Below are 92,206 nucleotides of genomic sequence, written 5' to 3'. Positions count from 1 at the left end.
CTAGGGTGTGAACCGAACCAAGCTGTTGCCGGGTTTGCCAGTTTGTGATTCCAGGCGACTGTTTTGCAGCCTGGAGGTGGCGATGGCGGACCTGTTCTGGCTCTCCGATGAGCAGTGGGCGGTGATCGAGCCGTTCATGCCCAGAGACCAGCCCGGCCCCGAGCGCAAGGACGACCGGCAGATCATCTCCGGCATCCTGCACGTGCTCACATCGGGATGCCGCTGGCGTGATTGTCCGGCGGAGTATGGGCCGCGCACCACCGTCTACAACCGGTTCAACAGATGGTCGCGGCGCGGCTTCTGGAAGGCCATGTTGGCGGACCTGGCCAAGGCCGGGTGGGCGGGCGATGCGGCCGCCCTCGATAGCACCTATGTGCGGGCCCACCGCTCGGCCCACGGCGGCAAAGGGGGGCGCGGACACAGGCCATCGGCCCGTCGCGCGGCGGCCAGACGACCAAGATCCACGCGCTCACCGATGTCCTCGGCCGCCCCGGCGTCCTCTTGCTGACGCCCGGCAACGCCAGCGACGTGACGACCGCGCCTGCGGTGCTGGCCGAAGCGCCTGGCCGGATCCGGCGGCTGGCTGCCGACAAGGGCTACGATGCCGATTGGCTGCGCACCGATCTGCGGGCGCAGGGCATCACGCCGGTCATCCCGGGCAAGCGCAGTCGCAAACGACGCATCCGCCACGACAAGCGGCGCTATCGGGAGCGCTGGCGCATCGAGGCGACCTTCAACCGCCTCAAGGACTTCCGCCGCGTCGCGACCCGATATGACAAGCTCGCCCGCAACTATGCCTCAGCCGTCGCCCTCGCCGCCGTCATCGCTTTCTGGTGCTGATCGAGTCCAGACCCTAGCCACAGTCACTTGTAGAAGGCAGGGAAGTATGGGCCCAATCGCTATTTCAAGCCATTGAATTCAAACGATTTTTTCCTGGTGTGAATCCCAGTTTGGGCTCAATCCGAGGGGCAAGTTAGGGACCATAGGTGCTAAAATTTGGCCCTTGAAACGCAAAAGGCCCCGGTCAACCGGGGCCTCGGTGAAATATTTGAGTTATATTACCCTTGTATATTCAATCTCTTTTTAGTCTTTTCATGCAGAAAAATACCCTCAAGATCTGATTTTAAAATAAATGCCATTAAAGACTTACTTGATGGTATAGCGGGAGTAATGCCACGTCTGTATAAACTAAATCTCACCTTAAACCTCGTACGGCCAACATCGGGCATAAGATCTTTAAAAGCGACGTATTTATTTCTGAATTCTATTATAGAATTCTGATCTACGATATATTTTTCCCGTTTATAGTATATTCCCTGACAATCAACGGACTTTATGTATCCAAATTTGACAAGGCGCTGAACGACTTCAATCCGGAGCTCAAGTCTCGTGGCTGCTTCTCGTATGCTGATGCCTATTTTCGGGAATAGGATCGGCCGGATCTGATCAGGCCTGACACGGATCGAAAGGTATCCCGAGCCGTCCGAGCGCCGCCCGACCCAGGACAAGCGCTTTTCAAAGACGAGGCGAACGATTTCCATAGCACCGCATGGAACCCGCTTCGCCGCCTTCGGGATGGAGAGTGAGCCCTCCTTCTCTGCGTCCAAAAGCTCGGCTTGATCCGACAATGCCGACATGAACCCGTCGACATCAGACCGGGTAAAGGCAAGTATCCGCTTGCCCGTTTCATGGCGGGGGTAAATCGGCACCAAGAAGCCGGCATCGAGCAACAGCTTGGCTTGTACCCGAGGGGCGTTGATGTACGACGCAACCTTCGCCAGCGGCATCGCTGCGCTGAGCTTGGCCAAGAATTCGGCGCTCGTGTCAGCTGGAAAAGTCATCAAGTTGTCTGGGCGACCTGCTTGATCGGCACCGATGAAGCCTGCGTCTTCCAATGCCTTGCGCAGCCGCTTGGGATGCATCCCGGTTTCGAGCGCAGCGGTGCGGACTGAGTGTAGCCTCCGCGCTTCGATGATCTCTCCGAGACAAGCCTTATCGGGTCGCATGGGCATGCTTTCCGCAACGACTTCTCGCACGAGCTCGCGCAAACCGTCTTGATCGGCAGAGCGCCGGTTGTCGAACAGCCAATGATGCAACGTCCCTAGGGCCGCTGGCACTCCCCCGTTGGAGGCGCGCCCCACCGCGGCTGGATCCAGCAAGGCCGCGATAAAGGAGCGGACGGCGCTTTCACCGCCCATCGCAATGTTGAATCCCGCCTGTCCGGAAAGGCGAAGTTGCTCGTCGTCGAGCTTGCCTACGCGCCTCGCACGGCCGTGCAGTTGCACGCCCCCGAGGACTTCGCAGAAACGGGCTGCGGTGCCCAACCGGAGGTCGTCCAAAAAGGGCACGCCGCCGGCTTGGCCTGTCAGGCGCCGGATGACGTAACCTTCCAGCCCCGTCGCCTCCCTATTCTCGGTATTCGCGGCGAGCGCAGGTAGGCTCGCGGCGTGCTGCCTCAATGAAGCGGTGAAGTCATGAATGAGCAACCCCCGGCCCGTTCCGAACACGACCAAAGGTTGTCCATGGACGTGGCATGTCCGGACGAACGCGACCTGCCACCAAGCCCGACCGTACATAGCTGCGTCCCGCTTAAGCGACGAGGCCGCGGCATCCTCCAGCAGGCACGTCGGGCACGCCCGCAGGGCGCAACGCGACATAAAATTCTGCATGAGGCTTTCACCGCCCAGATGGAACGCCCCAGTTTCCATCTTGCGGAAGGTGCTGGCGAAGAGACGGTTCGGATCCACCCCCGCAATCTCGGCCAGGCTATGGATGGTCGCCAGTTCTCCGTCGGCCACGTTTTGCAGCTTTAACCTGTGGTCCTGGCAGAACTTCTCGGCCGTCGGAACGCCGTTGCGCGCGGCCAAGCGCGACACCAGGCTGGTCGCGGTCTCACCGGGCATATGGTCGACGATCATGCGGATCGAGCTCATTGCGGATAGCCCTCCTCGCCGCTGCCGGACTTCTTCGGGGAACCGGACTTCTTTTTGGACCCGGCTGCCGGCGGAGGGGTCTGGTGCTTGACCTGCAGCATCCGCCAGACATCGACCGCCCGGTAATCCGTCCTGGCGTACGGATTCCACTGGCGGGCGTTGCCAGTCCTTTGCGCGAACGCCTCCTCGAAATGCGAGAGTTCGAGCTTCTTCGTCTTGCCTTCCAGGGCGCATCGGACGGCGTCGTGCATCTCTTCCACGATGACGCCCATGCGATGGTCGCCGGCATGGACGAGCCGGGGAAGGATGCGTCGAACCTCGGCGCCGGCGATGGACATGCCCGCCAGCTCGGCGAAACCTTCCAGGGCCTTCGTCAGCATGGCCGTGTCGGCCGGAAGCTCAACGGACAGGAACTCGTACCACCTCGCACGGCGGGACAGCTGCCGGTCGGCACGTACGAAACCCGCGACCACCGGCAGCCCGGAGAGGACGACGGCAACGGGGTGCTCCGCGTCGACCATCAACGCCTTGAGGCTGTTGCGCAGCTTCTGCCGCTCGATCGCATCGCGGATCTGCGTGGCATGCTGGGCCTCGTCGATATGGAGGACGAGCACGCCGAGGGCCTGGAGACGGGCCCGGACGGTGGACCAGATCTCCGGGCCGGTCACTTGGGTTCGCAGGACCGCATAACCCGTCGCCAGGAGGATCGACCGACCGAGCTCCTTGACCCCGCACGGGCTCGGTGCCGTCATGGACAGCACGAGGTCGTCCGATCCGGTGCGGGCCTCCTGCAGGACCGGGTGCCGCTCGAACAGTCTCGCGAGGCTGCGGGTCTTCCCTGCGCCGCTGACGCCGAGGACCAGCAGCATGTTGGCCTCCCGATGCTCCTCCTCCCCGTCCGGGCCATCGGGGTCCGGCCGTTCGCACAGGTCCGTCAGCACCGCGTCGAACTTCGCCTTGAGGACGTCGTCGCGCCCGGTCAGAATGTAACGCCGGCGTACCCGTTCCATGACGGTGGGAGTGCCGTCACCCTGTCCCAGGGCGGCGCGGAGACGATTGCGCGGGGACCCGGGTCCGTTTCCTTGCGTGTTCGACATGTCTCAGTCCTCGAATTGGGTGTTGTCGGGGGGGATGGAGTCGTCCGCGTCGTCCGGAAGGTTTTCGGCAGGCCGGCGAGCCGGCGTCGTCGCGGCCTCCGGCAAGCCGTTGGAGGGGTGCGATGGACCGGTCACGGGAATGCCGCCCGCGAGCGGATCGGCGCCGTGGGCCACCTGCGCCTCGGCCACGGGATCGGGCACCCAGAAGCCGAGCAGGATGCCCCGTTCGAGGTGGTCGACCTGCTCGGCGGTCACCTCGGGGTTGGCGATGCCTTCCCGATCCTGCGCGGCCGTGCCGACTGCCTCGATGGCCTTGATGGCTTCCCGGACCACCGCCTCGTTCAGCGCGGCGCAGTCGGCCCTGACGCGCCGCATCTCGGATGCGGCCTCGGTCCAGGTCTCGACGTCGATGCCGGCGACATCGCCCCGCACGCATCGCGCGGCATGCCAGCTTGCGCCGATGCGCACAGAGATCTCGCCGAGGTCATCAGGGTCGAGCTTGATCTCAACGTCGCATTCGCCGTGATCGAGGAAGAGCTCGACGAGCTCGTCGCTCCAGTAGCGCAAGCCGAGGATGCGCAGCCCCTCGCTGGTGAGCGCGCGAACCAGGTGGATGCCGAAGATCGAACGCCGGACGTGCGGGTCGGGCGGCGGCGTCGTCCCGAACAGGTGGGTGGCCTCCAGCCACGCGTCCCTGGGCGTCGCGTTGCCGATGCCCGCGTGCGGGGTCGCGTGGTAGACGTCGACCACCCACCGCACGATGACCCAGGCGAGGTCCCGCGTATCGAGGTTGGCGAGCTTCTCGGCGGGGTAGTCCCCGAGGCGCAGGATGTCCTCGAAAGTCCGGCCGCGGAACCGCGCGATCAGGCGCATGTGCACGGTCCTGAAGAAGCGCTCGATGGTTCCGCGGAGGAACGGCAGGCCCGCCGGCGGGATGACGTGGTCGCATCCGAGGCTCGCGACCAGGAGGCCGAACACCTCGGACGTGAAGGCGCTGCCGCCATCCGTTGCGATCGTCTCCGGGGTCCCGCACATGTCCCACGGCAGGGCGGCCCCGACGGCGTCGGCGAACGGTCGCTTGTCGCTGACGATCATCCGCACGACGGCGACGGCGTCGGCCGTAGTCGCCGTCTCGGACAGGTGGAGCCCGAGAATGATCTTGGTCGCCACGTCGATGGCGACGCAGACCTGCATCCGCGCAACCTGCCTGCGCTTGGCGCGCGAGAGGCGGTCCCAAAGGCCGATGGCCACTAGGATGCTCTGGAGATGGACCTCCCAATGGTCCATCTCCACGCGTTGGAGGGGCCGGACGACACCGACACCCTGCGTGACGACGTTCTTCTTGCGCCGGGCCATGTCGAGCCCGTCGCGACCAGCGACGACGGCGACGTGCCTTAGGCTATCGAGGTAATCGTTGAGCTGCTTGCGCGAGGGGCACCAGATCTGCCTTTCCTTAGGCAGATCCCCGTTGAGTTCGGCGACCCGGTTCCGCATCCTCTCCAGCAGTAGCGCCTTCGAGGGCTTCTCGATGCTGCGATAGTCCTCACCCATCCGGTCGAGGATCGCCGTGGCCGTCTCGCAGATCGGAGCAGGCGCACCGCCGCAGTTGGCGTACTCGTCCCGAAGTCCCCAAGGTACCCGACCGGAAGAAATGTACTTCTTCCACCACTTCTTGAACGTCGAGATCGGCGGCATCTTCCGCAGGGAGATCTCACCCTTGCCCGAGGTCGGGATCCCTCGTCGGCGTCCGCCCTTTCGCGTGCCTGCCGGTGCCGTATCGGTCGTCTTCCCCTTTGCTGCCTTCCCGCTCGTGGGCTCGGATTGCACCTTGGCGCATTCCAGGCACGCGACCTCCGCCTTGATGATCGGGATCGCCGCGGCGTATCCCTTCAACGAGCGCGTGGCGCGCCCCTCGCGGCAAAGGCGGTCGAGGCGCTTGCAGAGTTCGTAGCGGAACAGCACCTCGGGCTGCTCGTTCTGGGCGACGTCGTCCATCGACCGCGCGCCCTTCGCGGCCCGGTGGCGGACGACCGCACTGTCATAGAACGCGCGCTCGTAGCGGTAGCCAGGCTGGCGCACGAGGGTGTCGATTCTCTCGTGCGAGAGTTCCTCCGAGAGTTCGGGAGCGTCGTCGCGGCTGAGAAGCCAGCCGGTCGGCGTCGGGCGTGGGCGGCAGTAGGGTCGGCCGGCCAGCGTCACGCGGTCATGGGGACCGAGACGCAACGGCACGACCGCCCGTCGCGCCGCCTGGATCGCGGGGACCGGCATCAGCGGCCTCCCTGCGAAGCGCGGACGACCCGAGTCGCGTACGTGATGCCCCTGGCACCCACGATGCTGAGCACACCGTTGCCGATCAGGCGCACGACGGCCCGGAAGCCTCGGCCATGGAGGCCGCTGGCTCGGACGAGCCCGCCGACCGTGACGATGCCGTTGAGCGTCGCCACGATGACTGAGACCGCCCTGTCGTCGTCCGGCCGATTGTCCCGTCGGACGGCTCGGAGGAGCTTGGCGTCCTCGACCAGTTCGCGCGGCAGATGCCGCTCGGACATATGGACGACACGGTCTGCGACCGTCGGATCCATCTGCGCGGCGATTTCCCGGAGAGTGCCGACGAGGTCATGCCGCAGCGCCCTCTCGTGCGGGCGGACGGCGACGGCGACCTTCTTGCCGGTGTCGAGCGTCGCCACGAAGTCGAAGAAGTGCAGGCGGTCCACACCCTCGGCGTCGACGTAGGAGACCGGTTCGGCCTGCTCGCGGAGGTCGACGACGTCGTGACGGGCGAGGAGGACGTGAGCCGCCTTGAGCTCGACGTTGCTCTCGACCATCACACGCCGGGGTGTGGGACCGTTCGTCACGGTCCGCCCGCGAAGCGCCCCCTTCGGCGACTTGATGCCGATCTTGCGATGGGCAATCGAGGGGCTCGGCTCCGTCCATGGGGGTGGCAGAGCGCGAGCGAGCTCATGCGCACCGGGAGCACCGGCACGGGAATTGGAATTTTGGGATGCCATTTCGGTCACCTGATCGGTGCCGTTGGCGCAGGACATCACCCCGGTGGCGCTTGCCATCGGCTGCAAAACATGCGGTGACTGTCGCCTGCGCTTACGGCGACGTACGTGCGGTCCGCCGCGAGGCGGAATTGATCGACGGCTGTTTGCTGCCAAGCCTGAGAGCCGTCGACGGTTTACGAGCGCTTTGAGCCTAGGCTTGAAGCGCTCGTTTCGTTTGGTGCCGCGGTTTCGTTAGCATCGGTCTTGCTCCGGGGATGGGGTCGGCTTTGCGGCATCGATTGCACCGCAGACGATGTCTTTGAAGCGCCTCCGTTTTGGCGGCCTGTCTTCGTCGACTGGTTGTAACTATTTGGCCCGAACTAGCAAATCTCAGAAACGAACAGCTGAGCTTGCTTAAAAGCCTAGCGATTCCAAATGGGGAATCGGCCAGGTGCCACCCACTTCGAGGTCGCGTTGCGGCACCTCTGCGACAACTTTTTTCGCCTCGGATGCATTTTTTTATCTGCATGGAGTGCCGCACGGCGTTGGGACAGCCGTTCCAGCCTGACGGTCCGCCGACATTTCGGTCGGATCGCCTCATGTCACCGATTCCCCCTGGATGGATCCCCGACGCCGCCGACGTGTGCGTCCCTGGCAGGCCCAGGAAAAGGAATGACGTTGGGCAGCGACCGGCTTTCAGCACTCCGACGCACTGACCTCGCGCGGTCTTCGGCCTTGCGCAGGGCGGCGGCCCCAATCGCGACCATCAGGTCGCCGGCGAGGAAGTCGAATTCTTCCTCGTCCAGGGTACTGCGCATCCTGAGGACGCGCTTGAAGATTTCGGCGGTGAGGTCGTCGAGATCGAGCTCACTCATCGTGGCCTCCCAGGGTGACGAGGACGTCGGTCGGCGACCCCGCGCGACCGATCACGCGGCGGACCTCGTCGCCGGGCATGATGCGGGCTTCCACGAGCCGCCGAGCCAGGGTCTCGATGGTGTCCCGCCGGGCCTCGACGAAGGAAACGGCGACCTGGAAAAGGCGGTTCAGGTCGTTCTCAACCCGCCGCCTCAGATCGAGGTCGTTCCGGAGGAAGTCCCGGGCCTCGTTTTCCGCCGCGAGATGGAGGAGCGTTCCGCCCAGGCCGAGGGAGCAGTGCATCGCGGCCAGCATGGTCGTGGCCATGCCGAGATCGCTGGCGTAGGCGCCGCCGCTGCCGGAATTGACCTCGCCGAAAACCTTGTCCCCGGCCCGGCCCGCAAGGATGGAGACGACGTAGTCTTCGACGAAGGCCTTCGTCATTGTGGTGCCTTGGTTGAGCTTGGTCCTGGTCAGCCCGCCCTGGCCGGACATGAGCATGTTCGACAGGGAGACGATTTCGCCAAGCCCGAGCCCCAGGACTGCAACCGCGTGCGATGCCTCGTGATACGAGGCGGCGAGGATCTCAGTGTCGGAACGCGGATCGGGCGGTGCGATCTGGCGGATCAGGTCGTCGAGCTTCATGGCTCGCCCCGCATCCCGTGCCCGTCGCTGGGCCCCCGCCACCCAGGCGGTGGCCTGCGCGCCTGTCGCACCGACGCCCAGGGTCGCCGGTACGGTCAGGTCGACACCGTCGAGGGCATCCGGCCCGAGATGCTGGCGGATGATGCCGGCCAGGCCGGCGGCATCGGGCGGTTCGACGGTGATGACCCGGCCGAGGCGACCCGGCCTCAGCAGCGCGGGATCGATCAGCTCCGGAAAATTGGTCGCGCCGATCAGGATGATATTTCCGCGAATTCCGGAAACGGCGGCCTCGAACGTCGTCAGGCAGTGATTGATCAGAGGCATCCAGTAGTCGCGGTTACGAGACCCTAGGCCCAGACGGGACGGGAGGGCATCGCACTCATCTACGAAGAGCACCACCGGGGAATTTTGGGACGCGGCCAGGAAAACGCGGTCGATTTCCTTGACGATCTCGTTGAGATAGCCGTTCGTCGACGCGAACCAGGCTGCGACCGACGTATTAATGAGGGGGATGTTCAGCGTCTTGGCAAGGCTTCTCACCAGCGTGGTCTTGCCCGTTCCTGGGTTTCCGGCCAGCAGACATGAGACCTCAAGCGACTTCCACTCGCGTCTACCTGCCTTCCACTCGAAAAAATCCTCGGCGAGCGTTCGGGCGTACTCGCCTGCACGTCCGTAGCCATGGATGTCCTTCAGGAGTGGGACGTCGGCGAGGGTGGGATCGATGGCGGCATTGGCCTTCGAGGCCGCGACGAGGCGGCGGACGCACGCCCCGGCGCCCGTTCCCTTCCTGAGGCATGCGGCGAGGACGTCGAAGGAGAGGCCCTGGGCGACGTTCCTGGGCATGCGGCCGACCTTGTTGCCGGTGATGCTCAGGATGGCCTTGCGAATGACAGCATTCGAGGGCGTGCCGATCTTGATCCTGACGTCGGCGGCCGAGACCAGGGCCGACGGAAGGTACAGGTCGGGCGACTGTGAGATGCCGAGGACGCGGCCGGAGGCCCCGAGGAAATCGGCCACCTCGGCATTTCCCTGGTCGGGCTTGTCGGAACTGCGGCTGCTTCCGGTTCGGAAGATGACGTGATTGAAGCGTGTCAGCTTCTCCGCCGCCATGCGCATCGCCGGCACCCAGTCGGCGCTCGGCACCTGGATCACGACCCCGGCCCCGCCGAAGCGCAGCATCCGCAGGCGGTCCTGGTTCGAGACGGCCTCGTTCAGCGAATGCAGGGCGAGGTAGAAGCGCGAAGACCGGATCTCATGCTCCATCTGGTCGATGGGAGCCCGGTTGTCCGGGAGGTCGTTCAGGAAATCTTCGAGGCTGTCGGCCGAGGGCTTGAGCATCCCTGGGGCGAGCCTCGCCTTCAGGTCCCGCTTCGCCTGCGGGGCGGGCTTGCCCTTGGCGGCGGTGGCCTTGGCGGCGGACTTGGTGGGGTGCTTTGGGAAGTTCGTCATGGCTGCCTCCATTGCGAGGCAGCCGGGCTCAATCGAGCGCGCCGGTCAGGCCTCGTGGGGGGTGTCGGGAAAGGGGTGCGCGGGATGGTTTTCGAGGTTTCATCGGAGTCTCCGATTCGATTTTCGCGATCGTCAGCGCGAACGCTCGTCTGGTGTGTTCAGGCGCCGATCCAGCACCGCGAGGATGGCCTCCAGGGTGCCGGCAAGGCCTCTCTCATTGCTAGATGCATCCACGAACAGCCGACGGATCACCCTGCCGAGCAGGGCGTCAGCGCAGGCCACGCGCGGGGGCGGGTCCTCGAACGAGGGGTAGAGACGAACGGGTGAGGTCGGGGTGTTGGACATGACGGTCGCCTCGGGACGGAGGCGGGCGGGCGCAATCGCGCCGGTCAGGCCTCGTCAACGGAGAGGGGAAGCGGGGGGCTGCCCATAGAGGGCATGCGCGTCATGGCTATGAGGCGACGGGTAGCGTGCATGAACTCGTCCTCCTCGGGTTGGCTCACAGGCTAGGCCGCAATGAGCTTCGGGCCACCCCCTTGCCGGGGTGAGAACAACATAGGAACGCGAAATTGTTCGGGCAAGCTTAAACTGATCTTCGAAAACCCTCATAACGCCATGCTGTGGATCCCGTGGACGCCGACCTACACGGGGCCGAATAAAGGGACGCTATGGTCCGAGGCTTGACTCGCATCGAACGGGCCGGTCTCGCCCCGTTCGGAGGGGGTTAGGAGACCCGGTCGAGGCGATTGGAATGCGGCTCGCAGGAACGCGAAAAGCGGGATGCGCCTCCCTGTGTGCGGCGTCGACGATGTAGGGGTTGTACCGTTCGAACGCACACTACTTCGCCGCCCGGCGCAGGAAGCCGTACATTCGGAGCATCCCCTCGCAGTCCAGGGGCGGGGGCCTGTCCGGCGAGGCCGACCGTGAGGGCGAAGGACAGTGCGAGCTTTCGCATGCTGTCAGGGCTCACCCCGCCCTGGCGGGCCATTGCCGATGCAGGTCGTCGATAACGAAGGCGTGTTCGTGCCGACCGTGGCCGAGTCCCTGGACGTGCGGGTGTGACGGATCGAGGTCCCCGTGGGCATGGGCAACGATGTCCGGATCGGAGGCGGGCCACAACAGGGCGGCCACGGCCACGCCCGCGACGGTTAGCGCGCCGAGGACCGCCAGGGTCGTCGGCATCCCGACCGTGGCGCCGAGCCAGCCGGCCAGCGGGTAGGTCACGAGCCACGAGGCGTGCGAGAGCGCGAACTGGGCGGCGAACACCGCCGCACGGTCCTCGGGGCTCGCCGAGCGACGGAGGAGGCGTCCGGTCGGCGTCTGGGCGGCGGAGTAGCCGATCCCGAGGGCGAGCCAGGTCCCGAGCAGCATCGGCCAGCCGATTGCCCCGCCCCAGGTCAGGGCCGCGACCCCGACGAGGACGACGCCGAGGAAGGCCGCCGACGGCAGCATGACGCCGCGGTCGGATAGGCGGTCGAGTACCCGCGGCAGGAGCAGGGCCGCGATCATCGAGCCGCCGCCGAAGCATCCGAGGGCGATGGCGACGTCGTTCTGTGGGCGTCCGAGCAGGGCCTGGACGATCACCACGGTGTTGACGATGACCATGGCCCCGGCGGCGGCGACCGCGAGGTTCATGGCGAGCAACCCGCGCAGTCGCGGGGTCGCGAGGTAGATCCGCAGGCCCCGCGTCGTGCGGTCGTAGATGCCGCCTTGCCGTTCGGACCGGGTTGCCGCCGGCAAGGTCACGGAGACCACCAGGGCCGCCGAGCACAGGAACCCCACGACGGTGCCGCCGAACAGCCAGTTGTAGCTGATGACCGTCAGCAGGAGGGCCGCCAGGGTCGGGCTGAGCAGGTTCTCCAGGTCGTAGGCGAGGCGCGAGAGGGAGAGGGCGCGGGTGTACTCGCGCTCGTCCGGCAGGATGTCGGGGATGGTGGCCTGGAAGGTCGGGGTAAACGCCGCCGAGGCCGACTGGAGGACGAAGATCAGGACGTAGACCTGCCAGACCTGGTCGACGAAGGGCAGCAGCAGGGCGATGGCGGCGCGGACGAGGTCGGTCGCCACCAGGAAGGCCCGGCGCGGCAACTGCCCGGTGAAGGCGCCGGCCACGGGCGCGACCACGACGTAGGCAACCATCTTGATGGCGAGTGCGGTGCCGAGGACGGCGCCGGCGCGATCACCCGCGATCCGGAATGCCAGGAGCCCGAGGGCGACCGTGAGCAGGCCCGTGCCGATGAGGGCGATGACCTGGGCCGCAAACAGGTGCCGGTACGTGCGGTTCGAGAGGACGGCGAGCATGGCGGCGGGTCCTAGAGGTACTTTGCCATCGCCTTGAACTCGGAGAGGGCGTCCTTGGCGGACTTGCCCCCATGCCCGACGCCGTCCGCGAGGCAATGCTCCATGTGATCCTCGATCAGGACGCGCTTCGCGTTCGTGATCGCGCTCTCGACCGCATGCAGCTGCTGGGCGAGATCCACGCAGGGGCGGCCCTCCTCAATCATGGCGATGACGCCGGCGAGGTGGCCGTGGGCGCGCTTCAGGCGCTTGACGATGTCGGGGTGCGACGCGTGCTGCATGTTGACATCCTATCCCCCCGGGTAGGATATGGGAAGACGGATTTGTGGTCCTGGGGCGGAGGCGTGGCGTCGGGGGTGGGTCGGATTATGCGGTTCCTATCGGTGCTCGTCGCACTCGTGCTGATCGCGACCTCGGTCATGCCGTTGGTCGCGGAAGCGCGCGGAGAAAGCTCGGCTGCTCATGCCCACGCCTTCCACGGGATCGATCACGGAGACCACGACGACGATCATGGTCCCGACGGTCCCGATCCGGCGGACCTCGCCCATCATGCGCAGTCCCATGCGCAGACCCTGACACCCGCCCAGCCGGCGGGTGTGACGACCACGATGACCGGCGCCGACGTCCGGTTCCAGGCCGTGCACGACCGCTTCCCGGGCCGGGGTCAAGGCAGGGCGCCGTTCGAGCCTCCCAGGGGCTGAGGCAGGGCCGCCCGATCACGTCGGGCCCTTTCCTCCAACGGCACCCAAGCTCTCCGGCCCCGCCTTCGCGGGCCACCGGCAGCGAGGGCTCATGGCATCGACATGTTCAAACGTACCCTCATCGTCATGGGGGCCGTCGGCAGCGGCTTCCTGATCGCGACCGCATGGCCGGGCGCGTCCGACGCACTCCGCATGCGCCTTGCCCAAGGCGGTTTCCCGATGTTCGGTCCCGCCGCGACCGCCGGTCCCGTGCCGACGCCGGCGGCGACCCCGAAGCCCGAGGACGCGCATCGGGACGAGCCCGGCCTCGTCCGGCTGACCGACGATCAGGTCACGAAGGCCGGCATTCGCACGGATAGCGTCAAGGGCGGCCGGCTCGCCCGCCATCTCCACGTGCCGGGCACCATCGTCCCGAGTGCCAACAACACCGCCCGCATCGCCGTGAAGACCCAGGGTACGGTGGCGGAACTCCGTAAGGGGCTCGGTGACCGGGTGGCCAAGGGCGAGGTCGTCGCCCTGCTCGACAGCCGCGAGATCGCCGACACGAAGAGCGAGTACCTCGCCGCCCGCTTGTCAGCCGCCCTGCATAAGACCCTTTACGAGCGTGACCAGTCGCTTTGGGACAAACGCATCTCGTCCGAGCAGCAGTACCTGCGTTCCCAGGCGAGCTACGAGGAGCTCAAGGTCAAGGTCGACTCCGCCCGGCGCAAGCTCACCTTCCTCGGCCTGAACCCGGCCGAGATCGAGGCCCTGCCGACCCTGCCAGCGGCCCAGTTCGAGCGGCAGGAGATCCGTTCGCCGATCGCCGGAAAGATCGTCGAGCGCCGGGTCGACCTCGGCGCCGCGGTCGGTCGCGACAATCTGGAGACCGAACTCTACAGCGTCGCGAACCTCGCGGAGGTCTGGGTCGACCTCGCCGTCTCGCCGGGCGACCTGCCGCTGACGCGAGAGGGCCAGACGGTCACCGTATGGACCCAGGCGACCGACGAGCGCGCCGAGGGCAGGATCGTCTTCATCGGCCCGGTCCTCGACCAGAACACCCGCGCCGCCCGGGTCGTGGCCGAGTTGCCCAACCCCGAGGAGCGCTGGCGGCCCGGGTCCTTCGTCTCGGCCGAGATTGCGATCTCCGACAAGCCGGTGCGTACCCTCGTTCCTGCCGAGGCGATCCAGACCATCGCGGGCAAGCCGACCGTGTTCGTAAAGGTCGAGGGCGGCTTCGAGGCGAGGCCGGTGGGAGTCGGGCGATCCGACGACGGGAGCGTCGAGGTCACGACGGGGCTGGAGCCCGGCGACGTCGTTGTCGTCGGCAACAGCTTCATCCTGAAGGCCGAGCTCGGCAAGGCCGCGGCGGAGGACTGAGCCATGATCCGCCCGATCCTCGCCTTCTCCGTCACCAATCGCTACGCGGTCATCCTGGTGACGCTCATCGCCACCGCCCTCGGCGCGTGGTCGCTGGCCCGGCTGCCCATCGACGCCGTGCCCGACGTCACCAACAACCAGGTCCAGATCAACGCCGTCGCGACCTCCCTGACGCCGGTGGAGATCGAGAAGCAGGTCACCGTGCTGATCGAGCGGGCGCTCGCCGGCACCCCCGGCCTTGAGACGATGCGGTCGTTCTCGCGCAACGGGTTCGCCCAGCTCACCGCCGTGTTCAGCGACAAGGTCGACGTTTTCTTCGCCCGGTCCCAGGTCAACGAGCGCCTGGTCGAGGTGCGCGGGACGCTGCCGCCCGGGGTTGAGGTCAAGCTCGGGCCGATCTCCACCGGCCTCGGCGAGATCTACTGGTGGGCGGTCGAGTACCTGCCGCCGGGCGAAGGGGCGCCCGTCCGGGACGGCAAGCCGGGCTGGCAGACCGACGGCAGCTACCTGACCCCCGAGGGCGAGCGCCTGACCGACGAGTTCCGGCGCACGGTCTACCTCCGCACGGTGCAGGACTGGATCATCCGGCCGCAGATGAAGAGCGTGCCCGGGGTCGCCGGCGCCGACGCCATCGGTGGCTACGTCAAGGAGTACCAGGTCCAGCCCGACCCGATGCGGCTCGTCGGCTACGGCCTGTCGTTCAAGGACGTGGCCGATGCCATCGAGGCCAACAACGCCACCCGCGGGGCCAACTACGTCGAGCGCAACGGCGAGGGCTACATCGTCCGCGCCGGCGGCCTGATCGAGAACATGGGCGAGATCGCCGAGATCGTGGTCGCTACCCGTGCCGGGGTGCCGATCCTGGTTCGCGATGTCGCGGAGGTGACCATCGGGCGCGAGCTCCGGACCGGCTCGGCCAGCGAGAACGGGCACGAGGTGGTGCTCGGCACCGCCCTGATGCTGATCGGCGGCAACAGCCGCACGGTGTCGGCCGCGGCGGACGCCAAGATCACCGAGATCAATAAGCTGCTCCCCCCGGGGATCGTGGCCCGGACCCTGCTGAGCCGGACCGAGCTCGTCGACGCCACCATCAGGACGGTGGCCAGGAACCTCGCCGAGGGGGCGCTCCTCGTCATCGTTGTGCTGTTCCTGGCGCTAGGCAACATCCGCGCGGCCATCATCACCGCATTGGTCATCCCGGTCGCCATGATGTTGACGGCCACCGGAATGCTCGCCGGCCGCATCAGCGCCAACCTGATGAGCCTGGGCGCGCTCGACTTCGGCCTGATCGTCGACGGCGCGGTGATCATCGCCGAGAACAGCCTGCGTCACCTCGCGGAACGCCAGCACGAGCTCGGTCGCAAGCTCACGCAGGAGGAGCGGCTCGTCACGGTCCGGGTCTCGGCCGAGGAGATGATCAAGCCGACCGTCTACGGACAGGCGATCATCATCCTCGTCTACGTCCCGCTGCTGACCTTCACCGGGGTCGAGGGCAAGACCTTCACTCCGATGGCGTTGACGGTCCTGATCGCCCTGGTGGCAGCCTTCGTGCTGTCGCTGACCTTCGTACCGGCGATGATCGCCACCTTCGTCACGGGTCGCGTGAGCGAGTCCGAGAACGCCCTCATTCGGGGCATCAAGGCGGCCTACCGCCCGCTCCTGGATGGTGCGATCCAGGTACCGATGGCCTTCATCGCCGGCGCGGTCGTCTTGCTTGGCCTTGCGGGCGCGCTGTTCACGACGCTTGGGCAGGAGTTCGCCCCGACCCTCGACGAGAAGAACATCGTCATGGAAGCCCGGCGCATCCCGTCGACGTCGATCACGCAATCGCAATCTATGCAGCTCGGCGTCGAGCGGGCGATGAGCAAGTTCCCGCAGATCGCCTTCGTGTTCTCGCGATGCGGCACCCCCGACATCGCCGCTGACCCGATGCCACCCAACGCCTGCGACGCCTACCTCATCATGAAGCCCCAGGCGGCGTGGCCCGATCCGAGCCTGACCAAGGAGGCCCTGATCGGCCAGCTAGAGGCGGAGGCGAAGCTGATCCCGGGGACCCTGCTCGGGTTCTCCCAGCCGATCCAGATGCGCTTCAACGAGCTCATCGCCGGCGTCCGCGACGACCTCGCCGTCAAGGTTTTTGGCGAGGAATTCGGACCGATGGTCGAGGGCGCCAACCGGATCGCCGGCATCCTGCGCGGGCTCGACGGCGCGGCGGACGTGAAGGTCGAGGAGGCGGTCGGCCTGCCGTTCCTGGACATCAGGATCGACCGGCGCGAGATCGCGCGCAGGGGGCTCAGCCTCGCCGACGTGCAGGACGTCATTGGCACGGCCATCGGCGGCAAGGATGCCGGTCTCGTGTTCGAGGGCGACCGCCGCTTCAAGATCGTCGTCCGCCTGTCCGATGCGATCCGCGGCGACGTCGAGGCGCTGAAGAACCTGCCGGTACCGTTGCCGGCCAAGACCGGCATGGCCGAGGGCGCGAGCGTGCCGCTGCGCCAGGTCGCCACGTTCAGCTTCACGGAAGGAACGAACCAGGTCAGCCGCGAGGATGGGCGCCGCCGGGTGGTGGTGACGGCAAACGTCCGCGGCCGCGACATCGGCTCGCTCGTGGCGGAGGCGCAAGAGCGGATCGCCAAGGAGGTGACGCTGCCGGCGGGCTACGAGGTGCGCTGGGGCGGCCAGTTCGAGAACCTGACGGCGGCCCGCCAGCGCCTGATGGTGGTGGTACCGGCCTGCTTCGCCCTGATCTTCATCCTGCTCCTCGGGGCGCTAGGCTCGGGTCGGGACGCGGCCATCGTCTTCAGCGCGGTGCCGCTGGCGCTCACCGGCGGTGTCGCGGCCCTGTGGCTGCGAGGGATGCCATTCTCGGTCTCTGCGGCGGTCGGGTTCATCGCCCTGTCCGGCGTCGCTGTGCTCAACGGGCTCGTTCTCCTCAACTACATCAAGCAGCTGGTGGCGGAGGGGGCCAACGTTTGGGCCGCCGTGCGCGAGGGGGCGATGACCCGGCTCCGGCCGGTGGTGATGACCGCGCTAGTGGCGGCGCTGGGCTTCGTGCCCATGGCGCTGGCGACCGGCACCGGGGCGGAAGTCCAGAAGCCGCTGGCGACCGTGGTTATCGGAGGCCTGGTCAGCGCCACCCTCCTCACCCTGGCGGTCCTGCCTGCCCTCTACGCGAGGTTCGGGGGATCGGGGCCGGGCGGGCGATTGGCTGAACCGACGGACCAACGGTTGTCAGAGGCTGCGGGGCGGCATCGGTGAGGATCTGGCTTTCCAGGCCCACAGTGCGTTGGGGTGGCTGGGCGCGCAGGATCGGAGAGACACCGTCGCGGTCGCCGAAGGCCTGGATCGACTCCGAGGGAAGCAGGTAGGACTTCCGGTTGCCAACTTCCGGAGTCAAGGATTCCTTAACCATCACAGGCGGGCCTTACGGCAGGGGATCGTAGGGAGAGCGGCCAAGGGACGGGCTTTGTCGGTGGATCCCGTTCGCCCGCCGCTTGCGGTAGTGACCGAGGCGATGCGATCGACATTTCACACCAGGAGCGCGCGAACGATGAAAGCCAGGGACCACAACCCGATCCCCTGATCCCGGAGCGCCAGTAGCGAGAAGCGGCCTCCGTCATTTCGGAGGCCCAAATGCCCAGGACACTCTTCTCCGCCGACACGCATTTCGGACACCGCAGCCTTCTCAGCCCACGCATGCCTCAACCCCGTCCGTTTGAGACCATCGAGGCTCACGACGAGGCCCTGGTCGCCGCCTGGAACAAGGTCGTCAGACCAGACGACATCGTCTGGCACCTCGGTGACTTCGCCTACAAGTGCACCCTGGACTACGCCGCATCCGTCAAGGCGCGCCTGAACGGTCGCATCCACCTCGTCAGGGGGAACCACGACCACGGCCTCGGTGATCGCCTCAGATGGGCTGGCCCCATCGTCGACGTGCAAAGGGTCTTCGTCCAGGATCCGGGCATGCCCGAGCGAGTGGCCCTATGGGTCAGCCACTACGCACACGTGACGTGGCCCCATGCTTGGCACGGCGACCTTCACGTCTACGGCCATTCCCACGGCAGCCTGCCGGCTACCCGGACCAGCCTCGACGTCGGCGTGGATTGCTGGGATTGGCGTCCGGTCACCCTGCGGGAGATCGTGGCGAGGATGGAGGAGGCTCCTGCGTCCAACCCGTCGCACCGAGGTCCTCACGGATGGCAGCCGCAGTCTTCCAGAACAAATCATATTGGATGAGGTTCGTTCAGCCACCTTGCGTAAGCTCGTATGTCGATCATCGGAACGGTCGCCGTGTTCTGCAACCTCGCGATAAGTTCGAATAGGAACGCAGTTGCAGGCCTACCTTCCAGAGCCAAGTTGTAACTGGTACCCGCGTCGGTAGTGGCGAAGTGACCGTGGGCAGCGACGCAGCCTATGTCGAGCTTGTCACCGGCGTCTCCTTTCGTCAGTGCGGAGATCAATGGATCACCCATGGCGGGCGTCCAATCGCTATCAAACGTGAGAAGTCCCCCTAGTATATGATGAAGAGGCTTTGCAGGATATGTCCCTCCGGCATGGGGTATCGGCAGGCTCGTTCGAGTTAGGCGTCGCACGCTTGCTAGCTTCGCACGTGCGTAGCTGACCTGAGCCGCATCTATAGCCTGTTTTGCCTCGAAAACCGCATAGACGCTTTCTGCCGGAATGACAGGGTGCCCATCTTGCTTCAGGATAAATGGGGTATATTGCCGATCATAGACAACAATATCGATCTGATCGCTAAAATTGCCTTCGCTATCTACGATGAACGCCGTGTCCGATTGATAACGAGCGGGAAGGTATTTTAACAGTTCCAGCCAAACTGTCTCACTGGCGTCGCCCTTAGCACCAGGATGGCCGTAGAGCTTCCTGGCACGTTCGAGCCTGCCCTGAATATCGTCGTGAAGGCCACCAAGCAGGGCAGATAAAGACCAAGTGCTCATAGATACTCCTCGTCTCGATCACTGATAGGTGCCGTTATTATTCAGGAAAGGGGATACCTTGGTCCGAACAATTCCCGCCACGCCTTCACGGCTTCACCGTTCTTCCCACGACGCCTCAGATCGATTGCCAAACTCGCATCCCGGCTTGCTTGCCGTAGCAGCCTTTCGGCCCTGTCTTTTCGTGCGGTGTCCATCCCATCGCTGATAGGCGGTCCTAAGCCGGCTGGGTCTGCCCACGTCTCATGGACGCGGTCAGCTAGCGTGGAAAAGAGAGCTTGTACTTCCCTATCGAATGCACCACCCCATGGGGCATGGAGGCACTGCAGACACATAACTTCGATGAGGAACGATGGCTTGACAGGCTTTTCGCCGTGACGAGGATTGTTGTTCCAGTATTTGATCATACGCACCAAACCTTTCCATTCGCTCGAATAAGCTTGTTGAGCTTCAACAGCTTTCTGTGCGTGGGTTTGCGGATTTGTGCCGATCCATTTTCCAAGAGAATCGTCGGGTATCTCGTAGTCCGTACCTTTGTCGAATGCCGGCACTACATCGATACTGATGACTTTGTAATCGGTCTTGTCCGACTCGTCGGCGCGAATGCCAAAGTCGACATTGATAGAGCGGTTCTGACGTTTCGTATTGTCTCTGCCGTATCTATCCACCAGTGCTAAATAGAAATCGTCCAAGATCACCGCTGGCCCCTTGTCGCGATAATGGTTTTCGGACGGTTTCATCACGAAGAAAATATCGATATCCTTAAGTGGTTTTGTTTTAGTCCACCGCGCATACGAGCCAGTAAGGAAACTGCGATCGATCTTGAATTTCGTCTCGATGTATTCCCTCACCTCCTTGTGTCGGTCCTTTGCGTTAGCCTGCTCCTTATCGTTCAGCTCCAACCTGCTTTTAAACTTCTTGAACGCATCGTCGACGCTAAACATTAGGTTTTTCTCCAATATACTGCGCTACCGCCAAGCCCTTGATGTTCAATCGTCGAGCCGAGGCTCTGTCTGACCATTCCGTCAGTTGATCGCATGCCGCAGGACGACCATCCGGCTACGTCGGGGCGGCCCGGCTTACAGCGGAGGATAACTTCATAGCTCGCGTCCGCTGGGGCGACGCCGGATTTCCGGATGTGATAAGCAAGCTGATCCGTGTCGGTCCAAAAACTACCCTCTCCACTCGACCATCCATAAACAATATCGATGTCCCACCGGAGTATGAGAGCACTCGTTTTCGGATTGTAAATCTCAAGAACGACGGTTTCCAGGTCTTGCGAGCCCAGCCAACTCGTAAGTCCACGATTATGGACATCCCAGTTGCTCGCAAAGTTTAATGGATCAAGGCCGCTCAAACGAATGATATCTTTCAAACTCTTAAGTATGTTGTCGGCAACATAGGTGACGGATTGGGTGTAGGTGTTGACGGTTACCGAAGTCGTCATTCGAACAATCCCTTGAGATCTAGAACCAAACCTCCGGCGGCTTCGGCCTTTTGCGATTTGTCGACATGAGCATCGTCCGCCTTATCCCTGGCGGTTATTCTCGACGTCTTCTCCTTCAAAGCTGCACGCACCCACGCCAGATCGTCGGTCGAGCAAGGTATCGAGATCTTCCAATCTCCCTTGGTCGCGTCATGCGGCAGGCCGGACTCGTTGGATGCGTCGCCTTCCAACGCATCGTCGTCATAGAGACAGTAGAAGCGGGTCCTCGGTCCCTCGCACGTACAGATAATCGGTGCGGCACTCGTGCATTGATCGGCAATGGTGCTGGCGACGATGCCCGATACGGACATCATTTCGGTCTCTGCCTCGGAGGATTTGCCGGTCGTAAGAAGGCCGACGATCAATTTCCACGTGCCACCCGCGTCACGGAAGGGCGTACTACGGATCGAGCGCTTGATGACGGTGCTCAATGCTTCGATCCTTTCGCGCGGTTCGCCTTCGAGGACCTGGCGGCGACCAGGAGCATGTCGACGGTCATCGTGTTGGGGTTGGCGGCGGTCTCGGTTGTGGCCGCCATCGCGTTGGCGACGGTTTTTCGGATGGCACGCCCGTCCAATCCGACGCATTCGGACACGCAACGGCCGAAGCCGGGTGAGGCGGTGATAGCGCCGATTGCGGGATACACTTCTCCGATCCGTGTGAGGCAGTCGGTCAGGATCTGCTTGCATGCCTCTGCGTTCGGCAAAGGCACCTCAAGGATGAGATCGCAGCGGGATGCGAATGCGGCATCGACGGCCTCGGGAAAATTGCTCGTCGCAACGAAAAGTATGTCCGGATGTTTTTCTGCAAGATCGTCGAGTTGGGTCAGTACCGCGTCGGTCGCACGATGGATGTCGACGGGGTTCGCATCCAGGCTGAGTTTGCTTCGGTCCGTCGCGAGCGTCTCGACCTCATCGAGAAGGACGATGATCGGTCCCATTGACGCGGCTTCGCCGATTGTCTGTGAAAACAACTCGGAGACCGCCTTCTGGGTTTTTCCCATCGCGGAACTGCCCAGGACATGAGGGTCCACCTCAAGCAACCTCATGCCCGTGGCACTGAATGATTTTGCGACCTTGTGGGCCAATCCCCTCGCCAAGGATGTTTTCCCGGTGCCTGGTAGACCAACCAGAAGGATGATGCCGTGTAGCGGCAGAACCGAACGTTTGATTTTGCGTCGAACCGTGAAATTCAGCACGGCCTGAGCATGCAGTTGAGACTTAAGTGCTGGATCGACTTTGATCGATTCCCACAACTGTCCAAGCTTCTCGTCCGGTAAATTGCGGATAGTATGAATACCTTTGGGGGTTTCCAACATCGACTCCTGATAGTTAAAAGATAACCTTAATGACTGATTGGGTTCCATGTGAGGAAGATCGGCCATTCGGTAGATGTGACCTTCTTCCTTACGGCCAAGCTTTCACGTTTTGTTCTATTTAGTCTTGTTTACCAGGCTTTGGGTGGGCCGGCCGATATTTCGCATTCTTACGAAGTTTGAGTTTGCCGAATTTGATGCTTGATAGAACCGAACTTCGTCGCCCGTTCCATTGCATCGTTGGGTAGCGGAGGGCGGGCAAATGTGACTATCGCGAAAGCGCCCTCGCACTTTGAAGAATTCACGATGCCAACAGACAAATATTTAGCTCTAGCCAGTACGCCGCCTGTGAAATGACTGCCGCCTAGAACAATCTTACCCTTAGCGGACCCCGAGCCAGGCCATTGCGCTACTAGACTCTGCTACTTTCTGCGCCCGGTGACTTACGGGCGCAGATAAAAGCGGTGGCGAACAAGCAAACACACCATCCGCAACAGCCAAACTATTCTATTTTAATTCCAGGATCAGCCGCTAGCTACTATATTAGTCTAGAGCTTTGACTTTGTTGCATGTGGTCCATCCTATTGGACGGACCACATGGCTGCCAAAAGGGGCAAAACTTCCCTCTACAACACTGATTGGGCCCAAACTTCCCTATAACGAGGGCCCAATCTTCCCTCTTCTTAGGTCCAAACTTCCCTGTCAGTTACATCACTTCGGGCATCGCTTCCTACGAGCATCCGGTCGTGGACCCGCAAGTGTCACATTTCAAGCATGTCCCATTCCGCACCATTGTGAAGTTGGCGCATTCCGGACACGCCTCACCAACGTAACCCTTGAGCTTTGCCTCCGCACGCCGAGAGGCGATCGACTCGGCGCGGCTCAAGTCGGGCGGAGAGAAGCCGAAGCTGACTTCATCAAGTCTTTCGTCCCGTGGCTCCGCCTTCAGTGCCGCTGCGCCGCGGATCGCATGGATCGTTCCGCCGGCCTGGGTGGTCTGGCCGGCGCTCGGGGCTCCGACGCCGACCGTGACACCGGCCGGGCCGCCCTGGATCAGGGTCAGGCGATCGGCCGAGCCGCGCAGCAGGCCGCGCGAGACGACCGAGGAGGCCGCGGCGGGCTTGGGGCCCTCGCGGGTCGTGTCCCCCGCCTCGCCGCCGCCGATCACCGTGCCGCCGATCTCGGCGGGGCTGACATGGGCGAGGTCGGCGCGGCCGAGATACGAGACCGCGAGCTCCCGGAACACGTAGTCGAGGAGCGAGGTCGCGTTCTTAATCGCGTCGTTGCCCTGCACGAAGCCGGCCGGCTCGAACCGGGTGAAGGTGAACGCCTCGACATACTCCTCCAGTGGCACGCCGTACTGGAGGCCGAGCGAAATCGCGATGGCGAAGTTGTTCATCAGGCTCCGGAAGGTCGCGCCCTCCTTGTGCATGTCGATGAAGATCTCGCCGAGGCGCCCATCGTCATACTCGCCGGTGCGCAGGTAGACCTTGTGGCCGCCCACCACCGCCTTCTGGGTATAGCCCTTGCGCCGGGCGGGCAGCTTCTCGCGGGAGCGGATGCGCTCGACACGCTCGATCACCCGCTCGACGATCTTCTCGGCGACCTGGGCGGCCCGGGCCGCGGCCGGGGCCTGCAGAACCGCCTCCAGGGCGTCCTCAGCCTCGTCCTCCTCATCGGCGATCAGGGCGGCGTTGAGCGGCTGCGACAGCTTCGACCCGTCCCGGTAGAGGGCGTTCGCCTTGAGCGCCAGGGTCCAGGACAGGCGGTAGGCGGCCTTGCAATCCTCGACTGTGGCGTCGTTGGGCATGTTGATGGTCTTGGAGATCGCGCCCGAGATGAACGGCTGGGCCGCCGCCATCATGCGGATGTGGCTCTCCACCGAGAGGTAGCGCTTGCCGATACGGCCGCACGGGTTGGCGCAGTCGAACACCGGGTAATGCTCGGCCTTCAGGCCCGGCGCGCCCTCCAGGGTCATGGCCCCGCAGATATGGGTATTGGCCGCCTCGATGTCTCTCTTGGTGAAGCCCAGGAACGGCAGCAGTTCGAAGGTCGGATCGGACAGCTTCTCGGCCGGGACCTTGAGGGTCTGGACGAGGAAGTCATCGCCGAGCGTCCAGCGGTTGAACACGAACTTGATGTCGAAGGCGGATTTCAGACCCTTCTCCACCGCGGCGATCTTGTCGTCGGAAAAACCCTTGGCGCGCAGCGTCGTCGGGTTGATCGCCGGGGCCTGGCCCATCGAGCCGTGGCCGACCGCGTAGGCCTCGATCTCGGCGATCTCGGATTCGCGGTAGCCGAGGGCGCGGAGGGCATCGGGGGCAGCCTGGTTGATGATCTTGAAGTAGCCGCCGCCGGCGAGCTTCTTGAACTTAACCAGGGCGAAGTCCGGCTCGATGCCGGTGGTGTCGCAATCCATCACGAGGCCGATCGTGCCGGTGGGCGCGATCACGGTCGCCTGGGCGTTGCGATAGCCGTGCGCCTCGCCCAGTTCGAGCGCCCGGTCCCAGGCCGCACGGGCATGGGCGCCGAGATCGGCCTGCGGGATGTTGGCGTGGTCCAGCGGCACCGGAGCGATGCTGAGGAACTCGTAGCCCTCGGCCTCGCCATGGGCGGCGCGGCGGTGATTGCGGATCACCTTCAGCATCGCGTCGGCATTGTCGTCATAGGCAGCGAACGGGCCGAGCTCCTTGGCCATCTCGGCCGAGGTGGCGTAGGCCACGCCGGTCATGATCGCGGTGAGCGCGCCGGCGAGCGCGCGGCCCTCATGCGAATCGTAAGGCAGGCCCATGGTCATCAGCAGACCGCCGATGTTGGCGTAGCCGAGCCCGAGGGTGCGGTAGCGGTAGGACAGCTCCGCGATCTCCTTCGACGGGAACTGCGCCATCATCACCGAGATCTCGAGCACCACCGTCCAGAGGCGGTTCAGGTGCTCGAATGCCTCGACATCGAAGCGCTTGGACTGACGGTCGTACATCGTCAGCAGGTTGGCCGACGCGAGATTGCAGGCCGTGTCGTCGAGGAACATGTACTCGGAGCACGGGTTCGAGGCCCGGATCCGCCCGCCCGCCGGGCAGGTGTGCCAGTCGTTCATCGTGGTGTTGAAGTGCAGGCCCGGGTCGGCCGAGGCCCAGGCGGCCTCGCCGATCTTCTCCCACAAGTCGCGCGCCGGGATGGTCTTGGCGACCTTGCCGGTGGTGCGGTGGGTCAGGTGCCAGTCGGCACCGGCATCCACCGCGCGCAGGAAATCGTCCGTGAGCGAAACGGAGTTGTTGGAGTTCTGGCCGGAAACCGTGAGGTAAGCTTCGGAATCCCAGTCGGTGTCGTAAACGGGGAAGTCGATCTTGGTGAAGCCCTGTCGGGCGAACTGGACGACGCGCTTGATGTAGGCGTCCGGCACGGAGGCCTTCCGGGCCGCGCGGATCTCGCGCTTCAGGGCCGGGTTGCGCTCCGGGTCGAAGCAGGCGTCGCCTTCCGCCTCGCACTGGGTGCAGGCCTTCATCACCAGGCCCAGGTGTTTCGAGACGACCTTCGAGCCGGTCACGAGCGCGGCGACCTTCTGCTCCTCCTTCACCTTCCAGTCGATGAAGGCCTCGATATCGGGGTGGTCGATATCGACGATGACCATCTTGGCCGCCCGGCGGGTGGTGCCACCCGACTTGATCGCCCCGGCCGCCCGGTCACCGATCTTGAGGAAGCTCATCAGGCCCGACGATTTGCCGCCGCCGCCGAGCTTCTCGCTCTCCCCGCGCAGGGCGGAGAAGTTTGAGCCGGTGCCGGAGCCGTACTTGAACAGGCGGGCTTCCCGCACCCACAGGTCCATGATGCCGCCCTCGTTGACGAGGTCGTCCTGAACGCCCTGGATGAAGCAGGCATGGGGCTGCGGGTGCTCGTAGCTCGAAGCCGAGCGCGTCAGCTCACCGGTACGGTAGTCGCAGTAGAAGTGGCCCTGGCTCGGCCCGTCGATCCCGTAGGCCCAATGCAGGCCGGTGTTGAACCATTGCGGCGAGTTCGGAGCCACCATCTGCCGGGCGAGCATGAAGCGCAACTCGTCGAGGAACGCGGCGGCGTCCTCTTCCGAAGTGAAATATCCCCCCTTCCAGCCCCAGTAGGTCCAGCAGCCAGCGAGCCGGTCGAAGACCTGCGTGGCGGAGGTCTCGGAACCGATCCGCTCCTCCTCCGGAAGCTCGCTCAGCGCGGCCTCGTCAGCCACCGAGCGCCACAGGAAGGACGGGACGTCGTTCTCCTCGACCTTCCTGAGGCGGGCGGGCACGCCGGCCTTGCGGAAGTACTTCTGGGCCAGCACGTCGCTGGCGACCTGGCTCCAGCTCTCGGGCACGTCGATGCCGTCGAGACGAAACACCACCGACCCGTCGGGATTGCGGATCTCGCTCAGGGCCTTGCGGAACGGAATGCCGGCGTAGGGCGATTGTCCGGCCGTGGTGTAGCGACGCTCGAACCGCATGAAACACACCTCTCCCGACAGGACACGACGGTCCCGGCCCCGCGCGCGGCGGGGGCTGTTCCCGATGATGGGGTCGGATCCGGTTGCGCCCGAGAAACGGACACGCGTCGGAACCGCAAACGTGAATTAGGAACGGTCGAACCTGCCGAAACGCACCAACCCAGGGGGGCACGACCGATGCAGTGACACTACTGCCGCCACCGCCCTCACGTCAACAAGTGGTGTTCTGTGGTCCGGTTCCACGCTAGATGTTGTGCCGGCCCGCAAAAGCCTGTGGATATCCCTGGCGACCCGGATAAGTGCCCTTCCGGCTTTCGGGATTCGGATCGGCAAAATTTTAAGTTCACAGCCGTGGGGAGAGCGGGGTTTCCGCCACGCGCAAAAACGGCCGGATGTCCGGCCGGAGCGTTGCGGCGTGGCGACACTTCGGTCGAGCCCGCTGGACTCGGCGGCGCGCGCTCACCATAACGGCCACACGAAGCGCCCCCCTTGCGGCGCGGCACGACATCGGGACCGGCGATGGCGCTGAAAGACACTTTGCTGCGCGTCTTCACGTGGTGGAACGGCCAGACCGTCTCGCTGGCGCTCCAGACCGCGCGCACCGGCATCTTCGTCGGCGAGGACGAGTTCGGTAACAAGTACTACAAGGCGGAAGGCGCGCTGATCGACCGCTCGGTCGGGTCGGAGCGGCGCTGGGTGGTCTATAATGGCTACGCCGACGCCTCGAAGGTGCCCCCGGGCTGGCGTGGCTGGCTCTGCCACAACGTCGATGTCGCCCCGAGCGAGGAAGACTACAAGCCGTACCCGTGGCAGCAGCCGCATGTCGAGAACCAGACCGGCACCGCGAACGCGTACCGGCCGCAGGGCTCGCAGCTGTCCTGGGGCTCCCGTCCGGCGGCGACCGGCGACTATGTCTCCTGGACGCCTGGCGAATAGGGCGACGGCTTCACGACCCGGCGGCGCCCTTTTGCCGCCACCGTTCCGGTGTTCAAGTGACGGCAATCCTACCCGACCGCCGCGCACCTGACGGCGCGACCGGCCTCCCTCGTCTAGGGGTCCGAGCCTTGAGCCGCACCATAGCCCTTGCACGTCTCGCGCTCGCCCCGTGCCTCGCGCTCGCCCTCTGCGTCGGGCCGGCCGCGGCCGACAAGATCAAGAACCCGACCGCGGTCTTCTCCGGGCTCGACAAGATCACCGGCCGCATCGTCTCCTTCGAGGTCGCGGTCGACGAGACCGTGCAGTTCGGCGCTCTGCAGCTGACGCCGCGCGTCTGCTACACGAGACCGCCGACCGAGAGCGCCAAGACCACGGCGTTCCTCGAGGTCGACGAGGTGACGCTGGACAACAAGTACCGCCGCATCTTCACCGGCTGGATGTTCGCTTCCAGCCCCGGCCTGCACGCGATCGAGCACCCGATCTACGACGTCTGGCTGGTCGACTGCAAAGGCGGCAGCGACGTGATCGCCGAGGCCAAGGAGCAGGAGGACATCCCCGCGGTCGCGGCCAAGCCCGAGAAGGCGAAGCGGCCCGGCAAGGATGCGACCAAGACCGCGCAGCAGGTCAATTCCGCTGGACAGGTCGACGTGGAGGCGCCGCGCGGGGTACCGGTACAGCCGCGCCAGAAGCCCTCGCGCAAGTTCTTCCCCTCGAACGAGGGACCGGCGCCGGCCCCGCCCCCCCCGCAGCCGCAGAACCTGTTCGACGCGCTCTTCCGCTGAGGGCGGGAACGCCTGTCTGACAAGGGCTTTCCGAGCCCCGGCTACGGGTCGGCACCGCAGGATGAGCGACCAGAACCGGGCGTCCGTTCATCGTGAGCGTCGTTCGACCGCAGATCACGCGGCCACCCAGGCTTTCAGATTCCGTCGACGTTGCCCAGCGCCGCCAACACCTGCGCCCCCGAGACGGATCCATCGCCCGGCCACACGTTCCAGTCGGCGACCCGATCGAGGGCGTCGGCGAGACGCCGCTTGTAGACGTGCCGGGGCAGTTCCTCCGCCCCGAACTGGGTGAGGTGCTCGGTCACGAACTGTGTGTCGGCGAGCCGGTAACGCCCGGCCCGGAGGCGCCCCATCAGGTGAACGAGGGCGACCTTCGAGGCGTCGCGAACCTCGTGGAACATGCTCTCACCGAAGAAGACGGCACCCAGCGAGACGCCGTAGAGGCCGCCCACGAGGCGCCGCGGCTCGCCCGCATAGACCTCGACGGTGTGGACGTGCCCGAGGTCGAAGAGCGCGCCATAGAGTTCGCGGATGCGTCCGTTGATCCAGGTCCGCTCGCTGTCCCGACGGGGGGCGGCGCAGCCGGCGATCACCCCGTCGAAATCCGTATCGCACCGGACCTCGAACTGGTCGGCCCGAACGGTGCGGGCGAGGCGGCGGGGCACTCGGAACCCGTCCAGGGGCAGGACTCCGCGCGCCCGCGGCTCAACCCAGTACAGGGTCGGATCGCTCGCGTCCTCGGCCATCGGGAAGATGCCCGCCGCGTAGGCCTTCAGCAGGATCTCGGGGGTGATGTCCACGCGGCTGGAATCGTGCATGGGTCGAGTGTCGCGCGCGTCCGGTCCGAATACCAGGGCCTGCGCCTGCCATGATCGCCGCAAGCCCGGTCGGGTCGGGCGGTCAAGTGGCCTGCGGCATCCCGGGTTCCAGACCCGCGCGGCAGGTTACGCTGGCATGGGCCCGGGCGCGCGGCGGGTTTCGCGATTCCGCGGGACTCCATCGGCAGCGCAGCGCGCGACAGGCCGCTCAGCCTGGAATCAGGCCTTCATGCCCCCGTCTTCCAGGAAATGTTCGAGCCAGTGGATGTCATAGATTCCGTTCTGGACGTCCGGATTGCGGACCAGGGTGCGGAACAGCGGCAGCGTGGTGTCGATGCCGTCGATCACGAACTCGTCGAGCGCCCGGCGCAGGCGCATCAGGCACTCGTTGCGGGTGCGCCCGTGAACGATCAGCTTGCCGATCAGCGAATCGTAGTGCGGCGGAATGCGGTAGCCCTGGAATGCCGCCGAATCGACCCGCACCCCGAGGCCCCCGGGGGTGTGGTAATGAGTGATCTGCCCCGGCGATGGCCGGAAGGTCTCCGGGTGCTCGGCATTGATCCGGCACTCGATGGCGTGACCCTCGACCTTGATGTCGGACTGCGTCACCGAGAGCGGGCCGCCCGAGGCGACCTGGATCTGCTCGATCACCAGGTCGATCCCGGTGATCATCTCGGTGACGGGATGCTCCACCTGGATGCGGGTGTTCATCTCGATGAAGTAGAACCGCCCATCCTCGTACAGGAACTCGACCGTGCCGGCGCCGAGATAGCCGAGCTCCTTCATGGCGTTGGCGCAGATGCCGCCGATCTCAGCGCGCATCGATTCGTTCAGTGCCGGCGAGCCGCCTTCTTCCCAGACCTTCTGGTGGCGGCGCTGGAGCGAGCAGTCGCGCTCGGCCAAGTGCACGGCACCGCCGCGCCCGTCGCCGAGCACCTGGACCTCGATGTGCCGCGGCTTCTCCAGGTACTTCTCGAGGTAGACCGCGTCGTCGCCGAACGCGGCCTTGGCCTCGGACCGGGCCATCCCGATGGCCTGTTCCAGCTCGGCCTCGGAACGCGCGACCTTCATGCCGCGGCCGCCGCCTCCCGCCGCCGCCTTGACCAGGACGGGGTAGCCGATCCCGGCTGCCACCCGTTTGGCCTCGTGCGCATCCTCGACCCCGCCCTCGGAGCCCGGCACGCACGGGATGCCGAGCTTCAGCGCGGTACGCTTGGCCTCGATCTTGTCGCCCATGGTGCGGATGTGCTGCGCCTTGGGACCGATGAAGCCGATCTGGTGATGTGCCAGAACCTCGGCGAACCGGGCATTCTCGGACAGGAAGCCGTAGCCCGGATGCACCGCATCCGCCCCGGTGATCTCACAGGCGGCGATGATCGACGGGATGTTGAGGTAGCTGTCCCGGGCGGCCGGCGGCCCGATGCAGACGCTCTCGTCGGCCAGCCGCACGTGCATGGCGTCCGCGTCGGCGGTGGAGTGGACGGCCACGGTGGCGATACCGAGTTCCTTCGCCGCCCGCAGGATACGTAGGGCGATCTCACCACGGTTCGCGATCAGGATCTTGTCGAACATCGGCCCTTTAGAGCATCCTGGCGATCACCGGACCGCGCTGGATGACCTATCCTCTTGTTGCGCGGCGTTTTCCAGGGCCGATTCAGCCCGATACGGCGGAAGTCGCCTTTAGGCGATGACGAGCAGGGCCTCGCCGTACTCGACGGGCTGGCCGTCCTCGACGAAGATCGCGGTGACCGTGCCGGCGTGGGGCGCCACGATCTCGTTAAAGGTCTTCATCGCCTCGATGAGGAGCAGCTTGTCGCCGACCTCGACCCGCGAGCCGACGTCGACGAAGGACTTGGCGTCGGGCGAGGGACGCAGGTAGGCGGTCCCGACCATCGGTGAGGGCACCGAGCCGGGATGCGAGCGGGCCGGCTCGGCCGGCGCGAGGGCGCCGGTCGGCGGCGCCGGCTGTGGCGCGGCCATGGCGGCAACCGGGGCCGGCGCCGCGACCTGTACGTTCACGGGCTCGAGCCGCCGCACGACGCGAATGCGCAGATCGCCCTTCTCGACCTCGATCTCGGACAGGCCGGTCTCGGTGACGAGGTTGGCGAGCTCCCGCACGAGCTCGGAGTCGATGGGATCGTTCTTTGGCATCCGGCCTTCTTCGTATCGCGACATGGCGGTCCGTCCATCCGGCATTCGCGCTGGAACGCGACCATGGCCACGCGGCTGGCGGCTCTTAGACGAAGGCGGCCCGCCGCGACAAGGCCGCGCGGTCCGCCATCAGCCGGCGGAACTCTCCGGCCCTTCGGCTCAGCAGGACGCGTGGCCGCACTGGCGCACGTCCGCGATGGTCTTGCGCATCGGGTCGACGCCGACGGCACCGGGGATCACCTCGTCGCCGATGATGAAGGCCGGGGTGCCCGACAGACCGAGCCGGTCGCCGAGGCCCCGGTTCTCGCTGAGCGCGGCCTTCACCTCGGGGGAGGCCATGTCCTTCTGCAGCTTGGCCGTGTCGGCGCCGAGGTCCTTGGCGACCTGGATCGCGCGGGCACCGTCTACGCGGCCCTTCGTCTCCAGCAGCTTCTGGTGGAATTCGAAGAGCTTATCGCCCTTGAGCTGCTGGCGCACGGCGATCGCGACCTGGCTGGCCTGGAGCGATTCCGGTCCCAGCACCGGGAAGTCCTTGATCACGACCCGCAGCTTCGGGTCGGACTTGATCAGCGCCTGCACGTCGCCGAGCGCCTTGCGGCAGTACCCGCAATTGTAGTCGAAGAACTCGACCATCGTGACGTCGCCCGCGGGGTTGCCGGCCACCACGTCGTGCGGGCCGTTCATGAGGGCCTCACGGGCCTCCTTGAGGGCGGCGGTCTGGGCGAGGCGCTGCGTCTCGGCCTGCTGCTTCTCGGCCTCGGCCAGCGCCTCCTGGAGCACCTCCGGGTGCTTGATCAGGTAATCCTTCACGATCGCCTCGATGCCGGCGCGCTGCGCGTCCGTGAACGGCGCGGCGGGCGGAGCCGCGTTCTGCGCGAGGGCCGGGGCGGCGACGAGGCCCAGCGCCAGGACCAGCGCGGGCAGGGGACGGATGGAAGACATGGATCCTCGCTGTGCGCGGCAGCCGGCCCGCGCATGGCGCGAGCGGTAGAGGGTGGGTTAGGCGTTTTCGCGGCGCCGGGTCAAATCACGTGGCCGGCACGCGAATCCCTTCCGCCGAGCGCGACCCGTCCGAATATGCCCAAGCTGTTCCAAGCCTTCTGGTTGCGCCCGCACCTGCTCTGCGCGATCCTCGTGGCGCTCGTCGCGGCCGCGCTCGCGCCGGGCCCGGATCCGGGCATGCGGCTGCTGGCCGGCTGGTGCGCGGGCGTGGTGGTCCACGCCGTCCTCGTCGTGCGGCGGGCGACCGGGCAGTCGCGGGACGCGATGCGCCGCGAGGCCGCCCGGCTCGACGACAGCGCCGGCGTCATCACGCTCTTCGCCCTGCTGGCCTCTGCGGCGAGTCTCGGCTCGGTGGCCGTGCTGGTCGTCGGCGGCCGCGTCACCGGATCGATCCAGGGCTATGCCCTGGCCCTGGCGGGGACCAGCATGCTCTGCACCTGGGTGTTCATGCAGCTCGTCTTCACGGTCCACTATGCCCACGTCTATTACGGCGTGGAGACAGGGCCCGAGGCGGAAGCCGAGCGTGGCGGCCTGGATTTCCATGGCGACACCGAGCCGGACTTCTGGGACTTCCTCTACTTCACCGTGACCATCGGCGCGGCGGCGGCGACTTCGGACACCAACCTGGTCAGCAAGCGCATGCGGCGGATCGCGACGGCGCAGACCGTCTGCGCCTACCTGTTCAACACCGGCATCCTGGCGCTCGCCGTCAACATGGCCGCGGGCATGGTGCCACGCTGAGCAGCGCGCCGCCGGTTGAGGCCGGGGCCGACAGGGTCTAACCCCGTCCGCCAGCCCGGCGAGGCACCGCAGCGCACCCTTCAGGACCGCATGATTCCGATCTCCCGGCGCGCCGCCGCCGTCCAGCCGTTCCTCGCCATGGACGTCATGGCCGCCGCCGCCGCCAAGACGCGGCGCGGTGACGACGTGGTGCGCATGGAAGTCGGCCAACCCTCGGCGCCGGCCCCGCGCGCGGTGATCGCGGCCGCGCAGGGAGCGCTGGCCGCCGGCCGCGTGCCCTACACCGAGGCGCTGGGCCTGCCGGCCCTGCGCGAGCGGATCGCCCGGGATTATGCGGAGCGCCACGGCGTCGCCGTCGACCCGGAGCGGGTGGTGATCACCACCGGGTCCTCGGCCGGCTTCGTCCTGGCCTTCATGAGCCTGTTCGACGCGGGCGCCCGGGTGGCGGTGCCGCAGCCCGGCTACCCGGCCTATCGCAGCATTCTGGCCGCCCTCGACCTCGTGCCCGCCCCGTTGGTGCTGCGCGCAGAGGACCGCTTCGCCCCCACCGCCGCCCTGCTGCGCGAGACCCACGCGCTGGAGGCGGTGGCGGGCGCCCTGGTGATGAGCCCGGCGAACCCGTCCGGCACGGTGATCGCCGAGGCCGCGCTGCGGGACCTATGCGCGGCGGCGCGCGAACTGAGCCTGCCGCTGATCTCGGACGAGATCTATCATGGCCTCAGCTACGGGCTGCCCACCGTGACAGCCCTGCGCTTCGACCCCGACGCGGTGGTGATCAACTCGTTCTCGAAATACCACTGCATGACCGGCTGGCGCGTCGGCTGGATGGTGGTCCCGGAGGCGCTGGTCCGCCCGATCGAGCGGCTGGCGCAGAACCTCTACATCTCGGCGCCGTACCTCTCGCAGGTCGGCGCGCTCGCCGCCTTCGAAGCCACGGAGGAACTCGACGCCATCCGCGAAGGCTACGCCCGCAACCGGGCGATCCTGCTCGATGCGTTCCCGGGCCTCGGCCTCGGGAGCGTGCACCCGGCCGACGGCGCCTTCTACCTCTACGCGGACGTGGCGAACCTCACCAACGACGCGACCACGTTCTGCCGGCGGATGCTCGACGAGGCGAACGTCGCCGCGACTCCGGGGCTCGATTTCGACCCGGAACTCGGCAGCCACCACGTCCGCTTCTCGTTCGCGGGCTCCGAGGCCGAGTGCCGCGAGGCGGTGGCGCGCCTGCGGACCTGGCTCCGCTGAGGGCTCAGGTCGCGTCGATCTGGACCAGCGCGCCGATCGCACCGGCCAGCTCGGAAAAGTGCCCGATCACCCGATCCGGTCCGAGTTCGGTCACCGGCACGTCGGTGTAGCCGAAGGCCACGGCCACCACCGGGATCCCGGCGGCCTTGGCGGTATCGATGTCGGTGCGGGAATCGCCGACCATGACGGCCCGGGCCGGGTTCCCCCCGGCGCGGGCGATCGTGCCTGTCAGGTGGCGCGGGTCGGGCTTGTAATGCGGAAAGGTATCGCGTCCGCAGATCGCCGCGAATCGGTGGCCGATCCCGAGCATGCGCAGGAGCTCCACCGACTGCCCCTCGAACTTGTTGGTGCAGACCGCGAGGCGGAAGCCCGTTTCCTCCAGCGCGTCGAGCGCCTCAACGAGGCCCGGATAGAGGTGCGACGTGTCGGCGAGATGCGCCCCGTAATGGTCGATGAAGGCGTCGAACAGGCGGTCGTGATCCGTCTGCGAGAGCGGACGCCCCTCCGCCTCGAATCCCCGCCGGATCAGCGCCTTGGCACCCGCGCCGATCAGACCGCGGGCCTGGGACAGCGGCAGCTCGGCGAGTCCCTCCCGCCGCATCAGCACGTTGAGCGTGCCGATGAGGTCCCCCGCGGTCTCCGCCAGCGTCCCGTCCAGGTCGAACACGGCGATCGGCGGTCGGGTCGTCGGTTCGGGCGGCATCCGGTCAAGCTCCTGCTGGCTTGCGTCTCGCTAGCGGCGGGCGGGACGGGGGGCAAGGCCGCGGCGGCCGGGCACTCGAAGCATGGGTTGCACGGTCCCGCGCCCTACACTCGCCCGAAAGCGCAGCGAAAGGCGGGGCGCACCAGCCCCTGGGACCCTCGATGAAACCGTCTCTGCCTTTCCTCGCCGCCTGCATCGCGCTCCACGCCCTGCCGGCAGCGGCAGCCTCGTTCGAGTTCGTGCCCGCTCCGCAGACCGACCTCAACCGGATGTACCGGGTCGACAAGGTCACCGGCGAGGTGACCTCCTGCCAGTATGGGCTCCAGGAATCGGTCGGCGGCATCGGCCAGACGGTCTGCTTCGGCCCCGGCGAGGGCGCCGGGCCGCAGACGCCGTCGGAATACGGGCTCGTCGCCAGCCGCCACACCCGCGAGGCCGGCGTCTTCCGGGTGAACTACAGGACCGGCGAGATGAGCATCTGCTTCGTGCTGGTGAAGAAGGAGCAGGTGGTCTGCACCCAGCAGGCGAAGCCCGGATCCGAGGGCGCGTCCGATACGCCGCTGACCGGGCCGGCACCCGGCCGGGCAGGGGCCAGCGCCACACCGACACAGGGTACGCGTCCGTGACGCGGCATTGTCCGCGCAGGCGTTCCGGTCGGCCCTGTCACGTGCTAGGGGCCGCCCGACCTCATCGGAAAGCCCGGCCGCCCCGCATGCGCGACATCTCGATCCCTTCTGCCGACCGGGCATCCGTCCGGTGAGCGGGCCGGACCTGCGCCGGGCGGCGGCAGCGCGCGCCCTCGACCTGGTCGAGCCCGGGATGCGGCTGGGTCTCGGCACCGGCTCCACGGCCGCGGCCTTCGTCACGCTGCTCGGCGCGCGTGTCCGCGACGGGCTCGACATCGTCGGCGTGCCGACCTCCGAGGCGACGCGGGCGCAGGCCGAGGCTCTCGGGATCCGGCTCGCCACGCTGGACGAGCTGCCCGAACTCGATCTGACCATCGACGGCGCCGACGAGGTCGACGACCAGCTGCGCCTGATCAAGGGCGGCGGCGCGGCGCTGCTGCGCGAGAAGATCGTCGCCTATGCCAGCCGCCGCATGGTGGTCATCGCCGATGCGGCCAAGCACGTGTCCCGGCTGGGCGCCTTCCCGCTACCGGTCGAGGTGAACGCGTTCGGCCTGACCGCGACGCACCGCGCCGTCGAGTCGGCGGTCGCGGATGCCGGCTGCACCGGCCCGGTCCGGCTGCGCCTGCAGCCGGGCGGCCTCCCCCTCGTCACCGATGGCGGCCACCACATCCTCGACGCCCATCTCGGCGCGATCGCCGATCCCGACGCGCTCGGCGCCGCCCTCTGGGCCGTGCCGGGGGTGGTCGAGCACGGCCTGTTCCTCGGCATCGCCGACGCCGCGATCCTGGCGGCCGACCGGGACGGGCAGGCCGAGATCATCGTTCTCGGCAGCCTCACCTGAGGCGCCGCAATCCTCGCAGGAACGTTCAGCATGTCCCGACGCCTCACCGCCGTGCTCGGCCTCGCGCTCGCCGCGCTCGCGATCCTCCCGCCCGCAGCCTCTGCCCAGCCGAACAAGCCTTCCCAGGGCAAGGCAGCGGCGCAGGCGAGCACGCCCGCCGCGGCGCCAGCCTACAGCCCCAGCCACCTCGCGCTCGCCCGCGAGGTGATGCTCAGCTCCGGGATCGCGCGGTCGTTCGACTCGGTGCTGCCCGCCTTCGCCGACCAGATCCGCAAGCAGACGGTGACGCGGCCCGAGCTCTCCAAGGATCTCGACGAGGTTTTGGCGTCGCTGCAGCCCGAGATGGAGCTGCAGAAGCAGCGCATGATCGACATCGCAGCCCGGACCTACGCGGCGAAGTTCTCGGAGTCCGAGCTGAAGGAGATCGCGACCTTCTTCCGCTCGGCCGCCGGCAAGCGCTACGTGGAGGCGCAGCCGCAGCTCCTGGACGAGATGGTGCGGGAGATGCAGGACTGGACGCAGGACGTGTCGGAATACGTGATGGTCCGGGTCCGCGCCGAGATGGGCAAGCGCGGCCACCAGATGCAGTGAGTTCGGCCGCGCTGACGGGCGGACCGACGTGACAGCGGCCTCATGACTGCGGCCGGCCGCCTCTACGCGGCGGGTGCCGTACTGCTCGCCGCCATGCCGCTGGCGATGGCGCTGGCCAACCGGTCGAGCCCGGCCGTGGTTGCGCTGGCCGCGCTTGCCTTCCTGACTGGGCGCTGGATCGAGGACCGCGCGAGCCTGCGCACACGCCTGCTGGCGCCGCTCGCGAGTCCGCTGGCCGCTGCGGCGCTCGCCTTCGTGCTCTGGTGCCTCGTCTCGCTCGCCTGGAGCCCCTTTCCCGGAGCGTCGCTGCGGGTGCTCGGCGAGTTCCTGCCGACCCTCGCGGCGGCCTACCTGCTGGCCTGCCTCGCGCCGGGGCGGATCCCGGCCTTCGCGCCGCGCCTCGCGGCGGCCGCGATCGTGCTGGCGGGCCTCGTCATCGCCATCGACCTCGCGGCCGACCTCGCGCTGGAACGGGCGCTCGGGCGCCGGGTCGCGGCCTTTGTCCACAACCGGCCGGCCCTGACCCTCGACCTCGTGGCCGCCCCTCTGGCGCTGGTGCTGTGGCGAGGCGGCGCGCGCGGCCTCGCCACGGCGACGATCGCCTTCGCGGGACTGGGCGTGCTGCGCTCGATCAGCGGAGCCGCGCAGCTCGGCCTCTTGGCCGGAGCCGCGCTGTTTGCGGCCGTTCGACTGCTGCCGATGCGGACCGGCATCGCGCTCGCCGGCCTCGGCCTCGGCCTCGCCGTGGCGGTCGCCCCCGTGGAGGGCGATCTCCTCGCCCGGGTCATGCCGGAAGCGGCGCACGAGCGCTTGGTCCAATCCTCTTCCCGGGCGCGGGTCGCCATCGCCCGGAGCTTCGGGGCGGCCGTCGCGGCCGACCCATGGCGGGGGGCGGGCTACGGCACGAGCGCGCGCTTTGCCGAAACCCCGGTCGCCGGCGTGGTCGCGCCCGAGATGCGCGTGCTCCTCGGCGTCGGGCACCCGCACAACAGCTTCCTGCAGGTCTGGGCCGAGCTGGGGGTTCCCGGCGCGCTTCTCGCGTCGCTCGCCCTGATGCTGATGCTCGCGCGCGTCGCCCCGATGGCACAACCGGACCGTGCCGCGACGCTGGGCCTCGTCGCCTGCGCGGCCGCGATCGCCTTCGTCGAGCACAATGGCTGGGCGGCGTGGTGGACGGCCGGGCTCGGCACTGCCATCACCTGGATGCGCGAGGCGGCACAGCCGCGCGCCGACACGAGACCCGAGATGGACGGCCCCGCATGAGCGCCTTCGACGTCGACCTCTTCGTGATCGGTGGTGGTTCGGGAGGCGTGCGCGCGGCGCGGATCGCGGCCGGCTACGGCGCCAAGGTGATGCTGGCTGAGGAGTACCGGGTCGGCGGGACCTGCGTGATCCGCGGCTGCGTGCCGAAGAAGCTGATGGTCTATGCCGGCCGCTTCGCCGACGAGTTCGAGGACGCGGCAGGCTTCGGCTGGACCGTCGAGCGACCGCGCTTCGACTGGGGCACGCTCAAGCGCCGCCGCGACGCCGAAGTGACCCGGCTCGAAGGAATCTACGACACCAACCTGATCCGCGCCGGCGTCGCGATCGTGCCCGAGCGCGCCGTCATCGAGGATCCGCACACGGTCCGCCTCCTCGGCTCTGACCGGACGGTACGGGCGGAGCGGATCCTTGTCGCGGTCGGCGCGCATCCGGTGAAGGAACCGGCGGTGCCGGGCATCGAGTTGGCGATCACCTCGAACGAAGTGTTCGAGCTGGACAACCTGCCCGAGCGCATCCTGGTGATCGGCGGCGGCTACATCGCGGTTGAGTTCGCCGGGGTCTTCGCCGCCCTGGGAAGCCGTACGACCCTGCTCCACAGGGGCGACCGGCTGCTGCGCGGCTTCGACGACGAGGTCCGGGACGCATTGGCTGAGGCTTACGGGAAGCGGATGGACCTGCGGCTCGGCCGCAACCTGGTCCGCATCGACCGCCGGGACGGCGGATTGTGCGCGCGGCTCGACGACGGCACGGAAATCCCCGCCGAACAGATTCTGGTCGCCACCGGCCGGCGCCCGAACGTCGCGGCGCTCGGCCTCGACCGCGTCGGCATCGAGACCGATGCCGCAGGGGCGATCCCGGTGGATGCCTATTCTCAGACCCGTGTGCCCTCGATCTACGCGGTCGGCGACGTGACCAACCGCGCCAACCTGACGCCGGTCGCGATTCGCGAGGGCCACGCCTTCGCCGACACGGTGTTCGGCGGCAAGCCGTCGTGCGTCGACCACCGCCTGATCCCGACCGCCGTGTTCTCGACGCCCGAGATCGGCGTCGTCGGGCACAGCGAGTCCGCTGCCCGCGAGATCTACGGGAAGATCGACGTCTACAAGGCGCGCTTCCGGCCCATGAAGGCGACGCTCTCGGGCCGCGCGGAGCAGATCCTGATGAAGGTGATCGTCGATTGCGCCAGCGACCGGGTCGTGGGCGTCCACATCTTCGGCCACGACGCGGGCGAGGTGATCCAGGCGGTCGGCATCGCCGTCACCATGGGCGCCACCAAGGCCGATTTCGACCGCACCATCGCGGTCCACCCGACCGCCGCCGAGGAACTCGTGACCCTGCGCGTCCCCGAGGTGACCAAGCATCCGGTCGGCGTCGGCTGATATCCCCGCGCCGCGGGGCCTCGACGCGGTGCGCGACCGAGCCATATCAGGGGCATGGGCAAGCAGGGCGCAGGCAAGGGACGAGGGGAGGGCGACGCGCACGCGCGTCGGCAGGCGATCATCGACGGCCTGCTGGCCGATGCCCTGCGACCGGCCTTCGGATACCGGATTCCAAGCCACGACGCGCTGTCCCCCGACATCCGCCGGGCGATCGACCGGCTTCTCGCGAAGGCGGAGGCGCAGCGCAGCCGCTGCCTGACCTACGACGACCTCGAGGAGGCGCTGCCGCCGCGGGACGTTTCGGCCGAGGATCTGGAGGCGATCTTCTGGATCCTGGCCGAGCACGGCATCGAGGTGGAGGACGGCGAGGCCTGAGGTGAAGGCGCGCCTGCCCCCCGGAACCGGCACTCGCATGGGCGCGCGAACCTCTCTATAAGCCCCGCTGCGCGCGTGAGGCGCGGCCGCACGAAGAGGTGCGCGGAGAGACGTCATGGCCGAGCGTTGGACACCGAAGAGCTGGCGACACCTGCCGATCCAGCAGGTCCCCGCCTATCCGGACCCGGCAGCGCTGCAGGCGGTCGAGACGCAGATCGCGAGCTTCCCGCCCCTCGTGTTTGCCGGTGAGGCCCGCAAGCTGAAGGCGGCGCTCGCGCGCGTCGGGGCGGGCGAGGCCTTCCTGCTCCAGGGCGGCGACTGCGCCGAAAGCTTTGACGAGCACTCGGCCGACAACATCCGCGACTTCTTCCGGGTATTCCTGCAGATGGCGATGGTGCTCACCTTCGCGGGCGGGTCGCCGGTGGTGAAGGTCGGGCGCATCGCCGGGCAGTTCGCCAAGCCGCGCTCCTCGCCCACCGAGACCCTCGATGGGGTGAGCCTGCCGAGCTACCGCGGCGACATCGTCAATGGCATCGGCTTCACCGAAGAGGCGCGCGTGCCCGACCCGCGGCGCCAGCTCGAGGCCTACCGGCAATCCGCCGCGACCCTGAACCTGCTGCGCGCCTTCGCCACCGGGGGCTACGCCAACCTGGAGAACGCGCATCGGTGGATGCTCGGCTTCGTGAAGGATTCGCCGCAATCCTCGCGCTACCAGGACGTCGCCGGCCGCATGACCGACGCGCTCGACTTCATGCGGGCGATCGGAATCAATCCGGAGACGCATCCGGAGGTGCGGACAACCGATTTCTACACGAGCCACGAAGCCCTGCTGCTTGGCTACGAGGAGGCGCTGACCCGCGTCGATTCGACCACCGGCGACTGGTACGCGACCTCCGGGCACATGCTGTGGATCGGCGATCGCACCCGTCAGCCGGACCACGCCCATGTCGAGTACGCCCGCGGCATCCGCAACCCGATCGGCCTGAAATGCGGCCCGTCGATGAAGGCGGACGGGCTGATCCGGCTGATCGACCAGCTCAACCCGGAGAACGAGCCGGGCCGCTTGAGCCTGATCTGCCGGTTCGGAGCGGACAAGGTCGGAGAGCACCTGCCCGGCCTGATCCGCGCGGTCGAGCGGGAAGGGCGCTCCGTGGTCTGGATCTGCGACCCGATGCACGGGAACACCGTCGCGGCCGGCCGCTACAAGACCCGGCCGTTCGAGCGGGTCATGCAGGAGATCGAGGGCTTCTTCGGTGTCCACCGGGCCGAGGGCACGATCGCCGGCGGCATCCATCTGGAGATGACCGGCAAGGACGTCACCGAGTGCACCGGGGGCGCCCGCGCGCTCACCGCCGACGACCTGCAGGACCGCTACCACACCTACTGCGACCCGCGCCTCAACGCCGAGCAGGCGCTGGAGGTGGCGTTCCGCACGGCCGAGCTGGTCAAGGCCGAGCGCAGCCACATCGAGCGCCCGCGCCTCGACGCGGCGGAGTAGGGCGCTCCGCATCGGTCGCCGTAATCACCACGCCTTTCCCCTCCCCCTTGCGGGGAGGGGCGCGCGGCGGGACGTGCAAGCATCACACAGGCAGGGGAAAAGCCCCCTCAGGCGATCGCCCGGGCGGCGCCGTTCCAGCGGCGGATGACCTCGGCGACCTCCGAGACCGGAACCGGACGGCTGAACAGATAGCCCTGGACCTCGTCGCAGCCTTCGGCGCGCAGGTGCGCGAGCTGCGCCTCCGTCTCGACACCCTCGGCGGTGGTCGTCATGCCGAGGCTGGCGCCGAGCCCGATCACCGCGCGGACGATGAAGTCGGTCCCATCCTTCACGCATAGGTCGCGCACGAAGGACTGGTCGATCTTGATCTTGTCGAACGGGAAGCTGCGCAGGTAGCTCAAGCTGGAATACCCGGTCCCGAAATCGTCCATCGAGACCCGCACACCCAGCGCCTTAAGGCTGTGGAGGATCGCCGTGGTGGCGCCGGGATTGGCCACCAGCACCGACTCGGTGATCTCCAGCTCCAACCGGCGGCCCGGCAGGCCGGTCCGGCGCAGGGCCTCGCGAACGGCCGTGACGAGGCTCGCCGACGTGAACTGGACTGCCGAGACGTTGACGGCGACCTTGAGCCCGTCCGGCCAGCGGGCGGCCTCCTCGCAGGCGCGGCGCAGAACCCACTCGCCGAGCGGCACGATCAGGCCGATCTCCTCCGCGATGGGGATGAACTCCGCCGGCGAGACGAAACCGCGCGTCGGGTGGTCCCAGCGCAGCAGCGCCTCGAAGCCGCAGATCCGGTCCGTGTCGAGGCTGTAGATCGGCTGGTAGTAGACCTCGAACGCCTCCCGGGCGAGCGCGTCGCGCAGATCACGCTCCAGGTTCCGCCGCGCCTGGAGGCGCGCATCCATCTCGGGCTCGAAGAAGCGGAACGCGCCCCGCGCCTCGGACTTGCCGCGGTCGAGGGCGACCTCGGCGTTCTTCAGGAGCTTCTCGCAGCTGGCGCCGTCGCTTGGCGCCAGGGTGATGCCGATGGTCAGACCGACGCTGATCTCGTGCTTGCTCAGGGTGTAGGGCGCGCTCAGCACCTCGATGATGCGGCGGGCGAGGACTGCGGCGTCCTCTGGCCGGTCGATGCCACGCTGGACGACGATGAACTCGTCGGCACCAAGCCGGGCGACGCAATCGATCTCGCGCACACAGGCCCTCAGCCGGTCTGAGGCGGCAACGAGCAGCTCGTCGCCGACGCCGTGCCCGAGCGTTTCGTTGACCGGCCGGAAGTCGTCCAAGTCGATGGCGAACACCGCGAAGCCCGAATCGCGTCCTGCCTGGGCCACGGCCATCTCGATCTGTTGGCCGAGCGCCTCCCGGTTCGGCAGCCCGGTCAGCATGTCGTGATGCGCCAGGAAGGCGATGCGCGCCTCGGCGCGCCGGCGCTCCGTGACGTCCTCGTAGGTCGCGACGAAGCCGCCGTCGGCCGTCTCGCGGCGATCGATCGCGACGACGCGGCCGTTGCTCAGCTCCTGGAAATGCGTATTCCAGGTGCCGCCACGGCGGGCCTCGCGCTCCTGGCGGAGGAGTGCGGCGAGATCGCAGCCCGGATGGTTGCCGGCGGCGATGCCCGCCTCCAGCACCGCCCGAGCCGACATTCCCGGAACAACGGCCCCCGGCGGCAGCCCGTAGATTTCGCTGTAGCGCCGGTTCACCACCATCAGGCGATGCTGCGCATCGTACAGGCAGAGCCCCTGGGACATGTTGTCGAGGGCGGCGTCGAGGCGGAGGTTGGTCTCCGTGAGCCGGTCCTCCTGCTCCTTGAGCACGCTGATGTCGCTGCAAACGGCCACGAAGCCGCCCTGCTGCGTGGCGCTGCGGCTCACGCGCAGCCAGCGCCCGTCCGCCAGCCGGATCTCGCCGTCGCGGGCGAGTGCCTGGAAGCACTCGTCGAGGGCGTCTGAACCGGAGCCGCGCTCGATTTCACGGGCGGACTGCGCCAGGGACATCCCGGCCGTGACCGCAGCGTCGAGTCCGTTGAAGAAGCGCAGGGCCTGGGTGTTGGCCAGCGCAATGCGCCCCGCCGCGTCGACCACCACGACCGCTTCGCGGGACGTCTGGAGCGCGTCCGTCACCAGCGCCTCCGCGACGCGGCGCTGGCTGACCTCGCGCTGCATCATCGCCTGGATATTGTCGCGCATCGTCGCCATCGAGCGGAGCAGGCTGCCGAGCTCGTCGCGGCCGCCGGCCGGGATGCGGTCGTCGAGGCGCCCGCTGGCGATCCGCTCCGCCGCCACCGAGGCCGCCGCCAGCGGGCCGGTGATGCGGCGGTTGAGCAGCCACGCGATCAGCGCGCAGACCACGATCGCCAGGCCGGCCGCGATGGCGTTGACGTGCATCTCCTGGGCGACGAGCATGCGAGCCGCCTGCCGAAAGGTGAAACCGTCGCCCGCCGTGTAGTTCACGAGCAGGTCGATCTGCCCGTCGACCGCGTTGGCCTGCTGGTCCAGCGCATCCCAGCGCTCCGGGCGAGCGGTATTGGGATCCAAGGTGCGGCGCATCTCTTCCCAGGCGGCCACACCGGCCTGGACCGCGCCGGCCGTCCGCACCGCCCGGTCGGACTGCGAGCGCTCGACCGCGATCGTCAGGTCCTCGGCGAACGTGGTCGCAAGGTCGGAGATCTCCGCGTCCAGCTTGGCCGCGACTGCGGCATCGTGGACATGCAGCCGGCGCGCGAAGAGGCTGCGCATCTTCGCGAAGTCGGCCGCGGTCGCCCGGGCGTAATTGATCGACATCAGCGACTCGTCGTAGGTCCGGTTGACGAGCGCTCCGACATGCGAGATCGCGATCACGGCGTAGAGGCCGAGCGCACCCGACAGCAGGCTCATGCCCAGGAAGGCGACGAAGATCCGGCCGCGGATCGTCGTGGAAAGACCCATGACGCCGCGCACCGCGTGCTTTAGCCGCGCCGTCCGGCTGTCGTCCGTCGCTCTCTCGGGGTCTCGCATCGCACCAGGCCGCCGTGTCGCAGGTCAGCCAAACGTTACTTGCCACATGTTAAAAGGCGATTAGCCCCGCGGAATGAGGATTCGATTCAGGGACGATCGTCTTGCGGTGTCGATTTTACCGGAAACGGCGCGGCCTGCCGGCGTTTAGCGCATCGCGAAAATAAATTCTCAACACATTCTCGGCTAGAGAGACCGTGTGAGGCCGAGGAATATTATGGCTCCCCTAGCGCCACCCCCGTCCGCTTCGCCGCGCTCAAGGACGGTGGTACCGGCGGCGTTGGCGCTCGCTCTCGGATTGATCTGTGGATTGATCCTGGTGGGCGACCTCGAAGCAGCCGGGCTGTTCGTGTCGCAAAAGGGCCGGGCATTCCAGCCGGGCAACCTCGCCATTACCCGGGGCGAGACCGTGACCTTCGTGAACGACGACAGCGATCTGCTGCACCACGCCTTCGTCGAATCGGACAGCTTCAACTTCGATTCCGGCGACCAGGAACCCGGCAGCCGGACCCCTGTCGTCTTCACCGAGCGGGGGACCTTCCAGGTGCTCTGCGGCATCCATCCGAAGATGAAGCTCGTGGTCCGGGTGAACTGAAGCCGTCCGCGGATCCGTCAGCGCTCGGCCGACCGCATCGGCTTCTCCGGCGCCGCCGGCTTGGCGCGCTCGATCGATTGGCCGTCGCGCAGATCGGGGGGCGGGCTGTAGATGATGCGGCTGTCCGCCGTCAGGCCCGATTTCAGCTCGAGCGTCCGCCCGAGATCGCGCCGCACCTCGATCGTGCGCCACGTCACCCGATCGTCTTCGCCGACCTCGGCGACCTGCATGCCGTTGTGGTTGAACACCGTCGCCTCAGCGGGAACCGTTACGCTCGGCTCGGTGCGCGGAATCTTCAGAGTGACGTAGGCGTAGAGCCCAGCCCGCAGCGTCCTGTCGGGGTTGGGCACGTCGACCTGCGTGGTCAGGGTGCGCGAGGCGGCATCGAGGGCGACCGAGCTGCGCTCGACGAAGCCCGCGAAGGTGCGCCCCGGCATCTGCGGCACGGTGATCTCGGCCTTCACGCCCGGCTCGACGCCGGTGGCGTCGTTCTGCGGCACGTTGACGGTGATACGCAGGGTGGTGTCCTGGTCGATGCTCAGGAGCGGCGTGCCGCCATTATCGGCTCTGACCAGATCGCCGACGTCGACGTTGCGGATCGTGACGACGCCGTCGAAGGGAGCGACGACGCGCTCGAACGCCGTAAGGGCCTTCAGCCGTTCGACGACCGCTTCCTGGGACTTGATGTTGGCGGTGGCGACCTTCACGCCCGCCTCGGCAGCCGCCAGCGTCGCCGCCTGGGACAGAACGCTGGCCTGCGCGGTGTCCGCGTTCTGCCGCGAGGCCCAGCCCTGCACGGCCAGCGTCGTGGTGCGGTTATTGGTGAGGTTGGCGAGATTTACGTTCGCGCGGGCCTGCTCGACCTGGGCCTGGGCCTGGAGCAGCTGCGCCCGCAACTGGCCGACCTGAGCCTCGGCCTGGGCGAGCTGCTGGTCGAGATCCGGGGCCGCGATGCGCAGGAGCAGGTCTCCGGCCTTGACGCGCGAGCCGATATCGATGCGACGCTCTGCGATGTAGCCGGTGGCCCGCGCCGCGATCGCCGCGGTGGTGAAGGCCTGCGTCTGTCCCGGCAACTTGAGATCGAGGGGACCGGCCGCCCGCTCGGCGACCACGAGGCGCACCTGCGGGACGAGGGACCTGATCCGCTCCAGTGTCGCGGTGGCCTCGACATCCCGCTGCCAATGGCCGTAGGCGCCCCAGGTCACCAGACCGATGCCGACGAGCCCCACGAGGAGGAAGGGGCCCTTTCCCGGGGGCGGCGGGACATCCCGCGCCGCATCGTGCACCTTCATCGAACGGCTCTCCGGAGCCCGCGCGCCGCCGGGCCGTGGCGAGCGTAGCGTCCAAACCGAACGTCGACCAGGGCGAGCCTTCGCCGCAACCCCGTCCTATCGGGCGGCCGGCGCTCCGAGGCGCAGGCGCCGGCTGAGCCGCTTGTGCAGGTGGACCATCAGGGCGATCCCGAACAGCGGCGTCAGCAGGTTGAGGATCGGCACCACCATCAGGGCCGCCATCAGGCAGCCGGCGCCGAGCGTCGGCACCGAGAAGGCCCGACGCATCTCGGCGGCCTCGGCCAGCGGCCGGAAGCGGGCGGCCGCCATCTCGAAATATTCCCGCGCCAGAAGGTAGGCGTTGGCGCCGAAGAACGCCGCGATCCCGATCACCGGCACGAAGAAGATCACCAGCGCCGCGAGATTGACGAGCAGCGTCACACCCGCGAAGCGGACGGCGTAGAACATGGCGGTCGCGAGCGGCATCGGCCGCCCGGGCGGGTCGTCGGGAAAATCGGTTCGCTCGACGATCTCGGCGGCATCGTCGAGGAAGAAGCCCGCCACCAGGATCGAGACCGCCGGCGTGAGGTAGGCCAGCACCACGAACAGGCCGAAACCGGCGAGGTAGTAGGCGAGGCTGTCGAGGATCGGGTACTGGGCGGAGATGTGGTGGCTCGCCTGGAACGCCTCGACGAGGCGGGTCAGGCCGAGCCAGATCAGGACCAGCAGGCCGAGCGTCAGGCCGAGGGACTTCCACAGGATCGCCCGCAGGGGCGGGGAGAAGGTCTGGCGCAAAGCCGCCGTGGCGGACTCGACGAGCATCGGGCGAGGTTTCCGGCCCGCGCCGGGAGCGGCGCGGCTGCGTTGTGAAGGGGTGCGGCGGCGGGCGCAAGGGCGGGCGCTGCCGCACGGGAGGCGACGGTGCAGGGAGAGTGCGTGCAGAACGCCAGTGTGACGGCCTCGACCCCATGGGCATCCGGACTCCGGTCCGCAGACCCGCCGCGCGCGCCCGATTACCGGCCGCGCCTGGCCCCGCTGCCCGAGTCTCCGGAGGTGCTGGTGATCGGCGCGGGCGCCGCCGGCATCGGCGCGGCCCGGACCCTGGCGTCCCGGGGCGTCCGGGTCGCCGTGCTGGAGGCCCGCGACCGGATCGGCGGCCGCGCCTTCACCGTGGCCCTGCGCGGCCACGCCATCGATGTCGGTGCGCACTGGCTCCATGCCGGGCCGATCAACCCGCTGGTCGCCCTCGGGCGGGCGCGCGGGGAGCGCCTGCGCCGTTCGCCGCAGGAGAGCCACGTCTGGGTCGACAACCGGCGGGGGCGACCCGACGAGATCCGGGCGAACGCCCGCGCCTTCGCGCGTGCCGACCGGACGATGACGCAGGGCGCCGCGCAGCCCGGGCCCGACCGGCCGGCGGCGAGCGCGCTGCCGCCGGGCCTCGGGCCCTGGGGCTCCCGGGTCGCGCAGGTTCACGGGCTGGTGTCGGGCCGGGCGCTCAGCGAGGTCTCGCTCCACGATTTCCCGAGCCTCGAGTACAGCGAGAACTATTTCCTCACCGGCGGCTACGGCAGCTATCTCGCCCGCTTGGCGGACGGGCTGCCGGTTGCTCTCTCAAGCCCCGTGGCGCGCATCGACTGGTCCGACCGGCGCGTCCGCGTCACCACCGCCGCCGGGTCCGTCTACACGGCCCGGGCCGTGATCGTGACGGTGCCGATCATGGTTCTGCGCGACGGCCCAGCCTTCTCGCCGCCGCTGCCGAACGCGGTCCGCGCGGCCATCGACGGCTTCTCCACCGGCATCTACGAGCACGCCGTGCTGCACTGGCCGTCGAGCCCGTTCCGGGGCCGCGACCGCCTCGCGGCGATCCACGGCACGCGTCCATCGCCGGCCGGGCTGCTCACCCGGATCGATGGCACGCCGTTCCACTATTACGAGCTCGACGTGCACGAGGCCGCGGCGATCGACGCCGCCGGCTCCGGTCCGGATGGCGTGCGGCGCCATGTCCGGGCGGTCCTGGCAGAACAGTTCGGCAGGGCGCGGCTGCGGGACCTGGCCATCCCGGTGGTGAGCGCGTGGCGGCACGATCCCTGGTCCCGCGGCTCCTGGGCGGTGGTGCCGCCCGGTCACGCGCCGGCGCGCCAATTCCTGCGCGAGCCGCTGGCCGACACGGTCTGGTTCGCCGGGGAGGCGCTGTCGCGGCTGCAATGGGGCACGGTGGGCGGGGCCTTCGAGGAGGGGGCCCGCGCCGCCGAGGCTGCGGCGGAGCGTATCCACGCGAGCACAGCCTAAGGTGCATGCGCCGGGCCCGCACCCGCGCGTCTTGCCGGGGCGGCCCAAGACGGGCATCCCGCTGAGGTGACGGGGCCGTCGGGGGTGCGCATGGATTGGATCGAGGGGATTGGCTACCTCGGCACCGCGCTGACCATCTCGGCCTCGGCCATGAGCACGATGATCCCGCTGCGGATCATCTCGCTGTGCGCGAGCTGCGCCGTCATCACCTACGGCATCCTCATCGGCAGCATCCCGGTCGCGCTCACCGAGGCGATCCAGATCCCATTCAACGCCTATCGCCTGTGGCAGATGCTGCGCCTCGTGCGCGACGTCGAGACCGCCGCCGACGGCAACCTCTCCCTCGAATGGCTGCGCCCTTTCGGCTCGCAGCGGTCGTTCGGGATCGGCGAGGTGGTGTTCCGCAAGGGCGACCTCGCCGGCGAGATGTACTACATCGAGAGTGGCGCGTTCCGGATCCCAGAGGTCGGGATCGAGGTGCGCAGGGGTGGGATCGTCGGAGAGCTTGGCCTGCTCGCGCCGGGCAATGCCAGGACTGCGTCTCTGGTCTGCATCGAGGCCGGCAAGGCGCTGTGCGTGTCCTATTCCGACGTCAAGCAGCTCTACTACCAGAATCCGGAATTCGGCTTCTACTTCCTCAAGCTGACCAGCGAGCGCCTGTTCCAGAGCGTGGAGGGCGAGAAGAAGCCGGCGGCGGTGGGCGGCGATGCACTGTGATGCCGCCAGCCGCGGTCAGAGCATGCTCGGCAGGATGCGGTCCGGCGGCCGGTGGCCGTCCATGAAGGTCTTGATGTTGATGATGACCTTCTCGCCCATGTCGATGCGGCTCTCGTAGGTCGCCGAGCCCATGTGGGGCAGCAGCACGACCTTGCCCTGGCGGGCGAGCTTGACGAGGCGCGGGCTCACCGCCGGCTCCTGCTCGAACACGTCGAGTCCGGCCGCCGAGACGTCGCCCGCCTCGATCAGCCGGGCGAGCGCGTTCTCGTCGATCACCTCGCCGCGGGCGGTGTTCACCACGATCGCCTCGGGCTTGAGCAGCTTGAGCCGCCGCGCCGAGAGGAGATGGTAGGTCGCGGGCGTGTGCGGGCAGTTGACCGACACGATGTCGACCCGCGCCAGCATCTGGTCGAGAGATTCCCAATAGGTCGCGTCCAGCGCACCCTCGATCGCGGCCGGCACCCGGCGGCGGTTGTGGTAGTGGACCTGCAGGCCGAACGCGCGGGCGCGCTTGGCCAGGGCCTGGCCGATCCGGCCCATGCCGACGATGCCGAGGCGCTTGCCGGTGATGCGACGCCCGAGCATCCAGGTCGGCGACCAGCCCGTGGTCCAATCGTCGTCGGGAATGATTCGCGCGCCCTCTGTGACCCGGCGCGCCACCGCGAGGATCAGCGCCATCGTCATGTCGGCGGTGTCCTCGGTCAGGACGCCGGGGGTGTTGGTGACCGTGATGCCGCGCTCCAGCGCCACGGCAACGTCGATGTGATCGACGCCGTTTCCGAAATTGGCGATCAGCCGCAGGTTCGGACCGGCCTGGGCGAGCAGGCCGGAATCGATCTCGTCGGTGACGGTGGGGACCAGGACGTCGGCCTCCCGCAGGGCCCCCGCGAGGGCCTCCGGCGACATCGGCGCATCGTCGGGACTGAGGCGTACGTCGAACAGCTCGCGCATCCGCGTCTCGACGGCGTCCGGCAGGCGTCGCGTCACGACCACGAGCGGCTTGCGCTTCGACACGTCTCTCTCCCCGTCAGCCCCGCGGCCGTGCGTGCGAACCTTGCTCGGCGAACCCTATCGGACGAGCCCCGATCAGACAGCCCGCCGCAAGCGTCCGTTAACCGAACTCGGCCAGACAGGTCGGGCGCGAGGCACCGGTCCCGGAGCCTGTTCCGACCCGTCGGCCTCTCTACCAGAGGTGGGCCGGAACACAATCGGAAGCCGGCCGGACCCGCTCACCGCCGGGGACGCGATGTCGATATCCCCGGCGCTCAAGTCACGATGCGGAACGGCGGTATCCGGTGTTCCGAAACCGTCATGCGATCACGAGGCCTTCGAGCCGACTGCCGTGTCCATGGGACGGCAACCGGCTCCGGCAAAGTCACGTCCGGATATGGAGAGGACCATGCGCGCGTCACGCCTGAGCTTCGCCGTCGCGGCGCTGCTGTTGGGCGGCCTCGCGACCGGCGCAACCGCCGCGCCGGCCGCGCCCCCCGAAACCGGGGTGGGGCCGGTGACGAAGCTGCCACTGCCCCGCTACGCCAGCCTGAAGACTGACCGCGTCAACCTGCGCGAAGGTCCGTCCAAGGATCACCGCACCCTCTGGGTGTTCCAGCGCGCCGGCCTGCCCGTCGAGATCGTAGGCGAATTCGAGACCTGGCGCCGGATCCGCGATTCGGAAGGCACTGAGGGGTGGGTGCTGCACTCCCTGCTCTCGGGACGCCGCACGGCGATCGTCAATGCCGGCCCGGACAAGGGCTCGGAAAAGGCCGCCATCCCCCTGCGAGCCCGGGCCGATGACGGTGCGGAAGACGAGGCGCGGCTGCAGACCGGCGTGATCGGCAGCGTGAAGACGTGTACCGGCACGTGGTGCCGCCTCGTCGTGGCGCTGCCGAACCGGCGGGACGTCGACGGCTACATCCGGCAGAACCGTCTCTGGGGTGTCTACCCGAACGAGGTCGTGGAGTAGGGTATCGGCTGCCTAAGCACGCTCGACGGTGCATCGAAACGCGAGACGCCCGGACGATGCCGGGCGCTTTCTTGCAGGTTCTGGCTTACTTTCAGATCTCGCGCGGGCGCAGGCTCACAGTTTCCGCCCAAGCCCCATGAATCCGGCGGCCCTTCGGCGCTTGACGCCTACAGCGACGGATCAGCCCTGGCGGCGGGCGGCGGGGCGGGCTCGGCGCAGACGGACGATCACCTCCACCCCAGCGATCTCCATGCCCTCGGGGGCCTCAGGCAGCGAATCGACGGTGATGCCGCAATCGGGCATGTCGATCACCTGGCTCTCGTCCTCGAGATAGAAGTGGTGATGCTCGCTCGGGTTCGTGTCGAAATAGGCCTTGGACCCGTCCAGAGCCAGCTGACGCAGCAGCCCGGCCTCGGTGAACTGATGGAGGGTGTTGTAGACCGTCGCCAACGAAACCGGCACCTTGGCCCGCATGGCCTCATCGTACAGCATCTCGGCGGTCAGGTGGCGGTCACCCCGGCCGAACAGAAGCCAGCCGAGCGACAGACGCTGCCGGGTCGGCCGAAGGCCCGCCCGGCGCAGGCGATCGCGCAGGTCCGACAGCGGACAGCCGCGCCGCGGCGTCCCGTTGGCCTCCAGCTGGGGGGCGGGGACCCGGCCGCTGAGAATGGCCTGGAGTGGCACCAGTTCGGACATCGCTGGACTGTACGCTCGACGAGGACCCTGAAGGTATGGGTTGCGAGACAGTATATTGCAGCGGTCACCCGGTCGCAACCCGAGCATCGTCGCATCCAGTCCAGCGCGGTTGATGGCTTTGAAGGCGCTACGCCCCGTGCTAACCCGCGCGCCGGAGAAACGGGCGACCGTCTCGCCCCGCGAGCCCGCAGTTCGCGCGCACGTCAGAGGAAACAGCCGCCTTCATGCCGCCAGACGCCGAGACACCCGTGCAGGCTGTGAGCCGCCCGACGCATTATTCCTACGAGGAACTTCTGGCCTGCGGGCGCGGCGAACTCTTCGGTTCCGGGAATGCGCAGCTCCCGCTGCCGCCGATGCTGATGTTCGACCGGATCACCAGCATCGCACAGGACGGCGGTGCGCACGGCAAGGGTCACGTCACGGCCGAGCTCGATATCCGGCCCGATCTCTGGTTCTTCGCCTGCCACTTCCAGGGCGATCCGGTGATGCCGGGCTGCCTGGGGCTCGACGCCCTCTGGCAGATGCTCGGCTTCCATCTCGGATGGCTCGGCTCCCCGGGCCGCGGCCGGGCGCTGGGCGTCGGGGAGGTTAAGCTCGCCGGTCAGGTCCTGCCGTCGATCAAGAAGGTCGTCTACAATGTGGACGTGAAGCGCGTCCGCCAGGGGAAGCTGGTGCTCGGCATCGGCGACGGCTGGCTCGAGGCCGACGGCGAACGCGTGTACCAAGTCCAGGATATGCGGGTCGGCCTATTCCAGAGCTGATCGAACCTCGCCGGGGGCGACTTTCGCATCCGGCGGCAACGCCGGACGTCCCCGGCGGTTGAGATTGTGTCCGCGTCACCTTAGCTGACCGGTACGCGGCATGGGCGACCGAAGCCGCGAGGGAGGTAACGTCACCACCATGCGCCGCGTCGTCATCACCGGGATGGGCATCGTCTCGTCCATCGGCAACAACACGCAGGAGGTGCTCGCCTCCCTGCGCGAGGCCCGCTCGGGCATCGCGCACGACGCCACCTACGCCGAGCACGGCTTTCGCAGCCAGGTCTCCGGCAAGCCCAGCCTCGACCCCGAGGGTGTGGTGGACCGCCGCGCCATGCGCTTCCACGGTGGCGGCACCGCCTGGAACCACGTCGCCATGGATCAGGCGATCCGCGATGCCGGCCTCGAGCAGGGCGACATCTCCAACGAGCGCACCGGCATCATCATGGGCTCGGGCGGCCCCTCGACGAAGGTGATCGTGGAGGCCGCCGCCATCGCCCGCGAGAAGGGCCCCAAGCGCATCGGCCCGTTCGCGGTCCCGAAGGCGATGTCCTCGACGGCCTCGGCGACCCTGGCGACGTGGTTCAAGATCCGCGGCGTGAACTACTCGATCTCGTCGGCCTGCGCGACGTCCAACCACTGCATCGGCAATGCAGCCGAGATCATCCAGGGCGGGCGGCAGGACATCATCTTCGCCGGCGGCTGCGAGGATCTCGACTGGACCCTGTCAGTCCTGTTCGATGCCATGGGCGCCATGTCGTCGAAGTTCAACGACACGCCGTCACGGGCCTCCCGCGCCTACGACGCGAACCGCGACGGCTTCGTCATCGCGGGCGGCGCGGGCGTCCTGGTTCTCGAGGAACTGGAGCATGCCAAGGCCCGCGGCGCGCGCATCTATGGCGAGGTCGCGGGCTACGGTGCCACCTCGGACGGCCACGACATGGTCGCGCCCTCGGGTGAGGGCGCCGTGCGCTGCATGCGGCAGGCGATGGAGGGCCTCAAGGGCGCGCGGATCGACTACATCAACCCGCACGCCACCTCGACGCCGGTCGGCGACGACAAGGAGATCGAGGCGATCCGCGAGGTTTTCGGCCGGGGCGAGGCATGCCCGCCGATCGCGGCCACGAAGTCGCTGACCGGGCACTCCCTCGGGGCGACCGGCGTGCAGGAGGCGATCTACAGCCTGCTGATGATGCAGAACGGCTTCATCTGCGAGAGCGCGCATATCGAAACCCTCGATCCCGCCTTCGCCGACATGCCGATTCTGCGAGCGCGCCGGGACAATGTGAGCCTCGGCCACGTCCTGACCAACTCGTTCGGCTTCGGCGGGACCAACGCGACCCTGGTCCTGAAGCACGTCGACGCCTGAGCGTCCCGATCGGAACCGCCGTCACCGAGGCGGCGTTTACGTTTTGTTGGATAGGGTGGTGACGATGAGCAGCTTCCTTTTCGGGGCTCTGGGTGGCCTGATGATCGCAGGCTGCGCCGCGGTCTATGCGAAGCAGGCCCTGATCGAGGAAGCCCGCTCGCACACGGACGGATATTTCTAGGCCCCGGCCGCGCACCGTGAACGCCCCGCCCGTCGGCGGGGCTTTTTTTTGCCCGGCGGCAGCGGCGGCGCGGTTTGGAACGCGGGGCCAGCCGCGCTAAGGCACCTGGGTCGCGATCCGGTCGATCGCATCGCGGCCCGTCCCCGCCTCTCGGGGGCGGCGTGCTCGTTCGGAATGTGAGTCGGCATGACAGGTTTGATGGCGGGCAGGCGCGGCCTGATCATGGGCGTCGCCAACGATCACTCGATCGCCTGGGGCATAGCCAGGACCCTCCACGCCCACGGCGCGCGGCTCGCCTTCACGTATCAGGGAGAGGCGCTGGGCCGGCGGGTCGGTCCGCTCGCGGCGCGGCTCGATTCTGACATCGTGCTGCCTTGCGACGTGGAGGATCTCGCCTCCGTGGACGCCACCTTCGCGGCCCTGGACGAGCGCTTCGACGGCGAGCTCGATTTCGTGGTCCATGCCATCGGCTTCTCCGACAAGGCACAGCTCAAGGGCCGCTACGTCGACGTCACCACCCGCGAGAACTTCGCCCGCACGATGACGATCTCGTGCTTCTCCTTCACGGAGATCGCGCAGCGCGCGGCCAAGCGCATGAAGAGCGGCGGCTCCCTGCTGACGCTCACCTATGGCGGCTCGACCCGGGTCATGCCGAACTACAACGTGATGGGTGTGGCCAAGGCGGCGCTGGAAGCATCGGTCCGCTACCTCGCCAGCGATCTCGGGCCGGACGGAATCCGGGTGAACGCGCTCTCGGCCGGCCCGATGCGGACGCTGGCGGGGGCGGGAATCGCCGACGCCCGGCTGATGTTCAACCACCAGCGCGCGCACGCGCCCCTGCGCCGAACCGTCAGCCTGGACGATGTCGGCGGCTCGGCTCTCTACCTGCTGTCGCCGCTCTCCGGCGGGGTCACCGGCGAGGTCCATTTCGTGGATGCGGGCTTCAACATCATCTCGATGCCGCGGCCGGACGTGCTCCAGGCCCAGGACGAGGCCGGCGTCGTCGGCGATCCCTGAGAGGGGTCGGCCCTCACTCCTCCGGGATCCGGCCCGGCGGCACCGGCCCGCGCGCAGGCTCGCCGCGTATCGCTCGCCGCGGCCGTTCCGCACGCACGTCCTCGGGTGAGGGGGGTGCCGACGGATAATTCGAAGCGAACGGGTTGGGCGGCGCCGAACGCGAAGAGCCGCCGAAGAGTTTGTCGAAGAATCCCTCCTCGGCGCGGGCCGGCTGCGCGGCCACGAGGAGGGCGAGGGCGAGGATCGGTCTCAGCGGCATCGTCGTCGTCTTGCTCCCGGATCCGGCGCCGCTAGCGGAACTTTCCGGCGGATCGGAGGCCGGATCGGCCCGGGGGCTGGAACCGCGCGGCATCCGGTGGGTTCGCGCTGCACGAGACGGCGCGCACAGGAGGCGAGATGTCCGAGGTTACCTATCGCATCGTCGAGCACGACGGTGGCTTTGCCTACAAGGTCGGTGACGTCTTCTCCGAGACCTTCCCGAGCCGCGAGGAGGCCTTGCAGGCAGCCCAGGCGGCAGCGGCCGAGCAGCAGGTTCCCGGCTCGACCGAGGGCATCCGGTATCAGGACCAGGCCGGTGCCTGGCACGATGAGACCGCCCGGGGTAACGATCGACCCCGCGCCAAGGTCGAGGAATAGGCATCCCGAGCATGCGGGGCCCGGCGCATCGGCGGAGGGCGTCGTGGCGCGGGCGAAGAGTGTGACGCATGGGGCGGGGCCCAAGCCCCGCCCGAAGCCGGCAGTGCTGCCCAAGGGTGCCCGCCGTACCACTCCGTCGCCCGAGACATTGGCGGCGCTCGGGCCCGACCGGCTGATCGAGCTGATCCTCGGCGAGACCGCGCGCAATCCCACGTTCAAGAAGTTGGTGAGCGCGGCGCTCGCCTCTCTCCAGGGTCCGGACGCCGTGGCGGCGATCGTCGACCGGCGGCTCACGGCGCTCGAATCGGCCCAGGGCTATATCGACTGGCAGAAGCGCAGAGCCTTCGCGGCCGACCTCGACGCCACCGTGACGGTGATCCTGAACGAGCTGCGCCCCCTCGATGCCGGCATGGCCCTCGACCGGCTCCGACGCTTCCTGGCGAGCGCCGACGGGGTGCTCAACCGCGTCGACGACAGCACCGGCGCGGTGCAGGGCGTCTTCGAACGGGCCAACGACGCCTTCGTGGAGATTGCAGCCGGGTTCACCCCACAGGAAGCCGCCCGCATCGCGGCGAGCCTCGTCGCCGGGTTCACGGCCGATCCGCTAGGCCCCCTCGGGACGCTGCTGGGAGAGATGGTCCCGACGCTCCCGGCGGAGGCGCTTCCGGAGATCGACGGCGCCCTCGCCGGCGCCGACGCCGCGATGCCGAAGCCCGCGAATGCCCGGAGCGAAGCCGCCTTTCGCCGGCAGGCGGCCCGAGCTCAAGTGCTGCGCCTTCGCCAGATGATCGCCGACCGCCGCGGCGATCCCGATGCGTTCATCGCTCTGGAGCGTGAGATCGCGCCGCGGCACGAGAACCGGCCGGCGATCGCACGGCGGCTGCTCGTCGCCGGCCGGGCGGAGGAAGCCCTCGACTGGATCCGGCGACCGCAGGATCCAGGCATTCGCATCGTCACCCGGGCCGATCTGATCGCGGGTTTCGATCCGCGCGGGCCGGAGCGCGACCGGCAGGCGCTGGAGATCGAGATCCTCGACGCGCTGGGACGGGGTGGCGAGGCGCAGGCGCAGCGCTGGGCACGGTTCGAGCGGGATCTCGATGCCCCGATGCTGCGCGCGCACCTCGCCAAGCTTCCGGATTTCGAGGACGAAGAGGCGCTGATCCGAGCGCTAGATCACGCCCAGGCCTGCGCCGATCCGCACCGGGCGCTCGCCTTCCTGGTGGGCTGGCCGGACCTCCCCCGCGCCGCGCGGCTCGTGACGGAGCGGCCCGGGATCTGGCTGGGCGAGCACTATACCCTTCTGGCACCGGCCGCCGACGCGCTTGCGCAGGACCACCCGCTGGCCGCGACGATCCTCTACCGCCGCCTGCTCGACAATATCCTCCAGTTGGGCCGCAGCGCCGCCTACGCCCACGGCGCGCGCTACCTGCTGGAACTGGACGGCCTCGCCGACCGCCTGGAAGCGGGGGCGATCAGCCCGGCGCCGGATGCCTACCGGGAAGCGCTGCGCCGGGACCATGGCCGCAAGAGCGCGTTCTGGAGCCTTGTGAAGGACTGACGGACGAGATTGCCTCGCGCCTACGGCGTGGCTCGGGATGACTTGGCGTCGGAGATCAATCGGCGACCTCGATGGCGTCGACCCGGTCCGGATAGAACGCCACGTATCCCTTGATCGCTGCCACCGCGGGGAACGGGTCCTCGTAGCTCCAAACCGCGTCGGGACGCCGCGTACCGCCGACCGAGAGGTCGAAGTAGCGCGCATCGCCCTTGTACGGGCAATGGCTGGTCCGCGCCGACGGGACGAAGTTCTCCGCGCGGATATCGGCGCGTGGGACGTAGAACACGGGCGCGTATCGGGCCTCCTCGAGGCGCAGCGCGTCGCGCGTGTCGGCGACCGGCACGCCCGCCACGAGGATCCGGACACGGCGCGGTTCGGGCGCGACGGTGATCGGGTGGTCGGGTCCGGGCACTTTCATGGGACTCTCCTGGTCTCGGGCTTCAGTTCGACGGTTCCGAGGGCGTCGGCCAGGCGCGACTTGGCGGTCCCGGGCCTCAGCGGCTTCTGCTGGCTCTCGTGCGGCACCCAACCGGACAGCCACAGCACCTCGAAGGTCGCCCGCACGCGCCCGTCCGGATCGGAGAAGCGCTCGGCATAGACCTCGGCCGCCCGGACGAGGGTCGCCCGGCGCAGAGGGGTCCGGCGGCGCTCGGTCAGCACGTTGGTCATGCCCATGGCGCGCAGGTCCCGCATCAGCCCGAACGGGTCGGCGTAGCGCACCGTGAGCGTGTCGGTGTCGGCGACCGGCAGGGCGAAGCCCGCCCGCTGAAGCAGGGCCCCCGCCTCGCGCACGGCCGCGAACGGCGCCACCCGCGGGCTGATACCGCCTTCGACCTCACTCTCGGCCTGGGCGAAGCTCTGGCGCAATTCGGTCAGGGTCGCCCCCCCGAGCAGGCAGCCGAGGAACAGGCCGTCCGGCCGCAGCGCCCGGCGCAACTGGATCAGCGTGCCGGGCAGGTCGTTGACCGCCTGGAGCGCCAGCAGGGAGACTGCGAGGTCGAGGCTTCCGGCCGCGCAGGGCAGCGCCTCCGGGTCGCCGACGATCCGGTTTTCGCCCGGCTCGGGCAGGGCGGCCAAGCGGATCAGCCTCGCCTCCGGGTACCGGACCGCGAGCGTCCGGACAGCCGCCGGTCCCGGCGTGGCGAGGTCGAGCACCGTGGAAAACCCGCGCAGCACCGCGCCCAGGCGGTCGTCGAGATCCTCGACCAGCCTGTCGAGCAGGAAGCCGGCATAGCCGTTCCGCTCGGCCCTTGCGAGGCGGCGGCGGGCGAGGGGGGTGTCGAACAGACTGGCCGGGGCATCCATTCGCATGCAGATGGCGCGTTCAGCGTGGTCCTGCCAGCGTCCTGCCGAACTGAGTAGCGGCCGGTGCACACAGACCCGTGAGCTGCGATAGACTCGTGGAACGACTCGCCCCGGTCACCGTTCTTGCTGCGAATGGCCGAACGGCCGAGATTGATCATGGAGTGCACGTCATGAAGCGCATGCTCGTCGGGGCCACTATGGTCCTCGCCGCCCTCACCGCTGCCAGCGGTGCAGAGGCGAAGGGCTGCATCAAGGGCGCGATCGTCGGCGGCATCGCCGGCCACTATGCCGGACACCACGGCCTGCTGGGAGCAGCGGCGGGCTGCGCCATCGGCCGCCATCGCGCCAACTCCCAGGCCCGTCAGATGGACCAGGAAGCTGTTCAACAGGGCGCGCGTCCCGTCTCTGCCCGGTAAGACCGGCCTCCTGCGTCCCATCGGCCCGTGACGGCGATCCGGGCCCTCGCCTCAACCCTGCGCGGCTTCCCGCGCGGGGTTTTATCGTTGATCTACCCGCCGACCTGCTCGGGGTGCGGCGCGGCCACCGCCGATCCGGGGGCCCTCTGCCCGACCTGCTGGACAGGCCTGCGGCTTATCGAGGAGCCGCTCTGCCAGCGCTTCGGCACGCCCTTCGCGCTCGATCTGGGAGTCGGGCCGCTTCTCTCACCCCGTGCCATCGCGGAGCCGCCAGTCTTCGGGCGCGCCCGGGCGGTGGCCCTCTATGACGCGGTCGCCCGCCGCCTCGTCCATCGCCTGAAATATGAGGACCGCCTCGACCTGTCGGGCGTGATGGCGCGGATGATGGCGGCGAGCGGCCGGATGCTGATCGCAGAGGCGGAATGCGTGGTGCCCGTGCCGCTGCACCGCTGGCGGCTCTGGCGCCGGCGCTTCAATCAGGCTGCCCTTCTCGGCAGGGCGGTCGCCCGGGAGGCAGGCCTCCCATTCGAGCCGGCCGCGCTGGTGCGCATCCGCGCGACGCGTTCCCAGGTCGGCTTGAGCCGTGCGGCGCGGGGAGTGAACCTGAGCGGCGCGTTCCGGGTGCCCCCCGAACAGGCTCACCGCATCCGCGGTCGCCGTGTCCTGCTGGTGGACGACGTGATCACCACCGGCGCCACCGGCAACGCCGCGTCCCGGGCACTCCTGCGCGGCGGAGCGGCGTCGGTGGATCTCCTGACCTTCGCGATGGTCGGCGCCGCCGCCGGATGAGGCGGGTGAATGAGACGGTCAGGCCGAGGCCCGCTCGCGGCTCGGGAAACTCACCGCGAGGGTGAAGTCGAACGCTTCCGCGATGCTCTCGTGCCAGAGCGAGAACGGCGTCGGCCGGTCGAGATGGAGCGCGCCTTCGGTCTCGGAACCCGCGTGCTGGAGTTCTGCCCCGTGCTTGGCCGCCAGCCGCAGCATCGGACCGTTGCCGGACAGGCAGCGCACGTGCAGGTCGACCACGCCCCGATGGCGCGCGGCGCGGGCGATCCGCGCGAACAGGGCCGCACCGATACCCTGCCGCCGGAACGTACGCTCGACCGCGAAGGCCGCCTCGGCCCGCGGACCCAGGACGTAGCTCGACGCGCCGGGGCCCATGGGCCGAAGCTCGCCGAGGCCGCGCAGGGTACCCGCCACGAAGGCACCGTACATCACGCCCTCGGCATTCAGCGCCTGCGCAGCATAGGCCCGCACGCCGGCCTCGCTGACGTGGCCCATGAAGCGGTTCGCCCGCGTCTCCGGATCGAGGCGCAGGAAATAGTCGAGCACGGCGGTGCGGTCGGCCGGCCACAGGCGCCGGACCGCGTGGGCCGACACGGCGAGGTGTCGAACGGCCATGATGGAACTCCGGTCTGTGCGCTTGTCGCGCAGGTGGATCCGGACGCTCCTCCCGAAAAACGGTGCTGCCTTCGCACCCCCCTTCCGATTGTGCAATGCAGCATTATGACAGTGCCCGTGCGCGCGGGTGCAGCCATGCGCGAGTGGGATGGAACATGCAGGCGCCCTGCGTCTCGGCCTGGGGTTGATTCGGGTCGAGCTTGCGCGGCACAGGGAGCCGGCCCAGGTCGGGAACGCTCGGCCGGGCGGGGGGTGCCGGTCCGGCGCCGCGTTGAGCTGCGAGGGACCGGCGGCGTGAACGAGCAAACCGGGAAGCAACACGCCCCGTCGCCGGAGGCGCGGGTGAGCGCAGTCTCGCCCGGTCCGGTCCACGAACGCTACGAAGCCCTGGTCGCCACGGGCGCCATCGAGCGCGATCCCGCCCAGGCGCGGCTGGTGCGCGCCCTCGACCGGCTGATCCGCGACCTCGAGCGCCGCAAGCGCGCCAGCAAGACCAGTGCGCTGGGCTGGCTGTTCCGGCGCAAGGACGAATCGGAGCAGCCGAGGGGATTGTACATCTGGGGCTCGGTCGGGCGCGGCAAGACCATGCTGATGGACCTGTTCCACGAGTCCGCCCCGGGATCGAAGCGACGTGTCCACTTCCACGGGTTCCTGGCCGACGCGCACGAGCGTATCCACGCCTACCGACAGGCGTTGAAGGCGGGCACCGTGAAAGGCGACGACCCGATCGGCCCGGTGGCGGACCAGCTCGCCGACGAGGCGACCCTGCTGTGCTTCGACGAGTTCACGGTGACCGACATCGCCGACGCGATGATCCTCGGCCGCCTGTTCGGCCACCTGTTCCGCCGCGGGGTCACCGTGGTGGCGACCTCCAACGTCGAGCCCGACCGGCTCTACGAGGGCGGCCTCAACCGCGCGCTGTTCCTGCCCTTCGTCGCGACGCTGAAGGATCGCGTGGAGGTGATGCGGCTCGACTCGCGGACGGATTTCCGCCTGGAGAAGCTCGGCGGCGCGGCCGTCTATCACGTCCCGGCGGATGCGGCGGCCCGCACGGCCCTGGACGCCGCGTTCAAGGGGCTCACCGGCAAGGCACGGGGCCGCCCTGGAACGATCCGGGTCCACGGCCGCGACGTAGAGATCCCCGAGGAAGCGAGCGGCGTCGCGCGCTTCGCCTTCGACGACCTCTGCCGCAAGCCGCTCGGCGCCTCGGACTACATGGCGCTGGCCCAGGCCTTCCACACGGTGATCCTCGACGGGATCCCGGTGATGCGAGAGGCCGAGCGCAACGAGGCCAAGCGCTTCATCACCCTGGTGGACACGCTCTACGACCGGCACGTGAAGCTCGTGGCCTCCGCGGCCGCGGAGGCGCAGGATCTCTACACGGCCGAGACCGGCCGGGAGGCGTTCGAGTTCGACCGGACAGTCTCCCGCCTGATCGAGATGCGCTCGCGGGAATACCTCGCCTTGCCGCACGGCCGGGCCGATTCCGAAGCCTCGGGCGCCAGCACCGGGCTGGTCGAGACATGAGTGCGCGCCCGGGAGCCGGATCGATCTTTCGCCTGCGCCGGCCGAACTGGCGCGGGTCCGGACCGCTGGGTCCGCTGCTGGGCTCGCCGACGGCCTTCGTCCTGCTGCTCGTCGCCCTGGCGGCGGGCACGGCGAATTACCTGGGCGGCGAGGCCGACCGGGCCGCCACCGCGCGGGCCAACGGCACCATCGCGGGAGTCGAACGCCTGATCTCGGAGGTCAAGGACCTGGAGACCGGCGAGCGCGGCTTCGTCCTGGTCGGCAGCGAGGAATACCTGACACCCTACACGACGGCCCTGGGCAAGATCGATACGGAACTCGCCGCCCTCGGCTCGGCCGCGCAGGAGCCGGTGCGCGCAGGCGGTCCCTCGCTTGCCGGGCTCGTCGCGCAGAAGCGCGACTTCGCCAGCCGCGTGGTGGCCGCTCGCCGTGAGCGGGGCTTCGACGCCGCCACCGATCTGGTGCGCACCGGCGACGGCAAGCGCCTGATGGACGCGATCCGCGCCGAGGCCGCCGCCCGCCAGGATACCACCGCACAGCACCTCGCCGCGCTGCAGACCCGCGAGCGCTGGCGCGGGCTCATCCTGTTCCTGCTCTCCGGTGCGGCGGCTTTGGGCGCGATCGTTCTGCTCGCCCGCCTCGCTCTGGTGCGCCGTCAGGAATCCCTGCGCATGTCGCGGCTGCTGGATGGGGTGCTCGCCAATGCCCCGGTGGGCCTGGGCTTCCTCGACCGCGACCTGAAGATCCGCCACATGAACCGGGCGCTGGCCACCATGAGCGAGCGCGGCTTCGGGGCCGATCTCGGCGCGCCGATCTGGGCGATGCTGCCGACCCTGCGCGAGGAGCTGGCCCCCAAGCTCGCGGCGGCGCTCGACGAGGGGCTGGTCTCGCCGAACGTGCCGGTGGCGGTCCCGACACCCTCCGCCCCAGGCGGCGTGCGCCAGTTCTCGATGAGCTTCTATCCCCTGCGCGGGGGCGAGGGTGCATCCCCCGACAGCGGCCAGGACGTCGAGGGCGTCGGCCTCGTCGTGGTCGACGAGACCATCCGCCATCTGGCCGAGATGCGGACCCGGCGGAGCGAGGAGCGCTTCCGCTCGCTGATCGAGGCCAGCGCGGCGATCGTCTGGACCGCCAACCCGGAGGGTAGCCTGCACCGGCGGCAGACCGCCTGGAGCCGCTTCACCGGCCAGGACGAGGCCACCTATTCCGGTCTCGGCTTCCTGGAGGCCATCCATCCGGACGATCGCGAGCACACCCAGGCCGACTGGTCGCGGGCGGTGGCGACCCTTCAGCCCTACGCCACCGAGCATCGCCTGCGCGCCCGCTCCGGCGCGTACCGGCACATGGGCGTGCGCGCCGTGCCGATCCTCGAAGCGGACGGGACCTTGCGCGAATGGGTCGGGACCCACACCGACATCACCGAGCGGAAGGAGGCCGAGGCGGCGATCGAGGCGGCCCGCGCGGCCGCGGAGGCGGCCAACGAGGCCAAGAGCCAGTTTCTGGCCAATATGAGCCACGAGCTGCGCACGCCGCTCTCGGCGGTGATCGGCTATTCCGAGATGGTGCAGGAAGAGCTGGAGGATCTCGGCGAGGCCGACCTCATCGCCGACATGAAGAAGATCGAGGCCAACGCCCGCCACCTGCTCGGCCTGATCAACGACGTCCTCGACATCTCGAAGATCGAGGCCGACCGGGTCGAGATCTACGCGGAGGACTTCGACGTCGCCGAGGTGGTCCGCGACGTGGCCGCCACCGTCGAGGGGCTGATCGCCAAGAAGGGCAATACCCTGGTTTTCACGATCGCGGAGGGTGTGGGCGGAGCCCATACCGACGTGACCAAGCTGCGCCAGTGCCTGATCAACCTCTTGAGCAACGCCGCGAAGTTCACCGAGAACGGACGGATCACGCTGAGCGTCGCCCGCACCGAGGAGGCGCTGCGTTTCTCCGTGGCGGACACCGGAATCGGCATGAGCGCCGAGCAGGTCGGGCGGCTGTTCGAGCGCTTCACCCAGGCGGACGCCTCGACGACGCGGCGCTTCGGCGGGACCGGTCTCGGCCTGTCGATCACCCGGGCCTTCTCGGAGATGCTCGGCGGCGCTATCGCGGTGGAGAGCCGGGAAGGAGACGGCACCACCTTCACGCTGACCCTGCCAGTCCGCTACCGCGGCACGGAGACGGACCGGCCGGAGGAAGCCGGCGAGGCTCCGGGCGACCGTCGGACGATCCTGGTGGTCGACGACGATTCCGCGACCCGCGACCTGCTCGCCCGTTTCCTGGAGCGCGAGGGCTTTTCGGTGGCGGTCGCCGAGGACGGACGTCGGGGGCTCGAACTGGCCAGGACCCTTCGGCCGCGGGCCGTGCTCCTCGACGTGACCATGCCGCAGATGGACGGCTGGGCGGTGCTCCGCGCCTTGCGGGCGGACCCTGAGATCGGTGCGACGCCGATCGTGATGGTTACGGTGCTGGACGAGCAGAACCTCGCCTTCTCGCTGGGGGCCACCGACTATCTCCAGAAGCCGATCGACTGGGGCAGCCTTCGCCAGGTCATCGACCGGTTCCGGCCCGTCGCCGCCGACGGCCCGATCCTGGTGGTCGAGGACGAGGCGGACGTGCGCGGCCATGTCTGCGCCTATCTCAGGCGCGAGGGTTTCCCGGTGTGCGAGGCCGAGAACGGCCTGCACGCCCTGGAGACCCTGGAGGCGGAGCGGCCCTGCCTGGTCCTCCTCGACCTGATGATGCCGGAGATGGACGGCTTCGGTTTCCTGCGGGCGCTGCGGGCACGCTCGGACTGGCGCGACATCCCCGTGGTTGTGCTCACCGCCAAGGACATCACCGCCGAGGATCGTCGCCGTCTCGCCGGCCAGGCCGACCGGGTCCTGGCCAAGGGCACCACCGGCCTCGGCGAACTCGCCCGTGAGCTGCGGGCGCTGATACCGGGGCAGCCCGACGCGGCCTGACCGGGTCGGGCTGCCCCGGTCCGCGGGATCAAGGGACCCGGAACGCCATCATCAAGGCGCCGATCGCAATGCCCCAGAGCGCCAGGGTCGACCAGATCGCGCGCTGGCGCTCGGTACGGGCGAGGCGCTCCAGGCGCCGCGCATCGCCCGTGCCGGCCTCGTCGAGGCGGACCAGGACGCGCTTGAGCCTGACAGCGAGGTCCGGGATGTCACCGACCACGTCGGAGAGGACCCGAAGCCCCTCAAGGCCGTGCTGGGCGCGCCCGAGGGGGCCGGCATTCTTGGTGATCCAGGTGCGCACCACCGGCTCGGCGGTGGTCCACATGTCGAGGCGCGGATCGAGCGAGCGGGCGACGCCCTCGACCACCACCATGGTCTTCTGGAGCATCACCAATTCGGTCCGGGTGCTCATGTCGAACAGCGCCGTGACGTCGAACAGCAGGGTCAGCACCTTGGCCATCGAGATCTCGTCGGCCCGGCGCTGGTGGATCGGCTCGCCGATCGCCCGGATCGCCTGCGCGAAATCCTCCACGGAGTGGTGGGCCGGCACGTAGCCCGCCTCGAAATGCACCTTCGCCACCCGGCGGTAGTCGCGCAGGATGAAGCCGAGCAGGATCTCGGCGAGGAAGCGGCGTTCGTTGGGGCCGAGCCGGCCCATGATGCCGAAATCCACCGCCACCAGCCGGCCCTCGGCGTCGACCAGCAGGTTCCCCTGGTGCATGTCGGCGTGGAAGAAGCCGTCGCGGATCGCCTGTCGCAGGAAGCTCTGGATCACCGCACGCCCGATCGCCTGCGGGTCGTGCCCCGCGGCGGCGAGTTCGGCCGCGCTATGCAGGCGCAGGCCCTCGATCCACTCGGCGGACAGCACCTCGCGGGCGGTCAACTCCCATTCGGGCTTCGGCACCCGGAAGTCGGCATCGTCCTTGGTGTTCTCGGCAATCTCCGAGGCGGCCGCCGCTTCGAGGCGGAAGTCCATCTCCATCAGCACGGAGCGGGCGAGAATCTCCACCACCTCGCGCGGGCGCAGCCGCTCGGCCTGCGGGGACAGGGCGTGCACCACCCGGGCCATCAAACGCATGACCTCCAGGTCGCGCATGAAGCGCTCGCGCACCCCCGGCCGCATCACCTTCACGGCGAGCGCCCGCTGCGTTCCGTCGGCATCCTGCACCACGGCCTTGTGGACCTGCGCGATCGAGGCGGCGGCGATCGGCTCGCTGAACGAGAGGAACAGCTCGTGCACGGGCTTGCCGAGCGCCGTCTCGACCACACGCAGCGCGATCTCCTGCGGGAACGGCGGCACCCGGTCCTGCAGCTTCTCCAGGTCGAGGGCCGCCCGCATGCCGACGATGTCCGGGCGGGTCGCCAGGAACTGGCCGAACTTCACGTAGGAGGGTCCGAGCCTAGTCAGGGCCGCCGAGAGCCGGGCGGCCCCCTCGCTGAGACCCGGCCGCTCCAGGGAGCGCCCCAGTTTTAAGGCGAAGCGCAGGTGGGGCGGCAGCTCCGATGGGTCGACCAGGGCGAGCGCGCCCTCGCGGGCCAGAACGAATCCGACCCTGGCCCCGCGGAAGAGGTTGATCGCGGCGCTGATCATGAAGCCTCTCCTCCCCCGCGCGGGGAGGAGCAGGAGGTGGGGGTGCTCCCGGACGGATCGCAGCGGTGCGTTCCGCACCAGCCCCACCCCCGACCCCTCCCCGCAAGGGCGAGGGGAAACGTGCTGTGGCTCAAGATCAGGAGACCTTCCAGCCGGAATGGATCGCCACGATCCCGCCCGAGAGGGGACGGTCGGTGACGTGGCGGAAGCCGGCGCGCTCGATCATCCCGCTGAACGCGCCCCGCGTCGGGAACTTTCGGATCGATTCGACCAGATAGCGATAGGATTCGGCGTCGCCGGCCACCCGGGCGCCGATGCGTGGGATCACGTGGAAGGAATAGGCGTCGTAGATCTTGTCGAGCAGGGGGATGTCGACGGCGGAGAATTCCAGGCAGAGGAACCGTCCGCCGGGCTTCAAAACCCGGCGCGCCTCGGTCAGCGCGGCATCGATCCGTGGCACGTTCCGGATGCCGAACGCGATCGTGTAGGCGTCGAAGGTGGCATCCGGGAGCGGCAGGCTCTCGGCATTGCCGGTCACGAAGGCGATCCGGTCGCCCAGGGTATCGACCTTGCGCTCCCGTGCCCGTTCCGCGCCGACCTGCAGCATCGATTCGTTGATGTCCAGCACCGTCACCCGGGTCCGCGGGCCTCCGGCGGCCAGCACCCGGAAAGCCACGTCGCCGGTGCCGCCGGCCACGTCGAGATGCGCGAACGGCCGGCCTTGAGGCGGCCGCAGCATCGCCACGAGCTGCGCCTTCCAGGCCCGGTGGAGGCCCGCCGACATCAGGTCGTTCATGACGTCGTAGCGGCGGGCGACCGAGTGGAAGACGCTGTCGACGCGCCCCTGCTTCTCGTCGAGCGCCACACGCTCGAAGCCGAAATCCGCGCTCTCGCGCCCAGACGCACCGTCCCCGGCCTTCATGACGCTCCCGTTCCTCAGAGCGGCCTCGCTGATCCTCGGATCACCGAAGCGGCCCTATCTCATTGTCGCATCGCATCTTCTCGCGCCGAACCGGCGACCACTCCGACGGAAAATGCTTGAGCCCCCGCGTCATAGCGAAGGTCGCGTCTGTCCGCCATGCGTCCAAACACGCGGACGGATCTCAGCCGACGCGGGCCCGCAGGGCATCGGCCACCGCCGACGCCATGGCGCGGGTGCCCATCGGGGTCGTGCCCTCGCCGGCGATGTCGGCGGTGCGCGCCCCCCCGGCCAGCGCGTCCGTGATGGCGCCGTCCAGGGCATCGGCGGCCTCGCCGAGGCCGAAGGAGTAGCGCAGGCACATGGCGAGCGAGCCGATCATCGCGATCGGATTCGCCTTGTCCTGGCCGGCGATGTCGGGAGCCGAGCCGTGGACCGGCTCATACAGCGCCCGGCGCAACCCGCTCGCGTCGACGGCGCCGAGCGAGGCCGAAGGCAGCATGCCCAGGGAGCCGGTGAGCATCGCGGCGATGTCGGACAGCACGTCGCCGAACAGGTTGTCGGTCACCAGCACGTCGAATTGCTTCGGCCGGCGGACGAGCTGCATGGCGCAGTTGTCGGCCAGGATGTGCTCCAGCTGGAGGCTGGCGTAGTGCTCGGCGTGGACCTTCGTCACGACCTCCTTCCACAGGACGCCGGACTTCATCACGTTGTGCTTCTCGGCCGAGGCCACCCGGCCGGAGCGCTTGCCGGCCAGGTCGAAGGCGACGTGGGCGATCCGCTCGATCTCGCCGGTGGTGTACACTTGGGTGTCCACGGCCCGCTTGGAGCCGTCCGGCAGGGTGGTGATCTCCTTGGGCTCGCCGAAATAGACGCCGCCGGTGAGTTCGCGCACGATCATGATGTCGAGGCCTTCGACCAGCTCGCGCTTCAGCGCCGAAGCCTCTGCGAGCGCGGGGTAGCAGATCGCCGGCCGCAGGTTGGCGAACAGGTCGAGTTCCTTGCGCAGGCGCAGCAGGCCCGCCTCCGGCCGCTGCTCGTAGGCGACACCCGCCCATTTCGGGCCGCCGACCGCACCGAGCAGGATCGCGTCCGCCGCCTCGGCGCGCGCCAGGGTCTCATCCGCGAGCGGGCTGCCATGGGCGTCAAGGGCGCTGCCGCCGACCAAGTCGGTCTCGGTCTCGAACTGCGCGAGGCCGGTCTCCGCCAGGGCGCCGAGCACGATCTGCATGCCACCCGCGACCTCCGGGCCGATCCCGTCGCCGGGCAGGAGCAGAAGCTTGTAGCTGGCCATGACGGTCTCGCGGGTTCTCTCTACGACGTGCCGGGCGGGCTTTATCGAGGGCGCACCGTGATTGGCAAGGCGGCCGTCGACGGCGGGCCTTGTGTTTCCGACAGGCGGGCGCTACCTCTGCCGGCGACAGTGCGGATGCCGCTTACGCCGTCCGCGCCCCACCCGGGAGAGACGAGCCTTGGCCAGAGCCGGCTCAGCGACCGAGACCGCCAGCGCCGCCACGACGGCGCTGCGGTCGCGCGCGCGCCTCGCCGGGCTTCTCCTGCCGCTTCTGCTTACCCGCCCCTGAGGGCCGTCCGGGCGCGCGCCTGGGCCTTCAGGGGAGTTCTTCGAATTCGCGAACCTTAGCCCCTCCCGGGGGCACCATGCCGGCCCGAGCCTTCCGCCGGGCGGCCCGCGACAGGGTAAAGCCATGACCACGACCACCAGCAGCACCGCCCGCGAACGCATCGTCATCTTCGACACCACGCTGCGCGACGGCGAGCAATGCCCCGGCGCAACCATGACGTTCGACGAGAAGCTCGCGGTCGCCGAACTCCTCGACACGATGGGCGTCGACGTCATCGAGGCCGGCTTCCCGATCGCCTCGAACGGCGATTTCGAGGCTGTGTCGGAGATCGCCCGGCGCACCAAGCGCGCCACCATCGCGGGCCTCGCCCGCGCCATCCCGGCCGATATCGCCCGGGCCGGCGAGGCGGTGCGGCACGCGCAGCGGGGGCGGATCCACACCTTCGTGTCGACCTCGCCGATCCACCTCGCGCACCAGATGCGCAAGAGCCAGGACGAGGTCGTCGAGATCATCCTGAAGACCGTGGCCCAGGCCCGCGACCTCGTCGAGGACGTGGAATGGTCGGCCATGGACGCGACACGCACGCCGATCGACTACCTGTGCCGCTGCGTCGAGGCGGCGATCAAGGCCGGCGCCACCACGATCAACCTGCCCGACACGGTGGGCTACGCGACGCCCTCCGAGTATCGCGACATGTTCGCGAGCGTGCGCGAGCGGGTGCCGGACGCCGACAAGGCGGTGTTCTCGGTGCATTGCCACAACGACCTGGGCCTCGCGATCGCCAATTCGCTGGCCGGCATCGAGGGGGGCGCCCGGCAGGTCGAGTGCACGATCAACGGCATCGGCGAGCGGGCCGGCAACGCGGCGCTGGAAGAGATCGTTATGGCGCTGCGCACCCGCGCCGACGTGCTGCCCTACGAGACCGGCATCGAATCGACCCTGCTGACCCGCGCCTCGAAGCTCGTGAGCCACGCCACGAACTTCCCGGTGCAGTTCAACAAGGCGATCGTCGGCCGCAACGCCTTCGCGCACGAGAGCGGCATCCACCAGGACGGCATGCTCAAGAATGCCGAGACCTACGAGATCATGACCCCGGCCTCGGTGGGCCTGTCGAAGACCTCCCTGGTGATGGGCAAGCATTCGGGCCGGGCGGCGTTCCGCTCCAAGCTCGACGATCTCGGCCTGCACCTGTCCGACAACCAGTTCCAGGACGCCTTCGAGCGGTTCAAGGCGCTCGCCGACCGCAAGAAGCACGTCTACGACGAGGACATCGAGGCGCTGGTCGACGAGAACCTCGCCACCGCCCACGACCGGATCCGGCTCGTCTCGCTGTCGGTCATCGCCGGGACCCGCGGGCCGCAGCGCGCGACCCTGCGCATCGCCGACGACGACGGCACGCGGATCGAGGAGGCGGACGGCAACGGCCCGGTGGACGCCGTGTTCAACGCGATCACCGCGCTTGTGCCGCACCAGGCCCAGCTGGAGCTGTACCAGGTCCACGCCGTGACGGGCGGCACGGATGCCCAGGCCGAGGTCTCGGTGCGCCTGCGCGATGGCGACCGCAGCGTCACCGCCCGCGGCGCCGATCCGGACACGCTGGTCGCTTCCGCCAAGGCGTATCTCTCGGCGCTGAACAAGCTCGCGGCACACGCCGTGCGCGTTCATGCGCAGCATGCGGCGGCTGAATGACAAAAAACTGCGGTCGGGGGTGGACAGCCCCCGGCCGCGTTGGTATCAGCCCGCCACCCCGACGGACTTGGTGGCCGCCGGGCGATCGCAGAAGCGATCGGGCGCATAGCTCAGTTGGTAGAGCAGCTGACTCTTAATCAGCGGGTCCTAGGTTCGAACCCTAGTGCGCCCACCAAGCCAGCCGAAGACCTTCTTGAAGTTCAAGGCCTCTTCCAGAGGTTGTGAAGCCTTAAGGTCTGCGCGATGCTGGACGGCAACCTTGTCCCGGCCCGAGGTCTGCCACAGCCGACAACAACAGAGCGGCATCCACTGCGCGTCGAAATGCGCGCCCGTTGCCATGCACAGCGGAATCAATCTCTGAACCCAAGAGCGGACGACTTTTCGCTCCGCCTATGCAATTCAGTTTTTAGAACTATCTCCGCCTCAAGCTGGTCTGGCCTTCGCACATCGGGGGCAGAACTCGGAGATCTGTAGATTGGTTCGTTTTGCCTCGATTGTCGCTGCGGCAGGTGCGGCCGCACTGGCGGCGTGCGGGACCGCTCGGGCGGCGTCCGACATCACGTTCGCAGCGGTCGCCACGGGCCGGCTCTACGTCATCGGGACTACCGAGAATCCGCACACGCCCGTGGTGTTGGAGGACCAGTTCCGCACGGAATCGGACGATAAGGGCAAGTTCCAGTACGAACTGGTCTATCATCCCGCGCGCTGCATCGTCTCCGCCACGATCGAAGGCAAGACCGTGGAGGCGGTCGTCAGCAATTGCAGCCAGCAATGCCAGATCGGCCCGCGGAGCAACCCGGCCGGTCCGGCGGCGGCGGCGCCTCCGCCCGCGCTGCCGGGGCAGGCCGGCCCGCCTGCGTTGCTCACCCCCGCCGCAGGGCCCCGTGAGCCGACGCCCGCGACGCCACACAACCGGGCGGCCGCTTCGGCGGCGCCAGCGCACACGGGAGCGGGATCGGCAATGCCTCCGTCGATGGGCAAGGCCGCCGCACGCCCCCCCGCTGCTTCGAAACCGGTCCAGATCGAACATCCGCCGAAACCACCGCAGCGGCCCGTGGCACACGCACCGCCGCAGGCGAAGACGACGCAGCCTGCCAAGCCGGCGCGGAAGCCGCGGCCTTCCCCGAGGGACGAGCCGGATAGCACCGGCCCGCCCATCGCGGATTGATCGGGCGAACCCTCGGGGGTCCGCGCGTCGGAGGGTCTCGTCGAGGGTGCCGCTCCGGGCAGCACCTCACGGCGCGACGGGCTGCGGATCTTCTACGTTCCCCTCCTAGATGCGAGGCCCGCCGGAGCCGTTCGCGAGGGCGTTGCGGGCCGGAACGGCAGCGTGCCCTCGCGTCGACGCGCGCTCGTTCGCCGAGCCGGCCGCCCCGTCCGGGGCGAGAGCGAGGTAAACGGGGGACAGGCCCGGCGCATCGGCACGCGATCGCCCGAAGGCTTTCGAGGCGGACCCGCCGGACGTGGCTGCGAAATCCGCTCCGGTCGAGACGTAGATGGCGGAGCGGGCGCGCGAGCGCGGGCGACGGCGAACGCGGCAGGCCGCTTGGCTGATCTCCTCTGCCGACGGCGCTTTCCTCCGCCCCCGGCTTCGGTGATGTGATCTCGGACGGCTCGGCCGTACCGGGGCGAGCGATCACCGATGCGCGGCAAGCCGGTGACCCAAGGACTCGCGGTTGACGACCCCACCTTAGGGCGAGATCCTCGATCTCGACAGTCATATAACCGCCACACACACTCTATTACTCATACACAAATTCGGTTCTGACAGGCTAATACTTCCCAGTCGAAGAACGATTTTATGGAAAGCAATCGAGGACCGGTAAATATACATACTCCTTTTCAGCCATGATATTGGTGGTCATAACCAGCATTTGGACCGGGATATTTTGCCTTCGTCTTGCGCGATTTGACGGACGTATATAGAATCTTGCTCCGTGCGACGATGGATCGGGCGCTCTGCAGGTGAAGACGATCTTCTCGACCCACGGCAGCCGGTCGGATCGGAATTTCCGACTCTGGAAAGACGTGACGCGCGCCAGATTCATGCCGACCGAGCAATATCGGGCGGGTGATGAGGTATTTACCGGTATGATCGAGGGTGCCGACATCGGGTCCCTGCGGATCACCCGCTCGACATTCAGTTCCGTACGCGTCGAGTCGACACCAGCCACGATCCGGCAAAGCGAGACCCGGGATAAGCTTGCCGTCACCATCAAGCTGTCGGGAACGTCTTCGTGCGGGCAATTCGGCCGCCAGGCCTCTGTGGGCCCCGGAGAGATGGTGATCATGGACCGCGCCAGTCCGTCCATGCGGCTGACTGCGGGCATGTCCCAATCATTACTCCTAGAAATTCCCCGAGAGCGGTTCGAAGTCGTCCTCGGCTCCGCACAGCTATACTCGGCCCTCACGATCGGCGCCGATATCGCCAGTACGACGCTGGTGAACACGTTCCTGAACGAGCTTCTGCGCGTCCGGAGCGTGCTCACGCCCGACGCGGCCGCTCGGATGTCGGAGATCGGCGTGGACCTGATCGTCGCCAGCATCGCCGAGCGGCTGGCGAAGGAAGTGCCCCGGCCGCTCCACGGCACCGTCGTGGTCCAGCGCGCCAAGGCCTATGTCGAAGCCCACTTGAGCGATCCAACCTTGGACCCGCCCCAGCTCGCGGCTGCGACGGGGGTGTCCCTGCGCCGGCTGCAGGAGCTGTTCCACGAGCGCGGCCAGTACATTTCCGACTGGATCTGGCATCGCCGGCTGGAGTCGGCGGCCAAGCGTCTGGCCGACCCGGGCTGCGCCCACCTGCCGATCGGCCCTATCGCCTATGGCTGCGGCTTCGCCAACCAGGCGCATTTCTCCCGCCGCTTCAAGGATCGTTTCGGAATGGCTCCGAGCGCGTTCAGGCAGCGCGCCGATCAGGCGGATCCGAGGCCCTGACGGTCGACCCGGGCTGCCAGAGCGTGGGAACACAGATTCGACGGGGCTCTTGAACGCAGCATTGACCCCGTCGCGCCGGTCCGACCACCTCCCCACCGTTCGGGCGCCCGAGCCGCCGATTGGCGCTCTGTGCCCTGCAGCGAGTCCGTTTCCCTCGGCGGCTCCGAGGCCGAGGGGAACGCCGCTTCTCGGCTCGACGCGATCCGGCGCCGTCGAGTGCCGCACCCAGCTCCGGGACGGCGCCGACCTGGATCTGGCCGGAAGCATCGCATCCGCTCTCCGCGCGGCCCCCGCCGCGCAATGGAATTGCCGAAGCAAATTTTAGGGCTCAGCGCCACCAGAGCTTAATAGTTGAGCCAAGCGAGCTCTGGTCGACGGCCGGCGCCGAGCCAGATTGCAGGGCTTCATTTGGCCTGCGCTGGGTTCTGTAGTGTTCAAGGTATTGGCGTTCCTGGCCGGGCTCGGATCGGCCTGCTGCGGCCTGCTGTTCCTTCGAGACCTGCTGCTGTTCATCACGCTGCAACAGATGCCGCAGGGGTCGCGCCTCGCCCTGTCGATCGCAATGCTCGGCCTCGGCCTCGGCCTGAGTCTGGGACTTGTCGTTCACCGGCTTCGCCGCAGGTGCTGAGCACAGCCGATCCGCTCGCAGATCGCGTCCGGCGTGTGCCGCAGCACGCCACCCTCGAAAGCTTGGGCATACATCAGGGTCACACCGCGAATTCATTCGCGGACCTGACGGAGACTTCCGATGACCCTCTCGGCTCGTTTGACCCTCGCCGCCGCTGCCGCTGCCGCCACCTTCGCGGTGCTCGCGGGCTCGTACGTCCAGGCCCTGAACCTCGCCCTGCCGACGCACTTCGTCTGATGCCGGTCCATGCACGCGACGGAACGCCTTGCGCTCCGTCGCCTCTGAATGATGGCGGGTCCGCAGTTCCGCGAAAGGTGAGGGGCGATGCACGCGATCCTGAATTCAGTCGTCGACGGCAGCCTCTGGCTTGCCGACGTCCTCGATGACCTGCTCGACCACGCCATCATGGGCTTCGGGGCGGCCGCACCGTTCATCGCGCGGACGGACGAGGAGGGCGCGGCCGAGTAGCGAGCGACCTACGCCATTGCGCGGAACTTCGCACGCGCAACCCACTGCGTCTTGAGCATACGCGGCCGTCGACAGGCGTGCAGCATCGCACGGACGAAAATTGAATGGCGGGCGGTTTTTCTGAAACGCGGTCTCGGCATCACTATTGCCGAGCCTGAGCGGCATCGCCATTTCTTGTCTCATTCACGGACGAGCGGCGAACCGTAGTCCAGGATTGAACCGATGGCTGCCGTCACAGTACAGAAGCCCCTCGATGTCGGTGGCCCGATCAGCCGCCGCGCGGCCGCGCTCGCCAATGCCAAATGGTTTCGCGCCCTCGCGTGGCGGGCGCTGCGCGACGGCGGCCCGGAGGCGAAGCTGCGCGCCGCCAACGCCCGTGCGGCCGCCCGTATCGTCCTTCGACAAGCGAGGCGCGAGGCCCTCGTCAGCCGTATGGTACGCGAGGCGTTCCACCCCGATCTGTAGCGCTCCCGGCTTCGCCATGCCGAGGAGGCCGGCGTGCAGACGCGTGCGTCACCAATTCGGATCGGCGGGATCCGCCACTTGGCAACCCGGCCGGTTGGACGGGCCCGCGTTCGGGGCCGCCGGGAGCGGATGCGATCCGCTCCCGACAGTCCCAGAACGGCGCTCGTATGTCAGCGCTTGAACTTGCCGTCGTACTTGAACTCGGGAGCGGACTTCAGCTGGTCCTTGCTGGCACCGATGATCGCCTTCCATTTCTTGGCGTCGGCATCATAACCGAGGGCAACCGAGGACGGCGTCACCGCGACGTAGTGCTCGCCCATTCCGAGGAAGCCGCCGACCGAGAGGATGTAGCCTGCAAGCTTCTCGTGATCGATCACCAGATCCTTGATCTCGCCGACGGTGTTGTTCTGCGCGTCGGTGACGTTGAGGCCAATCAAGTTGTAGCTCAGGACGGCGTCCTGCGGGACGGACTCGAACTTCGGCGCCACGGTGGGGGGCGCGGTGTTGGCCGCGAGGGCCGGCCCGGCCAGGACAGAAGCGGCGAGGGTGGCGAGGACGAGACGGCGCATCGGAAACTCCAGCAGCCCGGGATGGGCGCCTGGAAATCACGCATCCACTGGCATCGTTCCGCCGCCTCGCAGAAATGTAAATGCCCGGAACATGGAACCAATCCGCCCAGTCGGTCGGCAACCGGAGTGTACCGGTCCGCGCCCGGGACAGTTCGGCCGGCCTAGCCGCAACCGTCCCTGGCCGATATCGCCCGCCGGACGCATGCCCTGCGGGAGTTGATAGCCGGGGAGGGTTGGGTGGCGGATCAGGCGGGAACGTTCGAGGGATCGCGCAGTCGTGCGACCGGATCGGGCGCCTGGATCGACGGGCTCATCGGCATCGCCATCTTCAGCGCATCGCTCGTGGCGACCCGCTTGGCGCTGACCGGCCTGGACGCGCTGTTCCTCAGCGCCGCGCGGGCGGCTCTGGGCGGCATCGCCGGGGCGGCCGCCCTGCTGGCGTTGCGGCAGAAGCGGCCGCGCGGGCGCGACATCGGGGCTCTCGCCATCGTGGCCGCCGGCGTCGTGTTCGGCTTTCCCCTGCTGACGGCGCTCGCCCTCCGGACGGTCGGCGCGGCCCACGGGACGGTCTTCCTGGGCCTGCTTCCCCTTTCCACAGCCTTGTTCGGCGCGCTGCGGTCCGGGGAACGCCCGTCAGCCGCCTTCTGGGTCCTGTCGGTGCTGGGGGCCCTGATCACGGTCGGATTCGCCGCGCGCGGGCTCGACGGAGCGCCGGGCGCGGGCGACGCCTTCATGCTCGCGGCGATCCTCGTCTGCGGCCTCGGCTATGCCGAGGGCGGGATCCTGGCGCGTCGGCTCGGCGGATGGCAGGTGATCGCCTGGGCGACGGTCTTGTCACTGCCCCTTTCCGTGCCGCTGGCGCTGGTCTTGAGCCCGGCAGACCCGGGGGCGGTCCCGCTCCCGGCCTGGGCCGGCCTCGCCTACGTGGCGCTGTTCAGCATGCTGATCGGCTTCGTGTTCTGGTACCGGGCGCTGGCCCGGGGCGGCATCGCGGCGATCGGGCAGCTCCAGCTGCTCCAGCCGTTCCTCGGGCTCGGCGTCGCCGCCCTGGTGCTCGGCGAGCGGATCGAGCCCGCAATGGTCGGTGCGGCGATCGCGGTCGCTGCCTGCGTGGCGCTGGCGCGGCGGCTCGCCTGAGCCGGGCGCTCCTCAGCCAGACTTGGCGACCACCTCGATGTCCCGGTCCAGCCCGCTCTCGACCTTGAACTCGCGGGTGTAGACCTGCCCGTCATGGCGGGCGATGAGCACGTAGTCGCCCTCCGCCAGCGTCACCTGCGGGAACGCGCCGATCGCCTCGCGGATCGTGTCGCCGCCCGGCGTCAGCACCGAGAAGGCGGTGCCCGCGAAGGCTTCGGCACCGGGGGCCGCGACGAGCTTGAGGGTGACGGTGGCGGCGCGGTGGTTGAGGGTCGCCTCCGTGACCTTGCCGTTCTCCACCCGGAGATCCGCGCGCTGGATCGCGTTGGATTCACCGTAGGTCGAGACCACGTGATAGGTGCCCTCGGGCAGGCGCAGCATCTCGCCGGCCTTGATGCCGCTGCGCACGAGCCGGCCCTCGGAATTGGTGCCCACCGGCACGAACACCGAGAACGAGACCTGGGCGGCCGGGATCTTCTGGTCGCCGACGGCGCCCGAGAGCCTCAGCGCGCCGGCCGCCACCCGGAGGGTATCGGTGGCCGGTTGGCCGCCCATCACGATGCGCTTCGAGGCGCTGGCGAACCCGTAGGTCACGGTCGCCACGTAGGTGCCGGGCGCGAGGGTGAAGCTCGGCTCGGCCTCGGTGGAGCGGGCCACGATCGCCGGGCGGGTGCCGTCGCCGCGGTCCTCGTAGATCCGCCACGCAAGCCCCTGGCGCAACGGCACGCCGGCCCCGGACAGGAGCGCCGACAGGGACAGCTGCGCCTCCGGCTCGGCGGGCGGCATGCTGGGAGGTAGGTTCGGGCTGGTGATCGAAGGGGAGGGCAGGGGATCGCCGAGGCGGTTCTGGAACACGCCCTGCTGCGCGAGCACGGGGGCAGGCAGGAGAATTGCCAACGCCATCGCGGCAAGCCTCGTGCGCATCGCTGGGATCCTCTCAAGCCGTCAGTCCACCGCCGCCTCTGCATCCCGACCATGGCGGCGGCAAGGCCGCCCGATCTTCCACCGGGCGCCCATGCATGCCACATCCGAGCCGGAACCCGCCTCCGGGACACGACGCATGACCGAAACCCTCGATCTCCTGAAGACCCGCCGCTCGGTGCCGCCGCCCCTGCTGGACGGACCCGGCCCGGACCGTGCGCAGCTCGAGACCATCCTGACCGTAGCCTCCCGGGTGCCCGACCACGGCAAGCTCGCGCCCTGGCGCTTCATCGTAGTCGCCGGCGAGGCGCGCGAGCGGGTGGGCGCGATCATCGCCGCGACCTTCGCGGCCGACAATCCCGACGCCGCCCCCGAGCGGCTGGCGCAGGAGCGCGGCCGCCTGATGCATGCGCCGGTGGCGATAGCCATCGTCTCGCGGGCGGGCCCGCACGTGAAGATCCCCGAATGGGAGCAGGTGCTCTCCGCCGGCGCCGCCGCGATGAACCTCGTGGTCGCGGCCAACGCGTCCGGTTTCGCGACGTCCTGGTTGACGGAGTGGTTCGCCTACGACCGGCGCGTGCTCGATGCGCTGGGCCTCGCCCCGACCGAGAAGCTCGCGGGATTCGTGCATGTCGGGCGGGCGCGCGAGGTCCCTCCCGACCGGCCGCGGCCGACGCTTGCCGAGATCGTGACCTACCTCTGATCGCCACCGCTCCCTGAAGGTTCACACGTGCATTACGATCTCGACATCCCGCGCGAGGCGCGGTCCCTCCCGCACAATCCCCTGAAGGCCATTGTTGCCCCGCGGCCGATCGGCTGGATCAGCGCGATGAGCCGCGCGGGCGAACTCAACCTCGCGCCCTACTCGTTCTTCAATGCCGTGGCGGACGACATGGTCGCCTTCTCGTCCTCAGGGCGCAAGGACGCGATGACCTTCGCCGAGGAGGGGGCCGAGTTCGTCTGCAGCCTCGCCACCTGGGACCTGCGCGAGGGAATGAACGATTCCTCGGCGCCGCTGCCGCGGGGGCAGAGCGAATTCGCCTTCGCAAACCTGGAGACCGCTCCATCGCGCAAGGTGCGGCCACCCAGGGTTGCGGCCTCACCCGCCGCCCTCGAATGCCGGTGGCTGCAGACCGTGCCGCTCGTGCCGCTGGGCGGCGGCGATGCGGAGAACTTCCTGGTGATCGGCCAAGTCGTGTCGATCTATGTCGACGAGCGCTACGTGGTCGACGGCAAGGTCGACACGGCGGCGATGCATCCGATCATGCGCGGCGGCTATTTCGACTATTTCCACGCCACGGCCGATACGCGCTTCCAGATGCGCCGGCCGAAGGGCGCGGGCGAGTTCACCGGGTCCTGAAACTGGATACGGGGCCTCAACCTGGATTGAGGACTTGTTTACCATGCGCGGCGCAGGTTCACGGTGTCCTCAGACCCCGTGCGCGCCCGGATGTTCCTGTTCACCACCCCGTCCAGTCCGCCGGAGACAGGCCCGCCCGCCCAGGCGCGGGCGGCGTCCGGGTCGGCCGCGTCCGGACCGGTTGTCCAGGCGATCCGCGACGGCGCGATGGCGAGCGGCGTCGGCTTCGACTACCTGCTCGCCACGGCCCGGCGGGAATCCGCCCTCGACCCGGCGGCCAAGGCCGGGACATCCTCGGCCACCGGCCTGTTCCAGTTCATCGAGCAGACCTGGCTCGGCGTGATGAAGAGCGCCGGACCGCGGCTCGGCCTCCAGGCGCAGGCCGACGCCATCCGCCGGCAGCCGGACGGCACCTATGCGGTCACCGATGCCGAGCAGCGGCAGGCGATCCTCGACCTGCGGCGTGACCCCAAGATCTCGGCCACGCTCGCCGGCGCCCTGACCCAGCAGAACGCCGACGCGCTCGCTGCGGCGCTCGGGCGCGATCCCACGGCGGGCGACCTTTATGCGGCGCATGTCCTCGGGGCCAAAGGCGCGGCCGCCCTGATCTCCACGGCCCGCGCCTTCCCGGAGCGCGCGGCCGCCCTCGATCTGCCGGAGGCGGCATCTGCCAACCGGGCCCTGTTCTACGACCGGACGGGCCGGCCCCGCAGCGCGGCCGAGCTCTACGCCAGCCTCTCGGCGGCCGCGCAGGGTGCGGCCGCCACCGACCTGACCTCCCTGCGTCAGGACGGCGCCCCAGCGACGCAGGTCGCCACCGCCTATGCGAGCACCGCCACCGCGTTCGGCGGATCCGCCGACCTGCGCAGCCTGTTCCAGACCGATCAGCGCGGGGCGGTGTCGGACGCCGCTTCGCGCCTCTGGCAGGCGCGCAACACGACGGCGCCGATCCAGCACGCCGCGCCGACCTATTTCCCGCGCACCGGGTCAGCGCCCCCAGTGAGCGTGGCCGTCGACGAGCCCGCGACCACGGGCGCCGTCGCCGAACCCGTTGCGACACCGGCCGGCGCCGCCCTCGTGAATCCGCCGCTGCCGCCACGCCGCCCGGCGGAACTCGCCGCGGCAGGAATGAAGACCGGCCTCAGGAACAGCCTGTTCGCCCCTCGGAGCGGCCCATGATCATCCGCGAGTTCCTGGCCTGGACGCAGGACGCTTCGGCCGGCCGCCGGGCCGAGGCCACCACGGCGCTGGCGCGGGCCTATCTCTACGGCGACCTCTCCGCCGACGAGGCCTGGGAAGCCAAGACCGCGCTGCTGTCCCTCCTGGACGATCCTTCGCCGGTGGTCCGCCGGGCCCTCGCCGAGACCTGCGCGGCCTCGGCGCGGACGCCGCGCCCGCTGGTCGTGGCGCTGTCCTGCGATGTGCCCGAGGTGGCGCGACCGGTGCTGGCGCGCTCGCCGGTGCTCACCGACGCGGACCTCGTCGACGCCGCGGCATTGGGCGACGAGACGACGCGGGCCGTCATCGCCGCGCGTCACCACCTCTCCCACGCGGTCGCGGGCGCGCTGGCCGAGATCGGTGAACTCGACACGCTGGTCGTGCTCGCAGGCAATCCAACCGCGAAGATCACTGCGGGCCGGATGCTGCGCATGGTCGAACGCCGCGGCGCGGAAGCGGCCCTGCGCGAGGCGCTTCTCACCCGGGCCGAGCTGCCGCCGGAGGTGCGCCACGCGATCGCCCTCGCGGTGGCGCAGGCCCTGTCGGATTTCGTCACCCGGCGCGGCTGGATCGGCATCGAGCGCTGCGACCGGATGAGCCGCGAGGCGGGCGAACGCGTGGCGTTGGAGGCTTGCGACGACGCCGGCGCCGCCGCGGTGGCGCGCCTCGTGGCGCATCTGCGCACGACCCGCCAACTCACCGCGGGCCTGGTCTTCCGGGCCGTCCTGTCGGGCCGGACCGATTTCGCGCAGGCCGCCCTCGCCGACCTGTCGGGCCAGGACCACGCCTCCGTCGCACGCGCCATGCGGGATCCCTGGGCCTTCGCCGACCTGCACCGGAAGGCCGGGCTGCCCGAGGCGCTCATGCCGGCGATGCAGGCCGCCCTCGCGGCCCGGCAGGCGGCCGCGAGCGGCGCCACGGGCTTGCGTGGCGCCGGCCTGTCGCGGCGAATGATCGAATGCGCCATCGATGCCTGCACCGATCTGCCTGCCCCCGAGATGCACGCCGTCGTAGCGCTTCTGACCCGCTACGAGGCCGAGGCCGCCCGGGACGAGGCCCGCGAGGCCGCCCGCGCCATCGCGGTGCAAGCCATGGCCCGGGAGGCCGCCCGCCGCGAGGCCGAGGCCGCCGATGCCGCCTGGCGCGCCGCCCTCGACAGCCAGCGTCGCACCCTGTTCGCCGCCCCGGCGAGCGCAGCGGAAACCGTGGTGGTCGCGGCGACGCCCGTGGCCGCGGTGGCCGAAGCGCATGACCGGGCGGTGCCCGAACCCACGATCGCGGTCGCGGCGGAGCCTCCCGCCGAGCCGGCCCAGCCGCACAACCCGGTCGGGGCGATCCTGGACGCGCTCCCGGACCAGATCCTGGACTGGTATCGCACCGACCAGCCGGAGGAGGATCCGGAGGTGCGGGCGGCCACCGATGCCGTGCTCGAAGCGCTCGATGCCGGGCTGCTGGATCACTACCGCGCGAGCCGCGGGACCGAGGGCGGCGGAGCGGACGAGGCGCTGAGGATAGCGGCCTGACGGCAGCCCAGCGTCGCCGGCCCGACGCGCGGAGGCGGATATCCTCGAAGCCGGCCTATTCGGCCGCCCGGGACTGGATCGCGTCTGACGGGCCTGCGAGGCCGAACCGCGCGATGCTGGCTTCCAGCCGCAGGGCCGCGTTGATCAGCGCCATGTGGGAGAAGCCCTGGGGCGTGTTCCCGCGCTGCTCGCCGGTGGCCGGATCGATCTCCTCGGCGAACAGGCCGACATCGTTGCCCCGGGCGAGCAGCCGCTCGAACACCGCCTTCGCCTCCTCGGTGCGCCCGTCCAGCGCGAGGCAGCCGACCCGCCAGAACGCGCAGGCCGTGAACGTGCCCTCGTCCCCCTTCAGCCCGTCATCCATCCGGTAACGGTAGATCAGGTCGCCGGCACCCAATTCACGCTCGATCGCCGCGAGCGTCGAGCGGGTGCGCGGGTCGCCCGGGTCCAGGGCCCCGAACAGCGCCACTCGCAGGACGGCAGCATCCAGGTGATGCGCGTCGTAGGCACCCACATAGGCCTGCTTCTGCGCGTTCCAGCCCTTTTCGAGATACTCTGCCCGAACCTCGGCGGCGATGCGCTCCCACGCGGCGATCTTCTCCTCCGGCACGCCCGCGATGTTGCGCGCGATCCGGGCGGCGTCGGTGAGCGCCACCCAGATCATCGCCTTGGTGTGCACCTGCTGGCGCGGCCCGGTCCGCAATTCCCAGATGCCGTTATCCGCATCGTGCCGATGGCGGATCGCCCGGGCGGTGAGATTGTCCAGCACCTCGGGCAATCGGTCGTTGACCTTCTCGGGCGGATTGTAGTCGACCGCCTCCAGGAAGACGCACAGGGCCCGCAGCAATTCGCCGTAGATATCGTGCTGGTCCTGACCCGCGGCGATGTTGCCGATCATCACCGGCCGCACGCCGTTCCAGCCGGCGAGATGGTCCAGCTCCTCCTCGGGCGGCATGCCGTCGCTGACGCCGTACATCAGCCGCGTCTCGCGCCCGTATGTGCCGTCCCGCTCTCGCAGGAAGCGCAGGAACTCGGAGGCCTCGCGAACGTAGCCGAGCATCACGAAGGCGGTGATCGTGAAGGAGGCATCGCGCATCCAGGCGAACCGGTAATCGTAGTTGCGATCCCCCGGCACTGCCTCCGGCAGCCCGGCAGTGGCCGCCGCCACGATGCCGCCTGAGGGGGAGTAGGTCAGGAGCTTCAGGCACAGGGCCGATCGCATCACCGCGTCGCGGTAGGCACCGCGATAGGTGCTGCGGGCGCTCCAGCGGCGCCAGTACGAGACCGTGGTCTCCAGGCGACGTTGGGCGCCGGCGAAATCCTCGATGCAGGCCTCTTCCTGATCCTCGCCGTGTGTGAGGACCAGATAGGCTGTCTGGCCCTCTGCGAGGCTGAACCGGATCTCGGCTTCGTCGCCGGCCAGTCCCGGATGCGGAAACGCGTTCACGCGCAGGCGCCAGTCCCCGGCTTCGAACAGCACGGAGGCGTCCTCGACGATGGGCGTGCAGGGGCGGCGCGCGTAATCGAAGGTCGGGCGCACCACGAACCGGCCGGAGATGTGCCCGCTCTCGCAGGTGAGCAGCCGGATCAGCCGGCTCTCGCCCTCGCCATCCGGCCCTTCATCCGGCTCGGGGCTCGGCGGGTTGACCGGCATCAGGTCGAACAGGCGGCCGCGCCCGGTGGCGGTCGTGAATGTCGTCTCCAGGACGTTGGTATCGGGCACGTAGCGGCGTGCCGTGCCCGTGAGCCCGTCGAAGGCCACGCTGCACGCGCCGCCCTGCTCATCGTCGAGGAGTTTCAGGAACAGGGCCGGCGAGTCGTGGCGCGGCCAGCACAGCCAGTCGATCGAGCCGTCGCGGGCAATCAGCGCGCAGGAATGCGTATCGCCGATGAGGGCATAGTCGCTGATGGGCTTCGACACGTCGCTTCCGAATGGCGGCAGCCCTCCTCGTGCAGGGCGAAACTCACGCTGAGGTAGCCGGGCCGGACGGAGCGGGGAGTCCGGCTCGACGATTCGCCGCACGGGCTATCGAGCCAGCGCCTGTCGATCACGATCCGGGTCGGGGCAGCATCCGGTCGCTGATGATGCGCCGCTGGATCTCGCTCGTCCCCTCGAAGATCGTGGTCAGCCGCGCGTCGCGCCAGTAGCGCTCGACCCGGCGCTCGGTGGTATAGCCGTTGCCGCCGTGAAGCTGCATCGCCTGATTGGTGACGCGCACCGCCATCTCGGTGGCCAGCAGCTTCACCATCGCCGACTCGCTCTCCGCGGCCTCACCCTCATCGAGGAGATGGGCGACCTGGTGCCAGTAGGCCCGCGCCTGGGCGACCTCGGCGGCCATGTCCGCGAGGGCGAAGCGCAAGGCCTGGAAATCGCCGATCGGGTGGCCGAACTGGACCCGCTCCTGAAGGTAGGCCTGGGTGTCCTCGACGGCCGCCCGGGCGACGCCTACGGCACGGGCCGCTGTGTGGACCCGGGCGATGTTGAGCCCGCGCTGCACCGAGGCGAACCCGCCGGAATCCGCGTCCGCGCCCTGGTCTCCGTAGAGCCCGGTGAGGCGGTCGCTCTCGGGAACGCGAACGCCGTCGAGGATGAGTTCGAAGGTCTGGAAGCCGTGGTAGCCGATCTTGTCGATCACTCGACCGGTCATGCCGGGCGGGAAGCTGTCGCGGTCCTTGACCACCAGGAACGGTTCCAGGCCCGCCGAGCGCGGCTCGCCGGGCTCCGGATCGCGCGTCCGGGCCAAGACCTCGACGAAGTCGGCGCCCTTGGCGAATCCCGCCCAGCGCTTGGTGCCGCTGAGCACCCAGTGATCGCCGTCCCGCAAGGCCCGGGTCTGCACGCCGGCGAGATCGGAGCCGGCATTGGGCTCGGACAGGGAGATCGAACCGATCCACGCGCCCCGGGCCGAGCGCCGGAGCAGGTCCGCGCGACGCTCCGGCTCGAGGGTCTGGGTGCCGAGGCCCTGGCCGCGTGCCAGGATGCTACCCACCGACAGCCAGGCCCTGGCCAGTTCCTCCGAGACGAGGCAGTACTCGAACACGCCGAGCCCCAGGCCGCCGTTCTCCTCCGGGATCGTGATTCCGAACCAGCCCTTCCCGGCCATGGCGTCGATGAGCCGGCGGGGCATCTCGGCTTTCTGCCGGTCGAGTTCGTCGGCGAGCGGAAGCACCGTGTCCCGCGCGAAGGCCCTGGCTTCCTCCTGGAGCGCTGCGCGTGCGTCCGTGCGCCAGGGCGAGGCCAGAGCCGGTGGCTGCGGCGCGATCGGGTCCCGCATGCCGTTGAAACCGGTCATTGTTCCTCCCGTGATCATGTCGCGGCCGAATTCAGGACGCGTGCGGGAAACACGCGCTTACAAAATGGTTCCGCCAGGCGCCTTCGAATAATCACCGGTTCGGCGCATACTAACCTGATGACGCTCGCTGAACCGCTCGCCGATTCCTACGCGATGAATGCATCTGCAACGCCCCACATCCTCGTCGTCGAGGACGATCGGGAGATCTCGGCCCTGATCGCGCGCTACCTGCGTGGCAACGACTGCCGCGTGACATTGGCGGTCGACGGCAACGACATGGACCGGGCGCTGGCGGAATCGCGGATCGACCTGATCGTGCTGGACCTGATGCTTCCGGGCGAGGACGGCTTGACCCTGTGCCGCCGCCTGCGCGGCTCCTCGCAGATCCCGATCCTCATGTTGACGGCGAAGTCGGAGGAGGTCGACCGCATCCTGGGCCTCGAACTGGGCGCGGACGATTACCTCGCCAAGCCGTTCAACCCCCGGGAACTCCTGGCCCGCATCCGCGCGATCCTGCGCCGGGTCGCCGCGGAGGCTCCCGACTCGGACGAGCGCAGGCGCATGCATTTCTCCGGCTGGACCCTCGACGTATCGCTGCGGCAGGTGCTGTCGCCGGAGGGCGCACGCATCGCGATCACGGGCGCCGAGTTCGACCTGCTGCACGCGCTCTGCCTGCGGCCCGGACGCGTCCTGTCGCGCGACCAACTGCTCGACCTCACCCAGGGGCGTGCGGCCGGCCCGTTCGAGCGGAGCATCGACGTGCTGATCTCGCGCATCCGCCAGAAGATCGAGCGCGACACGCGCAACCCCGAACTCATTCGCACAATCCGCTCGGGCGGCTACCTGTTCACCCCCGAGGTGACGCGCTCATGAGCGTGCTGCGGCGGTTGCGCGACCGGCTTCGCCCGCAGAGCATCGCAGGCCAGATCGCACTGCTCGTCGTGGCCGGCATCGCGGTGGCGCACGTGGTCGCGACCGCGGCGTTCCTGCTCCTTCACGAATCACAGAACCCGGACCGTCTGCCGGGCGTCGCCGCGAGCCGGCTCGGCGTCCTGGTCCGGCTGCTCGACGCGGCCGATCCCGCCGCGCGGCCCGCGCTGCTGGCGAGCGGGCGCAGCCTGCCGCTGATCCGTATCGAGCCCTGGAACGGGACGATCCCCCCGGAGGCCAAGCCGGCACCCGACCTTCCGGTGATCCGCCGTCTGCGCGCCGCCGCCGGCCGGCCGATCAAGATCGTCGATCTCTCCCCGTTCGATGCCGAATCCACACGGGCGGACGACCGGCTGCATGTCGGGATCGTCACCCGCGGGGGCGCGACCCTCGAGGCGAGGCTGCCGAACGACTACCTGCGGCCGCCCCGGCAGGGGGCCCTGATCTTCACCGTCGTGTTCCTGGCGCTGACCCTGGCGCTGCTGTGCGTCTGGGCAACCCGGGCTTTGACCGCGCCGCTGGCGCGGCTCGCCGGGGCCGCGGAGGCGTTCGGCACCCGCGACGACCACGTCGCGCTGCCGGAGGCGGGCCCCCGGGAAGTGCTCGCCGTCTCCCGGGCGCTCGACCGGATGCGGGGGCGCGTGCGCCGCCTGATCGACGACCGGACGCAGATGCTCGCGGCGATCAGCCACGACCTGCGCACTCCGATCACCCGGCTGCGCCTGCGCGCGGAATTCATCGAGGACGAGCACGCCCGCGCCGCCACACTGCGCGACCTGGACCAAATGAACGGCCTGGTCGAGGCCGCGCTCTCGTTCGTGCGGGACGGGCAGGCGCGCAATTCCGCCAGCCACAGTCTCGTGGACCTCGCCTCGGTGGTGCAGACGGTCTGCGACGACTTCTCGGATTTCGGCGCGCCTGTGAGCGTCGGCCGCAGCCGGCACGTCCTGGTGAAGGGCCGGCCGGAGGAGCTTCAGCGGGCGATCACCAATCTCGTGGACAACGCCGTGAAATACGGCGGCGGGGCCGAGGTTCACATGGAGGCCTCCGAGCGCGGCGTCCGGATCTGCGTGCTCGATCACGGCCCCGGCATTCCCGAGGCTGAGCGCGAGGCGATGCTGCAGCCGTTCGTGCGCGGCGACCGCGCGCGCAATCTCAACGCAGCGAGCGGCTTCGGTCTCGGCCTGTCGATCGTTCTGGCGATCGTAGAGGCGCACAATGGCCGGCTGACGCTCGAGAACCGACGCGAAGGCGGCCTCAGCGCGGCCATCGAGCTGCCCCTGGCGGCACAAGCCTTCTCGGCTCAAGCAGCGCGGGAGAATGCCGTTTTGCCGGCCCGGGCGGCTTGAAGCCGCCCGAACGAGCGATCCGGATCAGGCCGCCCGGACGTTCCGCAGGAAGTGAGCCACCTCGGCGCGGAGCTGCTCCGACTGAGCGGCGAGGTCGTCCGAAGCCTGCGCCACCGAAGACGCCGCTTGGCCGGCATCACCGGCGACCCGCGCGACCTCGGCGATGTCGGCTGTCATCCCGCTGGTCCCGCTGGAGGCCTGTCCCATGCTGCGGACGATGTCCTGCGTGGTGACGCCCTGCTGCTCGACGGCGGCCGCGATGCCGGTGGACACCTGGTTCATCGCCTCGATCTGGGCCGCGATCCCCTGGATCGCCTCGGCGGCGCCCCCGGTCACACTCTGGATCGAAGCCACTTGCCGGCCAATCTCCTCGGTAGCCCGGCTGGTCTGGGCCGCGAGTTCCTTGACCTCGGCCGCGACGACCGCGAAGCCGCGGCCCGCCTCGCCGGCCCGTGCGGCCTCGATGGTGGCGTTCAGCGCCAGCAGGTTGGTCTGCCCGGCGATGGTCGAGACCATGCCGACCACGTCGCCGATGCGCGCGGCGGCAGCGGCCAGATCGGCCATCGTCCCCTCGGCTCGCTTGGCCTCCCCGACTGCCACGGCCGACATGCCGGCCGCCTGCTCCACTTGCCGCCCGATCTCCTGCACGGTCGCGCCGAGCTCCTCCGCGGCGGCCGCCACCGCATTGACGTTGTCGGCGGTCTGATGGGCTGCGCTGGCGACGCTGGTCGAGCGCTCGGAGGTGCCAGCGACCGCGACCCGCATGGTTCCGGAGGCGTCCTGGAGCGCTACGACGCCCCGCGTCAGCCCCTCGACGATGCCGCCGACCGATCGCTCGAAGCCATCCGCGAGATCCTTGAGCATGGCGCGGCGGGCCTGCTCCTCGCGCAGCCGGGCGGCCTCGGTGGTCTGGAGCTGCTGCGCCGCCTCTTCGAGCGACATGTCGCGGATGATGACCACGGCGCGGGCGATATCGCCGATCTCGTCTCCACGCCGGCTGCCCGGCACGTCGGTGAGAGCCTCGCGGGCAGCGAGGGCCTTCAGCGCACGGGTCAGCGCGCCGAGCGGACCCACGATCGACCGTGCGAGCAGCAGGCCGAGCACGGCCGTCCCGGCCAGGACACACAACCCGATCAGGACCAGCGTTCGCGAGAGCGCCCGCACGGCGTCGATCGCCTCCGCCTGCGACTGCTCCGCGACCACGGTCCAGGGCGCGCCGAGCACGGTCAGCGGCGAGACGGCCGCCATATGCGCGCCGTCCGCGGCCGTATAGTCGAAGCTGCCGCCCGCCTTGACGCGCTCGGCCTCGATCCCGAGCGGCGCAAGCGTCGCCCCAGCCTTCACCTCTGGGCTCAGCGGCGGATTGCTCCGCAGTCGCCCGTCCGCACCGGCGGCCAGGATCTGGCCGGTCGCCCCGAGGCCGGTGCGCTTGGACAACGCTTGGTCAAACAGGGTCGGCGTGACGCGCATGACGATGAAGCCGATCCGCTCCGCCGCCTGCGCCGTGCCCATGGCGACGTTCGCCCGCTTGGTCATGGCGCGCCCGATGAAGGCAGCCGGCACACCGTCTACCGGGTAAGCCGCGAAATCCTCGAACAGGACCGCGTTCGGGTCGGCGGATTTGAGCCGCTCGACGAGGCGCGCGAGAGCCGTGTCCTTCAGCGCGTCATCGGCGACCGACCTGGCGAAATCGTCGCCCTTCGTGGTCGTGTAGACGATGTGGCCGTTCGCATCGAGAAACATCAGGTCGGCGTAGCCGGCCTGAGCGATGAGCTTGCGCGCAACCTCTTGGACCTTCGCGTGGCGGCGCCCGTACATCGACGTCATCCCAGCGCCGTCCAGCGCAACCCGCGCCTCCACGGTCTGCGGAGCGCGGAACGCCTCGACCACCGCGGCGGTGTCGGGCTTTGCCGGATCGAGGTTGTCGATCAGATCCGGGAAGTTCGAGATGATCTGGGGATGCGCTGCGGCAGCGAGAAAATCGGCCTGCATCCGGTCTGCCACCAGCTCGATGCCGTCCCGGCGCGCAGCGGCGGCGAGTTGCAGGCGCTCGTTGGCTGCATCGATCAGCCCGGACCGGGCGGAATACCAGCTGAACCCGCCCATCGCGGTGGCGCTGAGCAGGGCCAGCCCGATCGTCATCGCCGGCAGGCGAGAGCTCAGCCGCGAAAGCATCACCATGGCAGTCCTGCAGGGATTTCAAATAAGAATTGGGCGCCAGATGCTGCCGCAAAATACCTAAACATCTCGTAAACGACTGATCGGCGGACGATTGATTATATTCTTCCGCATTTCTATTTGGTGCGGCTGGATTCGACGCAGGTTTGCAAAATCGTGCACAGCAAGCTCGGATCGATCACATGTCATGCCGGACGTGCGGGGAGCGACGCGCTTTGCCGGCAGCATGATCGGCGCAAACCCGGGCGCCCAGCGTCGCAGCCCGGTATCGATCGAGGCTCGGTCGTGCGTCCGGGTTGTCCGGCGCGTGGGCGACTTCCCGGCACAGAGTCCACTGAGGCCGCTTTGCGGCACGGCGTCATCGTCTCGCGGCCCGGCACCTGCTAGAGCCGCCGAAATGCACGGCTCCTCACCTCAAGGCGAACCCGGATGACGAGCGACGCGGGCACGGGCGGACGCAGCATCGCGCTGATCGGCGCGCCGATCGAGGTCGGCACCAGCGAACCCGGCGCCCTGATGGGCCCGGCGGCCCTGCGCACGGCCGGGCTCGTCCGCACGCTGTCCGATCTGGGTCATGCCGTCGTGGACCGCGGCGATATCGTCCCGGACGGCCCAGGCGAGGCGAGGGGCCTGCCCGCCGTCGCGGCCTGGACCCGCGCCCTGTCCCGCGCCGTCGAGACATCCCTCGACTCCGGCTTCCTGCCCCTCGCCGCCGGCGGCGACCACAGCCTCTCTCTCGGCTCCGTCGACGGTGCCATGCGCCACTGCACCCGGGAGGGCCGGCCGCTCTTCGTGCTCTGGCTCGACGCCCATGCCGACTTCAACACGCCGGAGACCTCCCCCTCCGGCAACGTCCACGGCATGCCTTTGGCGGCCCTCTGCGGGGAGCCGGGCTTTCCCAGCCTGTTCACCGAGCCTGCGCCGGCACCGCTCCCGCCGGCCAATGTCCACCTGTTCGGCCTGCGCTCGATCGATGCGGGCGAGCGCGCCCTGGTAACGGCCCGCAAGGTCGGCGTTACCGACATGCGCACGATCGACGAGTTCGGCGTGGTCGCGCCCCTGCGGCGCGTCCTCGACCGGGTGACCCGCGACGGGGCGCATCTTCACGTCAGTCTCGACGTGGATTTCCTCGACCCCTCCATCGCGCCCGGAGTCGGCACCACCGTACCGGGTGGCGCGACCTTCCGGGAGGCGCACCTGATCATGGAGATGCTGCACGATTCCGGCCTCGTCCGCTCCCTCGACGTGGTCGAGTTGAACCCGTTTCTCGATGATCGGGGGCGCAGCGCCCGGGTGCTGGTCGAACTGGTCGCGAGCCTGTTCGGCAGGCGGATCCTGGACCGGCCTACACCGCCGATCGAGGCCGTCTCCAGCGAGCCGGCCGGCCGCTCCTGATGGTGGACGACAATTCCGGGAGCCGGGAGCCGCAACCCGCCGAGGCGCCGGCGCGCCAGCGTTCGGACGGCCGGGTGTGGCTGCGCGCCGGGCCGGCCGGCGGCGCCGGACCGACCCGGGTCCTCGATCTGGCCGAAGCCGGCCCGTCGCGGCTGCGCTTTCCCCGGCAGGAAGGGGCGCTCGAGGCGGTCCTCGTCAACACGGCCGGCGGGGTGGCGTGCGGCGACGCCTTTACGATCACGCTGGATCTGGCCCCGGGGGCCGACCTCGTGCTGACCACCACGGCCGCGGAAAAGATCTATCGCTCGGATGGCCCGGTGAGCCGGATCGAGAACCGCATCGCCCTGGCGGAGGGAGCCCGACTGGCCTGGCTGCCACAGGAGACGATCCTGTTCGACCGTGCCCGGGTACGCCGCCGCTTCGAGGCCGACCTCGCCGGAAGCGCGGCCCTGCTCGCCGTCGAGATCATGGCCTTCGGACGCGCCGCCCGCGGCGAGCGGATCGCCAGCGGTCTGTTCGCCGATGTCTGGCGAGTTCGCCGGGCGGGCCGGCTGGTCTACGCCGACAGCCTGGTCCTGGACGGCCCGATCTCCGACCTCCTCGACCGGCCAGCGATCGGCGGTGGGGCGCGGGCCTGCGCGACCCTGCTGGATCTCTCACACGGTGCCGAAGCGCGTCTGGAGGAGGCCCGCGCCCGGCTGGAGGAGGCGGCAGGCCCCGGCATCGAGGCGGCGGCGAGCGCCTGGAACGGGCACCTCGCCATCCGGGTCCTAGCGGAAGGCGTGGGGCCGCTGCGGAGCCTCGTCGCGCGCTTCCTGGCCGGATACCGCGCCCGACCGATGCCCCGGGTCTGGCAGAGCTGACGACGCGAATCCTTTTGCCACGAAGAAGCCGCGCGGCGCCCGTTGCCT

Annotated in this window: 81 protein-coding genes and 1 tRNA gene; 45 read left to right on the top strand and 37 right to left on the bottom strand. The window is 68.6% G+C overall.

Annotated elements, in window-relative coordinates; all coding sequences use genetic code 11:
- The first annotated feature begins 82 nt into the window (after positions 1-82).
- A protein-coding gene (locus tag Q8W67_RS09335) for an IS5 family transposase (RefSeq protein WP_305544164.1) occupies positions 83-840 on the top strand; the annotation gives its coding sequence in 2 pieces (ribosomal slippage) (positions 83-413 and positions 413-840; 759 coding nt in all).
- A 218-nt stretch (positions 841-1,058) separates the two neighbouring features.
- Here the strand turns inward: Q8W67_RS09335 and Q8W67_RS09330 are convergent.
- From Q8W67_RS09330 to Q8W67_RS09290, 9 genes are all read right to left on the bottom strand, one after another.
- Entirely contained in the window at positions 1,059-2,933 is a 1,875-nt protein-coding gene (locus tag Q8W67_RS09330; protein WP_305544161.1) for a TniQ family protein, read from the bottom strand.
- Positions 2,930-4,030 (bottom strand): ATP-binding protein, encoded by a 1,101-nt coding sequence (locus tag Q8W67_RS09325; RefSeq protein WP_305544158.1) that lies wholly within the window; start codon positions 4,028-4,030, stop codon positions 2,930-2,932. Before Q8W67_RS09325 ends, Q8W67_RS09330 begins: the two co-directional genes overlap by 4 nt.
- 3 nt (positions 4,031-4,033) lie before the next feature.
- Entirely contained in the window at positions 4,034-6,298 is a 2,265-nt protein-coding gene (locus Q8W67_RS09320; RefSeq protein ID WP_305544155.1) for a Mu transposase C-terminal domain-containing protein, read from the bottom strand.
- Positions 6,298-6,885 carry a hypothetical protein gene (locus Q8W67_RS09315; protein WP_305544153.1) on the bottom strand — a complete coding sequence of 196 codons (588 nt, stop codon included), beginning with the start codon at positions 6,883-6,885 and terminating at the stop codon, positions 6,298-6,300. The genes Q8W67_RS09320 and Q8W67_RS09315 overlap by 1 nt, the downstream gene beginning before the upstream one ends.
- Before the next feature lie 734 nt (positions 6,886-7,619).
- Positions 7,620-7,892, bottom strand: coding sequence for a hypothetical protein (locus tag Q8W67_RS09310; RefSeq protein ID WP_305544150.1), 273 nt, complete (start codon positions 7,890-7,892; stop codon positions 7,620-7,622).
- On the bottom strand, positions 7,885-9,696 hold the full coding sequence (locus tag Q8W67_RS09305; RefSeq protein ID WP_305544139.1) for an AAA family ATPase: 1,812 nt from the start codon (positions 9,694-9,696) through the stop codon (positions 7,885-7,887). The genes Q8W67_RS09310 and Q8W67_RS09305 overlap by 8 nt, the downstream gene beginning before the upstream one ends.
- 402 nt (positions 9,697-10,098) lie before the next feature.
- Positions 10,099-10,311: a hypothetical protein gene (locus Q8W67_RS09300; protein ID WP_305544137.1), complete on the bottom strand. Its 213-nt coding sequence runs from the start codon at positions 10,309-10,311 to the stop codon at positions 10,099-10,101.
- Between the two features lie 621 nt (positions 10,312-10,932).
- Complete coding sequence (locus Q8W67_RS09295) at positions 10,933-12,264, bottom strand: MFS transporter (RefSeq protein WP_305544135.1); 1,332 nt, start codon at positions 12,262-12,264, stop codon at positions 10,933-10,935.
- A gap of 11 nt (positions 12,265-12,275) precedes the next feature.
- Positions 12,276-12,542 (bottom strand): metal-sensing transcriptional repressor, encoded by a 267-nt coding sequence (locus Q8W67_RS09290; RefSeq protein ID WP_147018773.1) that lies wholly within the window; start codon positions 12,540-12,542, stop codon positions 12,276-12,278.
- An 87-nt stretch (positions 12,543-12,629) separates the two neighbouring features.
- On the opposite strand from Q8W67_RS09290, the gene Q8W67_RS09285 reads away from it, so the two are divergent.
- The 4 genes from Q8W67_RS09285 (at position 12,630) to Q8W67_RS09270 (ending at position 18,560) form a co-directional block, all read left to right on the top strand.
- A complete protein-coding gene (locus Q8W67_RS09285; RefSeq protein ID WP_305544130.1) occupies positions 12,630-12,962 on the top strand; it encodes a hypothetical protein in 333 nt (110 codons plus the stop codon).
- 102 nt (positions 12,963-13,064) lie between these two features.
- Positions 13,065-14,321, top strand: a complete 1,257-nt coding sequence (locus tag Q8W67_RS09280) for an efflux RND transporter periplasmic adaptor subunit (protein WP_305544128.1) — start codon at positions 13,065-13,067, stop codon at positions 14,319-14,321.
- A gap of 3 nt (positions 14,322-14,324) precedes the next feature.
- Positions 14,325-17,579 carry an efflux RND transporter permease subunit gene (locus Q8W67_RS09275; RefSeq protein WP_305544126.1) on the top strand — a complete coding sequence of 1,085 codons (3,255 nt, stop codon included), beginning with the start codon at positions 14,325-14,327 and terminating at the stop codon, positions 17,577-17,579.
- Between the two features lie 375 nt (positions 17,580-17,954).
- Entirely contained in the window at positions 17,955-18,560 is a 606-nt protein-coding gene (locus Q8W67_RS09270; protein ID WP_305544124.1) for a metallophosphoesterase, read from the top strand.
- Here Q8W67_RS09270 and Q8W67_RS09265 read toward each other — a convergent pair.
- From Q8W67_RS09265 to Q8W67_RS09240, 6 genes are all read right to left on the bottom strand, one after another.
- Complete coding sequence (locus Q8W67_RS09265; RefSeq protein ID WP_305544122.1) at positions 18,548-19,282, bottom strand: DUF6602 domain-containing protein; 735 nt, start codon at positions 19,280-19,282, stop codon at positions 18,548-18,550. The two genes, Q8W67_RS09270 and Q8W67_RS09265, sit on opposite strands and share 13 nt — an antisense overlap.
- 41 nt (positions 19,283-19,323) lie before the next feature.
- On the bottom strand, positions 19,324-20,223 hold the full coding sequence (locus Q8W67_RS09260) for a CBASS oligonucleotide cyclase (protein ID WP_305544120.1): 900 nt from the start codon (positions 20,221-20,223) through the stop codon (positions 19,324-19,326).
- Positions 20,223-20,726: an HORMA domain containing protein gene (locus Q8W67_RS09255; protein ID WP_305544118.1), complete on the bottom strand. Its 504-nt coding sequence runs from the start codon at positions 20,724-20,726 to the stop codon at positions 20,223-20,225. The genes Q8W67_RS09260 and Q8W67_RS09255 overlap by 1 nt, the downstream gene beginning before the upstream one ends.
- The gene (locus Q8W67_RS09250; RefSeq protein WP_305544116.1) at positions 20,723-21,196 is read right to left on the bottom strand and encodes a hypothetical protein; all 474 of its coding nucleotides are present in this window, start codon (positions 21,194-21,196) and stop codon (positions 20,723-20,725) included. The genes Q8W67_RS09255 and Q8W67_RS09250 overlap by 4 nt, the downstream gene beginning before the upstream one ends.
- Positions 21,193-22,131, bottom strand: a complete 939-nt coding sequence (locus tag Q8W67_RS09245; RefSeq protein ID WP_305544114.1) for an AAA family ATPase — start codon at positions 22,129-22,131, stop codon at positions 21,193-21,195. The genes Q8W67_RS09250 and Q8W67_RS09245 overlap by 4 nt, the downstream gene beginning before the upstream one ends.
- Positions 22,132-22,810: 679 nt before the next feature.
- A complete protein-coding gene (locus Q8W67_RS09240) occupies positions 22,811-26,545 on the bottom strand; it encodes a vitamin B12-dependent ribonucleotide reductase (RefSeq protein ID WP_305544110.1) in 3,735 nt (1,244 codons plus the stop codon).
- 519 nt (positions 26,546-27,064) lie between these two features.
- Here Q8W67_RS09240 and Q8W67_RS09235 point away from each other — a divergent pair.
- Both Q8W67_RS09235 and Q8W67_RS09230 read left to right on the top strand, forming a co-directional pair.
- Positions 27,065-27,481, top strand: a complete 417-nt coding sequence (locus tag Q8W67_RS09235) for an NADH:ubiquinone oxidoreductase subunit NDUFA12 (protein ID WP_305544107.1) — start codon at positions 27,065-27,067, stop codon at positions 27,479-27,481.
- Positions 27,482-27,609: 128 nt separating this feature from the next.
- Positions 27,610-28,263 (top strand): DUF2155 domain-containing protein, encoded by a 654-nt coding sequence (locus Q8W67_RS09230; RefSeq protein WP_305544104.1) that lies wholly within the window; start codon positions 27,610-27,612, stop codon positions 28,261-28,263.
- Between the two features lie 134 nt (positions 28,264-28,397).
- Here Q8W67_RS09230 and aat read toward each other — a convergent pair whose 3' ends face one another.
- The 4 genes from aat to Q8W67_RS09210 all read right to left on the bottom strand — a co-directional run bounded on the left by aat (position 28,398) and on the right by Q8W67_RS09210 (position 32,174).
- A complete protein-coding gene (gene aat / locus Q8W67_RS09225) occupies positions 28,398-29,081 on the bottom strand; it encodes a leucyl/phenylalanyl-tRNA--protein transferase (protein ID WP_305544101.1) in 684 nt (227 codons plus the stop codon).
- A gap of 219 nt (positions 29,082-29,300) precedes the next feature.
- Positions 29,301-30,653: an acetyl-CoA carboxylase biotin carboxylase subunit gene (gene accC, locus Q8W67_RS09220; protein WP_305544099.1), complete on the bottom strand. Its 1,353-nt coding sequence runs from the start codon at positions 30,651-30,653 to the stop codon at positions 29,301-29,303.
- Between the two features lie 108 nt (positions 30,654-30,761).
- Positions 30,762-31,232 carry an acetyl-CoA carboxylase biotin carboxyl carrier protein gene (gene accB, locus Q8W67_RS09215; RefSeq protein ID WP_305544096.1) on the bottom strand — a complete coding sequence of 157 codons (471 nt, stop codon included), beginning with the start codon at positions 31,230-31,232 and terminating at the stop codon, positions 30,762-30,764.
- Positions 31,233-31,391: 159 nt separating this feature from the next.
- Positions 31,392-32,174 (bottom strand): DsbA family protein, encoded by a 783-nt coding sequence (locus Q8W67_RS09210; protein WP_305544093.1) that lies wholly within the window; start codon positions 32,172-32,174, stop codon positions 31,392-31,394.
- 135 nt (positions 32,175-32,309) lie between these two features.
- On the opposite strand from Q8W67_RS09210, the gene Q8W67_RS09205 reads away from it, so the two are divergent.
- Together Q8W67_RS09205 and Q8W67_RS09200 are read left to right on the top strand one after the other, a co-directional pair.
- Positions 32,310-32,975: a DUF1345 domain-containing protein gene (locus Q8W67_RS09205; RefSeq protein WP_305544090.1), complete on the top strand. Its 666-nt coding sequence runs from the start codon at positions 32,310-32,312 to the stop codon at positions 32,973-32,975.
- Between the two features lie 90 nt (positions 32,976-33,065).
- The gene (locus tag Q8W67_RS09200; protein WP_305544087.1) at positions 33,066-34,220 is read left to right on the top strand and encodes a pyridoxal phosphate-dependent aminotransferase; all 1,155 of its coding nucleotides are present in this window, start codon (positions 33,066-33,068) and stop codon (positions 34,218-34,220) included.
- Between the two features lie 4 nt (positions 34,221-34,224).
- Here the strand turns inward: Q8W67_RS09200 and Q8W67_RS09195 are convergent, their stop codons facing one another.
- Positions 34,225-34,923, bottom strand: coding sequence for a phosphoglycolate phosphatase (locus Q8W67_RS09195; protein ID WP_305544062.1), 699 nt, complete (start codon positions 34,921-34,923; stop codon positions 34,225-34,227).
- 161 nt (positions 34,924-35,084) lie between these two features.
- Between Q8W67_RS09195 and Q8W67_RS09190 the strand changes: the two genes are divergently transcribed.
- The 7 genes from Q8W67_RS09190 to Q8W67_RS09160 all read left to right on the top strand — a co-directional run bounded on the left by Q8W67_RS09190 (position 35,085) and on the right by Q8W67_RS09160 (position 41,499).
- Positions 35,085-35,549: a hypothetical protein gene (locus Q8W67_RS09190; RefSeq protein ID WP_305544060.1), complete on the top strand. Its 465-nt coding sequence runs from the start codon at positions 35,085-35,087 to the stop codon at positions 35,547-35,549.
- A gap of 130 nt (positions 35,550-35,679) precedes the next feature.
- Positions 35,680-36,393, top strand: a complete 714-nt coding sequence (gene rpiA / locus Q8W67_RS09185; RefSeq protein ID WP_305544057.1) for a ribose-5-phosphate isomerase RpiA — start codon at positions 35,680-35,682, stop codon at positions 36,391-36,393.
- Between the two features lie 30 nt (positions 36,394-36,423).
- A complete protein-coding gene (locus Q8W67_RS09180) occupies positions 36,424-36,984 on the top strand; it encodes a DUF2059 domain-containing protein (RefSeq protein ID WP_305544054.1) in 561 nt (186 codons plus the stop codon).
- Positions 36,985-37,026: 42 nt separating this feature from the next.
- Positions 37,027-38,247 carry an O-antigen ligase family protein gene (locus tag Q8W67_RS09175; RefSeq protein WP_305544051.1) on the top strand — a complete coding sequence of 407 codons (1,221 nt, stop codon included), beginning with the start codon at positions 37,027-37,029 and terminating at the stop codon, positions 38,245-38,247.
- Positions 38,244-39,626: a glutathione-disulfide reductase gene (gene gor / locus Q8W67_RS09170; protein ID WP_305544049.1), complete on the top strand. Its 1,383-nt coding sequence runs from the start codon at positions 38,244-38,246 to the stop codon at positions 39,624-39,626. Before Q8W67_RS09175 ends, gor begins: the two co-directional genes overlap by 4 nt.
- Before the next feature lie 54 nt (positions 39,627-39,680).
- Complete coding sequence (locus Q8W67_RS09165) at positions 39,681-40,001, top strand: RNA polymerase sigma factor region1.1 domain-containing protein (RefSeq protein ID WP_305544046.1); 321 nt, start codon at positions 39,681-39,683, stop codon at positions 39,999-40,001.
- Positions 40,002-40,116: 115 nt separating this feature from the next.
- Positions 40,117-41,499 carry a class II 3-deoxy-7-phosphoheptulonate synthase gene (locus tag Q8W67_RS09160; protein WP_305544043.1) on the top strand — a complete coding sequence of 461 codons (1,383 nt, stop codon included), beginning with the start codon at positions 40,117-40,119 and terminating at the stop codon, positions 41,497-41,499.
- Between the two features lie 107 nt (positions 41,500-41,606).
- Here Q8W67_RS09160 and Q8W67_RS09155 read toward each other — a convergent pair whose 3' ends face one another.
- Positions 41,607-44,492, bottom strand: a complete 2,886-nt coding sequence (locus Q8W67_RS09155; RefSeq protein WP_370693842.1) for an EAL domain-containing protein — start codon at positions 44,490-44,492, stop codon at positions 41,607-41,609.
- Between the two features lie 316 nt (positions 44,493-44,808).
- Between Q8W67_RS09155 and Q8W67_RS09150 the strand changes: the two genes are divergently transcribed.
- Positions 44,809-45,084, top strand: coding sequence for a plastocyanin (locus Q8W67_RS09150; protein ID WP_305544037.1), 276 nt, complete (start codon positions 44,809-44,811; stop codon positions 45,082-45,084).
- 17 nt (positions 45,085-45,101) lie between these two features.
- On the opposite strand, the gene Q8W67_RS09145 is transcribed toward Q8W67_RS09150, so the two are convergent.
- Complete coding sequence (locus Q8W67_RS09145) at positions 45,102-46,376, bottom strand: efflux RND transporter periplasmic adaptor subunit (protein WP_305544035.1); 1,275 nt, start codon at positions 46,374-46,376, stop codon at positions 45,102-45,104.
- A gap of 96 nt (positions 46,377-46,472) precedes the next feature.
- Positions 46,473-47,177: a sulfate transporter family protein gene (locus Q8W67_RS09140; protein ID WP_305544030.1), complete on the bottom strand. Its 705-nt coding sequence runs from the start codon at positions 47,175-47,177 to the stop codon at positions 46,473-46,475.
- 129 nt (positions 47,178-47,306) lie between these two features.
- On the opposite strand from Q8W67_RS09140, the gene Q8W67_RS09135 reads away from it, so the two are divergent.
- Complete coding sequence (locus Q8W67_RS09135; protein WP_370693845.1) at positions 47,307-48,644, top strand: flavin monoamine oxidase family protein; 1,338 nt, start codon at positions 47,307-47,309, stop codon at positions 48,642-48,644.
- Between the two features lie 90 nt (positions 48,645-48,734).
- The gene (locus Q8W67_RS09130) at positions 48,735-49,361 is read left to right on the top strand and encodes a cyclic nucleotide-binding domain-containing protein (protein WP_305544028.1); all 627 of its coding nucleotides are present in this window, start codon (positions 48,735-48,737) and stop codon (positions 49,359-49,361) included.
- Positions 49,362-49,376: 15 nt separating this feature from the next.
- Here Q8W67_RS09130 and Q8W67_RS09125 read toward each other — a convergent pair whose 3' ends face one another.
- A complete protein-coding gene (locus Q8W67_RS09125; protein ID WP_305544025.1) occupies positions 49,377-50,375 on the bottom strand; it encodes a D-glycerate dehydrogenase in 999 nt (332 codons plus the stop codon).
- A gap of 385 nt (positions 50,376-50,760) precedes the next feature.
- Between Q8W67_RS09125 and Q8W67_RS09120 the strand changes: the two genes are divergently transcribed.
- On the top strand, positions 50,761-51,324 hold the full coding sequence (locus Q8W67_RS09120) for an SH3 domain-containing protein (protein ID WP_305544022.1): 564 nt from the start codon (positions 50,761-50,763) through the stop codon (positions 51,322-51,324).
- A gap of 180 nt (positions 51,325-51,504) precedes the next feature.
- Here Q8W67_RS09120 and irr read toward each other — a convergent pair whose 3' ends face one another.
- Positions 51,505-52,020: a Fur family transcriptional regulator Irr gene (irr, locus tag Q8W67_RS09115; RefSeq protein ID WP_305544019.1), complete on the bottom strand. Its 516-nt coding sequence runs from the start codon at positions 52,018-52,020 to the stop codon at positions 51,505-51,507.
- 224 nt (positions 52,021-52,244) lie between these two features.
- Here irr and fabA point away from each other — a divergent pair, with 224 nt between their 5' ends.
- From fabA to fabI, 3 genes are all read left to right on the top strand, one after another.
- Positions 52,245-52,781 (top strand): 3-hydroxyacyl-[acyl-carrier-protein] dehydratase FabA, encoded by a 537-nt coding sequence (fabA, locus tag Q8W67_RS09110; RefSeq protein WP_305544016.1) that lies wholly within the window; start codon positions 52,245-52,247, stop codon positions 52,779-52,781.
- Positions 52,782-52,920: 139 nt separating this feature from the next.
- Positions 52,921-54,147, top strand: a complete 1,227-nt coding sequence (gene fabB / locus Q8W67_RS09105) for a beta-ketoacyl-ACP synthase I (RefSeq protein ID WP_305544185.1) — start codon at positions 52,921-52,923, stop codon at positions 54,145-54,147.
- A gap of 367 nt (positions 54,148-54,514) precedes the next feature.
- Positions 54,515-55,345 (top strand): enoyl-ACP reductase FabI, encoded by an 831-nt coding sequence (gene fabI / locus Q8W67_RS09100; protein ID WP_305544013.1) that lies wholly within the window; start codon positions 54,515-54,517, stop codon positions 55,343-55,345.
- Between the two features lie 13 nt (positions 55,346-55,358).
- Here fabI and Q8W67_RS09095 read toward each other — a convergent pair whose 3' ends face one another.
- A complete protein-coding gene (locus Q8W67_RS09095; RefSeq protein ID WP_305544010.1) occupies positions 55,359-55,604 on the bottom strand; it encodes a hypothetical protein in 246 nt (81 codons plus the stop codon).
- Positions 55,605-55,741: 137 nt separating this feature from the next.
- Here Q8W67_RS09095 and Q8W67_RS09090 point away from each other — a divergent pair, with 137 nt between their 5' ends.
- Complete coding sequence (locus Q8W67_RS09090; RefSeq protein WP_305544007.1) at positions 55,742-55,981, top strand: hypothetical protein; 240 nt, start codon at positions 55,742-55,744, stop codon at positions 55,979-55,981.
- A gap of 43 nt (positions 55,982-56,024) precedes the next feature.
- On the top strand, positions 56,025-57,539 hold the full coding sequence (locus tag Q8W67_RS09085; protein ID WP_305544004.1) for a DUF6880 family protein: 1,515 nt from the start codon (positions 56,025-56,027) through the stop codon (positions 57,537-57,539).
- Positions 57,540-57,594: 55 nt separating this feature from the next.
- Here Q8W67_RS09085 and Q8W67_RS09080 read toward each other — a convergent pair whose 3' ends face one another.
- Both Q8W67_RS09080 and Q8W67_RS09075 read right to left on the bottom strand, forming a co-directional pair.
- A complete protein-coding gene (locus Q8W67_RS09080; RefSeq protein WP_305544002.1) occupies positions 57,595-57,957 on the bottom strand; it encodes a DUF427 domain-containing protein in 363 nt (120 codons plus the stop codon).
- Positions 57,954-58,844, bottom strand: coding sequence for a methyltransferase domain-containing protein (locus Q8W67_RS09075; RefSeq protein WP_305544182.1), 891 nt, complete (start codon positions 58,842-58,844; stop codon positions 57,954-57,956). Before Q8W67_RS09075 ends, Q8W67_RS09080 begins: the two co-directional genes overlap by 4 nt.
- 170 nt (positions 58,845-59,014) lie before the next feature.
- Here Q8W67_RS09075 and Q8W67_RS09070 point away from each other — a divergent pair, with 170 nt between their 5' ends.
- Both Q8W67_RS09070 and Q8W67_RS09065 read left to right on the top strand, forming a co-directional pair.
- Positions 59,015-59,260: a hypothetical protein gene (locus Q8W67_RS09070; RefSeq protein WP_305543999.1), complete on the top strand. Its 246-nt coding sequence runs from the start codon at positions 59,015-59,017 to the stop codon at positions 59,258-59,260.
- 27 nt (positions 59,261-59,287) lie between these two features.
- Positions 59,288-60,049 carry a ComF family protein gene (locus Q8W67_RS09065; RefSeq protein WP_305543996.1) on the top strand — a complete coding sequence of 254 codons (762 nt, stop codon included), beginning with the start codon at positions 59,288-59,290 and terminating at the stop codon, positions 60,047-60,049.
- Between the two features lie 18 nt (positions 60,050-60,067).
- On the opposite strand, the gene Q8W67_RS09060 is transcribed toward Q8W67_RS09065, so the two are convergent.
- Positions 60,068-60,661 (bottom strand): GNAT family N-acetyltransferase, encoded by a 594-nt coding sequence (locus tag Q8W67_RS09060; RefSeq protein WP_305543994.1) that lies wholly within the window; start codon positions 60,659-60,661, stop codon positions 60,068-60,070.
- Positions 60,662-61,003: 342 nt separating this feature from the next.
- Here Q8W67_RS09060 and zapE point away from each other — a divergent pair, with 342 nt between their 5' ends.
- Together zapE and Q8W67_RS09050 are read left to right on the top strand one after the other, a co-directional pair.
- Entirely contained in the window at positions 61,004-62,188 is a 1,185-nt protein-coding gene (gene zapE / locus Q8W67_RS09055; protein WP_305543980.1) for a cell division protein ZapE, read from the top strand.
- Positions 62,185-65,145, top strand: coding sequence for a response regulator (locus Q8W67_RS09050; protein ID WP_305543978.1), 2,961 nt, complete (start codon positions 62,185-62,187; stop codon positions 65,143-65,145). The genes zapE and Q8W67_RS09050 overlap by 4 nt, the downstream gene beginning before the upstream one ends.
- A gap of 28 nt (positions 65,146-65,173) precedes the next feature.
- On the opposite strand, the gene ubiB is transcribed toward Q8W67_RS09050, so the two are convergent.
- From ubiB to leuB, 3 genes are all read right to left on the bottom strand, one after another.
- Positions 65,174-66,736 carry a 2-polyprenylphenol 6-hydroxylase gene (gene ubiB / locus Q8W67_RS09045; RefSeq protein ID WP_305543976.1) on the bottom strand — a complete coding sequence of 521 codons (1,563 nt, stop codon included), beginning with the start codon at positions 66,734-66,736 and terminating at the stop codon, positions 65,174-65,176.
- Between the two features lie 136 nt (positions 66,737-66,872).
- On the bottom strand, positions 66,873-67,658 hold the full coding sequence (ubiE, locus tag Q8W67_RS09040) for a bifunctional demethylmenaquinone methyltransferase/2-methoxy-6-polyprenyl-1,4-benzoquinol methylase UbiE (RefSeq protein WP_305543974.1): 786 nt from the start codon (positions 67,656-67,658) through the stop codon (positions 66,873-66,875).
- Positions 67,659-67,839: 181 nt separating this feature from the next.
- Positions 67,840-68,949, bottom strand: coding sequence for a 3-isopropylmalate dehydrogenase (gene leuB / locus Q8W67_RS09035; RefSeq protein WP_305543971.1), 1,110 nt, complete (start codon positions 68,947-68,949; stop codon positions 67,840-67,842).
- 412 nt (positions 68,950-69,361) lie between these two features.
- Between leuB and Q8W67_RS09030 the strand changes: the two genes are divergently transcribed.
- The 7 genes from Q8W67_RS09030 to Q8W67_RS09000 all read left to right on the top strand — a co-directional run bounded on the left by Q8W67_RS09030 (position 69,362) and on the right by Q8W67_RS09000 (position 75,422).
- Positions 69,362-70,927, top strand: a complete 1,566-nt coding sequence (locus Q8W67_RS09030) for a 2-isopropylmalate synthase (protein ID WP_305543968.1) — start codon at positions 69,362-69,364, stop codon at positions 70,925-70,927.
- A 99-nt stretch (positions 70,928-71,026) separates the two neighbouring features.
- Positions 71,027-71,102: transfer RNA gene (locus Q8W67_RS09025), tRNA-Lys, on the top strand.
- 300 nt (positions 71,103-71,402) lie between these two features.
- Positions 71,403-72,095, top strand: coding sequence for a hypothetical protein (locus Q8W67_RS09020; RefSeq protein WP_305543966.1), 693 nt, complete (start codon positions 71,403-71,405; stop codon positions 72,093-72,095).
- A 797-nt stretch (positions 72,096-72,892) separates the two neighbouring features.
- The gene (locus tag Q8W67_RS09015; RefSeq protein ID WP_305543963.1) at positions 72,893-73,861 is read left to right on the top strand and encodes a helix-turn-helix domain-containing protein; all 969 of its coding nucleotides are present in this window, start codon (positions 72,893-72,895) and stop codon (positions 73,859-73,861) included.
- A gap of 430 nt (positions 73,862-74,291) precedes the next feature.
- Positions 74,292-74,489 (top strand): hypothetical protein, encoded by a 198-nt coding sequence (locus Q8W67_RS09010; protein WP_305543960.1) that lies wholly within the window; start codon positions 74,292-74,294, stop codon positions 74,487-74,489.
- A 324-nt stretch (positions 74,490-74,813) separates the two neighbouring features.
- Positions 74,814-74,957, top strand: coding sequence for a hypothetical protein (locus tag Q8W67_RS09005; protein WP_305543957.1), 144 nt, complete (start codon positions 74,814-74,816; stop codon positions 74,955-74,957).
- Positions 74,958-75,179: 222 nt separating this feature from the next.
- A complete protein-coding gene (locus tag Q8W67_RS09000) occupies positions 75,180-75,422 on the top strand; it encodes a hypothetical protein (protein ID WP_305543954.1) in 243 nt (80 codons plus the stop codon).
- Positions 75,423-75,592: 170 nt separating this feature from the next.
- On the opposite strand, the gene Q8W67_RS08995 is transcribed toward Q8W67_RS09000, so the two are convergent.
- Positions 75,593-75,991: a PRC-barrel domain-containing protein gene (locus Q8W67_RS08995; RefSeq protein WP_305543951.1), complete on the bottom strand. Its 399-nt coding sequence runs from the start codon at positions 75,989-75,991 to the stop codon at positions 75,593-75,595.
- A gap of 237 nt (positions 75,992-76,228) precedes the next feature.
- On the opposite strand from Q8W67_RS08995, the gene Q8W67_RS08990 reads away from it, so the two are divergent.
- Positions 76,229-77,128 carry a DMT family transporter gene (locus Q8W67_RS08990; RefSeq protein ID WP_305543948.1) on the top strand — a complete coding sequence of 300 codons (900 nt, stop codon included), beginning with the start codon at positions 76,229-76,231 and terminating at the stop codon, positions 77,126-77,128.
- Between the two features lie 12 nt (positions 77,129-77,140).
- Here the strand turns inward: Q8W67_RS08990 and Q8W67_RS08985 are convergent, their stop codons facing one another.
- The gene (locus Q8W67_RS08985; RefSeq protein WP_305543945.1) at positions 77,141-78,052 is read right to left on the bottom strand and encodes a hypothetical protein; all 912 of its coding nucleotides are present in this window, start codon (positions 78,050-78,052) and stop codon (positions 77,141-77,143) included.
- Between the two features lie 136 nt (positions 78,053-78,188).
- Here Q8W67_RS08985 and Q8W67_RS08980 point away from each other — a divergent pair, with 136 nt between their 5' ends.
- The 4 genes from Q8W67_RS08980 to Q8W67_RS08965 all read left to right on the top strand — a co-directional run bounded on the left by Q8W67_RS08980 (position 78,189) and on the right by Q8W67_RS08965 (position 82,150).
- The gene (locus tag Q8W67_RS08980; protein ID WP_305543943.1) at positions 78,189-78,752 is read left to right on the top strand and encodes a nitroreductase; all 564 of its coding nucleotides are present in this window, start codon (positions 78,189-78,191) and stop codon (positions 78,750-78,752) included.
- A 27-nt stretch (positions 78,753-78,779) separates the two neighbouring features.
- Positions 78,780-79,409, top strand: coding sequence for a flavin reductase family protein (locus Q8W67_RS08975; RefSeq protein ID WP_305543940.1), 630 nt, complete (start codon positions 78,780-78,782; stop codon positions 79,407-79,409).
- 90 nt (positions 79,410-79,499) lie between these two features.
- Positions 79,500-80,588, top strand: a complete 1,089-nt coding sequence (locus Q8W67_RS08970) for a lytic transglycosylase domain-containing protein (RefSeq protein ID WP_305544179.1) — start codon at positions 79,500-79,502, stop codon at positions 80,586-80,588.
- A complete protein-coding gene (locus Q8W67_RS08965; RefSeq protein ID WP_305543938.1) occupies positions 80,585-82,150 on the top strand; it encodes a DUF2336 domain-containing protein in 1,566 nt (521 codons plus the stop codon). The genes Q8W67_RS08970 and Q8W67_RS08965 overlap by 4 nt, the downstream gene beginning before the upstream one ends.
- A gap of 55 nt (positions 82,151-82,205) precedes the next feature.
- Here the strand turns inward: Q8W67_RS08965 and Q8W67_RS08960 are convergent, their stop codons facing one another.
- Complete coding sequence (locus Q8W67_RS08960; RefSeq protein ID WP_305543935.1) at positions 82,206-84,071, bottom strand: glycoside hydrolase family 15 protein; 1,866 nt, start codon at positions 84,069-84,071, stop codon at positions 82,206-82,208.
- A 127-nt stretch (positions 84,072-84,198) separates the two neighbouring features.
- A complete protein-coding gene (locus Q8W67_RS08955) occupies positions 84,199-85,443 on the bottom strand; it encodes an acyl-CoA dehydrogenase family protein (protein WP_305543932.1) in 1,245 nt (414 codons plus the stop codon).
- A gap of 117 nt (positions 85,444-85,560) precedes the next feature.
- Between Q8W67_RS08955 and Q8W67_RS08950 the strand changes: the two genes are divergently transcribed.
- Positions 85,561-86,316 carry a response regulator gene (locus tag Q8W67_RS08950; RefSeq protein ID WP_305543929.1) on the top strand — a complete coding sequence of 252 codons (756 nt, stop codon included), beginning with the start codon at positions 85,561-85,563 and terminating at the stop codon, positions 86,314-86,316.
- Complete coding sequence (locus Q8W67_RS08945; protein WP_305543926.1) at positions 86,313-87,722, top strand: ATP-binding protein; 1,410 nt, start codon at positions 86,313-86,315, stop codon at positions 87,720-87,722. Before Q8W67_RS08950 ends, Q8W67_RS08945 begins: the two co-directional genes overlap by 4 nt.
- Before the next feature lie 24 nt (positions 87,723-87,746).
- Here Q8W67_RS08945 and Q8W67_RS08940 read toward each other — a convergent pair whose 3' ends face one another.
- Complete coding sequence (locus Q8W67_RS08940; RefSeq protein ID WP_305543923.1) at positions 87,747-89,903, bottom strand: methyl-accepting chemotaxis protein; 2,157 nt, start codon at positions 89,901-89,903, stop codon at positions 87,747-87,749.
- Between the two features lie 426 nt (positions 89,904-90,329).
- Here Q8W67_RS08940 and rocF point away from each other — a divergent pair, with 426 nt between their 5' ends.
- Both rocF and Q8W67_RS08930 read left to right on the top strand, forming a co-directional pair.
- Entirely contained in the window at positions 90,330-91,295 is a 966-nt protein-coding gene (gene rocF / locus Q8W67_RS08935; RefSeq protein WP_305543920.1) for an arginase, read from the top strand.
- Entirely contained in the window at positions 91,295-92,158 is an 864-nt protein-coding gene (locus Q8W67_RS08930) for an urease accessory protein UreD (protein WP_305543917.1), read from the top strand. The genes rocF and Q8W67_RS08930 overlap by 1 nt, the downstream gene beginning before the upstream one ends.
- Positions 92,159-92,206 lie beyond the last annotated feature (48 nt).

It is taken from the genome of Methylobacterium sp. NEAU K, assembly GCF_030700285.1.
Classification (GTDB): Bacteria; Pseudomonadota; Alphaproteobacteria; order Rhizobiales; family Beijerinckiaceae; genus Methylobacterium.
This window is presented reverse-complemented; position numbering and strand designations above follow the sequence as displayed.

What these genes read in the sequence shown, in the direction of transcription:
- Q8W67_RS09000 (WP_305543954.1), top strand. Translation starts at nt 75,180, where the DNA reads ATGGCTGCCGTCACAGTACAGAAGCCCCTCGATGTCGGTGGCCCGATC.
- Q8W67_RS09265 (WP_305544122.1), bottom strand. Translation starts at nt 19,282, where the DNA reads ATGAGCACTTGGTCTTTATCTGCCCTGCTTGGTGGCCTTCACGACGAT.
- Q8W67_RS09280 (WP_305544128.1), top strand. Translation starts at nt 13,065, where the DNA reads ATGTTCAAACGTACCCTCATCGTCATGGGGGCCGTCGGCAGCGGCTTC.
- Q8W67_RS08940 (WP_305543923.1), bottom strand. Translation starts at nt 89,903, where the DNA reads ATGGTGATGCTTTCGCGGCTGAGCTCTCGCCTGCCGGCGATGACGATC.
- Q8W67_RS08945 (WP_305543926.1), top strand. Translation starts at nt 86,313, where the DNA reads ATGAGCGTGCTGCGGCGGTTGCGCGACCGGCTTCGCCCGCAGAGCATC.
- Q8W67_RS09305 (WP_305544139.1), bottom strand. Translation starts at nt 9,696, where the DNA reads ATGCTGCGCTTCGGCGGGGCCGGGGTCGTGATCCAGGTGCCGAGCGCC.
- Q8W67_RS09235 (WP_305544107.1), top strand. Translation starts at nt 27,065, where the DNA reads ATGGCGCTGAAAGACACTTTGCTGCGCGTCTTCACGTGGTGGAACGGC.
- Q8W67_RS09130 (WP_305544028.1), top strand. Translation starts at nt 48,735, where the DNA reads ATGGATTGGATCGAGGGGATTGGCTACCTCGGCACCGCGCTGACCATC.
- Q8W67_RS09175 (WP_305544051.1), top strand. Translation starts at nt 37,027, where the DNA reads ATGACTGCGGCCGGCCGCCTCTACGCGGCGGGTGCCGTACTGCTCGCC.
- Q8W67_RS09145 (WP_305544035.1), bottom strand. Translation starts at nt 46,376, where the DNA reads ATGAAGGTGCACGATGCGGCGCGGGATGTCCCGCCGCCCCCGGGAAAG.
- Q8W67_RS09060 (WP_305543994.1), bottom strand. Translation starts at nt 60,661, where the DNA reads ATGGCCGTTCGACACCTCGCCGTGTCGGCCCACGCGGTCCGGCGCCTG.
- fabA (WP_305544016.1), top strand. Translation starts at nt 52,245, where the DNA reads ATGCCGCCAGACGCCGAGACACCCGTGCAGGCTGTGAGCCGCCCGACG.
- accB (WP_305544096.1), bottom strand. Translation starts at nt 31,232, where the DNA reads ATGCCAAAGAACGATCCCATCGACTCCGAGCTCGTGCGGGAGCTCGCC.
- Q8W67_RS09245 (WP_305544114.1), bottom strand. Translation starts at nt 22,131, where the DNA reads ATGGAACCCAATCAGTCATTAAGGTTATCTTTTAACTATCAGGAGTCG.
- Q8W67_RS09165 (WP_305544046.1), top strand. Translation starts at nt 39,681, where the DNA reads ATGGGCAAGCAGGGCGCAGGCAAGGGACGAGGGGAGGGCGACGCGCAC.
- Q8W67_RS09195 (WP_305544062.1), bottom strand. Translation starts at nt 34,923, where the DNA reads ATGCCGCCCGAACCGACGACCCGACCGCCGATCGCCGTGTTCGACCTG.
- leuB (WP_305543971.1), bottom strand. Translation starts at nt 68,949, where the DNA reads ATGGCCAGCTACAAGCTTCTGCTCCTGCCCGGCGACGGGATCGGCCCG.
- ubiB (WP_305543976.1), bottom strand. Translation starts at nt 66,736, where the DNA reads ATGATCAGCGCCGCGATCAACCTCTTCCGCGGGGCCAGGGTCGGATTC.
- Q8W67_RS08950 (WP_305543929.1), top strand. Translation starts at nt 85,561, where the DNA reads ATGACGCTCGCTGAACCGCTCGCCGATTCCTACGCGATGAATGCATCT.
- ubiE (WP_305543974.1), bottom strand. Translation starts at nt 67,658, where the DNA reads ATGAAGGCCGGGGACGGTGCGTCTGGGCGCGAGAGCGCGGATTTCGGC.
- Q8W67_RS09285 (WP_305544130.1), top strand. Translation starts at nt 12,630, where the DNA reads ATGCGGTTCCTATCGGTGCTCGTCGCACTCGTGCTGATCGCGACCTCG.
- Q8W67_RS09030 (WP_305543968.1), top strand. Translation starts at nt 69,362, where the DNA reads ATGACCACGACCACCAGCAGCACCGCCCGCGAACGCATCGTCATCTTC.
- Q8W67_RS09310 (WP_305544150.1), bottom strand. Translation starts at nt 7,892, where the DNA reads ATGAGTGAGCTCGATCTCGACGACCTCACCGCCGAAATCTTCAAGCGC.
- Q8W67_RS08995 (WP_305543951.1), bottom strand. Translation starts at nt 75,991, where the DNA reads ATGCGCCGTCTCGTCCTCGCCACCCTCGCCGCTTCTGTCCTGGCCGGG.
- Q8W67_RS09300 (WP_305544137.1), bottom strand. Translation starts at nt 10,311, where the DNA reads ATGTCCAACACCCCGACCTCACCCGTTCGTCTCTACCCCTCGTTCGAG.
- Q8W67_RS09180 (WP_305544054.1), top strand. Translation starts at nt 36,424, where the DNA reads ATGTCCCGACGCCTCACCGCCGTGCTCGGCCTCGCGCTCGCCGCGCTC.
- Q8W67_RS08970 (WP_305544179.1), top strand. Translation starts at nt 79,500, where the DNA reads ATGTTCCTGTTCACCACCCCGTCCAGTCCGCCGGAGACAGGCCCGCCC.
- Q8W67_RS09255 (WP_305544118.1), bottom strand. Translation starts at nt 20,726, where the DNA reads ATGACGACTTCGGTAACCGTCAACACCTACACCCAATCCGTCACCTAT.
- Q8W67_RS09325 (WP_305544158.1), bottom strand. Translation starts at nt 4,030, where the DNA reads ATGTCGAACACGCAAGGAAACGGACCCGGGTCCCCGCGCAATCGTCTC.
- Q8W67_RS08965 (WP_305543938.1), top strand. Translation starts at nt 80,585, where the DNA reads ATGATCATCCGCGAGTTCCTGGCCTGGACGCAGGACGCTTCGGCCGGC.
- Q8W67_RS09270 (WP_305544124.1), top strand. Translation starts at nt 17,955, where the DNA reads ATGCCCAGGACACTCTTCTCCGCCGACACGCATTTCGGACACCGCAGC.
- Q8W67_RS08985 (WP_305543945.1), bottom strand. Translation starts at nt 78,052, where the DNA reads ATGCGCACGAGGCTTGCCGCGATGGCGTTGGCAATTCTCCTGCCTGCC.
- Q8W67_RS09005 (WP_305543957.1), top strand. Translation starts at nt 74,814, where the DNA reads ATGCACGCGATCCTGAATTCAGTCGTCGACGGCAGCCTCTGGCTTGCC.
- Q8W67_RS09205 (WP_305544090.1), top strand. Translation starts at nt 32,310, where the DNA reads ATGCCCAAGCTGTTCCAAGCCTTCTGGTTGCGCCCGCACCTGCTCTGC.
- Q8W67_RS09275 (WP_305544126.1), top strand. Translation starts at nt 14,325, where the DNA reads ATGATCCGCCCGATCCTCGCCTTCTCCGTCACCAATCGCTACGCGGTC.
- Q8W67_RS09200 (WP_305544087.1), top strand. Translation starts at nt 33,066, where the DNA reads ATGATTCCGATCTCCCGGCGCGCCGCCGCCGTCCAGCCGTTCCTCGCC.
- Q8W67_RS09120 (WP_305544022.1), top strand. Translation starts at nt 50,761, where the DNA reads ATGCGCGCGTCACGCCTGAGCTTCGCCGTCGCGGCGCTGCTGTTGGGC.
- Q8W67_RS09240 (WP_305544110.1), bottom strand. Translation starts at nt 26,545, where the DNA reads ATGCGGTTCGAGCGTCGCTACACCACGGCCGGACAATCGCCCTACGCC.
- Q8W67_RS08955 (WP_305543932.1), bottom strand. Translation starts at nt 85,443, where the DNA reads ATGACCGGTTTCAACGGCATGCGGGACCCGATCGCGCCGCAGCCACCG.
- Q8W67_RS09320 (WP_305544155.1), bottom strand. Translation starts at nt 6,298, where the DNA reads ATGCCGGTCCCCGCGATCCAGGCGGCGCGACGGGCGGTCGTGCCGTTG.
- Q8W67_RS09260 (WP_305544120.1), bottom strand. Translation starts at nt 20,223, where the DNA reads ATGTTTAGCGTCGACGATGCGTTCAAGAAGTTTAAAAGCAGGTTGGAG.
- gor (WP_305544049.1), top strand. Translation starts at nt 38,244, where the DNA reads ATGAGCGCCTTCGACGTCGACCTCTTCGTGATCGGTGGTGGTTCGGGA.
- Q8W67_RS08930 (WP_305543917.1), top strand. Translation starts at nt 91,295, where the DNA reads ATGGTGGACGACAATTCCGGGAGCCGGGAGCCGCAACCCGCCGAGGCG.
- aat (WP_305544101.1), bottom strand. Translation starts at nt 29,081, where the DNA reads ATGCACGATTCCAGCCGCGTGGACATCACCCCCGAGATCCTGCTGAAG.
- Q8W67_RS09160 (WP_305544043.1), top strand. Translation starts at nt 40,117, where the DNA reads ATGGCCGAGCGTTGGACACCGAAGAGCTGGCGACACCTGCCGATCCAG.
- Q8W67_RS09140 (WP_305544030.1), bottom strand. Translation starts at nt 47,177, where the DNA reads ATGCTCGTCGAGTCCGCCACGGCGGCTTTGCGCCAGACCTTCTCCCCG.
- Q8W67_RS09210 (WP_305544093.1), bottom strand. Translation starts at nt 32,174, where the DNA reads ATGTCTTCCATCCGTCCCCTGCCCGCGCTGGTCCTGGCGCTGGGCCTC.
- Q8W67_RS09190 (WP_305544060.1), top strand. Translation starts at nt 35,085, where the DNA reads ATGAAACCGTCTCTGCCTTTCCTCGCCGCCTGCATCGCGCTCCACGCC.
- Q8W67_RS09080 (WP_305544002.1), bottom strand. Translation starts at nt 57,957, where the DNA reads ATGAAAGTGCCCGGACCCGACCACCCGATCACCGTCGCGCCCGAACCG.
- Q8W67_RS09155 (WP_370693842.1), bottom strand. Translation starts at nt 44,492, where the DNA reads ATGCGAGACCCCGAGAGAGCGACGGACGACAGCCGGACGGCGCGGCTA.
- Q8W67_RS09290 (WP_147018773.1), bottom strand. Translation starts at nt 12,542, where the DNA reads ATGCAGCACGCGTCGCACCCCGACATCGTCAAGCGCCTGAAGCGCGCC.
- Q8W67_RS08980 (WP_305543943.1), top strand. Translation starts at nt 78,189, where the DNA reads ATGACCGAAACCCTCGATCTCCTGAAGACCCGCCGCTCGGTGCCGCCG.
- fabI (WP_305544013.1), top strand. Translation starts at nt 54,515, where the DNA reads ATGACAGGTTTGATGGCGGGCAGGCGCGGCCTGATCATGGGCGTCGCC.
- rocF (WP_305543920.1), top strand. Translation starts at nt 90,330, where the DNA reads ATGACGAGCGACGCGGGCACGGGCGGACGCAGCATCGCGCTGATCGGC.
- irr (WP_305544019.1), bottom strand. Translation starts at nt 52,020, where the DNA reads ATGTCCGAACTGGTGCCACTCCAGGCCATTCTCAGCGGCCGGGTCCCC.
- Q8W67_RS09050 (WP_305543978.1), top strand. Translation starts at nt 62,185, where the DNA reads ATGAGTGCGCGCCCGGGAGCCGGATCGATCTTTCGCCTGCGCCGGCCG.
- accC (WP_305544099.1), bottom strand. Translation starts at nt 30,653, where the DNA reads ATGTTCGACAAGATCCTGATCGCGAACCGTGGTGAGATCGCCCTACGT.
- Q8W67_RS09095 (WP_305544010.1), bottom strand. Translation starts at nt 55,604, where the DNA reads ATGCCGCTGAGACCGATCCTCGCCCTCGCCCTCCTCGTGGCCGCGCAG.
- Q8W67_RS09070 (WP_305543999.1), top strand. Translation starts at nt 59,015, where the DNA reads ATGAAGCGCATGCTCGTCGGGGCCACTATGGTCCTCGCCGCCCTCACC.
- Q8W67_RS09075 (WP_305544182.1), bottom strand. Translation starts at nt 58,844, where the DNA reads ATGGATGCCCCGGCCAGTCTGTTCGACACCCCCCTCGCCCGCCGCCGC.
- fabB (WP_305544185.1), top strand. Translation starts at nt 52,921, where the DNA reads ATGCGCCGCGTCGTCATCACCGGGATGGGCATCGTCTCGTCCATCGGC.
- Q8W67_RS09090 (WP_305544007.1), top strand. Translation starts at nt 55,742, where the DNA reads ATGTCCGAGGTTACCTATCGCATCGTCGAGCACGACGGTGGCTTTGCC.
- Q8W67_RS09295 (WP_305544135.1), bottom strand. Translation starts at nt 12,264, where the DNA reads ATGCTCGCCGTCCTCTCGAACCGCACGTACCGGCACCTGTTTGCGGCC.
- Q8W67_RS09330 (WP_305544161.1), bottom strand. Translation starts at nt 2,933, where the DNA reads ATGAGCTCGATCCGCATGATCGTCGACCATATGCCCGGTGAGACCGCG.